The following is a 112827-nucleotide window of genomic DNA, read 5'->3' on the forward strand; positions in this document are numbered from 1 at the left end:
CGCGGCAGGCGCCCGGCGAGCCAGGCAGACAGAAGATGTAGGTTGCGCCCGCGACGCCCGCGGTGGCGCGGCTCTGGATCGTCGACGTCCCGATCTTGGCATGACTCAGCATGTGGAACGCGATCGAGAAACCATCCATGCGCTTCTCGAACAGCGGCTCGATCGCCTCCGGCGTGACGTCGCGTCCGGTAAAACCGGTGCCGCCGGTGGTGATGACGACGTCGATTCCGCCATCGGCAATCCAGCGGCGGATCACGGCCCGGATCGCCTCGACGTCGTCCGTGACGATCTCGCGCGCGGCGAGATGATGGCCGGCCGCGGTGAGGCGGTCGACCAGCGTCTGGCCGGACTTGTCGTCGGCGAGCGCGCGCGTGTCGGATACGGTGAGCACCGCGATGTTGAGCGGGATGAACTGTTTTGTCGCGTCGATGGAAGCCATGATACGTCTCTCGTGTCCCGGACTAGGTTCGGCGCATCAGCCTCGCGCAGCGTCCGGGGAATGAGGCCTGGTCTACAACGCTCCCGGGCCGAACGTGTTGCAGGCCTGGACCGTGCCCTGCTGGTAGCCGGTCATGAACCATTGCTTGCGTTGCGCCGCCGAGCCGTGGGTGAAGGAATCCGGCACGACGCGGCCCGTCGCCTGGCGCTGCAGCGTATCATCGCCGATCGCGCTCGCCGTGGTCAGCGCGGCCTCGATGTCGCCGGGCTCCAGGAAGTTCGGACGTTTCTTCGCCTCGCGGTTGACCCAGACGCCGGACAGGCAGTCGGCCTGCAATTCGACCTTCACCTGGAGCGCGTTGGCCTCGGCCTTCGAGCCGACCTGCTGTTGCAGCCGCGTTACGCGCGGAATGATGCCGAGCAGGTTCTGGATGTGATGGCCGACTTCATGCGCGATGATGTAGGCGGTGGTGAAATTGCACGCCGACTTGCCGGAGCAGCCGCGAAAGCGCGTCTCGACTTCGCGGAAGAAGGCCGTGTCGAGGAAGATGGTCCGGTCGGGCGGACAGTAGAACGGCCCCATTGCCGACTGTGCCATGCCGCAGCGGCCGCCATTGGTGGCGTTGCGGAACAGCACGATCTTCGGACCGGTGTAGGACTGTCCGTTGGCCTTGAAGATCTCGCTCCAGCGATCGTCGAGTTCGCCGAGGATTCCGGAGATCATGCTGCCCATCTCGTCGGTCGGCGCGCCGCGCTTGCCCGAGGACGCCTGACGATCGGTCTGATAGCTCGGCGCATGGCCGCCGCCGGTCAGAATCTCGGCGCCGCCGATCAGGATCCGCGGATCGATACCGAAGGCGTAACCGACCAGGCCGAGGATGATGATGGTGCCGATGCCGAGCCCGCCGCCGCCCATCGGCAGGCCGAAGCCGCCTCCTCCGCCGCCGCCAAAGCCGCCACCTTCGTCGCGACGATCCTCGATGTCGTCGCTGCGGCGGAAGTCATCGTAGCGCATGGCGGCCTTTCCTCTGGGGTCCCTGATTCAATTTCGACGGCGCACAGCAACGCGAAAGCTCAACGCGCCACACAGGTAAAATTTCCGTTGCTTTTATCAATATCGTGGCCGGCAAAAATTGCCTAGTGCGGCAGCCTGCCGATGCCAGCAATTTTTTTCCGAGCGCCGAGCAAGTTTTTCCGAGAGAATTTTGCAGCCTTTTTGCAGCCACGATTGCGTTCGCGAGCCGAGCAAGCGCGAAATACACTGTAAAACACGGCAGACGCGTACGACGATGCGCGGACGAACGGCGATGCGAGGGCTGCTCACGAAAGCGGCGGATTAAGCCGATTTTTACTTTGCCGCTTCAATGTAACGGCCAGTCGGTTGTTTGGTCCCGCGTCGCCGACAGCGTCGCCTGAGTCAGAGTTCTTGAGTCATGGTAGAGTCGCGTCGCGGGGCGTCTGCAAGGGCGCCCCGCACAAATTTTGAGTCCCCGTCGCATCGAATCATCCTCGGTGATTGCGTCGCCGAGATGTCGAAGCTTCAGGCAGGTAGCGTCGATCTGGTGTTCGCAGATCCGCCCTACAATCTCCAGCTCAAGGGCGATCTCAAGCGCCCCGACGAATCCCATGTCGATGCCGTCAATGACGACTGGGACAAGTTCGATTCGTTTGCCGCCTATGACGATTTCACCCGGGCCTGGCTGCTGGCCGCCCGCCGCGCGATGAAGCCGTCGGCGACGATCTGGGTGATCGGCTCCTATCACAACATCTTTCGCGTCGGCGCGATCATGCAGGACCTCGGCTTCTGGCTCCTGAACGACATCGTCTGGCGCAAGACCAACCCGATGCCGAACTTCCGCGGCCGCCGCTTCACCAACGCGCACGAGACCATGATCTGGGCCGCGCGTGACGAGAAGGCAAAAGGCTACACGTTCAACTACGAGGCGCTGAAGGCGGCCAACGAGGACGTCCAGGCGCGGTCCGACTGGCTGATCCCGCTCTGCACCGGCGAGGAGCGACTCAAGGGCGCCGACGGCAAGAAAGTGCATCCGACGCAGAAGCCGGAAGGCCTGCTCGCGCGCGTGCTGCTGTCCTCGTCCAAGCCCGGCGATCTCGTCATCGATCCCTTCAACGGTACCGGCACCACCGGCGCCGTCGCAAAGCGCCTCGGCCGCTCCTATATCGGCTTCGAGCGCGACAAGACCTATGCGAAGGCTGCGGAAGCGCGCATCGCCAAGGTCGAGCCGCTACCGGAAGAGAGCCTTGCCCCGTTCATGACCGCGCGCGAAGCACCGCGGGTGGCGTTCTCGGAGCTGATCGAGCGCGGCATGATCATGCCCGGCACGAAGCTGTTCGACGCCAAGAAGAAGCTGGGCGCGCTGGTGCGCGCCGACGGCGCCATCATGCTGGGCGACAAGGTCGGCTCGATCCACCGCATCGGCGCCGTGGCGCAAGGCGCACAAGCCTGCAACGGCTGGACCTTCTGGCACGTCGAGACCAAGAAGGGCCTCAGGCTGATCGACGAGCTGCGCGCCGAGATCCGCGCGGGTATGGGCGCGGAATAACTCCCCTCCCCTGACATTCCGGGGCGCGCGCAAGGCGCGCGAGCCCGGACTCCATCAAGCCACGGCCCATGCCGTTCGCGCCAAGAGGCATGCCCCGGAATGACGGCGCGGGCCGAATGCCGCCACCGGGAGGAGGCCGTAGGCGGCGACGGTCATTACGGCGCCGATCGGCCTTTGTTACGCCGCCCGGTCTGCGCCACGCGCAGGTACCGCCCGGCAAAGTCGCCGGTTGCTCTTTCAGACCAGCTTCAGGCAAGAGAGTTCGCCTGGCCGCAATGACGCTGCGTTTGCGCGGCAATAGACACTGGGGAGATGCCCGATGCTCAAGTTCTATTTCAACGGATCGCCGAATCCGACCAAGGTCGCGCTGTTTCTGGAAGAAGCGGGACTTCCGTACCAACCGGTCAAGGTCGATACCCGCAAGGGCGAGCAGTTCGCGCCGGACTATCTGAAGATCAATCCGAACGGGAAGGTGCCGGCCATCGACGACAACGGCACCATCGTGTTCGATTCCAACGCCATCCTGCTCTATCTCGCCGAGAAGACCGGCAAATTCCTGCCCTCGAACCGCGCCGAATTGCTGTCATGGCTGATGTTCGTGGCCACCGGCGTGGGGCCGTATTCGGGCCAAGCCGTGCACTTCAAGCACTTCGCGCCGAAGGACCAGAACCACGACTACGCGCATAACCGCTATCAGTACGAGACCGATCGCCATTACAAGATTCTCGACGATCATCTCAAGGGCCGCCGCTACATGGTCGGTGAGGACTATTCGATCGTCGACATGGCGCTGTGGGGCTGGGCGCGGATGGTGCCGTTCAAGCTCGGCGACGACGCGTTCGCGCGCTACCCCAACGTGAAGCGGCTGGTCGACGAGATCTCGGCGCGCCCGGCGGCAGCGCGTGCGGTCGCGCTGAAGGACAAGTTCACCTTCAAGGCCGAGATGGACGATGAGGCGCGCGCCAACATGTTCAAGCACTTGACAACAAAGGTCGCCTGATCGCGCCACTTCGTTGTTCGAGGCCACGCGCATGCGCGTGGCCTCTTGCGTTTGAGACTCAGGCGGCGTGGACCGAGTTCAGGAACTTGGCCACTTCCTGCTTCAGCCGGTTGCTGTCGGCCGAGAGCGAACGCGCTGCCGACAACACCTGCGATGAGGCCGATCCGGTTTCCGAAGCGCCGCGCTGCACGTCGCCGATGTTGGACGATACCCTCTGCGTGCCGTCGGCCGCCTGCTGGACGTTGCGTGAGATCTCCTGCGTCGCAGCACCCTGCTGCTCCACGGCGGCTGCGACCGCGGACGAAATCTCCGATAGCCGCTCGATGGTGACGCTGATCTCCCTGATCGAGCCGACCGATTCCTCGGTCGCGGCCTGGATGCCGGAGATCTGCTGCGCGATCTCGCCGGTCGCCTTCGCCGTCTGCTCGGCGAGCGCCTTGACCTCGGAGGCGACCACCGCAAAGCCGCGGCCGGCCTCGCCCGCACGCGCGGCCTCGATCGTAGCGTTCAGCGCCAGCAAGTTGGTCTGGCCGGCAATGGTGCTGATCAGCTCAACCACGTCACCGATCCGCGCGGCGGCCTTCGAGAGCGCGCCGACGCGCTCGTTGGTCCGGCTCGCCTGACCGACGGCCTCGGTGGCGATGCGGGCGGACTCCTGCACCTGGCGCGCAATCTCGGAGACCGATGAGGACAGCTCCTCGGTCGCCGAGGCGACCGCCTGCACATTGGCGGAAGCCTCCTGCGACGCGCTGGCAACCTCCGTCGAGAGGTCCTGAGCGCGCGCGGCAGTCGTGGTCAAAGTGCCTGCGGAGGCCTCCAGCTCGCTCGAGGCCGATGACACCGTGTTGACGATCTCGCCGACCGCCTGCTCGAACTGATCGGCAAGTCTGGCCATATCCTTCTTGCGGTTCTCGGCCTGGCCCGCCTCGAGCTCGGCCTGCTCGGCGCGCATGCGTTCGGTGTCGATCATGTTGTCCTTGAACACCTGAATCGCCTTGGCCATGTCGCCGATTTCGTCGGCCCTGCCGCGGCCGGGAATCTCGACTTCGAGATTGCCGCCGGCAAGCCGTCCCATCGCTTGCGTCATCGAGGTCAGGGGACCGACGATGCTGCGGGCGATCAGGAAGGCGACGATGCCGCCGAACAGGATTGCGAGGCCACCGGCGATCTCCTGAACGGTGGTCGTGCCGGCGATCACGGCGTCGGCGTTCGTCCGCGATTCCTGGTAGTCTTTCTTTAGCGTCGTCTCCGCAACCTTGAGTTTGCCGATGCTGTCCGCGATGAGAGGCGCGAGGCTCTTGTGGTAGATCTCGTCGGCCTGAAGCATCGCTGCGGACGTGGCTTCGAAGGCCGATTTGTAGATTCCGAGCGAGGTCTTCACCGGCGCCAGCGCAGCTCGCAGCTCCACCGCCTGCGGGCTCTTTTCAAGTGCCGCGAGCCGTTGCGCTGCCCTGTCGACGCTCGCCCTGAAGGTCGCTGGGCCCTTGGTATCGCGGAGCGCCAGAAAACGCCAGTTCGCGATCCTCACGAGCAGGATTCTCGATTCGAGATCGGCAACGAGGGCCGCCGTATCTTCATCCACGGCGGCGCGCGCCACGTCGACGAGCTTGCCGGTCTTGGCGGCCAGCTCCTCCCCACTCGGCAGCAGCCTCGCCTTGCCCGTTCTGGTCTCGTTGACGGCGTCGCCGAGATTGTCACGCAGGCGTCTCATTTTGGCGATGTCGTCGATGAGGCCGTTGTAGAGCGCTCGCCGTTCCTCCGAGAGCGCCCCCTTCGCGCTGACCCGCAACAGCTCGGTCGCCGCGGTTTCCCGCTCTTGCGCCTCTTTCATCGCGGGCTCACTGGCATCGTAGACGTAGCGCAGGTTGGCCCGCTGGATCGCCTGCAAATGGGCTGATATTTCCAGCACTCTCGCCGTGCTGTCCGAGAGCGCGGATTGTCTTGCGACCTGATCCTGCACGCCCTGCAAATTCCAGACGGCAACAACTGCCATCACCAGACCGACCACCACCAGGGCCATGAAGCCTGCGTACAGGCGTCCCCTGATCCGCAAACGCAATTTCGGCATTCCCACTGTCCATCCAGATGCATTTCACTTCGGGGGCCGAACGACTCCGGCAATCGTCACCGGCCCCCGGCAGCCGTGTGTCGCATCTCTGCGGTCCACGCTGCACCGCAACACAATGGGGGACACTCCTTAATTGAACCTTCAAATAATTCGCGCGAGTTGGATCAACGCGCACCGACATTGCTGATTTTGTCGGCAGCTATGCAAAGTTCGCGTGCCAATGCGCAGCCGCATGCAGGGGACTGCATACGTCGACCAGACGACAAATTATTGGGCGTTCGCCTGCTGCAGTTTGCCGAGCGCGTTCTCCACCACTTCCAGCGTGTAGGGCTTCTGAACCACCGGCGCCGACGCCAGCTGCTCCGGAATCGGCGCGCGCTCGCCGTACCCTGTCGCGAAGATGAAGGGCACCCCGATCTCCTTCAGCTTATGAGCCACCTTGATGCTGCTCTCGCTGCCGAGGTTGAGATCGAGCAGGGCAAAGCTCGGTCGCGAGCGTTCGATCGACCGCAGTGCCTGGTCGACGCTTGCGGCGGTGTCGACATGGCGGGCCCCGAGATCGAGCAGGATGACCTCAGCCGCCATCGCGATGATCAGATTGTCCTCGACGATCAGCGCGGTGTCGGAAATCCTGGGCCGGGCGGATTGCTGTTCCTCGACGCGCATGGCGGCTCCTGCGATGGACGGTACCAATTCGACGAAGTTTGGCGGGATGACGAACTTTGCCTGCACGCCCAGGAGATCGAAGCGGATTTCGGCATCGCCCTTGAGATCGAACGGCACCGATCGCTCGATGATCGTGGTCCCGAAGCCGCGTCGCGACGGCGGCTGCACCGGCGGACCGCCGCTCTCCTTCCACTCGATGACGAGGCTCGAGGACGGATCGAGGCGCCAGACCACCTCGACGCTTCCGGTGGAATCGGCAAGCGCGCCATATTTGGCGGAATTGGTCATCATCTCGTGCACGACAAGCGCCAGCGTTGCAAAGGCCTTGGGATCGAGCGCAACGTCCGGGCCGCCCATCTTCACCCGTTCCGCGCGGGCGCCGAGATAGGCGCCGGCCTCGGACTCGACCAGGGTGCGGAGCGCGACCGGGGCCCAGTTCAGGTTTGTGATCTGGTCGTGGGCGCGCGCCAGCGCTTGGATGCGGCCGCCGAGCACGCTGGCGAATTCTTCCACGCTGGTTGCCGTATCCTTGCTCTGCGCCACCAGCGCGCGGACGAGGCTCAGAATGTTGCGGACGCGATGGTTGAGCTCCGCGATCATCAGTTCCTGGCGCTCCTGCGCCCCGCGGCGCTCGCGCGCGGCGAGGTCGGACAGTTGCAGGATCACTTCCAGGAGGGTGACGCGCAGGCTCTCGGCGATGCGGATGTCGGCGGCCGACCACGGCTTCGACTGCCCCGCCACCGTCTCCTGCCAGAGCTCGAAGCTCTTGCGCGGCGTCAGTCGCGGCCCGTTCGGCCCCTCATCATAAACTTTATTGGGATCGCCGGCCCATTTGACCGACCGCGTCACCTCTCGCCGGAAGAAGATCAGGCAGTCCCGCGGCGTGCGCGAGATCGGGATGGCGAGAAAGCCCGCCGCGCGGTCCCGGAAGGCCTGCCCGGCGGCATAGACCTTGGCGATCTCGGCGGTGGCGAAGATCCGCCCGGGCGAAGTCCGGTTGACGAAGGCGACGAGGTCCTTCACCTCGTCCTCGGTCGGCGTCTCGCCTTGGAGCGCGATATTGTTGTCCGACCAGACAGCCACGCCGTCGCTATCGACCATCCTGCGATAGTCGCCGAGGAAATCGACGATCGCGCGCCGGCTGTGCTCGTGCGAGGCCGCGATCTCGATCAACCGCTCCTGAACCTGGTGAGCGCGGGCTTCATAAGCGACGTCGCTCTCGCGCTCGCGCCCCTCCACAATCCACGAGAACATCTGTCCGAACAGCTCGGAGGCGGTGCGTTTGTCGAACGAAATATAACGCGGCGAATAATGATGGCAGGCAAACAGACCCCACAGCTTGCCGTCGCGCAGGATCGACACCGACATCGAAGCGGCAACACCCATGTTGCGCAGATATTCGATATGGATTGGCGACACCGAGCGCAGCACGCTCATCGAAAGGTCGAGCAGCCCCGCGTTGTGCGTGGCCGTCGACATCAGCGTCGCTGGCCCGGCATTGATATCGGCGATGATGCGCAACCAGTTGCGCTGGTAGAGCGCCCGTGCCTGCCTCGGAATATCGGATGCGGGATAGCGCAGGCCGAGGAAGGATTCGAGCCCGGCCTCCGCGGTCTCGGCGATCACCTCGCCCGAGCCGTCGGGATGGAACTGATAAACCATGACCCGGTCGAAACCGGTCAGCACCTTGAGCTGGCGAGCCGCCTCCCGCGCAAGATCCGTCATGCCGCGCGTCTTGCGGATTCGCTCGAGCATCAAGCGAACGAGCTCGCCGGAATTGACGCCGGTCTCGTGGACGCTCGGCTCCGCTTCGATGATCAGGTAGACACCGGAGAAATGAATCGAGAGATCGTAAAGCGGCTTGCCGGCCTGGAGCTCGATTCCGAACAGTCGTTCGGTGGCATCCGGCCCGCTCAAATGGTCGACGCGGCCGCGAATGTTTTCGACGGCAGCTTCGGAGATGACGGTCGATAACGGCCGCTGGATCAGGCCCGCGACGTCGCCTCCAAGAAAGCTGCCGACGTTCTCCGAGGCCATGCAGATCGTGAAATCCGAGAGCACAGCCAAAAGGAAGCCGAAGGGCTGCACGCTGCCAGGAATGTGGATCGGCTCGCGATCGCAATTGGTGAGATTGACCGCTTCGTTCATGCCCGCTCCGCCGCCCGCTCGAATGCGGCGAAGGCAGTGCGCGCCGCCACGATCACCTCGTCCCCGTCGCGAGGCTCTTCAGTTGCGAGCTTCGTCAGAAAGCTCTGCCATAGCCGTTTGCCGGCGCCGTGACCGAGATACCCGGTCGCCCCGCTCAGGCGCGGATCAGCCGCGTCTGTGACCGACTTCAGCAGGAATTTCGCACCGAGCCGGGAGCCCTCCAGCACATACATGGTGCCCAGCACACCGCTACGTGTCAGCGGCGGAACAGGCACCGTTCGGGGCACGCTGCTGCCAAGGCACCAAAGATCGGCAACGATCGCGGCGCTGCGCGACCGTTCGAGCCAGTCCGGAAAGATCCGCTCGACTCCGGCCGCAACGAGCGCGGCCTCGAGCGGAAGCAGCGCGGCGGCGCTGGCTTGAAGAAAGAGGCGATAGCCCGCAGGGCTCGTGAGATCGAACCCGGAAAGCTGCGCGTCGAGGTCGCGGTGCGCAGCCGACGTTGCTTCCCTCAGTCGTTCGCGGAGTCCGGAGAAGCTGTGGCCCACCTGCGTTGAAACGTTCGAAGCCCCAGCCAGCATGAATTTCCCGAAGACGCAGATTGCCGCGGGCGACGCGCGCCCGGAGACAAAAAAACGCCGGCGGAACGCAAAGGTTCCGCCGGTGCTCGCCTGCGAACAGGCCAGAGATCCCGGGTCCGGCGCTCTATTTCCGTCGAACGCTTTTTGAGTTCGTACTCCATCTCCGATCGCGAGACCCCGCAATCCTGAAGCTCCCGTTCGGTCATCACCGCGAGCTGACGGTGGACCCGGAACCGCTCCCGGCGCGCCTCCACAAGATTCACCAGCGTCCGCCAGGCCCGCACCAACGCCGCAGGCCAGTCGGTGGACGCAGCCTCTTCCAATCCGGTCAGCGCGCGGCCCCCATGGACGATTGCGGGAACGGACCGAGCGCCTGCTCCGTCAGGATCGAGTCGCAGTACTCGCGGATCTCCTTGATCCTGCCGTCCTCGAGGCGAAACACCAGGCAGTAGTCATTGTCGTAGCGCACGCCCTCGGGCGTGACGTTGTCGCCCTTGGCTTCCACCACGACGATATCGCCATCGGCGATGAAGCGGTGAGCCACGGTGCGGGTTCGGTCGCGCAGGCGCGTGCGCACATATCCGTGCAGATCCTTGAGGATGGCCTCCTTGCCCGAGAAGGTGCGCGACCAGGAATATTGCCCGGTCACGATCCACTTAGCGTCCTCGGCAAGACTGGCGGTGAACAGGGCCCGGTCGCGCGCGGCCGGATCGGGATCGGCGGCGGCGGCAAAGATATCCTGCATCAGCTTCTTGTTGGCGGCAGCATTCATGGCGGCATCTCCGTGTGGTGACATCGCAAAGAACATCGCTGCTCGACCGGCATTCTTCAAATCGATAGAAGATATGATATGTATTCACTTCATGAATTTGAATTCGCTTGACCTGAATCTGCTGACCGCGCTCGACGCATTGTTGCGCGAGGCCAATGTCAGCCGCGCGGCGTTACGGCTCGGACTGTCGCAGCCGGCAGCGAGCCACGCGCTCCAGCGCCTGCGCGACATTTTTGGCGATCCGCTCTTGGTGCGCACCGGCGCGCGCATGGAGCTGACTCCACGGGGGTTGGCGCTGCGCGTGCCGCTGGCCCAGACGCTCGACCAGGTGCGCGGACTGTTCGTGCCTGATGAATTCGACGCCGCGCGCAGCGAGCGGCACTTCCGCCTGATGATGCCCGATCTCGCCGTCGAGCTGTTGATGCCGCCCTTGATGGCGAAGGTGACCCGCGCTGCACCCAACGTCCGCATCGACGTGGTGCCGTGGCGGGGACCCGCGATTTTTCATGCCGAGTTTGCCCGCACCATCGATCTCGTGATCTCGATCGGCAACGCCTTCAAGGGCTTTCACCGCCAATTGCTCTATACCGACAGCGACGCGCTGGCCGTGCGGCGCGGCCATCCCGTCGCCGGCAAGCTGAAACAGCGGGAGGCGTTCTTGGCCGCGCGCCATGTCGGCGTCATCATCCGCGGCAATAGTGAGGACCTGATCGACACATGGCTGCGAGCCAAGAATGTCGAGCGACACATCGCGCTGGTGGTGTCAGGCTATCTCGAAGCGTTGCACGTCGCCGCTCGCACCGATCTTGTTGCCTTCGTGCCACGCCGGCTGATCGCCGCGCTGTCGAAGCAACTCGGCCTTACGACGGTGACGCCGCCGCTCGACCCAGGGATCGACGAGCAGTTCATGTTCTACCCGACGCGGGCGCAGATGGACCCGGGCTCGATCTGGCTGCGGCGACTGATGCTGGAGACGGGACGAGAGCTGGGCAAGCAAAGGGCTTCGTAAAGAGGGGCTTGCCAAACTCGATGGTCCTCCCGAACGCGATCGAGGAGTCCGCGCAGGTGACCCGGGCATGCCCTGGACACAGCGGAGCATGTAACCGCTTCTCTACGCCTTCTGCGCCGCCATCACCTTGCTCACCGCTGGCCGATCCGACATGCGCTTGAAATGATCGGCGATCTTCGGCGTCGCATTGATGTCGACGCTGTCGCCTTCGAGCCAGTTGGACAGCGTGTAGAGATAGGGATCGCAGACCGTGAACTGATCGCCCATCACCCAGGGCCCTTTGAACATCTTCTGCTCGATGAGGTTGAAGCATGCTGCCATGGTCTTCGGGACCATCTCCTTCATGTCGGCGAACGAGCTCTCCTGCGTCGCCCAGCGCGCGCCGCGCATCTTGTGGGCGTGATTGATGTGGACGGTCGAGCAAAGGTAGGAGTTGAACGACTGCACCTCGGCAAAATCGAAGGGGTCGTCGAGCGGCGCGAGCTTCGCCTTGGGGAACATTTGCGCGATGTAGGCCAGCATCGCCGGCGTCTCGGTCAGGACGCCGCGATCGGTCACCAGGGCCGGGACGCGACCTTTCGGGTTGATGGCGAGATAGTCCGGACTGTTCTGCTGGTTGTCCTTGAAGCTCAGCCGCTCGGCCGTGTAGTCGGCGCCGGCCTCTTCCAGCGAGATGTAGGTGGCGAGCGCGCAGGTGCCGGTGGCGTAGTAGAGCTTGAGCATGTCGGACCTCATGGGAAAGCTGGAAATTATCCGCTGTCGGCCCCGACGTCCATAGCACTGCATGCTCTTCGCAGTTGCCCACCACCATCCGGCTGTGCCAAGACGCCCGCAATTGGAGGGGTTTGGTCATGACGGTACTCATCGCCGGTGGCGGCATCGGCGGGCTGACGCTTGCGCTTAGCCTGCATCAAATCGGCATTCCCGTGAAAGTGTTCGAGAGTGTCGCGGAATTGAAGCCGCTTGGCGTCGGCATAAACGTGCTGCCGCATGCGGTGCGCGAGCTGATCGAGCTCGGTCTGATGGACAAGCTCGACGCCAACGGTGTGCGGACCAGCGAGCTCGCCTATTTCTCCAAGCACGGCAAGCCGATCTGGCGCGAGCCGCGCGGGCTGGAGGCCGGCTACAAATGGCCGCAATTCTCGATCCATCGCGGCATCCTCCAGCAGATCCTGCTCGACACGGCGGTCGAACGGCTCGGCCGGGAGAACATCCTCACCAGCCACCATCTGACCGGCTGGACCGAGACGGCGGGTGGTGTGCGCGCCGAATTTGTGGACAAGGCGACGGGCAAGGCTGCAGGAATTTACGACGGCGCGATCCTGATCGCCGCCGACGGGATCCATTCCGCCGTGCGCGAAAAGCTCTATCCGGGCGAAGGCCCGCCGATCTGGAACGGCCGCATCCTGTGGCGCGGCGTGACGCCGGCGAAAGCCTTCCTCAGCGGCCGCACCATGATCATGGCGGGACACGAGATCCTGAAATTCGTCTGCTATCCGATCAGCAAGTCGCCGGATGCCGCTGGCAATTATCAGATCAACTGGGTCGCCGAGCGACATATGCCCCCGACCTATCAGTGGCGGCGCGAGGACTACAACCGCACAGCGCGGCTGGAAGAGTTCTTGCCCTGGTTCGAAGGCTGGACGTTCGACTGGCTCGACGTGCCCGGCCTGATCAGGAACTGCCCGCGCGCCTATGAATATCCCCTGGTCGACCGCGATCCGGTGTCGCAATGGACGTTCGGCCGCGTCACGCTGATGGGCGACGCCGCACATCCGATGTATCCGATCGGTTCGAACGGCGCCTCGCAGGCGATCCTCGATGCCCGCGTCATCACCCGCGAGATTCTCGCGCATGGACCGACGCAAGCCGCGCTGCTCGCCTACGAGGCCGAGCGGCGGCCCGCGACCACCGATCTCGTGCTGCTCAACCGCAAGAACGGCCCCGAGCAGGTGATGCAGCTCGTCGAGGAGCGCGCGCCCGACGGCTTTGCAGTCGTCACCGACGTGCTGTCGCAACAGGAGCTGGAAGACATCGCCGCCAACTACAAGCGCGTCGCGGGTTTCCAGGTGGAAGCGCTGAATGCAAAGCCGCCGATCGTGAGCAAGGATACGAAGCGGGTGGTGGCCTAAGACTTCGTGCGAAGCGAGTTGCGCATGGATGCGCTCTCGCCCCTTGTGGGAGAGGGCAGCTCCACTGGGGACGCAAGCTCACTTGGACGAGGGGAATGTCTCCGCTCGTTCGGCTGCATGTGTGAGTGCGGGCAGAACCCCTCATCCGGCGCTTCGCGCCACCTTAGGGAGAAGGGAAAGCGGCCGCGAGCCAGTTACTTTCCCACCACCCTCGCCGCTTCCAGCAGCCGCTCGCTCGCACTGGCCGTCGCCAGCACGGTGCCGTCTTCGGCCATCAGCTTGCCTTCGACGAAGGCGATGGTCTTGCCGAGCTGCGTCACCTTGGCTTCGCCAACGATCGGACCGGGCTTTGCCGGGCTGAGAAAGTTCACGGTCATGCTGATGGTGGTGGTGTAGAGACGGCCCTCGCTCAGCACGAGCACCGCCGGGCCCATGGTGTCGTCAAGCATGGCCGAGAGCATGCCGCCCTGAATGAATCCGGCTGGGTTGCAGAACTGCGGCTTGCCCTCGAAGCCGAGCTTGATCCAGCCCTCCTGCGGGCGGGCGTCGAGCAACCGCCAGCCCAGCAGCTCGGCGCAGGGCGGTCTTGGAAAATTGTCGAGCGCGGTCTTGACCATTGGCAGCCTCCATACCCTGCGCTGATAGCGCAGCCCTGCTGCCAGCGTTCTGTCAGGACGATGGGTCTCGGGAAAGCTCGAGCCCGTGCGCGATGACCTTGCGCATGACGTTCGGCAGCGCCTCACCGGCCAGGGTCGCGATTGGCACCCAGCGCATGCCCGCCGGCGCACGGGCGCGCGCCTCCGCCTTCGCGGTGTAGACCACCAGTTCCAGCGGGAAATGCGTGAAGACGTGGGTGACCACACCCACCTTGCGCTGCCAGCGCGACAGCCCCTTCAGCTCGGGCGCCTGCAGCTTCGCCGCCGCGTCGTCCTGGCCGGCGATCCAGTCCGAGCCGGGCACTTCGGTCATGCCGCCGAGCAGGCCCTTTTCGGGCCTTGAACGGACGAGCAGCTCGTTGCCACGCGTGACGACGAAAGCGGCGCCGCGACGCAACGCTCCGCTCTTCTTCGGCGCCTTGCGTGGGAAAGTTTCCTGGGTGCCTTGCGCACGCGCCGTGCAGTCCTCGTTGAGCGGACACAGCGAGCAGGCCGGCTTCTTCGGCGTGCAGATCGAGGCACCCAAATCCATCAACGCCTGCGCGCTGTCGCCGGCGCGACTGTCCGCCAGCAGCGTTGCCGCCAATCGCTGGATAAGCGGTTTGGCCTGCGGCAGTTCTTCCTCGACTGCAAAGAGCCGCGACACCACCCGTTCGATATTGCCGTCGACCGGCATGGTGCGGCGGTCGAACGCAATCGCCGCAATCGCAGCCGCCGTATACGGCCCGATCCCCGGCAGCGCGCGCAGAGCTTCCTCGGTGTCGGGAAAGCTGCCGCCGTGCTCGCGCGTCACGGACACCGCGCAGGCATGGAGATTGCGGGCACGCGAGTAATAGCCGAGCCCGGCCCACATCCGCAGCACGTCATCGAGTGATGCCCGGCCAAGCGCCGTGACGTCCGGCCAGCGCGCGACGAATTTTTCGAAATAGGGTCCGACCGCCTTCACCGTGGTTTGCTGGAGCATGATCTCCGAGAGCCAGACACGGTATGGGTCCGAGGTCTCCCCCGGCGCGGCGCGCCAGGGCAGCCGGCGCCGATGGCGATCGTACCATTGCAGGAGCGCGACCGGACGAGCCGAACGTTTCGATGGGACGGGTTCCGATTTCGCCTTGCGGGCCGATTTGAGATGCATGCTCGCACTGTAGCGATGTAGGGACGACCTCTCCACGTCAGGCCCGCACTCGTCGCAGGCATCCACGTCTTTCTTCGTGGCGAGACGTGGATAGCCGGGACAAGCCTGACCACGACGACAGCAGTTCCTGGCAGGTCGCGCAGGGTGCTATAAGGCCTCATGTCCAAATTCCCCGCCAAACCCGGCCCCATCAGCGCCAAGCCGCTCGGCACCTTGCTCGACGACGTCTTCGCCGAAGCCTATGCCAAGCAGGGTTTTGCCGCGCGCGAGCTGGTGACCCGGTGGGCGCAGATCGCCGGGCCCGAGATCGCGGCCCATGCCGAGCCGCTGAAGATGCAATGGCCGCGACCGGTGGAGGGCCAGCCGCAGGAGCCTGCAACCCTGGTGCTGCGGGTCGAGGGCCCGATGGCGCTGGAGATCCAGCACTCTGCGGACGTCATCCTCCAGCGGGTCAATCGCTTCTTCGGCTGGAGCGCGGTTGGCAAGCTCGCCTTCCGCCAAGCCCCCCTGTCGCGGCCCCAGGCCCGAAAGCGTCCCGGTCCCCCCGATCCCAAGGCCGTGGCGAAGGCGGCGGAGAACCTGACCGACATCGAGGATGACGACCTGAAGACGGCGCTGGCGCGGCTTGGGGCGGCCATCAAGCGAAATTGAGCCTTAATTCAGGACCAATCTGGACCCGTCCGTGCCGCGCGCCATTGCCTCAAACGAGGTTTCAAGCTAGCGACAGGCCGCCCGAGCGGGAATTCAGTAGACCCTTGGGGCGATACCTTGCCAATCCCGGGAGCCGACCTTGATCATCACCCGCCGCGCCTTCACCACGATGCTGTCGCTGACCGGGCTCGCCGCGTTCGCCGGGCTCTCGCCACTGCGTCTCATCTCGGAGGCCATGGCGCAATCGGCCGCGGATGTCGCCAAGCCGGTGTCGCTGCCGGACATGGCGCTCGGCCCGAACGATGCCGCCGTCACCATCACCGAATACGCCTCGATGACCTGCCCGCATTGCGCGACCTTCAACGAGCAGGTGTTCCCGAAGATCAAGAAGGAATACATCGACACCGGGAAGGTGCGTTACATTTTCCGCGAGTTCCCGCTCGACATCAAAGCCGCGGCCGGTTCGATGCTGTCGCGCTGCATTGCCAATGGCGACGCGCCGAAATATTTCGCGGTCACCGACATGCTGTTCCGCCAGCAGAACGACTGGGTGATGAAGAACACCACCGAGACACTGACGCGGATCGGCAAGCAGGCCGGCCTCACCCAGCAGCAGGTCGAGGCCTGCCTGAAGGACCAGGCGCTGCTCGACAAGATCGCCGCCGACCAGAAATACGCCAGCGACGTGTTGAAGGTGGACTCCACGCCGACGTTCTTCATCAACGGCGAGAAGATCAAGGGCGAGACCTCGTTCGAGGAATTCGCCAAGAGGATCAATCCGCTGCTCAAGAGCTGATTCGCACGCGGCAATCCTGATTCGCATCTCGAAAGCCGTATCTTTCCCGGCACAAATCCCTTGGGAAAAGCGGCTTTCGCTGGTTGCCCTTGCGGCGCACCACGGCCATTGTCCAGCCGCATGAGCCGCCTCGCGCGACTCACCCAGACAGCGACATTGCCTTCCATGGTATTGTCCAGGCAGGGGGATTCGTGCCTGCCAACAGAGATGCGTGCTTATGAAAATCACCCGCCTGCGCCTTCACGGCTTCAAGTCCTTCGTTGAGCCCACGGACTTCGTCATCGAGCCCGGCCTGACCGGCGTGGTCGGTCCCAACGGATGCGGCAAGTCCAATCTCGTCGAAGCGCTGCGCTGGGCGATGGGTGAGACCTCGTACAAGTCGCTGCGCGCGGCCGACATGGACGCGGTGATCTTCGCCGGCTCCGGCAACCGTCCGGCGCGCAACCACGCCGAAGTGACGATGACGATCGACAATGCCGATCGCACCGCGCCGGCGGCGGTGAACGACAGCCAGATCCTTGAAATCTCCCGCCGCATCGAGCGCGAGGCCGGCTCGGTCTATCGCATCAACGGCCGCGACGTGCGCGCCCGCGACGTGCAGATCCTGTTTGCCGATGCCGCCACCGGCGCGCGTTCGCCGGCCCTCGTCCACCAGGGCAAGATCGGCGAGATCATCCAGGCCAAGCCCGAGCAGCGCCGCCGCGTGCTGGAAGACGCCGCCGGCGTCGCCGGCCTGCATGCCCGCCGCCACGAGGCCGAGTTGCGGCTCAAGGCCGCCGAAACCAACCTCACCCGCGTCGAGGACGTGATCGGCCAGCTCTCCGGCCAGATGGAAGGCCTGAAGAAGCAGGCCCGCCAGGCGGTGCGCTATCGCGAGGTCGCGGCCAAGGTCCGCAAGGCCGAGGCCACGCTGTATCATCTGCGCTGGATCGGCGCGCATGCCGACGTCAACGAATCCGCTCAGACCCACGACCTCGCGGTGCGCGAAATGGCCGAGCGCACCCAGCACCAGGCCGAAGCCGCCCGCATCCAGGCCATCCGCGCCGCAGAAATGCCGGCGCTGCGCGATGCCGAAGCGCGCGCCGCGGCGGGGCTCCAGCGCCTGACCAATGCGCGCGAGCAGCTCGACCGCGAGGAAGAGCGCGCCAAGGAGCGCGTCGCCGAGCTCGAGCGCCGCCTCGCCCAGTTCGAGGGTGACATCTCGCGGGCCCAGCAGCAGACCATGGACGCCGACGTCGCGCTGCAGCGGCTCGACACCGAGGACGCCGAGCTGAAGGAAGAGATCAAGTCGCGCGTCGAGAAGCGCTCGGGCGTCGACGAGCGCGTTGCCGAAGCCGAGGCGGTGCTGACCGAGACCGAGCAGCAGTTCGCCGAACTCACCACCGCGCTCGCTGACCTCACGGCGAAGCGCAACCAGCTCGAAGCCAACGTCCGCACCCATCGCGACAAGCTCGCCCGGCTCGACCAGGAGATCGCGAACGTCGCAGCGGAAGAGCAGAAGCTCGCTGAGGCGACTGGCGGCTTTGGCGATCTCGACGAGCTGACCGCTCTGGTCGAGACCGCGGAAGAGACGCTGGCAGCTTCCGAAGCCGCGGCGCAAGCGAGCGAAGCAGCGCACGTTGCCGCCCGCCAGACCCTGGAATCCTCGCGCTCGCCGCTGGTCGAAGCCGACAAGCGCGTACAGCGGCTCGAGACCGAGGCGCGCACCATCTCCAAGATCGTCAACGGCGAGACCAAGAATCTTTGGCCGCCGATTATCGACGGCATCACCGTCGACAAGGGCTTTGAAAAGGCCATCGGCGCCGCGCTCGGCGACGATCTCGATGCACCGATCGATCCGTCGGCGCCGATGCGCTGGACCAATGTCGGCCACACGGAAGGCGATCCGGAACTGCCCGAGGGCGCCGTGCCGCTCGCCAACCACGTGCAGGCGCCGGCCGAACTGGCGCGCCGCCTCGCCCAGATCGGCGTGGTGCCGCGTGAGCGCGGTGCCGAGCTGGTCTCGCAGCTCAAGACGGGCCAGCGGCTGGTCTCGCCCGAGGGCGACGTCTGGCGCTGGGACGGCTTCGTTGCCGCCGCCCACGCCCCCACCGGCGCGGCCCGCCGCCTGGCCGAGCGCGCCCGCCTCGTCGACATCGAGAACGAGCTGGAGCAGGCCCGCATCGACGCGCAGATCAAGCGCCAGGCGCTGGAAAACGCCGAGTCCGAGCTGCAGATGGCCGCCAGCACCGAAGGCGCCAGCCGCGAAGCCTGGCGCGCCGCGCAGCGCGAGCTCAACGTCGCGCGCGAGCGCCATGCCAATGCCGAGCGCGAGATCAGCCGCCACGCCGCGCGCAAGGCGACGCTGTCGGAAGCACACAGCCGTCTCGCCGCCGACCGCGCCGAAGCCGAAGCCGCCTACGAATACGCCCAGGCGGGCATCGGGGAGCTGCCGTCGAGCGAGGACACGGAGACCCGTCTCGCCGCCGTGCGCAGCGACATCGAGGGCCATCGTCGCATGGCGGCCCAGGTCCGCGCCGAGGCGCAGGCGCTGGCGCGCGAAGCCGAGCTCGCCGATCGCCGCGTGCAGGCGATCCTCGCCGAGCGCACCGAATGGCAGAACCGCAAGGAGAGCGCGGCCTCCCACATCGACACCATCCAGGCCCGCATCGCCGAACTCACGATCGAGCGCAGCGAACTGGAAAACGCGCCGGCCGTGTTTGCCGAAAAGCGCAGCGCGCTTATCACCGAGATCGAGTACGCCGAGAACGACCGTCGCATGGCCGCTGACGCGCTCGCCACCGCGGAAAGCGCGATGGCGGAGACCGATCGCGTCGCGAAGCTGACGCTCGAGGCGCTCTCCAGCGCCCGTGAGGCCACCGCCCGCGCCGAGGAGCGCATGGAAGGCGCTCGCCGCCGGCTCGAGGATATCGAGCGCGAGATCCGCGACATGCTGGAAGTCGAGCCGCAGGCCGTCGCCGGCCTCGCCGAGATCGAGCCCGGCGCGGAGCTGCCGCCGCTGCACGATATCGAGGAAGACCTCGAAAAGATGCGCCGCGACCGCGAGCGCCTCGGCGCGGTGAACCTGCGCGCCGAGGAAGAGCTGCGCGAGGTCGAGACCCAGCACAACGGTCTCGTCACCGAGCGGGACGACCTGGTCGAAGCCATCAAGCGGCTGCGCCAGGGCATCCAGAGCCTCAACAAGGAAGCGCGCGAGCGGCTCCTGACCTCGTTCGAGGTCGTCAACAACCACTTCAAGCGCCTGTTCGTCGAGCTGTTCGGCGGCGGCGAGGCCGCGCTGCACCTGATCGAGAGCGACGACCCGCTCGAGGCCGGTCTCGAGATCATCGCCAAGCCGCCCGGCAAGAAGCCGCAGACGTTGTCGCTGCTCTCGGGCGGTGAGCAGGCCCTGACCGCGATGGCACTGATCTTCGCGGTGTTCCTCACCAATCCCTCGCCGATCTGCGTGCTGGACGAAGTCGACGCACCGCTCGACGACCACAACGTCGAGCGCTACTGCAACCTGCTGCACGAAATGACGGGCTCGACCGACACGCGCTTCATCATCATCACGCACAACCCGATCACGATGGCGCGGATGAACCGTCTGTTCGGCGTCACCATGGCCGAGCGCGGCGTGTCGCAGCTGGTGTCGGTGAGCCTCGCCGAGGCGGTGGACATCCTCGACCAGAACGTGGCGTGAGATTTTCAGCCGTCATTCCGGGGCGATGCGCAGCATCGAGCCCGGAATCTCGCGCTATAACCTCCAGATTCCGGATTCGCCCTGCGCGCGCTCCGGGATGACGTGAGGTTGTCGATGATCGCCCCCGCCCTCCCCGCCGAGTTGAAGGCTGCCCTCGATCGCAAGCTTGAGGGCTTCTCGCGGAGCGACGCTGCGCAGCGGTCGCAGAAAATCTCGACCACCTATCGCGCTGGTGGCGGCTCCGGCACGATCAAGTCGGAAGCCGATGCCCTCGCCTATGCACTCGCGCGCATGCCGGCAACCTATGCCGCGGTGGCTGCGAGCCTCAATGCGCTGGCGGAGATAGTGCTCGATCTCGCCCCGGAGACGCTGCTCGACGTCGGCGCGGGCCCAGGCACCGCGAGCTGGGCTGCCGCGGAAGCATTTCCATCGCTACACGACTTCACCCTGCTCGACGCCAACGCCACGCTGAGCCGCCTGGGGCTTGATCTGGCCCGCGACAGCTCGCGCCTCGCGGAGTGCCGCTATGTGCCGGGTGATGCCAGCGGTAACCTCGCCGAGGTCTCACAGGCCGATCTCGTCATCGCCAGCTACGTCATGGGCGAGCTCAGCGAGGCCGATCAGCGCAAGCTCACAGATGCCATGTGGGCCAAGGCGCGCCACGCGCTGGTCGTGATCGAGCCCGGCACGCCCGCCGGCTATGCCCGCCTCCTTGCCCTGCGCCAGCAACTGATCGCAGCAGGCGCGCACGTCGCCGCGCCCTGCCCGCACGAAAGGCCCTGCCCGCTCAACGCGCCCGATTGGTGCCATTTCTCGCAGCGCCTGCCGCGCTCCCAGGCGCATCGCCAGATCAAAGGGGCCGATGTGCCCTTCGAGGACGAGCGCTTCATCTACGTCGCCCTGATCCGTACGCCGCCTGCAAGTCGCGCCGCGCGCGTGCTGGCGCCGCCCGATGTGGGCAAGGCCGGGATCGCCGCGAAGCTCTGCACGGAGACGGGCGTGGAGCTCGCGAAGGTGCCCCGCCGCGACAAGGCCGCCTATGCAAGTGCCCGGCGCTGGCGCTGGGGCGATGCCGTCATTGCCGAAAGTTAACCACGTTCGGGGCTTTTGCCTTGAACGAGAACGATCCCATATCCGACCAAGTCTTACCTCTGTCCCCCTGAGCCGGGCTCTCATCCTGCGCCAATTTGGTCTACCCTAGCGCCCGTCTTCTTCCCTCTTCAGGAGTCCTCCATGTCGACCGGCTGGATCGTTCTCGGCGTCCTCGTCGTTCTCGCGCTGTTCGCCTTCAGCGCCTACAATCGCCTGGTGGCGCTGAGCCAGCGCGTCGGCCAAGCCTTTGCCGACATCGACGTGCAGCTCAAGCAACGCCACGACCTGATCCCGAACTTGGTCGAGACCGTGAAAGGCTATGCCTCGCACGAGCGCGGCACGCTCGACGACGTCATCAAGGCCCGCAATTCGGCGATGTCGGCGCAGGGACCCGCGCAGGTCTCCGCAGCCGAGAACCAGCTCTCCGGCGCGCTGGGCCGGCTGATCGCGCTTTCGGAGGCTTATCCCGACCTCAAGGCCAACGCCAATTTCCAGCAGCTCGCATCCGAGCTCTCCGACCTCGAGAACAAGATCGCGGCCAGCCGCCGTTTCTTCAACAACGCGGTTCAGGAATACAACACCGGCATTCAGCAGCTGCCTGCGGCCCTGTTCGCCGGGATGTTCGGCTTCACAAAAAAGGACTTCTTCGATCTCGGCGCCAGCCGTACCGAGGTCGAGACGGTGCCGCAGGTAAAGTTCTGAATTGAGCCGACAGGCCGGCAGGGCATCGCGTCATGGCCGCGTATGGTCTCTACACGCACATCGCCTCGAACAAGTTTCGTTCGATGCTGCTGCTCGCCGGCTTGTTCGCGCTTGTCTACGTGCTGGTCTATGCCGGCGCCCTGGTGGCCGAGGTCGTCATTAACGGCAACGGGACGGTCGCGTATTATCTGAGCCGCGCCTTTTCCGACCTGCTCAAGGCCGCGCCTTTCGCGACCATTGCGGCGATCGCCTGGATCGCGATCGCCTATTTCTTTCACCAGTCGATGATCGATGCCGTGACCGGCGGCCACGGCGTCACCCGACAGGAAGAGCCGCGGCTCTACAACCTGCTCGAAAATCTCTGCATCTCGCGCGGCATCACCATGCCGAAGCTGAAGATCATGGAGAGCCCGGCGCTGAACGCGTTCGCGACCGGCCTCAACCCGCGGCAATATTCCATCACCGTCACCACCGGTCTCCTCGATGCGCTGGACGACAAGGAGATCGAGGCGGTGCTGGGCCACGAGCTGACTCACATCAAGAACGGCGACGTACAGCTCATGGTGGTCGCCGTCATCATCGCGGGCGTGGTCGGCTTCTTCGGTGAATTGTTCTTCCGCCTGTTCACGAATTTCAGCTGGAGCTCCGGATCCGGCGGCTCATGGTCCTCGGGCTCTTCGTCGCGCTCGTCCTCGTCGTCGAGCGACAGCAAGAGCTCCGGCGGCGGCGCGGTGATCGTGATCATCGTCGCGATCGTGCTGATCGTCGTGGCCTGGCTGCTGTCCCAGGTGGTCAAGCTCGCGCTCTCACGGTCGCGCGAATATCTCGCCGACGCCGGCTCGGTCGAGCTGACGAAGGACCCTGACGCCATGATCTCGGCGCTGCGCAAGATCGAGAATCGCGGCGAACTGCCCGGCGCGACGTCAGCCGTGATGGAGCTCTGCGTGGACAATCCGCGCGAGGGCTTCGCCGATCTGTTCGCGACCCACCCGTCCGTGCAGTCCCGGGTCGACGCACTGGTCAAGTTTGCCGGTGGCCATGATCCCGGTCCGCTGCCGGACCCCACCGAAGAGATGAACCAGCCCGAGGCGGAACAGCCCGAGGAGGACGCCCCGCCGGCGCTACCGCATGGGCCATGGAGCGACGCCGGCAGCCCGGCTGGTCCGTTGCCGCCCGTCTCCGCACCAAGCCCCTCGGGAGCCCCCGCGGGCAACCCGATGGGGCCTTGGGGCCACCATTGAGGGCGCGATTTGCCGCTACACTTGGGAGCTTGCGCAGCGATCGGGAAAAACCTCGGGAATTGCCGTCACTTGGGCCTGCGGAATTGAATTCTCCCTTGTTTCTGCCATGTTCGCGCCCAACAGCAGACTCGGGACATCGATCTGGGCCCGGCCGATTGCGACCTCGCGATCGGGGGCGCGCGTTAGGGGACAGCAATGGCAAAGCCGGCAGTGGTTGTGGTGGGCGCGGACAAGGGCGGGGTCGGCAAGACCACGGTGTCGCGCACCCTGCTCGATTATTTCTCAGCTAACAACGTTCCGACGCGCGCCTTCGACACCGAGTCGCCGCGCGGAACTCTGAAGCGCTTCCACCCCGACATCACCGAGATCGTCGACATGACGACCACGGCCGACCAGATGAAGATTTTCGACACGCTCAATGCGGTGAGCCCGTCGGTGACCGTCATCGACGTCCGCGCCGGCCTGCTCTCTCCGGCCCTGGCATCGCTGCGCGACATCGGCTTCCTCGATGCCGCCAAGGCCGGCCAGATCACGTTTGCCGTGTTCCACATCCTCGGCCCCTCGATCGCCTCGCTGGAGGAGATCGCGGAGACTGCGGGCTTCATGACCGGCGCGAAATATTTCCTGGTGAAGAACTTCATCAACGACACCCAGTTCTTCCAGTGGGACCAGGCGACCTACAACTCGTATTTCCATCGCATCAAGGACGCGACCGAGCTGACCATCCCCAAGCTCAACGAGATGGCCTACGAGCAGGTCGAGGTGTCCTCGGTCCCGTTCCTGAAATTCGTCGCCAACAAGGGCATCAACGACGAGGCCGCGAACTATTCCTTCGTGCTGCGCGGCTATGTCCGACACTGGCTGGCCAATGTCTGGAGCGAGTTCGACCGCATCCGTCTGACCGACATCGTCGGCTCCAAGCCGGTGAGCCGCAACAGCGAAAAATAGTTGCGAAGCCCGGGCTGATACGGCTGGATTGGGCAGTGAGTTGGCCTGATATAGCTCTCGATGCCCGCGACGCCCGTCTACATCATCTGCTCGCCCCGCCCGCAGGTCGGCAAGACCTTGCTGGCGCGGCTTCTCGTTGAATTCCTGCTGCTCAAGAACGGCAACGTCGCGGCCTTCGACGTCAATCTGAAGGAGCCGTCGCTGCTCGATTACCTGCCGAAGGTGACCGAGACCGCCGACGTGATCGACACCTTTGGCAAGATGCAGCTGATGGACCGCGTCATCCTCGATGACGGCGTTGCCAAGGTGATCGACCTCGGCTTCCACGCCTTCGACGAGTTCTTCAAGATGACTGAGGAGATCGGCCTTCTCAAGGAGGCGGCGCGCCGCCACGTCGCGCCACAGATCCTGTTCGTCGCCGACACCGACCGCGCCTCCGCCCGTGCTCATGGGATGCTGCGCGAGCAGATCCCGCGAATGAACCTGATCACGGTGGACAACGAATATGTCGTGCGCGGCGAGCTGCCGCCCGCAATGGCCAGCGGACGGCTGTTCCGCCTGCCCGCGCTGCCCGGCTTCCTCAAGACCTATATCGACCGGCTGAACTTCTCCTTCACCGGCTACCTGCGCCAGGAGAAGGACTCCTCGACCGAGCTGCACCAATGGATTCGGCGCAACTATCTCGCCTTCCGCGAGCTCGAGCTCAGCCTGATCCTGCAGCGGTCCTAGGCAGAAATTTTACCCGGATATTATTGACTGCGCGCCAGGCCGCGCTTATGGAGAACGCTCATTGCGTCCTTCAACGAGGTCTTCCCCGTGAGCATCGACCGGAAAGCAGCCATCGCCGCCTACAAGGAGCGGAAGACCGTTGCGGGCATCTTCGTCGTCCGCTGCCCGGCCTCAAGCGAGACCTGGGTCGGCCAAGCGCCGAACCTCGAAACGATCCAGAACCGCATCTGGTTCTCGCTGCGCCAGGGCAGCCACACCTGCCGCAGCCTTCAGACCGCCTGGAACACGCACGGCGAGGCGGGCCTGACGTTCGGCGAATGCGAGCGGCTGGAGGATGAGGAGAGCGCCTATGTCAGGAATGCGCTCCTGAAGGAGCGCATGCTGCACTGGCGGGCCGAGCTGAAGGCCGAGATGATCTGACCGCTTGGCGGCTCAGTGCCCCTCGAACGTCATCAGCGTGCGCACCGGCACGTCCATGGCGCGCAGCTTGGCCGCGCCGCCGAGATCGGGCAGGTCGATGATGAAGCAGGCGGCGACCACGTTGGCCCCGATCTGGCGCAGCAGTTTCACGGCGCCTTCCGCCGTGCCGCCGGTAGCGATGAGGTCGTCGACCAGGATCACGCGCTCGCCGGGCTGAATCGCATCGACATGCATCTCCATCTCGTCGATGCCGTATTCCAGCGAATAGGCAATGCGGACCGTGGTGTGCGGCAGCTTGCCCTTCTTGCGGATCGGCACGAAACCGCCCGAGAGCTGGTGCGCCACCGCACCGCCCAGGATAAAGCCGCGGGCCTCTATGCCGGCAACCTTGTCGATCTTGTTGCCGGCCCAGGGATTGACGAGCTCGTCGACCGCACGACGGAACGCCCGCGCGTCCGCAAGCAACGTGGTGATGTCGCGGAACATGATGCCCGGCTTCGGATAGTCCGGGATGGTGCGGATGCTCGCCTTCAGGTCGTGGTCAAAGGTCATTGGTGCCTCTCAATCAACGCGCGTCCAGCCGGAACGCATTCTCGACAATACGAAGTCCCACCTCATTCCCGAGCGACATCAGCGACTCCGGATGAAATTGCACGCCGGCGACCGGCAGGGTCTTGTGCTCGAGCGCCATGGCGACGCCGTCCTCGGTGCTGGCCGTGACATCAAGCACTTCCGGCATGCTGCCGCGCTCGACAAAGAGGGAGTGATAGCGGCCGATGACGATCTCGTTCGGCAGGTTGCGCATCAGGCGGCCGCCGCGCACCTGCACCCGCGAGGGCCGGCCATGGGCCGGATGGGTGAGCTGGCCGAGCTCGCCGCCGAAATATTCGCCGATCGCCTGCACGCCGAGGCAAACGCCGAAGACCGGCAGCTTCTTCTCCAGCGCCGCATCGATGGTCTTCTTGATCGCAAAGTCCTCCGGCCTGCCGGGACCGGGCGACAGCACCAGCAAATCCCAGTTCTTCCGCTTGAGCATGTCGAGCGCATGCACATATCGGACCACGGTGACACTGGCGCCGACCTGGCGGAAATAGTCGGCGAGCATGTGCACGAAGCTGTCGTCATGATCGATCAGCAGCACCTGCTTGCCTGAACCGGTCGCGTCGGGTGCGAAGGTCGACAGCGGCTTCGGCGGATCGCCGCGCAGCGCCTGGAACAGCGCGGCGGCCTTGACCTGGCACTCGCGGTCTTCCGCGGCCGGATCTGAATCGAAGAGGCAGGTGGCGCCGACACGCACTTCGGCGAGGCCATCCTTCATGCGGATGGTGCGGATGGTGAGGCCGGTGTTGATGCTGCCGTCGAAATTGACGGCGCCGATCGCCCCCGCATACCACCGCCGCGGCGAGCGCTCGTGATCCTCGACAAATTGCATCGCCCAGAGCTTCGGCGCGCCTGTCACGGTCACCGCCCAGGCATGGGTGAGGAAGGCATCGAGCGCGTCGAAGCCGGGGCGCAGCATGCCCTCGACGTGATCGACGGTGTGGAAGAGCTTCGAGTAGGTCTCGATCTGCCGCCGTGCCAGCACCTTGATGGTGCCGGGCACGCAGACGCGTGCCTTGTCGTTGCGGTCAACGTCGGTGCACATGTTGAGCTCGAACTCGTCCTTCTCCGAGTTGAGGAGCTGGCGGATCTGTTCGGCGTCGCCGATCGCATCGCTGCCGCGCGCAATCGTGCCCGAGATCGGGCAGGTCTCGACCCGGCGACCGTCCGAGCGCACGAACATCTCCGGCGAGGCCGAGACGAGAAATTCGCCCTCGCCGAGATTCATCAGAGCGCCATAGGGCGAGGGGTTGATGACGCAGAGCCGCTGGAAGACTTCTGCCGGTGAGCGGTCGCAGGGCTCGGCAAAGAGCTGTCCAGGCACCGCTTCGAACAGATCGCCGCGGGCGAAGGCCGCGCGCGCAGTCTCGACCGTGGCCTGGTATTCGCCGGGGCCGTGATCGGCAAAGCCCTGACGCGGCGTCTTCAGGTACGGGCTGTCCGCGGTCTCGCGCGGCAGCCCTTGGGTGGACCTGTCCTTCCAGGCGAAATCGTAAGCGAGTACAACGCCGCGGCCGGTGGCGCGGTCATAGGCCAGCAGGCGGTCGGGGACGTAGAGCACGATGTCGCGCTGGTCGGCCTCGCGCGGGCGTTTCTGCACGAGATCCTCGATCTGGAAGACGAGGTCGTAGGCGAAGGCGCCGAACAGGCCGAGCAGCGCGTCGTCGTTGGCGGAGAAGGCCGCGATGATGTCGCGCACCAGAGACATCACGCTGGCGCGCCGCGTGCGCTGGTCCTCCTCGACCGGGGCGTCGCCGCGGATAATGTGGCCGGCAAGGCGCGTGGCCGTCTTCTCGGAGATCACCACGCAGGGCTCGCGCAGCACATCGGCGAGGAAGGCGATCAGCACCTGCCCGCGCTCGTTCAGCGCTTCCAGCTTGAAGTCGAAGCCGACGGTTTCCAGCTTGAGCGGCGGGTCGGAGAAACCGAGGTCGAAGCTTTCGTACCGGCCGGGTACGGTCGTTCCCGAGGACAACACCACGCCGCGGCGGCGGTCGAGCAGGCTCACGAGATCGTCGAGCCGGTTGGCGCCCCCGGTGAACTGCTCGGCCACGCGCGTGATCGCGAGGCCCGCGCGCGTCACGTAGTCGCTTCTGGGCGGGAGGGCAAAGACGGTCCTGTTCATGTCGTCCTCTTACGAAACTTGCCGAGGGAACGCCACACAGGACAAACGATCAGGCCGCCGCGCTGTGCTGGCGGCCTCAGTCGATTTGGGAAAGGAAAATCGCACCGGCCACCTCGTCAGGAGGTGCGCCACCAACGACGGGCTGGGCGGACGGCGGTGCTCATGAGGCGGATACTCACCATGGCGCGGGGGCGGCGTCAAGGGTAAGCAAGGCGGTAGCCCGACTGGAGCGAGGCGCAATCAGTGATGCGCAGCGACGGGACAGTCCCGGATTCCGCTGCGCTCCATCCTGGCTACCAGCTGCGTCAAGCCGCTCTGTTGCCGTCGAGATGATTGGCGAAAAACTTGATCGCCCTGCCCCAAGCGAGCTCGGCGGCTTCGCGGTCGTGCACGGCCTGGCGCTGCTCGTTGACGAAGGCGTGCTCGGCGTCATAGCGGAACAGTTCGAGCGACTTGCCGGCGGCCTTCATGGCCTTCTCGAACCCGTTGACCAGCTCCGGCGTGCACCAATCGTCCTTGTTGGCGAAGTGGGCCTGGAGCGGGATCTTGACGTCGGCGGGCCTGGCCGCCTGCTCCGGCGGGATGCCGTAGAACACGACGCCGGCTGCGAGCTCCGGGATCTTGGTCGCGCCGATGATGGTCACGGCACCGCCCAGACAGAAGCCTGTCAGCCCGACCTTGGCGCCATTGCGCGACAGATATTGCGCGGCACCGCGCACTGTCTGCGTGGTAGCGTCCATGAAGTCGAGCGAGTTCATCTCCTTGTTGGCGCTGTCCGTGTCGTGATACGGCACCACCTTGCCCTTGTAGAGATCGGGCGCCAGCGCGTCGAAGCCGGCGAGCGCGAAGCGATCACACAGGCCCTTGATCTGGTCCGAAAGGCCCCACCATTCCTGGATCACGACCACGCCCGGCGAATTGCCGCGCGCGGCATTGGCGAGATAGCCCGAGGCGTCCTGGCCGTCCGGGCGCTTGAAGGTAATGGCGGTTCCCATGGTGTCCTCCGATGAGATTTGAGCGGTTGGCCCTATTTTGGCGGGTGCAAGCGTGCGGCGCAATCCACACTCTCGTCATTCCGACGCGATGCGTCAGCATCGAGCCTGGAAGCCATTCATCCGCCAACTCTGTCGGCCCATGAATTCGGGTGCGCGCTATCGCGCGCCCCGGAATGACACACCAACAAAAAAGCCCCCTTGCGGGGGCTTCTTCATGTCCCGTCTCGCGTCGCTCAGTGGGAGCTGGCCCAGACCTTCTTCTTGGTGAAGTACATCAGGCCGACGAAGATGATCAGGAACGCGAACACCTGGAAGCCCAGGCGCTTGCGCGCTTCCATGTGCGGCTCAGCGGTCCACATCAGGAACGTGGTGACGTCCTTGGCGTACTGCGCGACCGTCGTCGGCGAGCCGTCGTCATAGGTCACCTGGCCGTCGCTGATCGGCTTCGGCATCTTGATGGCGTGGCCCGGGAAGTACTTGTTGTAATAGGAGCCCTCCGGGATGGTAACGCCCTCCGGCACCTTGTCCTCATACCCCTGGAGCAGCGCGGCGACATAGTCAGGCCCCTGTTCCTGGTACTGGGTGAAGGCGTCGAAGATGAACCAAGGGAAGCCGCGCTTGTAAGAGCGCGCCTTGGTGATCAGGGACAGGTCGGGCGGCGCTGCACCACCGTTCGCCGCACGCGCAGCCTGCTCGTTCGGAAATGGCGAGGGGAAATAGTCCGCCGCCCGGCCGGCCCGCTCGAACATGTCACCCGCATCGTTCGGACCGTCCTTGACCTTGTACTCGGACGCGAACGCCGCGGCTTGCGCGACCGAATAGCCGGGTCCGCCGGGCTCGGCGAGGTTGCGGAATGCGACATAGGAGAGGCCGTGGCAGCTGGCGCAAACCTCCTTGTAGACCTTCAAGCCGCGCTGCAGCGCGCCGCGATCGAACGTACCGAACGGGCCCGCGAACGACCATTTGTTGCCCGGAGGCTTGTCGCCGCCTTCGGACGCTTTCGCGCTGTCGACCGAGCCCGCGAACAACGAACCGGCGAGCGCCAGCACGATCGCCGTCGACACCATCGGCGTCGACCTGCTCCCGGTCTTGGCCAGAACTGCATCCGAGATCGAGTTCGGCACCGGCCGCGGCTTTTCGATGCGCGCGAGCAGCGGCAGGACGATGAGGAAGTATGCGAAGTAGCAGAACGTCAGGATCCGGCCGGCAATGACGTAGATGCCCTCCGGCGGCTGTGCGCCGAGATAACCAAGCAGGATGCAGACCGCGACGAAGATCCAGAAGAACTGCTTGGCCAGCGGACGGTACTTCGACGACTTGGTCTTGGCGCTGTCGAGCCAGGGCAGGAAGCACAGGATGATGATCGCGCCGAACATCGCGATGACGCCCGCGAGCTTGTCCGGGATCGAGCGCAGGATCGCGTAGAACGGCAGGTAGTACCATTCCGGCACGATGTGCGGCGGCGTCACGCCCGGGTTCGCCGGAATGTAATTGTCGGCGTCGCCGAGATAGTTCGGCATGTAGAAGATGAACCAGGCATACAGCAGCATGAAGCAAGCGACGCCGAACATGTCCTTGATGGTGGCATGCGGCGTGAACGGAACGGTGTCCTTTTCCGTCTTCGGCTCGACGCCATCAGGATTGTTCTGGCCTGCGACGTGCAGCGCCCAGACGTGGAGCACGACGACGCCCGCGATCACGAACGGCAACAGATAGTGCAGCGAGAAGAAGCGGTTCAGCGTGGGATTGCCGACCGCATAGCCGCCCCACAGCAGCGTCACGATGCTCTCGCCGACATAGGGCACGGCGGAGAACAGGTTGGTGATGACGGTGGCGCCCCAGAAGCTCATCTGGCCCCACGGCAGCACGTAGCCCATGAAGCCGGTCGCCATCATCAGCAGGTAGATGATGACGCCGAGGATCCACAGCACCTCGCGCGGCTCCTTGTACGACCCGTAGTAAAGGCCGCGGAACATATGGACGTAGACGGCGACGAAGAACATCGAGGCGCCGACCGCGTGCATGTTGCGCAGCAGCCAGCCGTAGTTCACGTCGCGGACGATCAGCTCGACCGACTTGAAGGCGAGATCGGCGTTCGGCGTGTAGTGCATCGCCAGGACCACGCCGGTCAGGATCTGGATCGCCAGCATGAAGGAAAGGATGGCGCCGAAGGTCCACCAATAGTTCAGGTTGCGCGGGGTGGGGTAGGCGACGAAGGAGGAATGGATGAGACCAAAGATCGGCAGGCGCCGCTCGATCCATTGCAGGGCCGGATTGCTCGGCTGGTAGTCGGATGGTCCGCTCATGATGCGATCCTGAGGAAATAATGCGACGAGTCGGCGCAAAGCTTCGGAGAAGGTCCGAGGCTCAGCCGATCTGGATTTTGGTGTCGGAAACGAACTGGTACGGCGGCACGACCAGGTTCGTGGGTGCAGGGCCCTGGCGGATGCGGCCGGACGTATCGTACACCGAACCATGGCAGGGGCAGAAGAAGCCGTCGTAGCTGCCTTCATGAGCGATCGGGATGCAGCCCAGATGGGTGCAGATGCCGATGACGACCAGCCACTGCTCGTGACCGGATTTGACGCGGGCATCATCGGCCTGCGGATCGGGCAGGCTCGCCACGTTGACGGCGCGCGCCTCGTCGATCTGCTTCTTGGTGCGGTGGCTGATGTAGATCGGCTTGCCGCGCCAGAACACCTTGATGTCCTGGCCCTCGGCGATCGGGCTGAGATCGACCTCGATCGGCGCACCTGCGGCAATGGTCGAGGCGTCAGGATTCATCTGGGAGATGAAGGGCCAGAGCGCAGCCGCGCCCCCTACTGCTGCAGCTGCCCCTGTTGCAACGAATAAGAAATCACGGCGTGTCGGATGGTCCGCCGAAGACGCTGTCGTCACGATTCCAACCCTTTCTTCTTGCGCTACCGGTGGAACCGCTCCGAGGGGCGCCCAAGAGGTCCCCGGAATGGCTGCCGGCACCCGCGGCCCCCCGCGGCGGCAGAACTTGGCCGTCCACCTCAAAATGGGTGAAATAGCAGTCCAGAATCGTTCTATTGGCACCCTTGCCCGGCGAGCGCAAGCCCGCTAACGGCGTGGAGGCGTGCCATGCACGAATTCCCGAGCGAGCGATGTTTTATTGAGACATTCCGGGCTCGCCGTTGCCCCGTCAAAGCCCTCGCACCGCCCATGCAGATCGCGCTTTTCCAACCCGACATCGCTCAGAACACCGGCACGATTCTCAGGCTTTGCGCCTGCTTGGGCCTGGCCGCCCATATCATCGAACCTGCGGGCTTCCCCGTATCCGACCGCCTGTTCCGCCGGGCGGGAATGGATTACCTCGACCATGTCAGCCTCACCCGCCACGACTCCTGGACGAAATTCGAGGAATGGCGTGCGGCACGAAGCTACCGGCTGCTGCTGTTCACCACCAAGGCGGCCACCGACTACCGCGATTTTCATTACCAGACGTCGGACATCCTGCTATTCGGGCGCGAGAGCGCCGGCGTCACCGACGCGGTGATCGAGGCCGCGGATGCGCGGCTGGTGATCCCGATCAAGGCGGGGCTGCGGTCGCTCAACGTGGCCATGACCGCGGCGATGGCCGCCGGCGAGGCGCTGCGCCAGATCCGGAACCATGAAGGCCCCGAGGCCTGACCAGGAGATCGAGGAGAGAGGCTTGAGTTACGCGGTCAAGGAAATCTTCCTGACCCTGCAAGGCGAAGGCGCCCATGCCGGGCGCGCGTCGGTGTTCTGCCGCTTCGCAGGCTGCAATCTCTGGAGCGGGCGCGAGGCCGACCGCGCGGACGCCGTCTGCAGGTTCTGCGACACGGATTTCGTGGGGACCGACGGCACTCTCGGCGGCCGCTACGCCTCGGCGTCGGAACTCGCCGACACCATCGCCGGGCAATGGCGTGCCACGGCTGCCAACCGCTACGTGGTGCTCACCGGCGGCGAGCCGCTGCTGCAAGTCGACGCCGCGCTGATCGACGCGCTCCACGCCAGAGGCTTCGAGATCGGCGTCGAGACCAACGGCACGATCGCGGCCCCGGAAGGGCTCGACTGGATCTGCGTCAGCCCCAAGGGCGGCAGCGAATTGGTCCTGCGCGAAGGCCACGAGCTGAAGCTGGTCTATCCCCAGCCGCTCGCCGCGCCCGAGACGTTCGAGCATCTCGCCTTCGAGCGCTTCTCGCTGCAGCCGATGGACGGGCCCGAGGTGGCCGAGAACACCGCGCGGGCGATCGAGTACTGCCTGCATCATCCGCAATGGCGGCTCAGCGTGCAGACACACAAATCGCTGGGCATCAGATAGAACCCGTGACTGTTGCAACGAGAGCTGCACCCATTACGGTCCGGAAGGTTGACGGAGTCGCAATTCCAATGAACCCGAACTTGATGGACGATCGCAAGGCCCGCGCCCGCGCCTGGTTCGAACGCTTGCGCGACGACATCTGCGCAAGCTTCGAGCGGCTCGAGGACGACGCACCCGAAGCGCTCTATCCCGGCGAGGCGGGCCGCTTCAAGCGCACGCCCTGGCAGCGCACCGACCACAGCGGCACGCCGGGTGGCGGCGGGGTGATGTCGATGATGCATGGCCGGCTGTTCGAGAAGGTCGGCGTGCACTGCTCGACCGTGCACGGCGAATTCGCACCTGAATTTCGCGCTCAGATCCCCGGCGCTGCGGAGGATCCAAAGTTCTGGGCCTCGGGCATCTCGCTGATCGCGCACATGCGCAATCCGAACGTGCCCGCCGTGCACATGAACACGCGTTTCGTCGTCACCACCAAGGCATGGTTCGGCGGCGGCGCCGACCTCACACCGGTGCTGGACCGCAGGCGGACACAGGACGATCCCGACACCATCTCGTTCCACGCCGCAATGAAGCAGGCCTGTGCGCAGCCGAACGGCGTTGCCGACTACGACAAGTACAAGAAATGGTGCGACGAGTATTTCTATCTGCCGCACCGCAAGGAGCCGCGCGGCATCGGCGGCATCTTCTACGACTGGCACGACAGCGGTGACTGGGACGCCGACCTCGTCTTCACCCAGGACGTCGGCCGCGCCTTCCTGAAGATCTATCCTGAGATCGTGCGGCGCAATTTCGCGAGCGCCTGGACCGCGGTGGATCGCGAGGAGCAATTGATACGGCGCGGGCGCTATGTCGAGTTCAACCTGCTGTACGACCGCGGCACCATCTTTGGGCTCAAGACCGGCGGCAATGTGGATTCGATCCTGTCGTCGATGCCGCCGGAGGTAAAGTGGCCGTGACGACGATGAAGCCCGCATCAAAGCCGCTGCCGCGCGCCATGCTGATCGACATGGACGACACCATCCTGTCGGCCTATGGCCGTCCCGAGATCGCCTGGAATACGATCACGGCCGAATTCGCCGACGAACTGGCGCCGCTGCCGCCGCCGATGGTCGCCACGGCGGTGCTGGCATTCGCGCGAAACTTCTGGGCGAGCGCGGAAGCCGCATGGCGGCTGAGGCTCGCCGAGGCGCGCCACCTCACCGTCAAGGGCGGCTTTGCCGCGCTTGCGGCGGCCGGCCATCGCGCCCTGCCCGACGACCTCGCCGTCCGTCTCGCCGACCGCTTCACGGCCTATCGCGAGGAGGAGATGTTCGTCTTCCCCGGCGCGCATGATGCGATCGACCGGTTCAAGGCGCTCGGCATCAGGCTGGCGCTGGTCACCAACGGCGCCGCGGACATGCAGCGCGCCAAGGTCGAGCGCTTCGAGCTGGCGCACCGCTTCGACCATATCCAGATCGAAGGCGAGCACGGCTTCGGCAAGCCCGAGGAGCGCGCCTATCTGCACGCCATGGACGCGCTTGGCGTCAGCGCCGAGGACACCTGGATGATCGGCGACAATCTGGAATGGGAAGTCGTGACGCCGCAGCGCCTCGGCATCTATTCGATCTGGATGGACGTCCATGGCGACGGCCTGCCCGAAGGCTCGACCGTCAAGCCAGATCGGATCATCCGCTCGCTCGGCGAGCTGCTGCCGGACCAGGCGCAGCCGGACCCCAAACAAAAAACTGAAAACAACCCCATGCACAGTAGCCGGCCGCCGCAAGATCAGGGGCCTACGGATTATACGAAGCGGCTTTGACTCGTCGGGCAAAACAGGGGCATAGTGTCACCGTCGCAGGCTTGCGCGGGACATGCTCTGCGTGGGCACATCACCAAACCAGCGCCTGCCGAACCACGCGAGTGCGATCGAGCGCGCCTGAGCCCATGCCGCAACGCGCGCCCTGCAGAATTTCCCGGCGGGCGCAGCAGGCGTGATCGACCTGTCATGACGGCCTGCTAGCCTCGTCATCGCGTCGATCAACCGAAAGGAAAATCCATGGATCTGAAAGCCGGCGATGTCGTGATGCTGAAGTCCGGCGGCCAGCCGCTGACCGTCGCGGAGGTCAAGCAGGACGAAGTGCTGTGCCTGTGGATGGGCATGGAGGGCGATTTGTTCCGCGAGACGCTGCCACTCGCCGTGCTCGTTCAGGTCGAGGAAGACGACGAGGAGGAGGAAGACGAGGAGGAGGACGGGGACTAGTCACGCCCAGGGGCGCGTTCCGGCTTGGATCGCGGCATTCGGTGTTACCGGACCTCGGCAATCTTCGGTCCGGATGACAGCATCTGCGCGTTGGTTGCCGAAGGGCGGTTCGACGGCGATGCCGGGTCCGGCGACCGCGAGGCAGCATCGGACGGCGCTCCCTGGGATGGCCGGCGGGAAGCGGTTGCCGGAAGCACGATCACCTTCGCGCCGACCTTCACGCGGTCATAGAGATCGACGACGTCTTCATTGGTCAGCCGAATACAGCCGGACGACACCCGCTTGCCGATCGTATCGGGCTTGTTGGTGCCGTGAATTCGATATTCGGTTTCGCCCAGGTACATCGCACGAGCGCCGAGCGGGTTGCCGGGACCGCCTGCCATGAACCGCGGCAGGTAAGGTTGACGCGAGACCATCTCGTCGGGCGGGCGCCAATCCGGCCATTCTGCCTTGCGGGCCACGGTCTGCTCACCCGACCATGTGAAACCTTCGCGGCCAACACCGATGCCGTAGCGCAACGCCTGCGTGTCGTTCAGGACGAAGTACAGGAATGTGTTCTTGGTATCGATGATCACGGTGCCCGGCGGCTGGCGGCTGGCATAATCCACCACCTGCCGGACAAGAGCTTCGGGACCGTCGGCAGCTTTCGGTGGTTCCGCCGGCGGCGCCGGGGGCGCGACTGGAGCCGGAGCTGGCGCTGATGCACGAACTGGTGCTGCCACATAAACCGGAGTTGACGAAGCCATGGCTTGCGGCGCGGACGGTTTGCGCATCGGCTGCACGCCCGCCGGGCGAGACAGCAAACCGTAGCCCAACGCGGCGACGGCCACAGCGCCAATTGCGACTCTCGCGACCATTGGCAGGGCGAGCGGCTCTGCCTTTCCACGTTTGGCGCGCTTGCCCATCATTTTCTCCAGGTCACCGTGCCTGGAAGAGGTACCCAGCAAAATTTAAGAAACTTCGAAGCGATCGCGCGCAGACCGGAACCGTTGGCGTTGGTTAACGCCGAACTCCTGTTCGGCAAGCGTCGACGTTGCGGCGCTGTTCGGGTCAACGCCCAGCGTGCGGACCTCGCGCGGCATTTGTCTGTCGGTGTCGATTCAGCGCTGAAAGACGACTTTGCCGCCGGCGATCGTCAGGTCCGCCTTGATGTCCTTGATCTGGTCCTCGGGCACGGCCGTGTAGTCCGCGGAGAGCACCACGATGTCCGCGAGCTTTCCGGGCTCGATGGTCCCCTTACGCGCTTCGTCGAACGTTGAGCGCGAAGCCGCGCTGCTGTAGAGGCGCAGGGCCTGCTCGCGCGTTATGGCCTCTGCCGCGCCGTAGGCGTTTCCGTTGGGATCCTTCCTGGTCACCATGACATACATGTTGAGGAAGGGGTTGATCGGGTTTACGGGAAAGTCCGTGCCGGCGCCGAGGCTATCGATTCCCATTTTCTCGATCATCGTCCTGGTCGGTACGGCGCGGTCAGCGGTCGCTCGCCCGAGAAATCGCTCGACGGTCGCGGCTTTGTCCCACATGAAGGCGTTCTGGAAATCGATACGGACTCCAAGTCTTTGCGCACGCTCCATCTGTTCCGGCCGGATCAGGCTGGCGTGAATGAGGACGAAGCGACGGTCGCGGATCGATTTTTCCTTGTCTGCCGACTCGAACGCATCGAGCACATGGTCGATACCAAGGTCACCCACCACGTGAACGCCGACACGCCAGTCATAACGGTTGCAGATGGAGACGAGCTGCTTCAGCCGCTCCGGCGTCTGCTGCGCAATGCCATGGTAGTTGTCATGTGAATCGGGATACACGTCGCGCATGAGCGCCGTCTTCAGAGTCATGCCGCCGTCGTAGAAGATCTTGATGCCGGCAAACTTGAGCCAATCGTTGCCAAACCCCGAGGAGGCCCCATTGCCCGCCATGATCGCTTCCCATGCGGTCAGATCGGCAGGTGGCTCCGGTCGAAACATCACGCCGGTGCGCAGGGTCGCTTTCCCGGATGCGACGAGCTTCTGCAGCGTGCGGATGTCGCGTGCCTCCGTCGCTCCTTCGACCGCGCTCGTGATACCGAAGCTGTTCAGCACGCCCTGGGCGATGGTGAATTGCCGTATTTCGTCAGCCTCCGTCCAGGGCGGCACGGCCTTCTCGACCCGATCGATCGCCGATTCCACGAGCAGGCCTGTGAAGTCACCGGCCGCGTCGCGCTCGAACTTTCCACCACTCGGATCCGCGGTGGACTTGTCGACGCCGACCAATTGTAGAGCCATGGTGTTCGCCATGGAGAAATGCCCGACGGTGCGAAGATAGACCGGGTTGTTGGGAGCAACGCTGTCGATCTCCTGCCTCGTCAGATAACGTTTCTCGGCAAGCTGGGACGGCGGATGCCACGCGCCGCCCACGATCCACTCGCCCGGCTTCCTCTTCGCAACGAATGACTTGATGGCCTCGAGCGCTTCCGCGACGGTCCTGGCCCGGCCCAGGCCTACGACATAGTCGCCCAGCCCAGCCGCCTTGAAGTGAGCGTGGGTATCGATCAATCCAGGAATGACGGTCTTGCCAGACACATCGATCACGCGGGTGCGGGCGCCGGCAAGCGACCTCATCGAAGCACTGGTTCCGGTTGCGAGGATCTTTCCATCTGCAACGGCGACGGCCTCCGTGACGGTCGATCGTTCGTCCAGCGTCAGAACCTTTCCATTGACAAGGATCAGGTCAGGCGCGTTGAAGTCCGGCTGCTGCGCCTCAGCGTTTGTCACGCCGGCGAAACACATGCCCGTCGCAACGATTGCACATGCCGTCAACTTGCGGACCATCACGCTCCCCCTTTGATTTCCTGCCAGCCGGGCACTTGCAAGGGTATCGTTGATCAATCACAGGTTCAACGCTTCTCGATGTCAGCGAGGCACGCGGCAGCCGGCTTGGCCGCCGCGTCCGACGTCATGCGACGAACCGGCCCGCCCTGATGACGGGTGTGAATCGCGGCCGGCCCTTGGCGCCGCCATTGGCCATGGTCGGCGGCACCGAGGCATCGGATCGAAAGGCGTCGCAGGCCGCTTCGTCCCGCCAGTCGATCAGGACGATCACCCGGTCCGAGCCATCCGATGCGAACAGCACCTCGGCGCCGAGGCTTCCATGCGCCTCCCGCTTGTTGCGGCCATCCGTTGCAAAGACGGACAGAAAGCGCGCGAGATCCTCGATCTCGACTTCGGCAATGGTCGTGTACATCGCCTACCCTCTCAGAATGGCGCCCGCGTCATGCGAGACAGCGGCAGGTTGAGGCTGAAGGACGAAATGGCGGGGTCGGTCACGCCAAGGGCGGCGAGACGGGGCCGATGTTTGGCGACATACGCAGCGGCAGCTGCCGGCGTTTCGAACAGGTAGATGCCTGCCGCGCGGCCGGCGTCGCGGTTCTCGCCCCAGAGCTTCCAGATGAGCCCGGGCTGGGCCGCGATGTCGTCCGCAAGATCGCGGCAGGCGATCTGGAGATCTTCTCCCCACGGCCCATCAAACGCGAAGTCGAATTGCAGCAATGTCGTCATGTGGTACCTCTTGTTCGCAACGGCCCGAGCGGGCTCGCGCGATCTACGCCGCCGAGACGCTTGCGGGAATTCACCGCGTGGTAGGAACGATGATGACTGGGAGTGTGCGATAGGCCATGGATACGCTGAGCAGCATGCGTGTCTTCGTGCGGGTGGTTGAGCTCGGCGGATTCAACGCGGCGGCCCGCGCCTGCGCGATGTCAGCCGCAATGGTGGCCAAGCATGTCGGTCATCTCGAGGAGCGCACCGGAGCCCGGCTTCTCGACAGAACCACGCGCTCGGTCCGACCGACTCCGGAGGGGCAGCTCTACCTCGAGAAGGTGCTCGCAATCCTCGAAGCCGTCGACGAGGCGGAGGGCACCGTCGGAGCGGAGAAACGGCTGGCGCGCGGGACGCTCCGCGTGACGGCGCCGGTCGAACTGGGCCAGGACCACCTCGCGCCGCTGCTCGTCGATTTCATGTCGCGGCATCCCGGGATCGCCGTCGTCGCCGACCTGACGAACCGCCCGGTGGATCTCGTGCAAGAAGGCTTCGACATGGCGATCCGGGTCGCACCGTCGCTCGACACCGCGCTGATCGGACGCAAGCTCGCGACAACCCACTTTCGCGTCGTGGCAAGCGCGGAATTCCTGGCCAGGCACGGCGTGCCCGAGACGCCCGAGATTCTCGCAGCCCTGCCCGCGCTGACCTTCTCGCAGCCCGCGCCTCGTCTGGACTGGTCCTGGCGCCGGCGTGAGATGCACGGCAGGGTCAGGATGACCGCCCGGCTCGCCTCGACGAGCGCCGATACGTTGCGCAAGGCGGCCGTTGCGGGCCTTGGCGTCTCCTGGCTTCCGTCATTTGTCTGCGGCAAGGACATCGAGGCGGGCCTGCTGGTCCCGATCCTGGAGGATTGCGACTGGGGCAGCCTCGGCGTTCATGTCCTCTACCCGCATCGGCGTTTCTCGCCGAGCCGGCTTCGTCTCTTTATCGACTTTCTTGCAGAGAGACTGGGTGACGATCCCTCGGGTGACCCGTGGGCGCCACGGATGGAGGAGCGCCGCATCATGCTCGCGGGAAGCCGGTTGGCCTAGCTGAGACAGGCGAAAGTCCGATGCTCGGGGCGATCCCGGGGCGCCGCGATCATCGCCAGCGAGCCTAGGTTTTCTCATCGCGGCCGACGCGGGCCGCAGCCTGGTCGGCGATCGAAGCGAGCGCAGCCTCGTCCAGGGGAAAATCCGCGGCGAGCCAGGCGTCCTCGGCGAGCGTCAGCACGTGTCCGAGCCCGGGCCCTTCCGTCATGCCGCGCGCGATGAAATCGGCGGCCTTCAACGGAAATTTCGGCGCGGTCCAGCGCTGCGGCAGCTCGGCGAGCGAGCGCCAGCGCGGCGAATGCACGTCGCCGCCGTTCCTCGCCCAGGCCAGCAGCACGCGATCGCGATAGCGCTCCACGCCGAGCCGGTAGAGCAGCCGCCGTGCATTGGCCTCGTCCTTGGTGGCGAGGCGCCACCAGCGATGGCCCATCGAATCCAGCGCCTTGGTCTCGGCGTTGGAGAGCCGCAAGCGCACGGCGACGCGCTTGGCGTCCTCGGTGACGGCGACCGAGAGCGCGGCGAGACGTCGCGTGCTGTTTGGAGCAAGGCCGAGCGCGCGCTCGGTCGCGATCATCGCCGCGAAGGGACTCGTATAGGCGACGCCGCCGACCAGCGGCTGCAGCAATCCGCCCTCGGCCATGGCGAGGACGGCCGCAGCTGCACCGCCGGCCACCAGCAATTTCAGCATCTCCATGCGCACCCGCTCGGCCGACAGGTTGGCCAGGCCCGCGCGTCCCCGGATGCAGGCGAGATAGCCGTCGCGGTCGGGCTCGCCGGCACCGAAGGCGGCGTGGATGCGGAAGAAGCGCAGGATGCGCAAGTAATCCTCGGCGATGCGCTGGTCGGGATCGCCGATGAAGCGCACGCGGCGCGCTTGGGCATCGGCGATGCCGCCGACATAGTCGTAGACGACACCGTGCGCATCGGCCGAGAGGCCGTTCATGGTGAAGTCGCGCCGCTCGGCGTCCTTCACCCAGTCGCGGCCGAACGCAACCTTGGCCTTGCGGCCGAAGGTCTCGGTATCCTGGCGCAGCGTCGTGACTTCATAGGGATGCCCGTCGATCACGAGCGTGACGGTGCCATGGTCGATGCCGGTCGGCACGCCCTTGATGCCGGCGGCCTTGGCGCGCCGCATCACCTCGTCCGGCAGCGCCGTGGTCGCGATGTCGATGTCACCAGGCAGGAGGCCGAGCAGCGCGTTGCGCACGGCACCACCCACCACCCGCGCCTCCTCGCCAGCGGTGCTGAGCAGTTCCAGGACGCGCGCGGTCCCGCCTGCGGTCAGCCAGGGCGCATGGGCGAGTAACGGCTCCGCACTCATCGGGAGGCCCCTACTTTTCTGCGCCCGGCACGAGCTTGCCGTTCTCGATATGGGCGGGAACGTAGGTCGAATCCGGCGGCGCGCCGGAGAAATGCGCGAGGCCGATCAGCCCCGCAATCACCAGCACGATCGCGACCAGAGCGAGGCGCGCAACGACGGTGACCGGCCAGGACGACCGCGCGAACACGCCGGAGCGCGCAGCAGCCAGAAACAGCGCATAGACGGCAAAGGGAATGAGGAAGATTCCGATCTCGGTCAGAATCGTCCGGATCATGATGAATAGATCCGCTCATAGAGCACACGCAGCATTCCGGCCGTCGCCCCCCAGATGTAGCGTTCGGCGAAGGGCATCGCGTAATAGGATCGCTCCAGGCCACGGAATTCCTTGCTGTGCACCTGGTGGTTCACCGGGTTCATGAGAAAGGATAGCGGCACCTCGAAGGCGTCATCGACCTCGGAATGGTTGATGGCGAGCTCGAAGCCTGGCCGCACCCTGGCCACCGTCGGCAGGATGCGAAAGCCAAAGGCGGTGCCGTAGAGATCGAGATAGCCGAGCGGCTCCACGAACTCTCGGGACAGCCCGACCTCCTCCTCGGCCTCGCGCAGCGCGGCATCGAGCGGCGAGGAATCGGTCGCGTCGATCTTGCCGCCGGGAAAGGCGATCTGACCGGCATGGTCGTTGAGATGCGCCGAGCGCTGCGTCAGCAGGATGGTCGGCTCGGGATGGTCGACCACCGCGATCAGCACCGCTGCGGGGCGCACCGGCTGCTCCCGCGCGATGATCTCGAGCATCTTGTCGGTGCCGGGATCGCCCGAGGCAGGGATGATGTTGGGATCGTAAAGGCCCGGCGGCACGTCGAAGCCAAGCTTCGCCTTCGAGCGGGCGAAGAAATCCGCAGCTCCCATCGCGACGGGCTCGTTCGTCAGGATAGGCTTGTTCATGTTCAAAGCGCGGCCCTCACCTGCTCAGCATCGGCCATGACGAAGAACTCGCCGGCCGATTCGACACCGAACATCGGCTGGCCATCGACCACCCGCTCCTCGCCCATGTCAACCAGATCGTAATAGAGCGCCCTTGTAACCTTGGCCCATAGGTCGGCGCGGACATGCAGATATGGCGTCAGGCCGCCATCCCTGGCCTGCTCGAAGCGGAGCCGGTGTTCGGCGTCGCAGGTGACCCAGTCGTCGACATTGGTGCGGAACCGCAGCACGCGACAATCGCCCTCGTCCTGTTTCTGCATCTCGACCGCCATGAACGGCGCGTCATCGACGCGGATGCCGACCTTCTCGACCGGCGTGACCAGGAAATGCTTGTCGCCCTCGCGCTTCAATATGGTCGAGAACAGCCGCACCAAAGCGGGACGCCCGATTGGCGTCCCCAGATAGAACCAAGTACCATCGGAGGCGATTCGGATGTCGAGATCGCCGCAAAACGGCGGATTCCACAGATGCACCGGAGGCAGGCCCTTCGTGGCGCCTTCGGCATCGGCAGCGCTCTTGGCGGCAGCCGTCAGCCCCTCGAGACCGCGATCGGCGCTCTGCCCTTGGTTCGCCATGGTTTGCCCTGACTTTGTGATTGGCACGATTGGTGCAGGTCTACGTTGTACTCACGTGTGCGGTTCCATCCGGGATAGTCCGGTGTGGAGGTCGCCACTTCGTGATGCCGTACATAACCCGAAGCCGATAAGGTGGGGATAGGTTAATCCAACGAATACATGGCCTTCCCTGCAAGTCTAGCATGGGGCCCATGATCCGGCGTGATGACCTCACGCGACGTAGTGACGGGACGATGCAGGCAAGCCGCGTGGCAGGCTGAAGGAGCGAGCGAATGGCGGAGAGTGTCGAGAAACTCGAGGACGGGATCGTCCGTTCGGCCGAGCAGGTGTCGAGCCAGATTCGCGCGGCGAAGGACGCGATCGCCTCCGTCATCTTCGGCCAGGATCGCGTGATCGAGAATACGCTCGTCACGATCCTCTCCGGCGGCCACGCGCTCTTGATCGGCGTGCCGGGTCTCGCCAAGACCAAGCTGGTCGAGACGCTCGGCGTCACGCTCGGTCTCGATGCCAAGCGCATCCAGTTCACGCCCGACTTGATGCCGTCGGACATTCTCGGCGCCGAAGTGCTGGATGAGAGCACCGCGGGCAAGCGCGCCTTCCGCTTCATTTCAGGACCGGTGTTCGCGCAGCTGTTGATGGCGGACGAGATCAACCGCGCCAGCCCGCGCACGCAGTCGGCGCTCTTGCAGGCGATGCAGGAGCAGCACATCACGGTTGCCGGTGCTCGCCATGATTTGCCGAAGCCGTTCCACGTGCTCGCGACGCAGAACCCGCTGGAGCAGGAAGGCACCTACCCGCTGCCCGAAGCCCAGCTCGACCGTTTCCTCATGGAGATCGACGTCGACTATCCCGATCGCGACGCCGAGCGCCGCATCCTGTTCGAGACCACCGGCGTCGAGGAGACGCTGGCCAAAGGCGCGATGAGCCCCGATGCACTGATCACCGCCCAGCGGCTGATCCGCCGCCTGCCGGTCGGGGATTCCGTCGTTGAGGCGATCCTGTCGCTGGTGCGCTCGGCCCGCCCGGGTCCGGACGCGGGTGAAGCCGGCAAATTCATTGCGTGGGGCCCGGGTCCGCGCGCCAGTCAATCCCTGATGCTGGCCGTGCGCGCGCGCGCGCTGATCGACGGGCGCCTCGCACCGTCTATCGACGACGTGCTCGACCTTGCCGAGCCCGTGCTGAAGCACCGCATGGCCCTGACGTTCCAGGCGCGCGCCGAAGGCCGCACCATTCCGGACGTGATCCGGCAATTGAAGACACGGATCGGTTGATGGCAGCAGAGAACGGGCACGCGGCGAAGGAGACACTGGCGATCCGACGTGCCGATGGCGAAAGCCGCACGCTCGCCGCTTCGCTGCCGCGCCTGGTGCTCGAGGCTCGCCGCATCGCGGCCAACGTGATTCACGGTTTGCACGGAAGGCGGCGCGCCGGCTCCGGCGAGAATTTCTGGCAGTACCGCCGCTTCGTCTCGGGCGAGCCGTCGCAGAATGTCGATTGGCGCCGATCGGCGCGCGACGACCATCTCTATGTCCGCGAGCTTGAATGGGAAGCCTCCCACACGGTCTGGATCTGGCCGGATCGCTCGCCCTCGATGGCGTTCGCCTCCAGGACCGCGCGCGAGTCCAAGCTCGAACGGACGCTGATCGTCGCCTTCGCGCTGGCCGAGCTGCTCGTCGCCGGCGGCGAGCGCGTCGGCATCCCCGGGCTGATGGCGCCGACGGCAAGCCGCAGCGTCATCGACAGGATGGCGCAGGCCATGCTGCATGACGGTGCCGACCGGCTGAGCCTGCCGCCGTCCTTCGTGCCGGCGGCGCTGGCCGAGATCGTCGTGCTGTCGGATTTCTGGTCGCCGATCGCCGAGATCAGGACGACGCTCGCAGGGCTCTCCGGCACGGGCGCGCATGGCGCGCTGGTGCAGGTGGTCGATCCCGCCGAAGAGTCGTTCCCCTATTCGGGCCGCGTCGAATTCGTCGAGCCGGAAGGCTTCGGCGTCATTACCGCGGGCCGCGCCGAGAGCTGGGCGCAGGATTACACCGCGCGCCTCGCGCTGCACCGCGACCAGATCCGCGCCGAGACCAACAAGCTCGACTGGCTGTTCACGACCCACGCGACCGACCGCTCGGCCGCGGAGCTGCTGCTGTTCCTGCATGCCGGCATGCAGGTCAGCAAGTCGGGCGCCCGCACCACGACGATCAAGGCGGGGCCGGCCGCATGATGGGATTGCCGCTCGCCTTCACTCAACCGCTGCTGCTGATCGGTCTCGTGAGCCTACCGGTGCTGTGGTGGCTGCTCCGCGTGATGCCGCCGCGGCCGCGGCGCATCGAGTTTCCGCCGACGCGGCTGTTGTTCGACATCACGCCGCGGGAGGAAACGCCCTCACGGACGCCGTGGTGGCTGACCGCGCTGCGCCTGCTCGCCGCCGCGCTGGTGATCTTCGCCGCCGCCGGCCCGATCTGGAATCCGCAAACCGGCGCGGCCGGCAGCAAGGCGCCGCTGATGATCATGTTCGACGACGGCTGGAGCGCCGCTTCGCATTGGGACATCAGGATCAGGACCGCCGACGAGCTGATCGCAAATGCCGACAATGACGGCCGCGCCATCGCGCTGGTGCCGCTGTCCGAGCCGAACCGCGACATCACCCTCATGCCGGCGGGCGCAGCGCGCGTCGCGCTGCGGCAACTCGCGCCGAAGCCGTACTCGATCGACCGCGTCGAGACGCTGACTGCGGTCGACCGTTTCCTCAAGGTCACCGGCGACTGCGAGATCGCCTGGCTGTCGGACGGCGTCGACACCGGCCGCGGCGAGGACTTCGTGCAGGGCCTCGGCAAGACCATCGGCGATCGCAGCCTGACCGTGTTCGAAGGCGGCACCTCCTCCCCGCTGGCCCTGGTCGCAGCCGAGAACGCCGCGGCGAAGATGACGGTGAAGGTGCTGCGCACCGACAGCGGCATCGCGGTCGGCACCGTGCGCGCACTCGACCAGAAGGCCGCGCCGATCGGCGAAGCCCGCTATTCGTTCGGACCGCAGGACAAGGAGACCGAAGCGGCGTTCGATCTGCCGGTCGAGCTGCGCAACGACATCACCCGGCTCGAGATCTCGGGCGAGCGCTCCGCCGGCGCCGTGCAGCTGCTCGACAAGCGCTGGCGCCGCCGCGCCATCGGCATCGTCTCGGGTTCGACCAGCGAAACCGCACAGCCGCTGCTGGCGCCGACCTTCTATCTCACCCGCGCGCTGGCGCCATTCGCCGACGTGCGGCTCGCCGACAAGGGCTCGCCGCAGCAGGGCATCACGCAATTTCTGGACCAGAAGCTGCCGATGATCATCCTCGCCGATGTCGGAACCATATCGCCCGAGCTCCGCGAGCGTCTCAATGCCTGGGTCGACCAGGGCGGCATCCTGGTGCGGTTCGCAGGCCCCCGGCTGGCGCAGGCCGAAGACGATCTCGTGCCGGTCAAGCTGCGCAAGGGCGGCCGCACGCTCGGCGGCAGCCTGACCTGGGAGAAGCCGCAGCATCTCGCCTCTTTCGCGGGCGAGGGCCCGTTCGCAGGCATCGCCGTCCCGAAGGACGTCACCGTGAGCCGGCAGGTGCTGGCCGAGCCCGACGCGGTTCTCGCCACCAGGAGCTGGGCCTCGCTCGAAGACGGCACGCCGCTGGTGACCGGCGAGCATCGCGGCAAGGGCCTCGTCAGCCTGTTCCATGTCAGCGCCGACATGCGCTGGTCGGACCTTCCGATGTCGGGCACCTTCGTCGAAATGCTGCGGCGGGTCGTCGACATGTCCGGCTACACGTCCAAGCCCGGCGCCGGGGTTGCCGGCGAAGCGAGTGCCGAGACGGTGGCCCCGCTGCACATTCTCGACGGCTTCGGCGCCTTCGGTCCGCCGCCGGCGACAGCAAAGCCGCTGCCCGCGGATTATCGCGACCGCGCCACCCCCGATCATCCGCCCGGCTTCTACGGTCCGGCAGAAGGACCGCTCGCCGTGAACACGCTTGCCGCCGCCGACCGCATCGCCGCTTTGAACACCGCGAGCCTGCGCGCCCGGCACGCGACCTACACCAATGCGGAGCCGCGCGACTTACGCGGCTGGCTGCTGTCGACGGCGCTTGCGCTGTTCCTGATCGACGCCATCATCGTCGCGCTGCTCGGCGGCGGCCTCGCCGCGCTGCTGAGGCGCCGCGCCGCGCCCGCAACGATCGTGCTCGCCCTGGCGCTGGCAGGCCTGATATCGTTTGCGCCGACGGCGGCACGTGCCGACAGCGCAGCGGACGAGTTCGCGATGAAGGCAGTGTCGCAGACCCGTCTCGCCTATGTCGTGACGGGCAATGCCGACGTCGATTCCATCGTCAAGGCGGGAATGAACGGGCTCACGCTGTTCCTCGCCCAGCGCACCGCGCTGGAGGCCGGCGATCCCATCGGCATCGATCCTGCACGGGACGAACTCGCCTTCTTCCCGCTGATCTATTGGCCGATCGTGCCTGGCGCGCCGAAGCCGCCGCAGGACGCCATCAACAAGATCGACGCCTACATGAAGCAGGGCGGCACCGTGCTGTTCGATACCCGCGACGCGATCGAGGCACCGCCTGGCGCGAACGGCGCGTCGCAAACGCCGGGCATGCAGACGCTGCGCGACATTCTTTCCTCGCTCGACGTGCCCGGGCTCGAGCCGGTGCCGCGCGAGCACGTGCTGACCAAGACGTTCTATCTGCTGCGCGACTTCCCGGGCCGCTTCACCGCCGGCCAGACCTGGGTCGAGACGCTGCCGCGCGAAGACGACGACGAGGACAGCGCGCAGCGGCCTGCGCGCGGCGGCGACGGCGTCTCGCCGATCATCATCACCTCGAACGATCTTGCCGGCGCCTGGGCGGTGCGGCCCGACGGGCAGGCCATGCTGCCGGTGACCGGCGATGATCCCCGCCAGCGCGAATTCGCCTACCGCGCCGGCGCCAACATCGTGATGTACACGCTGACCGGCAACTACAAGGCCGACCAGGTGCACGCTCCGGCGCTGATCGAACGGCTGGGGCAATAGGATCGACATGAATTACGGCATCGCGTTCACGCCGCTTGTTCCCGCCATCGTTCTGTGGCTCGCGTTCGCCGCGATCGTCGTCATCGCCATCGTGCTGCTGGCGGCGCGTGCGCGCGGCGCCGCGGTGCGCGTGGCTGCGCTCGCGCTGATCCTGCTGGCGCTCGCCAATCCCTCCTTCACCCGCGAGGACCGCGATCCCCTCACTTCGGTCGCGGCCGTCGTCGTCGACAAGAGCCCGAGCCAGAATTTCGGCAGCCGCAACCGCGAGGCCGCAGCTGCGCAGGAAGGACTGGTCGACAGCCTGAAGAAGATCAAGGGACTCGAGGTCCGCGTCGTCGATGCCGGCCAGGCCGACGGCGAGACCGACGGCACCAAGCTGTTCGGCGCCCTCGCCTCGGCCTTGTCGGACGTGCCGGTCGACCGTGTCGCCGGCGCCTTCCTGATCACCGACGGCCGCGTCCATGACATTCCCGCGAACGCCACCGCGCTCGGCTTCCAGGCGCCGGTGCACGCGCTGGTCACCGGCCAGAAGGACGAGCGCGACCGCCGCATCGCGATCACGGCGGCGCCGCGCTTCGGCATCGTCGGGCAGACCCAGACAATCTCCTATCGCCTCGACGACCAGGGCGTCTCGGGTGAGCGCGCCAGGGTCACGATCCGCCGCGACGGCGAGGTCATCAACGAGCGCACCCTATCAAGTGGCCAGGCCGCAAGCGTCGACGTCGACATCAAGCACGCCGGCCCGAACATCGTCGAGATCGAGGCTTCGCCGCTGGAGCGAGAATTGACGCCGGTGAACAACCGCGCCGTCGTCGCCATCGACGGCGTGCGCGACAAGCTGCGCGTGCTGCTGGTCTCCGGCGAGCCGCATTCGGGCGAGCGCACCTGGCGCAATCTCTTGAAATCCGACGCCAGCGTCGACCTCGTGCACTTCACCATTTTGCGGCCGCCGGAGAAGCAGGACGGCACGCCGATCAACGAATTGTCGCTGATCGCGTTTCCGACCCGCGAATTGTTCCAGCAGAAGATCAACGAATTCCAGCTGATCATCTTCGACCGCTACGCCCGCCAGGGCGTGCTGCCGATCGCCTATTTCGACAACATCGCGCGCTATGTGCGCGGCGGCGGCGCCGTGCTGGTGTCCGCCGGTCCCGACTACGCCTCCAACACCAGCATCTGGCGCACGCCGCTGGATTCGGTGCTGCCGGCAGAGCCGGTCGGCGTGACCGAAAAGCCGTTCTATGCGCATCTGTCCGACGTCGGCAAACGCCATCCCGTCACGCGCGGGCTGGAGGGCTCGGGATCCGAGCCGCCGCGCTGGAGTCGATTCTTCCGCACGGTCGACACGCGCAACGCGGTCAATCCGCCTGTCATGACCGGCGTGGACGGCAAGCCGCTGCTGTTCCTGTCGCGCTTCGGGGAGGGACGCGTCGCGCTCCTGCTGTCCGACCACATCTGGCTGTGGGCGCGCGGCTATGAAGGCGGCGGCCCGCATCTCGACCTGCTCAGGCGGACATCGCACTGGCTGATGAAGCAGCCTGATCTGGACGAGGAGGCGCTGCGCCTGCAGGTGCAGGGCAAGGACTTGGTCGTGGTGCGCCAGACCATGGCGGACAGCGTCCAGCCGGTGAGCGTGACCTCACCGTCTGGCGTGTCGCAGGATTTGACGCTCTCGCCCGGCGATCCCGGCGAGTGGCGCGCCAGCCTGCCGGCGAACGAGCTCGGCCTTTGGCAGGCGACCGACGGCACGCTGAAAGCGCTGATCAATGTCGGCCCGACCAATCCGAAGGAGTTTTCGGAAGTCACCTCCACGGTCGATACCTTGAGACCGCTGGCGCAGGCAACCGGCGGCAACGCCGTGCGCGTGGCCGACGGCTCCAGCGTCGAGCTGCCGCGTATCCTGCCGGTGCGTTCGGCCAGCGTCTTTGCCGGCGACGGCTGGATGGGGGTGCGGATGCGCGACGCCAGTGTCGTGAAGGGCGTCGGCGTGTTGCCGATCTTCTCCGGCCTGATCGGCCTGTTGCTGCTGCTCGGCGCTTTCGCCGCCACCTGGGTCCGCGAGGGGCGCTAGTTGCCCAAACGACACATCGGCTCCTCGGTCTGCACGCGCTGATCCCCCTGCCGTTGACATCGGCGGACCGATGCGGCGATGTTACACTATAACATCGCAGCGTCCTGGGATCGACGCTCCGATGTAGGGGTGGCGTTTCCAGATGAAGTGGTTCCGGTCGAATATCAGGCACGGCGCCCGGCTCGCGTTGTTCGCGATGCTGGTGCAGCTCGCGCTGACGTTCGGCCACAGCCATTGGTTCGCGCAGGCCGCGCCCCTCGCTCAATCCTCGCTGCATCAGGCCGAGGGCGGCAAGGACAGCGGCAAGAGCCTTGCGTCCATCGACAGCGTCGCGGTCCAGAAGCAATCGCCCTCGGGGCCCGACCGCGACCACCACGGCGAGGACAATTGCGGTATCTGCGCCATCATCGCGATGGCCGGTGCTGTCGTATCGTCAACGCCGCCCGTGCTGCTGCTACCGCAGGCCATCGATCTGCTCCGCCGCACCACGGACGCCGAATTCATCCATCTGAGGTCGGCCGGCACGGCATTCCAGCCCCGCGCCCCTCCCGCCTCCTGACTTCCAGCGCTTGATCACGCCCAGCGTCGCCGCGCATCGGCGAATGCCCGGGAAGAGTTGAAGTCGAATTCCGTCGCGCCCCGACGGCAGGCCGCCTCCGATCAACAATCACATGCGGATCGCGCCTGACTGGAATCAGGACCATGTCATTTCAATTGCGACGCGCCCAGCGTCTCGGCGGAGCAAGCCTGCTCCTGCTCGGTGCCGCCGCCACGCCGGTCTTCGCTCAAGATCCGGCCCAGGACAAATCATCGACGGAGATCCCGGCCGTGACCGTCACGGCGCCGAGCCCGATCGTGCGCAGAGCGGTGGTGCCCTCCCGCAACGCAGGGCGCGGCGGCACGCGGACCGCGCGGGTGCGCAGCCGCGAGCAAGCGGCTGAACCAGCGCCGGCAGCCCCGGTGCCTGCCGCACCTCAGCAAGGCGTGCTGCCGATCGTGACCGATCAGTTCGCGACCGTCACCGTGGTGCCGAACGAGGAAATTCGGCGCAACGGCGGCGGCACGCTCGGCGATCTCCTGTTCTCGAAGCCCGGCATCACCGGCTCCGAATTCGCACCCGGCGCATCCAGCCGCCCGATCATTCGCGGCCTCGACACCAACCGTGTCGGCATCGTCGAGAACGGAACAGGCAGCAATGGCGCGTCCGATCTCGGCGAGGATCACTTCGTGCCGATTGATCCGCTGGCAACCAACCAGGTCGAGGTCATCCGCGGACCGGCGACGCTGCGCTACGGCTCCACCGCGATCGGCGGCGTGGTCAGCGCAACGAACAATCGAATTCCGGATGCCTTGCCGTCCTGCACGGCACCCTTTCCGACTTACGGACTCCCGACCAAGGCGCCGCTGGCGAACATGGGATCACCGGGCTGCATCACCGCGGAAACACGGACGGCGGTGACGTCTGTCGATCGCGGGGTCGAAGGTGCCATGCTGCTCGACGCCGGCGGCGGTAACTTTGCCGTCCATGCCGATGCCTTTGGCCGCAAGGCCGGCGATTACAACATCCCGAGCTACCCGTTCTTGACCGACCCGACGCTGCCGTTCAACGGACGCCAGCCGAATTCGGCATCGCAGGGCTACGGCGGGTCTGTCGGCGGCTCCTACATCTTCGATGGCGGCTATGTTGGCGCGGCGATCACGCAGCACAACGCGCTCTATCATATTCCTGGTATCGAGGGCAGCGAGTTCCTCACGCGGATCGACGGACGGCAAACAAAATTCACGACAAAAGGTGAATATCGGCCGGACGCTGCGGCGATCGATGCGATACGGTTCTGGGCGGGGGCCACCGACTATAAACACGATGAGGTCGGGCTCGCCGACGCTGCAGATCTCACCTCCCTCGGCGTGAGACAAACCTTCACCAGCAAGGAACAGGAAGGCCGCGTCGAGGTGCAGCTTGCGCCGTTCGACGTCCGCTTTGCTGCGCTGACCACTGCCGTGGGCGTTCAGGCGTCGCACCAGAAGCTGACCGCGCCGAGTCCAGACGATCCGGGCAGCCCGATCAACGGACTGTTCGATCCGAACAAGAACACAAAGGTCGCCGGGTACATCTTCAACGAGTTCAAGTTCAGCGAAGCTGCCAAGGCTCAGATCGCCGGGCGCGTCGAGAGCGCAAGGTTGAGCGGCACGGCGCCAGCCTTCGTCCCCGATGTGTTCGACCTCGCCGTCGATCCGGCCGCGATCGGCCCCGCAACGGCGGTCAACCGCAACTTCACGCCCGTGAGCGGGAGCATCGGCTTGATCCACGACCTTCCTTGGGATCTGGTCGCGAGCATCACCGGTCAATATGTCGAGCGTGCGCCGAAACCGGCGGAATTGTTTTCGCGCGGCGGCCACGATGCCACCATCACATTCGACATAGGCAATCCCAATCTCGGCATCGAGACGGCCAAGTCGGTCGAGGCGGGACTGCGACGGGCGGTAGGGCCGCTTCGCTTCGAAATCACCGGCTACTACACCAAGTTCAACGGATTTATCTACCGGCGCCTGACCGGCAACACGTGCGAGGACGGCGTTTGCCAGCTTGGCGCGGGGCTCGAACTGAATCAGGCGATCTATTCGCAGCGCGACGCGACATTTCGTGGCGGCGAATTCCAGTTCCAGTACGACGTGATGCCGGTCTGGAACGGGATCTGGGGCATCGAGGGTCAATACGACATCGTGCGCGCGACCTTCGACGACGGCACCAACGTGCCACGCATTCCGCCCCAGCGGCTGGGCGGTGGTGTGTACTATCGCGACGCCGACTGGTTTGCCCGGATCAACCTGCTGCACGCGTTCGCGCAAAACGACATCGCACCTATCGCGGAGACGCCGACGCCCGGCTACAACCTGCTAAGGGCCGAGGTCAGCTACAGGACGAAGCTCCATCAAAGCTGGTTCGGCGCGCGCGAGATGCATGTGGGCTTGGTCGGCAACAACCTACTGAACGAGAACATCCGCAATGCCGTCTCCTTCAACAAGGACCAGGTGCTGTTGCCAGGCATCGGAGTCAGGGCGTTCGCGAATTTCAAGTTCTAGCCTCAAGCAGCAAACCGGCGGGCCACATGGTGGATGGGCCTTGCCGGCTTCCATGTGCGCTCCTGAGCGCCTCGAAGCCGCCATGCCTCCATCAGCCGCTGGAGTCTGCCTCGCAGCTTGGAGCGATCCGGCCTGGCGATGCATAGAGATACCGGAGCACCGTTGCGCCGCAACAAGCCTTGCGTCGCTCATCCGCACAAGAACAGCGCGGCTCAACTGAAACAGCCGGGGACGGTCACCGGTCGCCACCAGTTCCATCTGTCGCAATTGGAACGAGCCTTTCCACCGGCCGTTGCTGCGGAAAGCGCCCACGATGTCCAGGGAAGAAGGACCACGTCGGCACGCGGACGTGTATCGCCCCGTTTCAGACAGAGACATCCACGGCGTTTCCATTCACGGGAGCGTCCATCATGGAAGCCGTCACACCAGCAAAGCGCCGCCTATTTCTGTTTGGCACGCTGGCCGCCGTCGCGGCCCCAGCCGTTTTCACCCGACGGGCCTTCGCAGAAGAGAAGGGCATCGGCGAGAAACTGAAGGAGGCGGTCACAGGCAAAACGGGCAAGGAAGTCACTCCGCCCGAGGATCTCATGCGCGAGCACGGCGTGCTCGATCGAGTGTTGCTGGTCTACGAAGCGGGGGTCCGCAAATACGCGTCGAACGAGGACTTCGATCCCGCCCTGATCACCCGGTCAGCCGAGATCATCCGCGACTTCATCAACAACTACCATGAGAAGACGGAGGAGAAGCACCTCTTTCCGCGCTTCAGGACCGCCGGGAAAATGGTCGCACTGGTGGATACCCTGGAACGCCAGCACGAGGCGGGCCGGAAGCTGACCGAGACCATCATCAGGCTGGCACCGACCAGCAGGAGCAGCGGCGCCGACCGTACGCGGCTGGTCGACACGATCCAGTCGTTCATCACCATGTACCGTCCACACGCCGCCCGTGAGGACACAGACCTCTTCCCGAAGCTGAAGGATCTGGTCTCGGCCCATGAATACGACGCCATGGCCGAGGACTTCGAGAAGACCGAGCACGACCTGTTTGGAGAGGATGGCTTCGAGAAGATGGCTGCCCGTGTCGCTCAGTTGGAGCAGCAGATGGGTATCCACGAGCTCAACCAATACACTCCGCAGGGGCGCTGAACCTTCGCAAGCCATCCGGCAGCGTCACGTTGCTGCGCATCGGCGGAACGCGACCGCAGATGCGGATCAGGCCTCCCGCAGGATCTTGTCCATCGCCTTGCCGCGCGCCAGTTCGTCGATCAGCTTGTCCAGGTAGCGAATCTCACGCATCGTCGGCTCTGCGACGGTCTCGACGCGGACGCCGCAAACCACACCGGTGATGAGGGTGCGCGCAGGATTGGCGCGCGGGGCCTGAGCAAAGAAGGTTTCGAAATCGGTCCGCTTGGCAAGTTGTGCTTCCAGCTGGCTCCGATCGTAACCGGTCAACCAGGAGATGATCTCATCCACCTCCGCCTTGGTGCGTCCTTTCTTCTCCGCCTTCGCAATGTAAAGCGGATACACGCTCGCGAAGCTGGTGGTGTAGATGCGGTGCTTTGCCATGGCCGCTCCATGAACCGTAAATTGGCGCTCCAGCGGAGACGAAGCGCGGCAGACGCACGCTGGGCCAAGGCTCTTATCTCCGCGCCTTGCTCCAGTCAGGCCCCACTCGTCCCGACACGCCCTCAAAGGCGCCGTCGACGAGCTCGAAGACCAGGATGCGGGCGGCGTCGACCGGGCCCGGCATGGTGACGCGGCCTTTTTCGACCTGCTTGAATCCGATACGGCCGTAATAAGGCTCGTCACCGACGAGCAGCACCAGCCGATGACCTTTCAACCTGGCGTCGTTCAAGGCCCGCTCCATCAGGAGACGACCGACCCCGCGGCCGCGGAACGGCGGCTCGACGGTGAGCGGCCCGAGCAGCAGTGCGGGCGTGTCGCCGATCAGGATCGGCAATTGCCTGACGGAGCCCACCAGCAGGGTCGCGATGCGGGCGGTGAAGGAGAGTTCGAGCAGATGATCGACGTGCTCGCGAATCCGGTAGGCGCTCAGCACGAAGCGGCCCGGACCGAAGGTACGTTCGTGCAGCCGCTCGATGGCCTGAGCGTCTCCGGCGGCTTCGGGAAGGATGGTCAGTGAGAGATCGTTCATGTCGATTGCGGGATAGCACCTGAACGCACCGCGGTCCATCGGCCAGCGAGGGCGCTCAGTTGCTTTTCGCTGCCGGTTGGGACAGGTAGGCGAGCATCTTCATCTCCCGCCGCCCGCGCGTGACGGTGTCCAGCACGAGCCCCGACGATGCCGACAGCAGGGCCATGATCATCAGGCCCATCGACAGCACGGCAGTCGGCAGGCGCGGGACGAGGCCGGTTTCGATGAAGGTGATCACGATGGGGATTGCGAGAATCACCGAGGCCAGGGCCAGCAGGATTCCGATCGCCGTGAAGAAGCGCAACGGCCGCTCCGAACGGTAGAGCTTCAGCATGGTGCCGAGGATGCGAAAGCCGTCGCGCCAGGTGTTGAGCTTCGAGAACGAGCCTTCAGGACGAGCGTAGTAAGGCGTCTCGAGCTCGGCGACCGGCAGCGACAATTCCAGCGCATAGACCGCGAGCTCAGTCTCGATTTCGAAACCATCGGAGAGCACGGGGAAGGATTTGACGAAGCGGCGCGAGAACACCCGGTACCCGGACAGGATGTCCTTGAAGGCGTGACCGAAGGTCGAGGACAGGAATCCGGTCAGCATGCGGTTTCCGGCACGGTGGCCGAACCGGTAGGCGGACTGGACCTGATCGATGCGAAGGCCGACCACCATGTCGAGATGATCATCGAGCAGCCTGTCGATCATGCGTGGTGCGCTCGGCGCATCGTAGGTGGCATCGCCGTCGACCAGCACATAGACGTCGGCCTCGACGTCCGCGAACATGCGGCGCACGACGTGGCCCTTGCCCTGCCGTCCCTCGCTGCGCACGATCGCGCCGGCTTCGCGCGCGACCGCGGCGGTCCGGTCGCGCGAGTTGTTGTCGTAGACGTAGATCTCCGCCGATGGCAGCGCCTTGCGGAAGCCGGCAACGACGGCCGCAACCGTCGCCTCCTCGTTGTAGCAGGGCACCAGCACGGCGATGCGGAGTTGCGTTGAGGTCATCGCGACGTCGCTCCGAGGCCCGTCGGCTCGCGCCCGAACGGCACAGCCTGCGATGCCTGCCCCGGCTGAATCAGCCAGGCGAACGAGGCGCTCCACAGGGACAGCATCGCGATCGGCACGATGTAATAGGGCGTGAAGACCGGGTGACTCAGGAAGAAGACGAGGTTGACCGTGAGATTGCCGGCGACGACCAGGGCCACCTGCCGTACGCTCCCCTTCCCTACGCGCAACAGCCAGGCCGTGGAGCCGATCGCGAGCACGATCAGCACGAATTGCATGTCGCGCAGATACTGGCCGAGCACGGCAAGATCGAAGGCTGGCGCGACCACGTCGGCACTGCCATAGGTCGTGGCCAGCGGGCTGCCGGCATTGATCGCCTGCGCGATCAGGGTCGGGGCCATGCCGAGGAGGACAGCGAGGCCGAAGCCGAGCCCCTGCGCGAAGGCTGACAGCGTCCGCACCCGCAGGAACGCAACGCCGAGATAGATGACGTAGCCGGCCACGAGCAGCGCATTCGGCAGCCTGAAATTGACGGACGCGCCTAGCAGCAGGCCAATCAGCGCAATCAGCAGCACGTTGCGCTTGTCCCTGGTCAGCCACAACGCCGTCAGACAGCCTGCGACGGCGCACACCGCCATCGTCGGCGCGATGGAATAGCTCGCCTTGGCCGGATTGATCATGAGATAGACGGCAAGCGCGCCGAACAGACCCGCACCGGCGACCGAAGACAGCGTGCGCGCCATGGCGATGCCCGCTAGCGCAAGACCGCATACGATCAGGCTCGCCGCGATGTAGAGCGGCACCACCTGGTTGCCTTCGGGAAACAGCGCCAGCAGGAATCCGGTGCCCGGCGGGTATTGCATCACGATCTTGCCGTTCGGCATCGGGTTGTGGCACGGCCAGCGGATCGGGTCCCGCCACTCGGCGAACGCGATCTGCTTCAGCTTGCCTTCGAAATAGCGATCGTCATCCAGGGCGGCATTGGTGTTGAGCCCACCGAGACCTACGCGCTGGAATAGGTGCGCCTGCCGGAGATAGCAGATGTCGTCATAGACCCCGCGCGCCTCACTCCAGCGAGACATCGTGGCGATGTTGCTGGCGAGGATCGCAAGACAGATCAGGCCGAAGGCGAGTTTGGCAGTCTTCATCCGGTTTCCCGTGGCACCCGTCGAGCCGGTTACTAGCACAGGCTACCCTCAGCGCCACGTCGCAATCGGGGGCCGGCCATCGAGCACTTCGGCAAGCCGCAGGCGCGTGCCGGGCGTGGTCCCCTCGGGCAATGCGGTGTTGTCGAAGAACCCGCACTCGACGATCTCGCGGTTGGGCCCGGGCAGGCGATCCTGCCTGAACTGCCTGACCACGTAGACCGCGACGTGGTCGCGGCGGGAGACGTGGCTGTTGAGGAAGATGCCATGCAGGACCGCCTCGCCGGTAAGATCGATATCGCCCTCCTCCTTGAGTTCGCGTCGCAATGCCTCTTCCATGGTCTCGCCGAAATCGACGCCGCCGCCCGGCAGGTACCAGCCGCTGACGTAGCTGTGCCTGACCAGGAAGACCCGGTTGTCGGCATCCAGCACCACGGCACGGACGCCGAGCGTCATGCCGCGGACCACCAGGAAATACGCGTGGAAGACTCGCCGCAGCAGCGGCTCGGCTTTCCGTCGGACCCGGTTCAGACGTTCACCCATCAGCCTTCCTCGACGGACCCTTGCAGGCTTTGCTTGCGTGCTCCTTGCGAGCTTGCCATTACAGCGGAGCAATAGCGAGGCAATCGCGCGCCATGGCTCCCTTCACGCTCGCCCATCTCTCCGACCCGCATCTAGCGCCCTTGCCGAAGCCGCGGCTGATCGAGCTCGCGGGCAAGCGCGCGCTCGGCTACGTCAACTGGACGCGCAACCGCCACAAATACCAGCGCCGCGAGGTTCTCGACGCGCTCGTCGCCGACATGAAGGCGCAGGCGCCCGACCACATTGCAGTGACGGGCGACCTCGTCAATCTGGCGCTGGAGGCGGAATTCGCGCCGGCCCTGGCCTGGCTCGAAAGCGTCGGCCCGCCGGACCGCGTGACCGCGATTCCCGGCAATCACGACGCCTATGTCAGCGCGACGCGTCATCGCTTCGGCGAGACGTTCCTGGCCTACATCGCCGCAGATGCGCCTGGCGCTGCGGCTTTTCCGGCCGTACGCCGGCGCGGTCCGCTGGCGCTGATCAGCCTGTCCACGGCGGTGCCGACCCTGCCGCTGATGGCGACGGGTACGCTGGGGCGCGATCAGCTCGCCGCTCTCGCAGAGGTGCTCGAACGGCTCGCGAAAGAGGACGTCTTCCGCGTGCTGCTGGTGCATCATCCGCTGAAATCCGACGCACGCCAGAAGCGGATGACGGACGCGCCGGAATTGCTGGCGCTGTTGAAGCGCCACGGCGTCGAGCTGGTCCTGCACGGGCATGACCACGTTCATTCGACGATATGGGTCGAAGGCCCCAACGGCAATATTCCCGTGCTCGGCGTGCCCTCGGCTTCCGCGCTCGCACACGGACGCTATCCGGCGGCGGCGTACAATCTGTTAACCATCGAGAAGGACAATGCCGGCTGGCGCTGCGAGCAGACGGTGCGGAGCCTCGGGGCGGGGTTTCAGGTCGGGCAGATCAAGCATGTAAGGTTGATCTAGTTCACCGTCATTCCGCGGTATGCGGAGCATGAGCCCGGAATCCATCGGGCGGCAATACGTGCTGATGGATGGATTGCGGGCTCGCGCCTCGCGCGCCGCGGAAGGACGGCGGAGGACGCCTCACCAGTTCCGCAAGACCGCAAGCAGAGCGACGCCGAACAGCGCGGCCGCACCGAGCACAAACCCGAACACGAACGGCCAGAAGCGCGAGCGGCGCGGCGGCTCGGCGACCGGTGCTTGCGGTGCGGGCGTGACCACCATCGCACGTTCGCGCTCGACCATGCGGCGCGCGACGTAGTCCGTGACGGCCTCGACGATCACGGCGGTGTCGTGCGATTCGGCGAGCACGATGCGGCCGAAGCGAGTGTCCTGGACGAAGCGGTACATCCGCTTGTCGCGCCCCATCACGATGTGGGCGACGACGTCGATCCAGAGTCTCGGCGTATCGCCCTGGCTGATCCCGCGGTCGAACAGGTCGATCTGATCAGGCACCTGCGCGAACAGGGGATCGAGCGCATCGTTGAGGATCTCGAGCCGCGCCACCTCGGCATCCCTGAGATCGACAACGACGCCGGTCCGGTCAGCAGCCTCGATCCGCGCGCGCAGCAGCGCATCACGCAGCCGCACCGGGCGCGGCTGGCCGGGAATCCCGCTGGTCTCGGGCTCTGACATTGTCGGCCTCGTCCTCGACTTTCCGTCATTAACCTATCAGCAACCACACCCTCCGCAAAGGCCCACAATTCCAGAGGCTTACGGCGCCCACAGAGCTTTCACCTGTGCCAAAAACAGACGATCCCACCCAGGCAGGGCCTGGATGGGACCATCGGTCCTTGGACGTCTTCTCAGATGAACTCGGCAGCCGCCCGATCAGGCTGCCGGGGCGCGCTGCGGCTCTTCCACGATCGAGAAGCGGACGCCGGCCTTGTGGCGGCTCTCTTCCGACACCTCGCGCCAGCAGTCCTCGGCTTCCTTGCGGGTCTTGAACGGACCTTTGACCTGGGCCGAGCCTTCCACGAGCTTGTGGAAGTTCATCGAACCGAACTCGCCGCCGATCACCCAGAAATTGCTGCCTTTGGTCATTGTCAGTCTCCTGTCGAGAGTAGCGTGGTTCGTTAGCCGAACTGGTTCATCGTGTTGTGGACGCCGCCCGCCTTGAGGGCCGCTTCGCCCGCGAAGTACTCCTTGTGGTCGTCGCCGATGTCGGAGCCGGCCATGTTCTGATGCTTCACGCAGGCGATGCCCTGACGGATCTCGGCGCGCTGGACGTTCTTGACATAGCCGAGCATGCCCTGCTCGCCGAAATACTCGCGTGCCAGGTTGTCCGTCGACAGCGCCGCCGTGTGGTAGGTCGGCAACGTGATCAGGTGGTGGAAGATGCCGGCACGCTTGGCCGAATCCGCCTGGAAAGTGCGGATGCGCTCGTCGGCCTCCTGCGCCAGCGGCGTCTCGTCATATTCCGCCTTCATCAGATCGGCACGGTTGTACTTGCTGACATCCTTGCCCGCCTCCTTCCAGGCGTCGTAGACCTGCCAACGGAAGTTGAGCGTCCAGTTGAACGACGGCGAGTTGTTGTAGGCGAGCTTGGCGTTCGGAACCACCTTGCGGATGCGGTCGACCATGCTGGCGATCTGCTCGATATGCGGCTTCTCGGTCTCGATCCAGAGCAGGTCGGCGCCGTTCTGGAGCGAGGTGATGCAATCGAGCACGCAGCGGTCCGCACCGGTGCCGGGACGGAACTGGTAGAGGTTGGAGGGCAGCCGCTTCGGACGCATCATCTTGCCGTTGCGGTTGATGATGACGTCGCCGTTGCGGGCGTTCTCCGGCGTGACTTCCTCGCAATCCAGGAAGCTGTTGTACTGGTCGCCGATGTCGCCGGGCTTGTGGCTGACGGCGATCTGCTGCGTCAGGCCGGCGCCGAGCGAGTCGGTGCGGGTCACGACGACGCCGTCTTCGACGCCGAGCTCGAGGAAGGCGTGGCGGCAGGCGCGGATCTTCGCGAGGAAGACGTCATGCGGCACGGTGACCTTGCCGTCCTGGTGACCGCACTGCTTCTCGTCCGAGACCTGGTTCTCGATCTGCAGCGCGCAGGCGCCTGCTTCGATCATCTTCTTGGCAAGCAGATAGGTCGCCTCGGCATTGCCGAAGCCCGCGTCGATGTCGGCGATGACGGGCACGACATGGGTCTGGAAGTTGTCGATCTTCTCGATCAGCTCCTTCTCACGCGTCTTGTCGCCTTCCTTGCGCGCCTTGTCGAGCAGGCGGAAGATGTCGTTCAGCTCGCGCGCATCGGCCTGCCGCAGGAAGGTGTAGAGCTCCTGGATCAGCGCCGGCACCGAGGTCTTCTCGTGCATCGACTGGTCGGGCAGCGGACCGAACTCGGAGCGCAGCGCCGCGATCATCCAGCCGGAGAGATAGAGGTAGGTGCGGTCGGTCTTGCCGAAGTGCTTCTTGACCGAGATCAGCTTCTGCTGGGCGATGAAGCCGTGCCAGCAGCCAAGCGACTGCGTGTACTTGGTGGGGTCGTTGTCATAGGCGGCCATGTCGGCGCGCATCACCGCCGCGGTGTAGCGGGCGACGTCGAGGCCGGTCTTGAATCGGTTCTGCAGGCGCATGCGGGCGACGGCCTCGGCCGTCACCCCGTTCCAGGTCGGCTGGGTCTCGATGAGCGCCTGAGCCGCCTTGACCTCGTCCAGGTACGAAGACGGGCCCTGGAGGGTGCTGATGCCGCGGGGCTGGTAGTTCATGTGCCTGATCCTTTCGCTGACGATGGCATGGCCATCGACATTCTTGACAGTGCATTGCGATATGCGTGTCAGAAGCTAAACGCGAAAACGGAAACTTCGTATAGATGGCTTGTTTCTTATTGGTGATGTCATGTAACATCTGAACCTGTAATAGATGTTATTTTGTAAACCTTGTAACGATTAGGTCAGCTGAACTGACCTAATGTGGAATTCAGGAGATCCGTGGAATGCCCGCCGCTTCCGGCAAGAAGCTCTTCGTCGGCCCGCGCTTCCGACGCATCCGGCAGCAATTGGGGCTGTCCCAGACCCAGATCGCCGAGGGACTCGGGATCTCGCCCAGCTATGTCAACCTGATCGAGCGCAACCAGCGCCCCGTGACCGCGCAAATTCTGCTGCGGCTGGCCGAGAGCTACGACCTCGATCTGCGCGACCTCGCCACCGCCGACGAGGATCGGTTCTTCGCCGAGCTCAACGAGATCTTCTCGGATCCCCTGTTCCGCCAGATCGACGTTCCCAAGCAGGAGCTGCGCGACCTCGCCGAGCTCTGCCCCGGGGTCACCCATGCGCTGCAACGGCTCTATGCGGCCTATACCGAGGCGCGCCAGGGCGAGACGCTGGCGGCGGCGCAGATGGCCGACCGCGACGTCGGCACGCGCTACGAGGCCAATCCGGTCGAGCGTGTGCGCGAGCTGATCGAGGCCAACCGCAACTACTTTCCGGAGCTGGAGCAGGCCGCGGAGAACCTACGCGATGAACTGAACGTGCCGGCGGAGGGGCTCTACGCGGCGCTGGCCGCGCGCCTGCGCGAGAAACATTCGATCCAGACCCGCATCATGCCCGTGGACGTGATGCGCGAAACGCTGCGGCGTTTCGACCGCCACCGCCGCCAGCTTCTGATCTCGGAGCTGGTCGACCCGCCCGGCCGCGCGTTCCAGCTCGCCTTCCAGCTGGGGTTAGGCGAATGCGCGCAAGCCCTGGAGACCATCATCGGCCGCGCGGGTCCACTCGACGATGCGCCGCGTCGCCTGTTCCGCATCACGCTCGGCAACTACTTTGCGGCGGCGGTGATGATGCCCTATCCCGCCTTTCTCGCCGCTGCCGAAGCGCTCAATTACGACATCCACGTGCTGGCGCAGCGCTTCAATTCCGGCTTCGAGCAGGTCTGCCACCGCCTCACCACGCTGCAGCGGCCGAACGCGCGCGGCATTCCGTTCTTCCTGTTGCGCGTCGACAATGCGGGCAACGTCTCCAAGCGCTTCTCCTCCGGCACCTTCCCGTTCTCGAAATTCGGCGGCACCTGTCCGCTCTGGAACGTGCACTCGACCTTCGACACCCCGGACCGCCTGCTCAAGCAGGTGATCGAGCTCCCCGACGGCACGCGCTACTTCTCGATCGCGCAGATGGTGCGCCGTCCCGTTGCGCCGCACCCGCTGCCGCAGCCCCGGTTCGCCATCGGCCTCGGCTGCGAGATCCGCCACGCCGCACGCCTGACCTATGCCACCGGCATGGACCTGGAGAAGGCCGAGGGCACGCCGATCGGCGTCAACTGCCGCCTCTGCGAGCGCGAAAACTGCGCCCAGCGCGCCGAACCGCCGATCACGCGCACGCTGATCCTGGACGAGACGACGCGGCGGGTCTCGAGCTTCGCCTTTTCGAACGCACGAGAGCTGTGAGGATCGCGGCGCGCCCGGAACTGGACGAACACGCGCGCCGCGTCCGCCGCAGCAGTGGCAGGCCATGCCATGCGTGACGGCCAGCACAGTTCTGTCAGTCGGGTTTGGGCATGGTTGCGGCCACACCGGCTGCATCGGGCGGCCGGAGGGGAATACGGACCATGAAGATCATCACAACCTTTGCCTGCTCCGCCTTGATCGCCGTCGTGGCGCTTGCCGGCTCCGCGCAGCTCAAACCGGCGACCGCCGGCAGTTTCGACTGGCTCGGCAATGAAAACTACGTGCGTTGCCTGAAATATGTCAGCGCGCTCGCCAAAAGCGCAGCCGGCCTTGACCGGGGACGACGGGCCTGCAATCGCGCGCATTATCCCGGTCGTCCAGGCTACGACTATTGAGCCGGCTGGGGGCAGAACGGCCGCGGGGATCCGCGGCCGCTGCGCAAGTGCGCCTCTCCGGCGAAGGCAGTCGTCGTGGTTAACTCGGCACTAATCCTCGCGCACGATCTGCCACGTGGGATTAATCACGCTTCAACATCGATGCCTTAGTCTCGCCCCACTCACGTTTCGCAAACGACGGCGGCCTATTCTGCCGGTGAAAGTGACATCAGGGGGCTCACTCATGCGCATTGCGTTGCTGCTGACCGCAACCATCGTCGGCGCGTTCTTCGCCGGTCCGTCTCATGCCGGGTCGCTGGATGCTGACGCAGTGCAGACGTTGCCGCCCGGCTTCCAGAGCTACCGCGGCTACATGTTCGACCTGTCGGAGAACTCCGACCGCAAGGATGTCGACAAGCTCACCGACAATCTGAAGCAGCAGATCGACGTCGTGGAATCCGCCGGCCTGTCGCCGCGCGTCCTGCGCTTCTTCCGCACCGTGCCCATCATCGCGAGCGAGCTCGCCTGCCTCGACGAAGGTGCCGCGACGGCCTGCTACGGCCGCGTCGCTCCCAACGTCGAGCGCCGCGTGCCGCGGACGCTAACGGTGTGGGACCACGACAAGCAGCGCTGGACCAATCCGAACGCCGTCGACCTCGCTGTGGATTCGGGCCTTGGCGTGATCATGCTGCGGCCGGACATGATGCGTTACGAGAAGGAGGCCGTGCTGCTGCACGAGCTCCTCCACGCCTATCACGCACGCCTCCTGCCGGACGGCTACGCCAACAAGGGCGTGATAGCCTATTACGCGCTGGCCAAGTCCAAGGACATGCTGCCCAAGGAATCCTATGCGCTGAAGAATCCCATGGAGTTCTTCGCCGTGACCGCGAGCATCTTCCTGGCCGGAAAGAGCGAATTCCACGATCCGAAATCGCGCGAGGCGCTCAAGGAGAAGATGCCGGACTACTACAAATACCTGGTCGGCGTATTCGGCTTCGACCCGGCCCCGGCAGCGTCGAACGGACCGGTGGCCTCGCTGAAATGAGGCCGAAGGCGCCCTCCCTGCGCCAGACCGCATCAGAGCCGCGCAAGCAGCGCGGCTTTTTTGTTTCGCAAGCTGGAAGCTGCGGATGACGGGATGGCAGCAATTGCCAAGGCGGACCCCGATCTGCATAGTCGCGCCGCATCAACAGCGTTTTTCGAAGGGGATGAGAGAACATGGCGGACGCCGACCTGGATGTCGTGATCCGGCAACTGGCCAGACAGCTGCATACGGGCCTGATGACCCGCGCCAAGGAGCGGCGGGATCGCTTGAACGGCCTTGCGGCCAAGGCCAAGGGCAAGGAGACCGGCGAACGCTTCAAGATGATGGCCAAGGCCACGATGGAGCAGGCCACCACCGCCGCCAAGCGCCTCCAGATGTCCGCCGACAACGTCGCCGACAGCTACGCGCGGTCGATGCGCCTGGCTGCCAGCGCGCCGGTTGCGGTAAAGGCAGAGAAGAAGGCCAAGGAAGACAAGCCGGCGAAGAAGGCTGCCAAGGCGAAGGCGAAAGCCAAGAAGGCGAAGTAGGCGAATCAAGAGGCCGTCCTCTCCGGCCGGCGAAGGGGAAAGCCTCCAGCGACAACTCCCTCACCGTCGTGGCGTGGCAACCTGCGTCGGCTCGGCGCTGGCCAGCTCGGCGAGCTTGGCGCGCGCAAGATCGCGCATGCCGCTCTCTTTGCCCGCGGGCAGCGCCAGCGCGGCTTCGAAGTCGGCGCGGGCATCATCGGCCTGGCCGCGGGCGAGGAACGCAAGGCCCCGGTCGAGACGGGCCTGCGCATCGGAAGGATCGAGGCGGACAGCGGTGCTGTAGCTCAGGATGGCGCGGTCGAGGTCGCCCATGGCGGCGAGCGCGAGACCGCGCTGGTGATAGGGTGCGGCGCGCTTGGGATCGTGCGCGATCGCCTCGTCGTAGTCTGCAATCGCAAGCTCCAGATCGCCGTTCAGACGGCGCGCCAGCGCCCGGTCGCGATAGAGCGAGCCGCGGTTCGGATTGAGATGGATCGCTTCGTCGAAATCGGCAATCGCACGCTTGAAGTCGCCGTGGCGCAGCGCGATCCGTCCACGCCCCTCATAGGCGAAGGCAATCAGCGAGCCGCGGAGCGGCGAGAAACCGATCACGGCCGAGCAGATGTCGGGATCGTCCTCGTCGCCGCAATTGACGACCATGTGCGTGGACAGGCCGGCGAGCACGCAAAGAACGATCAGAAATAGTACGGCAGCTCGGGTCATCTTCGACGGCGACCGGCAGAGGTCCGGCCGCGCATCCCCTTTCGAAGAATTGGTCACGGCAGGGTGTTAACACCTGCCGTGACCACCCTGTGTGCGCCAGGTCACAAAGCCGGGCACAAATGCTTGCCGGTTCCGTCAGCCCCAAGGACCTCGCGAAGGACCGCGCGAGGAGGAGCGGCCCCAAGGGCTGCGCGGCGGATAGTTCTCGTTGGCGCCGACCGATGGCATCGCCCGCGCGCCGAGCTCGGCCGCGAGTTGCTGGAGGGCGGCAACACGGTTCTGCGTCGAAGGATGGGTGGCGAAAAGGTTGTCCACACCATGGCCCGACAGCGGATTGATGATGAACATGTGCGCGGTCGCTGGATTTCGCTCCGCCTCGTAGTTCGGCACCTGATGTGCCGCGCCCTCGATCCTCACCAGCGCGGAAGCCAGCCACATCGGCTGTCCCACGATGCGCGCACCGAGATTATCCGCGGCATATTCGCGGGTGCGGCTGATCGCCATCTGCACCAGCATGGCGCCGAGCGGAGCGAGGATCATCATCAGGATCGAGCCGACGATGCCGAGACCATTGTTGTTCTCGCGGTTGCCGCCGAAGAACATCCCGAACTGCGCGAGCATGGAGATCGCGCCCGCGATGGTCGCGGTGATCGTCATCAGCAGCGTGTCGTGGTTCTTGATGTGGGCGAGCTCGTGCGCGATCACCCCGGCAAGCTCCTCGCGGCTCAGCTGGTTCATCAGGCCGGTGGTGACGGCGACTGCGGCGTTCTCGGGGTTACGGCCGGTCGCGAACGCGTTGGGCTGGACCTCGTCCATCACGAACACGCGCGGCATCGGCAAGCCGGCGCGGCCCGCAAGCTCCGCGACGAGCCCGACCAGCTCCGGTGCGGTCGAACGGTCGACCTCATGGGCGCCGTACATCGACAGCACCATGCGGTCGGAGTTCCAGTAGGTGAAGAGATTGGTCGCGGCGGCAACGACGAGCGCGATCATGGCGCCGGAGGCGCCGCCGATCAGGTAGCCGACGCCCATGAACAGGGCGGTAAGGCCTGCGAGCAGCATTGCGGTACGAAAATAGTTCATGGCCGTCTCCTGGAGCCGGCCGCGGCCGCTGGAAGCGCCTGCAGGCCGGCAAACATCAGGTAGGGATGACCCCGGCCGGGATTCAAGGTTTCCGGGTGCGTCGCGGAGCCGCGGCACTGGTCTGAGCGCCACCGCTCCATTAAGCTTCAGCAAGACTCCCAGCGTCTCCCTCCCTCAGCGGAAACCTCATGCTCCTGACCCGATTTGCGATCGCGGCCACCGCTCTTTTCGCCCTCTCCGCTCCCGCCTCCGCCCAGCTCGCTCCGCCTGCCAAGACTGCCGCGCCCAGACCCACCGCGGCCCTGCCCCGTGCCGCCTCATGCCACAACGGGGCGAGCTTCGACCGCTTCCTGGCCGACGTGAAGCAACAGGCCGTGGCCGCCGGCGTGTCGCAGCGGACAATCGCGGAGGCTTCGCCGTATCTCGTCTACGACCAGGGCATCGTCAATCGCGACCGCGGCCAACGCGTGTTCGGCCAGCTCTTCACCGAATTTGCCGGCCGCATGGCCGCGCCCTACCGCATGCAGAACGGGCAGCAGCACATCAAGCAATACGCCGCCGCGTTCGCGCGCGCCGAGAAGGAATATGGCGTGCCGCCGGCGGTGATCGCAGCCTTCTGGGGCCTGGAGAGCGATTTCGGCGCCAACATGGGCAATCTGCCGACGCTGAAATCGCTGGTATCGCTCGCCTATGATTGCCGCCGTTCGGAGATGTTCGTGGGCGAGACCATCGCCGCGCTGAAGATCATCGACCGCGGCGATCTGCATCCCGACGAGATGATCGGCTCCTGGGCCGGCGAGCTCGGGCAGACGCAGTTCCTGCCCGTGCACTACGTGAACTACGCTGTCGACTATGACGGCGACGGGCGGCGCGACCTGTTGCGGTCGCCAGCCGATGTGATCGGATCCACCGCGAACTACATTGCCAATGGCTTGAAGTGGCGCCGCGGCGAACCCTGGCTGGAAGAGATCAAGGTGCCGCCGAACCTGCCGTGGGAGAAGACCGATCTGACAGTGCGCGAGCCGCGCTCGACATGGGCGCAGCTGGGCGTCACCTATCCCGACGGGCGGCCCCTGCCGAACGACAATCTCGCGGCCTCCGTGCTGCTGCCGATGGGACGAAATGGTCCCGCCTTCCTGGCCTATGCGAATTTCGCGGCCTATACCGAGTGGAACAACTCGCTGATCTACTCGACCACGGCGGGCTATCTCGCCTCGCGCATTGCCGGTGCCGCGCCGATGCGCAAGCCGGCGCAGCCGGTGGCGCAGCTGCCGTTCAGCGAGATCAAGGAATTGCAGCAGCTCCTGGTGCGCGCCGGACACAATGTCGGCAAGGTCGACGGCATTCTAGGTCAGCAGAGCCGCACGGCGGTGAAGGCGATGCAGATCAAGTTCGGCCTGCCCGCCGATTCCTGGCCGACCGCCGAGTTGCTCGCCCGCATGCGCGGCAGCACGGCGCAGGCGCAGCCGGCGGCGACTATCCGCTGAACAATCCATCCGTGGTCATTTCCCGTCGCTGTGCGCAATTGCGCATTGGGAGCCATCCAGTACGCCGCAGCCTGTCGGCTCCAATCACGACCGTCTCGGAGTACTGGATCGCGAAGGGTGACAGAGTGGAATCTTCGTATCGCAGAAGGCCTCTTTCCGCGATTGCATTTTTCCATGAGGTTCCCATGTGAGGGGCTCAGGTTTTCTCCTGAGATTTCCCACCATTGAAGCGAGCATCACATGTCCTTCTACGACGCCGTCGTCCCCGCGTACTTGCAAATGCTGAACAGCGTGACCGGGCTGCTCACCAAAGCCGAGGCGCATTGCGCGGCCAAGAAGATCGACCCCGGCGTCTTGCTCGGTGCACGCCTCTTCCCGGACATGCTGCCGCTGTCGAGACAGGTCCAGCTCGTCAGCGATTTCGCCGCCAAGGGCTGCGCCCGGCTCACGCACAGCGAGGTGCCCTCGACCCTCGATACCGAGACGACCTTCGCGGAGCTGAAGCAACGCCTGGCCAAGACCATCGACTATGTGAAGTCGTTCAAGCCCGAGCAGTTCGAAGGGGCTGAAGCCAGAGACGTCACCTTCCCGTCCGGCCCCAACAAGACCACCACCATGAAGGGCCAGCAATTCCTGAGTTCGTTCTCGCTGCCGAACTTCTATTTCCACGCCGCGACTGCCCACGGCATTTTGCGCCATAACGGCGTCGAGATCGGCAAGCGCGATTTCATGGGCGCGAACTGATTTGCCGAAACGCACGGCCGCGTAGCGAAACTCTGCTGCAGCGGCCGGAATTGCGCATGAATCATGCTACGCGGCCCTGCCGCGTAGCATGCCTGCGCGCTGCGTATGGCTCCGCCCTTGCGCCCGCAGTCACGATGCACAAGTGTTCGTGACCTCTCATTGCCCGGAAGCATCTCCCATGAGCCGCCCGACCAAATTGTTCGAAACCTACAAGCTCGGCCCGATCACGCTGGCCAATCGCCTGGTGATGGCGCCGCTGACGCGCAACCGCGCCGTACCAGGCACCTTCGTGCCCGGCCCGCTCGCGGCCGATTATTATGGCCAGCGCGCCTCCGCGGGTCTCCTGATCACAGAAGCAAGCCAGGTCTCGCAGCAGGGCCAGGGCTACCAGGACACGCCCGGCATCTACAGCAAGGACCAGGTCGCCGGCTGGCGCAAGGTCACCGACAAGGTGCATGGACGCGGCGGCAAGATCTTCATCCAGCTCTGGCATGTCGGCCGCATCTCGCATGTCGATCTCCAAGCCAATGGAGCAGCCCCGGTTGCACCGAGCGCAATCCGCGCCAAGGGCAAGACGTTTGTGAACGGCGGCTTTGCCGATGTCTCCGAACCACGCGCGCTCGAGCTTTCCGAGATTCCAGGGATCATCGACGACTTCAAGCGCGCCACGAAGAACGCGCTGGAGGCCGGCTTCGACGGCGTCGAGATCCACGGCGCCAACGGCTATCTGCTCGACCAGTTCGCCAAGGACGGCGCCAACAAGCGCACGGATGCCTATGGCGGCTCGATCGAGAACCGCGCGCGTCTGATGCTCGAAGTGTCCAAGGCCGTCGCCGCCGAGGCCGGCGCCGACCGCACCGGCATCCGCATCTCGCCCGTGACGCCGGCCAACGACATTTCCGACAGCAACCCGCAGCCGCTGTTCGAGCACATTGTCGACGGCCTCAGCGCGCTGAAGCTGGTCTATCTCCACGTCGTCGAAGGCGCCACCGGCGGCCCGCGCGACTTCGCGCCGTTCGATTATGCATCCTTGCGCAAGCGCTTCTCGGGCGCCTACGTCGCCAACAACGGCTATGATTTCGATCTCGCCACCAAGATCCTGGACGCTAACGCGGCCGACCTCATCGCCTTCGGCAAGCCGTTCATCTCCAACCCCGATCTCGTCGAGCGGCTGAAGCAGGGCGCGCCTCTGAACGAATGGGACAAGACCACGTTCTACGGCGGCGGCGCCAAGGGTTATACCGACTATCCGACGCTGGCGGCCGAACCGGCGGAGTGATGTCTTATCCCTCTCTCCGGTTGATGGGAGAGGCAAAGACAAAACCAAAAGGCCGGGATCGCTCCCGGCCTTTCGTGTTTGGATGGATGGCCGGGTCAGCTCCGGCCACGACATCTACGACATCACTTCGCTTCGGCGCGCTTCGGAGGCTGCGCCGGCCACGACTTGATCAGCGTGTCGTAATCGACCGTCTCGCCCTTCGGCTTCTCGTTGGCGAGCTTGCGCTGGGGCGCGATGGTGCCGTCCTTCTCGGCCTTCGCGAACCAGTACTCGGGCTTCTCCTTCTTGTGCAGCTTCGGACCGCAGGCGCCCTGCACGCCGGACTTCTCCAGACGCTCCATCACGGAGTCCTGGGCAGCGGCCAGCGCATCCATCGCCTGCTGCGGCGTCTTCGCACCGGACGACGCATCGCCGATGTTCTGCCACCAGAGCTGGGCGAGCTTTGGATAGTCCGGCACGTTGTTGCCGGTCGGGGTCCACTGCACGCGGGCAGGCGAGCGGTAGAACTCGACCAGGCCGCCGAGCTTCGGCGCACGTTCGGTGAACGACTTGTCCCAGATGTCGGATTCACGGACGAAGGTGAGACCGACATGGCTCTTCTTCAGCGACACCGACTTGGAGACGATGAACTGGAGATACAGCCATGCCGCCTTGCGGCGATCCGGCGGAGTGGACTTCAGGAGCGTGAGCGAGCCCGCGTCCTGGTAGCCGAGTTTCATGCCTTCCTTCCAGTAAGCGCCGTGCGGCGAGGGAGCCATACGCCATTTCGGCGTACCGTCGGCGTTCATCACGGCGATGCCCGGCTTCACCATGTCGGCGGTGAAGGCGGTGTACCAGAACATCTGCTGGGCGATGTTGCCCTGCGCCGGCACCGGACCGGACTCGGAGAAGGTCATGCCCTGGGCCTGCGGAGGCGCGTACTTTTTCATCCAATCGAGGTATTTGGTGATCGAGTAGACCGCCGCCGGCCCGTTGGTGTCGCCGCCGCGCTCGACGGAGGAGCCGACCGGACGACAGCCTTCCATGCGGATGCCCCATTCGTCGACCGGCAGGCCGTTCGGGATACCCTTGTCGCCGTTGCCGGCCATCGACAGCCATGCGTCGGTGAAACGCCAGCCCAGCGAGGGGTCCTTCTTGCCATAGTCCATATGGCCGTAGACCTTGACGCCGTTGATCTCCTTGATGTCGTTGGTGAAGAACTCGGCGATATCTTCATAGGCGGACCAGTTCACGGGCACGCCGAGCTCGTAGCCATACTTGGCCTTGAACTTGGCCTTGTAGTCTGGGTTGGTGAACCAGTCGTAGCGGAACCAGTATAGGTTGGCGAACTGCTGGTCCGGCAGCTGATAGAGCTTGCCGTCCGGACCCGTGCCGAACGACTTGCCGATGAAGTCGTTGACGTCGAGCATCGGATTGGTGACGTCCTTGCCCTCGCCGGTCATGTAATCCGACAGCGCGATGGTCTGGCCGTAGCGGAAGTGGGTGCCGATCAGGTCGGAATCGTTGATCCAACCGTCATAGACGTTCTTGCCCGACTGCATCTGCGTCTGCAGCTTCTCGACGACGTCACCTTCCTGGATGAGGTCATGCTTGAGCTTGATGCCGGTCAGCTCCGAGAACGCCTTGGCGAGGGTCTGCGCCTCGTATTCGTGGGTGGTGATGGTCTCCGAGACGACGTTGATCTCCATCCCCTTGAAGGGCTCGGCGGCCTTGGCGAACCACTCCAGCTCCTTCTTCTGGTCTTCCTTCGACAGAGTCGAGGGCTGGAATTCCGCGATCCACTTCTGGATCGTGGCCTCGTCGGCGGCGCGCACCGGAGCCGAGAGGGCGAACGAAACCGCAACAATCGCGGCAGCGCTCGACATGGTCAGAAAACTGCTCTTGGTCAATGGACCTTTCCTTCTCCTAAACTGTCGCATGTTGTTCCTCCGTTGCAGCGACAAACTTTTATACAGACCCGGATTGCGCCCGGATCTGGCCGTCCCTTCGCGAGCTTCAGACCGTGCGGAAAATGAGCACGGCCGTCAGCAGCGAAATTCCACTTGCGAGCCACAGGCTCGAGATTTCCAAGCCCTCCTCGCCGATCGGGAGCGTGGCGATGGGGTCGGTGCCGACGAGGCCGATCCACACCAGGTGGATGACGGCGGCCGCGATCAGCGAGATGAACAGGCGATCGCCGCGCGTGGTCGGGATGCGCAGCACGCCGACCCGCTCGGCCTCGGGATAGACCGCTGCGAGCCAGGTCATCACGGCGAGCGTGCAGGCGAGCGCGGCGAAGAAGATCGCGGTCGGCAGCGTCCAGGCCATCCATGCGATGGATTCCATTGATGCCCCCTCAGACGCGACCGAGCGCGAAGCCGCGCGCGATGTAGTTGCGGACGAACCAGATCACCAGCGCACCCGGGATGATGGTGAGCACGCCGGCGGCCGCGAGCAGGCCCCAGTCCATGCCGGCCGCCGACACGGTGCGCGTCATGATCGCTGCGATCGGCTTTGCATGCACCGAGGTCAGCGTGCGCGCGAGCAAGAGCTCGACCCAGGAGAACATGAAGCAGAAGAAGGCGGCGACGCCGATCCCGCTCGCGATCAGCGGCACCAGGATCTTGATGAAGAAGCGCGGAAAGGAATAGCCGTCGAGGAAGGCGGTCTCGTCGATTTCGCGCGGCACGCCGGAGACGAAGCCTTCCAGGATCCACACCGCCAGCGGGACGTTGAAGATGCAGTGCGCGAGCGCGACGGCCCAGGGCGTATCGAACAGGCCGATCGCCGAATAGAGGTTGAAGAACGGCAATGCGTAGACCGCCGCCGGCGCCATGCGGTTCGACAGGAGCCAGAAGAACAGGTGCTTGTCGCCGAGGAAGCGATAGCGCGAGAAGGCGTAAGCCGCCGGCAACGCCACCGAGATCGAGATGATGGTGTTGAGGACCACATATGTCAGCGAGTTGATGTAGCCGGAATACCAGCTCTCGTCCGTGAAGATGCGCTTGTAGTGCTGGAGCGTCGGGGTGTGCGGCCACAGCGTCATCGTCGAGACGATCTCGCTGTTGGTCTTGAAGCTCATGTTGACGAGCCAGTAGATCGGCAGCAGCAGGAAAACCAGGAATAGCCCCATGATGAGGCGGCGGCCGGGGATCGAATGCATCACGCGGCTCCTTCCTTCACGGCGCGCTCGGCGCCGGCATTGGTCATCACGGTGTAGAAGATCCAGCAGACGATCAGGATGATGAGGTTGTAGACCAGCGACAGCGCCGCGGCCTTGCCGAGGTCGAACTGGCCGAGCGCGATCTTGACCAGCTCGATCGACACGAAGGTGGTGGAGTTGCCCGGCCCGCCGCCGGTGACGACGAACGGCTCGGTGTAGATCATGAAGCTGTCCATGAAGCGCAGCAGCACCGCGATCAGGAGCACGCGGTTCATTTTCGGCAGCTGGATCGCCTTGAACACGGCCCAGCGCGAAGCGCCATCGATCTGGGCGGCCTGGTAATAGGCTTCGGGAATCGACTTCAGGCCGGCGTAACACAGCAGCGCAACGAGGCTGGTCCAGTGCCAGACGTCCATCACGATGACGGTGACCCAGGCGTCGACGTCGTTGGAGACGTAATTGTAGTCGAGACCAATGGCGTTGAGGGCATAGCCCAGCAGGCCGATGTCCGGCCGGCCGAAGATCTGCCAGATCGTGCCGACCACGTTCCACGGAATCAGCAGCGGCAGCGCCAGGATCACGAGGCAGGCCGCGACGGTCCAGCCCTCGCGCGGCATCGACAGCGCGACGACGATGCCGAGCGGCACCTCGATTGCGAGGATCACAAGCGAGAAGAACAGGTTGCGCCCGAGCGAAGCCAGGAAGCGGCCGCCGAGATCGGTCGAGGGATCGAGCAGCTCCTTGAACCAGCCGACGCCGTTCCAGAAGAACTGGTTGTTCCCGAAGGTGTCTTGCATCGAATAGTTCACCACCGTCATCAGCGGCAGCACCGCCGAGAAGGCGACGACCAGGAACACCGGCAGCACCAGGAACCAGGCCTTTTGGTTGACGGTCTTGTCCATCAGGCGGCTCCCTCCACCAGAAGGCTGTCGGCATAGACGTGAACGTGCGACGGATCGAGTTTCAGCCCGGCCGTGCCGTCCGCGCTGGTGAAGCCGCTAGGGGCCCGCGCCGCCAGTTTGGCGTCGCCCAGACGCGTCCGAGCGAAACGGATGCGGCCGAGATCGTCGATGCGCTCGATCTTCGCCGTGAGCAGGCCCGGCGCCGGCGCGACGGCCTCGACGAATTCGGGACGGACCCCGATCTCGATTTTGGCGCCCGCAGGCAGATTGTCGTAGGCGCGGTTGAGCGCGATGACGTGGCCGCCGATACGCGCCTCGCGTCCCCTCACCTGCGCCGGCAGGATGTTCATGCCGGGCGAGCCGATGAAGTAGCCGACGAAGGTGTGAGCCGGCTTGTCGAACAGCTCGGCCGGCGTGCCGCTCTGCACGACGCGGCCGTCATGCATGACCACGACGGTATCGGCGAAGGTCAGCGCCTCGGTCTGGTCGTGCGTGACGTAGATCATCGTGAGGTCGAGCTCGCGATGCAGCGCCTTCAGCTTGGAGCGGAGCTGCCATTTCAGCTCGGGATCGATCACAGTCAGCGGCTCGTCGAACAGCACGGCGGCGACGTCGGAGCGGACCAGGCCGCGGCCGAGCGAGATCTTCTGCTTGGCATCGGCCGTGAGCCGCGTCGCCTTGCGATGGAGGTAGGGTTCGAGGTCGAGCAGGCGGCCGATCTCGGCGACGCGCTTGTCGATCTCGGCCTTCGGCACGCCGCGGTTCTTCAGCGGAAACGCCAGGTTCTGGCCGACCGTCATGGTGTCGTAGATCACCGGAAACTGGAACACCTGGGCGATGTTGCGCTTCTGGGTTGACAGCGGCGTGATGTCCACGCCGTCGAACAGGATCTTCCCGCGCGATGGCGTGATGATGCCGGAGATGACGTTGAGCAGCGTGGTCTTGCCGCAGCCGCTCGGGCCGAGCAGCGCGTAGGCGCCGCCCTGGCGCCAGGTCATGGTAACGGGCTTGAGCGCAAAGCTTTCCGGCGCGGCATCATTACCGCCGTAGGAGTGCGCGAGATCGACGAGGTCAATGCGGGCCATGGCGCACCTTCCCCTTACGAGCCTGGAGCGGCGACCAGACGGTCGGCCGCATCGAAGACAAAAACATCATTGGGATCGAGCACGGCATCGAGCGTCTGGCCGGGCTCGAACTCGTGCACGCCGTGCAGCACCGCCACCCAGTTCGATCCGTCGCGGGTCAAGTGCACGAAGCTCTCCGAACCGGTGATCTCGGTCACCGTCACCGTGGCGTGGAAGGCGTGGCGGTCGGTCTGGCCATTGGCGAGCCCGAGCTGGTGGGCGCGGAAGCCCACGCGATAGGCGCCATCGGCGAGGCCCGCGTAAAGACCTGAGGCCGGCGAAGAAGCCGTGCCGCCTGCATAGGCGACCTGCCCGTTCTTCTTCTCGATGCCGACGAGGTTGAGCGGCGGATCGGAGAACACCTGCGCGACGCGCAAGGTCTGTGGACGGCGGTACACGTTTGTCGTCTCGCCGATCTGCAGCGCCTGGCCCTCCCACATGCAGACCGTGTTGCCGCCGAGCAGAAGTGCTTCGGTCGGCTCGGTGGTGGCATAGACGAAGATCGCGCCGGAGGCCTCGAAGATGCGCGGCAATTCGGCGCGCAGCTCTTCGCGCAGCTTGTAGTCGAGATTGGCGAGCGGCTCATCGAGCAGCACGAGGTCGGCGCCCTTGACCAGCGCACGCGCGATCGCGGTGCGCTGCTGCTGGCCGCCGGAAAGCTGGAGCGGCGTGCGCCTCAGGAACGGTTCGAGCCGCAGCAGCTTGGCCGCCTCGGCGACGCGCGCCTCGATCTCATCGCGCGGCTTGCGCTGCACGCGCAGGGGCGAGGCGATGTTCTCGTAGACCGTCAGCGAGGGGTAGTTGATGAACTGCTGATAGACCATGGCGACCGAACGCTGGCGCACGTCCGCACCGGTGACGTCCTTGCCGTTGACCACCACCTTGCCCGTGGTCGGCTTGTCGAGGCCTGCGAGCAGCCGCATGATCGAGGTCTTGCCCGACAATGTCGGGCCGAGCAGCACGTTGAGGGTTCCGCTCTCGAGCGTCAGCGAGACGTCGCGGATATGCGGGACACCCTCGACGGTCCGGGTCACGTGATCGAGTGTCACCGTCATGAGCGTCCTCCTGCTTCCAGCAGGGGACTTTGCTGCACGGCGTGGGTCCTGACCCAGTCGTCAAGCGCCGCAATCTCGTCGGCAGATAGTCGCAGGCCGAGCTTGGACCGGCGCCAGACCACGTCCTCGGCGGTGACGGCCCATTCATTGGCCATGAGGTAGCGGACCTCGCGCTCGGTCAGTGTCGCACCGAAGGCCAGGCCGAGATCGGCGGCCGATTTCGCATCGCCGAGCAGCTTGATCGCCCGTGTGCCATAGGCGCGGGCAAGACGTCGCGCATGCTCGTGGCCGAGGAACGGATAGCCGCGCTGGAGCTCGGCGATCAGCCCGTCGATATCGGACACGTTCATGTCGCCGCCGGGCAACGGCCATTTTCCGGTCCAGCCCTCCCGCGCTTTCGCGCTGCGGAGATAGGGCGCGAGCCGCTCCAGCGCCTCCTCGGCGAGCCTGCGATAGGTCGTGATCTTGCCGCCATAGATCGACAGCAGCGGTACGCCGCCGGGCGTGTCGAGCTCGAACACGTAGTCACGCGTGGCGGCCTTGGCTTCGCTGGCACCGTCGTCATAGAGCGGACGCACGCCGGAATAGGTCCAGACCACGTCCTCCGGCCTCACCGGCTTGGCGAGATATTCGCTCGCCGCGGCGCAGAGATACTGGATCTCCTCGGCCGTTGCCTTCACCTTGGCCGGATCGCCGTCATAGTCGCGGTCGGTCGTGCCGATCAGCGTGAAGTCGTCCTGATACGGGATGACGAAAATGATGCGGCCGTCGGCGTTCTGGAACATGTAGGCGCGGTCGTGGTCGTAGAGTTTTCTCACGACGATATGTGAGCCCTGCACCAGGCGGACTTTTGCCTTGGCGTTGACGCCGGCGCCGCGGCCGAGCACGTCCTCAACCCAGGGACCGCCGGCATTGACCAGCGCGCGCGCCTGGATCTGCGAGCGCTCACCGGTCAGCGTGTTGACCATGCCGACAGTCCACAACCCGTCGGACTGGCGTATCTCGGTGGCGCGGGTGCGCGTGCGGATCTCGGCGCCCTTGTCGGCGGCATCGCGCGCGTTGAGCACGACGAGCCGGGCGTCATCGACGAAGCAGTCGGAATATTCGAACGCGCGGGCGTAGCGATTGGGTATCAGCGGCTTGCCGACCTCGTCGCGCCGAAGATCGACCGAGCGCGTGGCCGGCAGCAAATGACGGCCGCCGATGTGGTCATAGAGGAAGAGGCCGAGGCGCAGCAGCCAGGCCGGACGCAGGCCGGCATGGTGCGGCAAAACGAAACGCAGGGGGCGGATGATATGGGGCGCGATGCCCCAGAGAACCTCGCGCTCGATCAGCGCCTCGCGAACCAGCCGAAACTCGTAATATTCGAGGTAGCGCAGGCCGCCATGCACCAGCTTGGTCGACCAGGACGACGTCCCGCTCGCCAGATCATTCATTTCGCACAGGAAAACCGTGTTGCCCCGGCCCACCGCGTCGCGCGCGATGCCGCAGCCGTTAACACCGCCTCCGATGATGGCGAGATCGAAAATACGCTCCAAAAGACGCATCCCCCGGCGACCGCCCGTTCATTGGGCGGCAACTTTCGTTTTAAATTACATCACACCCAGAAACGAAAGCAAGACGAAAGAGAAGCGAAAGAAAATGAAAGTGGAATATTTCCTGGGGCGAAGGGGCGAAAGCGAAGGCAGCGCGCGGGCGCTTGGAAGCCAGCGGGCCAGCCGAACTCGCCACGCCGGGGGCGTCCGGGCCCCGCGTTCTCTGTCCTGTCGAACCAGGCGTGGGATCAGGTCATGCCGGAAGCTCTTGCCCCCAACGCTGGCTGCGGGGACGACGGCGCTGCGCCCTGAAGCAGACTAAGCCTCTATCGCAGCCGCACCACCGGCGCTGCCTCAGGCGCGGCGTCCTGCGCATCGGCCTGGGGCTCATCATTCTCGCCCAACCCTTTCGGCAACGCCTCCACCACTTCGATGCCCTTGCTGTGGCAGATGGTGGCGAGACGCTCGGGCAGTTCCTGGTCGGTGACGAAGGTCTGGATCTGGGTGATGTGGGCGATGCGCACCGGCGCGCTGCGGCGGAGTTTCGTCGAATCGGCCACCAGCATGACGCTGCGGGCGTTGGCGATGATGGCCTGCGCCACCTGCACCTCGCGATAGTCGAAGTCGAGCAGCGCGCCCTCCTCGTCGATGGCGGACGCGCCGATGATGGCATAGTCGACCTTGAACTGGCCGATCAGCTGCGTCGCAGTCGAGCCGACCACCGCGCCATCGGCACGCCGTACCGTGCCGCCCGCGACCACCACCTCGATGCGGGGATGGCGATAAAGCAACATCGCGACGTTGAGATTGTTGGTGATGACGAGCAGATCCTCGTGCGAGGTCAGCGCGCTCGCGACCTCCTCGGTCGTGGTGCCGATGTTGATGAACAGCGAGCAGCCGTTCGGGATCAGCGAAGCGGCCGCCGCGCCGATCGCCTTCTTCTCGTCGGCGGCGACGAAGCGGCGCGCCTCATAGGCGAGGTTTTCCACGCCCGAGGCGATGATGGCGCCGCCGTGGATGCGGGTCAGCGACCTCCGTTCGCAGAGGTCATTGAGATCCTTGCGGATGGTCTGCGCCGAGACTTCGAAGCGACGCGCGAGCTCCTCGACCATGACGCGGCCGGAGGCGCGCGCAATGTTGAGGATTTCGGCTTGGCGATGGGTCAGTCCGGTCACGGCAACGGCCTCAAATCAGAATGATGCATGGTGCGGCGGTTCGCGCCTTCGGTCAATGCGCGCGTCGATCACGGTTAACGGATGATGGGTGCTCACCAGGCCATGGCGTCGGCAAGACGCGTGAGCAGCGCCGGATCGTCGAAGGCGCCGGCGGACGTGACGGCGCCTGCTGCAATCAGGTCAGCATGGCTGAGGCTGGTGCGGATGCCGATGGTCGGGATGCCGGCTGCCGCAGCGGACTGCACGCCGGTGCGGGAATCCTCGAATGCGATCGAGGTTTCCGGCCTCGCGCCGACGAAACGCAACCCTTCCTGATAGGGCAGCGGATGCGGCTTGCCGTGCGGCAGCTCGGCGCCGATCACGATGGCCTTGAAGCGATGCGTGATGCCGAGGCCGGCGAGCAGCAGCTCGGCATTGAGACGCGGCGCGTTGGTCACGGCCACCATGGGAATGCCGGCGCTGTCGGCACGATCGAGCAGCGCCATCAGACCTGGCAGCGGTGCAATCTGCCCGGCCACCAGCGTTCGGAAGACCTCTTCCTTCTCATCGAGGATCAGGGCGCGCCGTTCCGGCGCTTCATGCGGCAAGAAACGCTCGCCGATGGCGACATTGGCGAAGCCCTGCAGCTCTCTGGAGAAGCGCGCGTGATCGAAGACATGGCCATGAGGACCGAGCACCTGGTTGAAAGCCTTCAAGTGCAATGGATCGGTATCGGCGAGCGTGCCGTCGATGTCGAACAGCAGCGCCCTCCCCCTCGCATCGTGGCTGGCCTCGATCATTTCCGTACTTTCTCGATGTGCGACGCGTCGACGCGGAACACGTATCAATATGGCTTCGATCGCGCAACGACGCATGCGCATCCCTGCTCACGCGACACTCGACAAGTCCGCGGGCGACTGCAACACTCCGGCCAAGACCAAAAAGGAGGAAACGATGACGATCAACAGACGTGATCTGGCGCTCTCCACTTTCGCCGTCTCTGCGCTTGCGTTCGCCACGCCAGCACGCGCTGCGTCGGCGGACGAGGAAGCCGTGGCAAGGAAGGTCGAGGCCTTCCGCCTTGCCCAGATCGCGGCGGACCCGAAGGCGCTCGGCGCGCTCTGCGCGGACGAGCTGAGCTACAGCCATTCCAGCGGCAAGGTCGAGGACAAGGCGACCTTCATCACTAACGCGACCGACGGCAAGTCCAAGTTCCTGTCGATCGAATACAAGGACCCGACCATCAAGGTGGTCGGACCAGCCGCGATCGTGCGCTTCCACTGGCTGGGTGAGCAGGAGATGGCGGCCGATGGGAAAAAAGTGTCGACCAACCTTCACATCCTGATGAACTGGCAGAAGCAGGGCGACGAGTGGAAGCTGCTGTCGCGCGCCGCGACAAAGCTGTGATCAGCACTTCCGGGACGCGGATGACAGGTGCGAGCCCGGAATCTTTTGATCAACATTTTGCAAGGCAAGATGGATTCCGGATCGCGCTTCGCGCCGGAATGACGGCGACGGTTACGCCGCCTCCTTCACGTCACCGTTCACCAACTTGCGCGCGGCCCGCTCGGCCTCGCGGGCGTTGCGGAAGAGCTGGCCCTCGAGGCGGTTGAAGCGGTGGGACGAGGCGAAGAAGCAGTAGCCCCCTTGAGAGCGAACGACGATACCTGCGGTCTGCGAATTGACTTCGATGATGTAGCTGTCCGGCATGGTCCGTGATTCCTCGGTGCGGGCAAATAACGGCAATCCTGCCCGAAGGTTCCCAGGCATTGGAGGCCGTTTCCACCCCGAATCGACAGGCAATTGAGTACGCCGGGACCTCATCCGTTTTATGACTGGTTCTTGGCGAAGCCGCGACGGGCCGATCTCACCGGCGCCGCGTTCTGTTGCGCCTGCCATGTCGCGGGATGAGGCAGAGCGTCGCGCGCGATTACGTCGCGATCGGCGGATCGTTGCGCTGGATCGCCTGCGGGCGGCCGTGATCGTCGATGGAGACGTAAGTGAAATTACCGTCGGTGACGAGGAACGGATGAAGCTCCTTGCGACGCAACGCCCATGCCTCGAGATGCACGGTCAGCGAAGTGCGCCCGACACGCACGAGATTGGCATAGACCGAGACGAGATCGCCGACATAGACCGCCTTGCGGAAATTCATCGCCTCGATCGCGACGGTCACGGTGCGCGACCGCGCGGCCTTCGAGGCGAACACGCCGCCTCCGACGTCCATCTGGCTCAACAGCCAGCCGCCGAAGATATCGCCGTTGGCGTTGGTGTCGGCCGGCATCGCCAGCGTGCGGATGCAGAGGTCGCCGCTCGGCCCGGTCGTAGCGTGCTCGCTCATGTCTCTCTCACTTGAAGCTGTCCCAGCCAGGATCGGGCGCGAAGCGCTCGCCGAATCGTTCGGCCAGCGCGCGCAGGGTAGACAGGACATTTTCCGCGCCGCGCGTGCGCGCATAGTTCAGCGGGCCGCCGCGGAACGGCGCATAGCCAGTGCCGAAGATCATGGCGCCGTCGACCGCGTCGGCATCGTCCACGATGCCTTCACGAAGCGCTGCGACGCAGACGTTGGACATCGGCAGCACCAGGCGATCGATCATCTGGTCCGTGACTCGCGGACCGGTCTCTGCGAGCGGCGCCTTCTCCGCCTTGCCATCCTTCCAGGTGTAGAAGCCCTTGCCGGTCTTGCGGCCAAGCTCGCCCTTGGCGACCTTCTCGCGCAGCCAGGCCGGGGTCGGCGGGAGGAGATCGCCGAACTTGGTGCGCAGCATGTCGCCGACGTCGAGGCAGATGTCGAGACCGACCTGATCGGCGAGCTCGATCGGCCCCATCGGCATGCCGAACTGCTCGGCCGCGGCGTCGATCAACCGCTGGTCGACCTTCTCGTCCAGCATCACCATCGCTTCCAGCATGTAAGGCGTCAGCGCGCGGTTGACGAGGAAGCCCGGCGAGCTCTTCACGGCGAGCGGCAGTCGGTCGATCGCACCGACGAAGGCGAGCGCCTGCTTCAGAATTTGCGGATCGTTGCCGTCATGGCTGACGACTTCGACCAGTTGCAGCCGCGACACCGGATTGAAGAAGTGCAATCCGACCAGCCGCTCCGGCCGCGCCAGCGTCATACGCAGATCCTGCAACGGTATGCTGGACGTGTTGGTGGCGAGGATCGCGTCAGGCTTCATCCGGGGCTCGAGCGTGGCATAGACCTTTTGCTTCAGCTCCAGCCTTTCCGGCACCGCCTCGATGATGAGATCGGCATTCCGCACGCCCTCCCCGTCCATGTCGGGGATGAGACGATCGAGCGCGTCGCGCACGTCCGTGCGCTTGCGGATGATCTTGCCATAGAGCTCGGCGGCCCGCTTCACGGCGCCCGCGATCGGCTCCGCCTTCATGTCGGCGAGGGAGACCCGCAGCCCCTGCCCCGCACACCAGGCTGCGATGTCGCCGCCCATGGCGCCGGCACCGATGACATGGACATGCTTGATGGCATTGCCGCCGCCGGCGGCCCTCTTCATTTGCTCACGGAGGAAGAAGACGCGGATCAAATTCTGCGCGGTCGGCGTCACCATCAGCTTGGCGAAGGACGCCTGCTCCGCCTTCAGCATGGCGGCCTTGCTGCCGCCATGAGCCTCCCAGAGATCGATCAGCGCATAAGGGGCGGGGTAATGCTCGCGGGAGGCAGCCTTCGCGGCCTCCGCCCGCATGCGCTTGGCGAGCAGGCCGCGGACCAGCCCGAGATTGGCGGCGCGCGTGAACAGACCTGGCTTTGCCCGCTCCAGGCGTCCGAACAGCGCATCCTTCACCGCGCCGCGGACGTGGCGCTCCTGGGTCACGGCATCCACGAGGCCGAGCGATTTGGCCCGTCGCGCATCGATGGTGCGGCCGGTCAACATCAGAGACATCGACTGCGTGGAATTGACGAGCGTTGTAAAGCGCGCGGTGCCGCCGAGACCGGGATGCAGGCCGAGCATCACTTCCGGGAAGCCGAACCGCGCGCCGTCGATGGCGATGCGCGCCTGACAGGCCAGCGCAACCTCGAGCCCGCCGCCGAGGCAGAAGCCGTGGATGACCGCGACCGTCGGTAGCCTCAAGGCCTCCAGATGCTCGACCACGGCGTGCGCGGCGCGGATGCGCGTCTCCACCACACCGGGGTCGGACACACCGCGGAATTCGTTGACGTCCGCGCCCGCGATGAACCCGGACGGCTTTGCCGATCGGATCACCAGGCCCGCGGGACGCTCGTTCTCGATCGCGGCGAGCACGGCGTCGAATTCCTCCATCACCTCTGAGGAGAGCGTGTTGGCGCTTGCATCGGCGCGATCAAATAGCAGCCAGGCGACGCCGTCGGCATCGCGCGTCAGCTTGAAGTGCTTGTACGGACTTTCCGCAGCAGGCTGGGGTCCCAGCTCCAGCACGCGATCCCCGAGCGCGGTCATGATCTTGGAATCCATGTCACACCGCCTCGATCAGCATCGCGCCGCCGAGACCGCCGCCGATGCATTCAGTGGCGACGCCACGTCGCGTGCCGAGCCGGTTCATTGCGTTGACGAGATGCAGCACGATACGGTTGCCCGAGGTGCCGACGGGATGACCGAGCGAGATGGCGCCGCCGTCGACATTCAGCCTCTCACGCTCGATCTGGCCGGCCGCGCCGTCGAGACCGAGGATCTCGCGGCAGAATTTGTCGTCGTTCCAGGCGGCGAGACAGCCGAGCACCTGCGTGGCAAAAGCCTCGTTCAGCTCCCAGGTCTCGACGTCCTTGATGGTGAGGTCGTTGCGCTGAAGCAGCGGCGTCGCCGACATCACCGGACCGAGCCCCATGATGCTGGGATCGAGCGCAGCCCAGTGGCTGTCGACGATCGCAGCCTTCGGCGTCAGCTTGTGCTTTGCGACCGCCGCGTCCGAGGCGAGGATCACCCACGAGGCGCCGTCGGTGATCTGCGAGGAATTGCCGGCGGTGACCTGTCCCCAGGGACGCTCGAACACCGGCCGGAGCTTTGCGAGTGACTCGACCGTCGAATCCGGCCGCACGCCGTCGTCATGGTCGAAGAACTTGCCGTCGCGGGAGAACGCGGTTTCGACTTCGCCCTTGAGAAACCCGGCGCTTTGCGCATGCGCGAGCCGGCGATGGCTCTCGGCGGCATAGGCATCGGACTGCGTCCGCGTGATGCCGAAGAGATGACCAACGACCTCGGCCGTCTGCCCCATGTTCAGCTCGGTGACGGGATCGGTCAGCCCGCGCTCGAGGCCGATGACCGGCTTGAGATCGCGGGGCCGCAACTTGAACGCAGCCGCGAGCTTGGCGGCCATGCCTCTGGCGGTGGCGAGACCCGCAAACCAGCGCACGCCCGAATTGGGCCAGACCAGCGGCGCATGGCTCAGTGCCTCGGTGCCGCCGGCGAGGATCATATCGGCATGGCCCTCACGGATGTAGCGATAGGCGGTGTCGATCGACTGCATCCCGGAGCCGCAATTGATCTGCACGGTGAAGGCGACCATGTCCTCGCCCATGCCGAGTCGAAGCGCGGCGACTCGGGCGGGGTTCATCTCGTCCGCGACCACGTTGACGCAGCCGAGGATGACCTGGTCGAAGCTATCGGGCGCAAACGGCTGGCGCGCCAGAAGCGGCCGGCCGCACTGCACGGCGAGATCGACCGGCGTGAACGGCCCGGGCCCCGAGCGCGCCTTCAGGAACGGCGTCCTGCTGCCGTCGACGATGAATACCGGTCGTGCCATCAGCTCGCCGCCCTCTGCTCTCCGAGTTCCTGGAAGAACTGATGCACGTCGCCGGTTTTCTTGTAAATCGGCGACAGCGCCTCAGGCGCGAAATCGTCGACCTCGATCACGCCCCTCACGGCTTCGCGGGCCGCGGCGAGCTGCTCGCCTTCGGCCTGCGTGATCACGCCCTTGGCAACCGCTTGCTTCCAGTCGCGGACATGCGCGGCGCGCATGCGCCTGGCGACGGCGTCGGTGCTTGCGACCAGCTCGAACGCGCGCTCGAGACGGGCAAAGCCGCCGTCGTCGTCGACATAAGCCAGATCCGGCGTGAGGCGCTCGCGCGCTGCGGACGGCTCGAGCACGAGGCTCGCGCATTGGTGCACGACCCGGTCGGAGGGGCCGAGCACGCGTGCACCGAACGGCTGGACCACGAACTTGAGGACAGCTGCGACGAAGCGGTTGGGCAGGTTGGCGAGGATTTCGGCAAACCGGTTCTCGATGGTTTTGAAGCCCGTCGCCATGCACCATTCCAGAGCGGCAAAATCTTCCTTTTGCCTGCCCTCGTCCTGCCAGCGCTTCAGCGCCGCCGAGAGCAGATACAGCTCTGAGAGGATGTCGCCGAAGCGCGCCGACAGCATCTCCTTGCGCTTGAGCGCGCCGCCGAGCGTCAGCAGCGCCATGTCGGCGCAGAGCGCAAAGGCTGCGGAGTAGCGCGAGAGCTGGCGGTAGAATGGCGTGGCGTCGCCCGCATCCGGCGCCGGTGCGAAGGCGCCAAAGGTCCAGCTGCGGCCGAAGGCCCGGAACAGCGTCTGGAAGCTGTGGCCGACATGCTTCCAGAACGCCTTGTCGAAGGCGCCGAGGCCGCGCTCGCGATCGGTATCGGCAAGCGCGTTCATCTCGTCGAGCAGATAAGGATGCGCGCGAATGGCTCCCTGCCCGAACACGATGAGGTTGCGGGTCAGGATGTTGGCGCCTTCGACCGTGATGCCGACCGGCACGGCGCGATGGAGATTGCCGAGATAGTTTTGCGGACCGTCGATCACGGCCTTGCCGCCATGGATGTCCATGGCGTCATCGATCGCAATGCGCATCCGCTCCGTCGCATGCAGCTTCATGATGCCTGAGATGACGGCGGGATGAATGCCGGCATTCAGCGCTGCGCAGGTCAGCCGCCGTGCCGCATCGAGCTGGTACGCGGTCGCAACGATGCGCGCCAGCGGCTCCTCGACGCCTTCGAACTTGGAGATGGAGATCCCGAACTGCTCGCGGATGCGGGCGTAGGCGCCGGTGGTCCGCGCGGCATAGGCTGCGCCCGCGGCAGAGAGCGACGGCAGCGAGACGCCGCGGCCGGCGGCGAGCGCCGTCATCAGCATCTTCCAGCCCTGCCCGAGGCGCTCCTTGCCGCCGATGACGTAGTCGAGCGGAATGAAGACATCGCGGCCCCAATTCGGGCCGTTCTGGAACACCTGCATCGACGGCAGATGGCGTTGGCCGATCTCGACGCCCGGCAGATTGGTCGGGATCAGCGCCACGGTGATGCCGAGTTCGTCCTGGCTCCCCACGAGGTGATCCGGATCATATGCCTTGAAGGCAAGACCAAGCAGCGTCGCGACCGGGCCGAGCGTGATGTAGCGCTTGTGCCAGTTGAGCCTGAGGCCCACGACTTCGCGGCCCTCGAACTCACCCTTGCAGATGATGCCGGTGTCGACCATCGAGGCGGCGTCGGAGCCGGCTTCGGGGCTGGTGAGGCCGAAGCAGGGGATATCGCGGCCGTCGGCGAGGCGCGGCAGCCAGCGCTGCTGCTGCTCTTTCGTGCCGAAGCGCATCAGGAGCTCGCCGGGACCGAGCGAGTTCGGCACCATCACGGTGACGGCCGCGGCGATCGAGCGGGTCGAAATCTTGCGCACCACTTCCGAATGCGCGTAAGGCGAGAAGCCGAGGCCGCCGAACTCCTTCGGAATGATCATGCCGAAGAACTTCTCGCGCTTGACGAAATGCCAGACGTCCGGCGGCAGGTCGCGCCATTCCCAGAAGATCTTCCACTCGTCGAGCATGGCGCAGAGCTCGTCGACGGGACCATTGAGGAAGGCCCGCTCCTCGTCCGTCAGCACGGCCTGCGGCACCTTCAGCAGCTTCGACCAATCCGGGTTGCCGGTGAAGAGATCGGCGTCCCACCAGACGTCACCCGCCTCCAGCGCCTCGCGCTCGGTGTCGGACATCGACGGCAGCACGCCGCGCGCCCAGGAAAAAATCGGCTTTGTGACGGTGTCGCGGCGGAAGCTCATGGCTGACCTCATGCATCGGCGCGGTTGGCGGGTATTTTAGCGGAAAGTGGCCGGTGGAGGCGAACACTTCGCCTGCGACATTGACGCGGCCGGGCCGCCGCTCCGGGACCATAACGGCCAGGGCGTGGGGGCAGTTCCGGGAGGGGGAAGGTTGGCCGCACCGGTCCCCCACCGTAATTCCGGGGCTCGCGAAGGGCGAGCTATGGTGCGCAATTGCGCACCCGAGAATCCATCATACGGCGGAGGTTGGCGGGTGAATGGATTCCGGGCTCGCGCCTGGCGGCGCGCCCCGGAATGACGGAGTGGCCTAATCCGGCCGGATCATCTCGAACATGTTTTCCGGCTTGATCTCGAAATAGTCGCCGCGGCGGCCGGCGCGGACGATGGGGCGGGCCGCGGCGGTCTGGTAGACGCCGTCCTTGATCAGCGCCTTGTCGATGTAGACGGCGACGACCTCGCCGAGCGTCAGCCAGGCGTCGGCCTGCTTACCGTCGGCGCCCTTGAGGCGGACGATGTCGGACACCTTGCACTCGAAAGCGACGGGGCTCTCGCCGACGCGCGGCACGTTGACGAGCTTGCCGGGCACCGCGGTGAGCCCCGCGAGCTTGAACTCGTCGACCTCAGGAGCGACATGCGCGGCGGTCGCGTTCATGTGCTTGGCCAGATCCATGGTCGTGAGATTCCAGACGAACTCCCTGGTCTGCTCCATATTCGAGACCGTGTCCTTCCAGTTGGTGGAGGAGAAGCCGATGATGGGCGGCACGTAGCAGAACGCATTGAAGAAGCTGTAGGGCGCCAGATTGACGTGGCCCTTGGCGTCGCGGGAGGAGATCCAGCCGATCGGCCGCGGCGCGATGATGGCGTTGAAGGGATCGTGCTTCAGGCCGTGGCCCTTGGAGGGCTCGTAGAAATACAGGTCTTTATCGGTCACGCGCTTGCTTCTCCGTACTCGTCATTGCGAGCGCAGCGAAGCAATCCAGAATCCCTCCTTAGGAACAGCCTGGATTGGCTTCGCTGCGCTCGCAATGACGGGGTTTGTTGATCCGTCCTTGCCCGCCACGGGCAGCAATTCGCTTATAGGAGAAATTGCCCCGCCCCGTCAGTGGCGCGGCGACAGACCGGTGATGACGAAATCGATCATCTGGTCGATGGTCGGGCCGGGCTTGGTGGCGCACTGGGCGATCATCTGGGGGTGGAAGAAGCGCATCATCGCGGTGCACGAGCAGAGCGCAGCCAGTTGCAGGTCGGGCGCCTCAAACTCGCCGGAGGCGACGCCTTGCGCGATCATTTGGCCGACGACGCCGGCGATACACTCCATATGATTGACGCAGACCTGCCAATCCTCCTGCATCGCGATCTCGACCATCTCGTGCAGCTTGTTGTCACCGACATAGCGCTCGGTGTTCATGCGGTGGATGGTGGTGAGCAACTCGCGAAAGCGCTCCCTGACCGGCCCGGGCTTTGCGACGATCCGCTGGGCCTCAAGCTCGACCTCGCCCATCAGCGAGCGTGCCACCGCCTGATGGATCGCCTTCTTCGATTCGAAGAAGCGATAGACGTTGGCGGGGCTCATCCGGAGCTCCTTGGCGATATCGCCGACCGTGGTCTTCTGGTAGCCGATCTGGCGGAACAGCCGCTCGGCCACCTCGAGAATACGGTCCCGGGTGTCGCCTTCGATATGTTCCGCAACCAGTGTCATCTGTCAGGACTCGTCAATCTGCACTTCATCTCACTTATTCAGCCGCTTCAGCAAGCGGAATTGCCGGATGTTCATCGCTGCCATGCTGCGACGCGGCAGGCTGTTCGACTGAACCAGCCTCGTCCAGGCTCTTCCTGAACCACAGCGCATAGAGGCCCGGCAGGTACAACAGCGTGAGGAAGGTCGCGACGAACAGGCCGCCCATGATGGTGATCGCCATCGGGCCCCAGAAGGCCGAGCGAGTCAGCGGGATCATGGCGAGAATGGCGGCCAGCGCCGTCAACACCACCGGACGGGCGCGGCGGACCGTGGCCTCCACGATCGCCTCGCGCCGGGTCAGGCCGTGCGAGACGTCGGTCTCGATCTGGTCGACCAGGATGACCGTGTTGCGCATGATCATGCCGGCGAGCGCGATCAGCCCGAGCAGCGCAACGAAACCGAACGGCGCGTTGGCGACGTTGAGGCCAAGCGAGGCGCCGACGATGCCGAGCGGCGCGGTCAGGAACACCAGGATCAGGCGCGAGAAGCTCTGCAGCTGGATCATCAGCAGCGTCAGCATCACCATGACCATCACCGGGAAGAGGATGAAGATCGAGGCATTGCCCTTGGCGGATTCCTCGAACGCGCCGCCCGGCTCGATCCGGTAGGCCGGCTCGAGGTGATCCATGATCGGCTTCAGCTTCGGCGTGATCTGGTTGGTGACATCGGGCGCCTGCACGCCGTCGACGACGTCGGAGCGCACGGTGATCGCCATGTCGCGGTTGCGCCGCCACATGATCGGCTCTTCGTGGGCATACTCGATCCTGGCGATCTGCTGCAGCGGCACGGCCACCCCGTTGCGCGATGTGATGGTGAGATCGCCGACGCCGCCGAGGTCGAGGCGCTCGGACGGGATCGCACGGGCCACCACGCCGACCTTCTCGATGCCGTCCCGCACGGTCGTGACCTGCGAACCCGAGATCAGCATCGCCAGCGCCTGCGAGACGTCCTGAGGAGTCAGGCCCATGGCGCGGGCGCGGTCCTGGTCGACGACGAGCTTGAGGTAGGGCGACTGTTCGTTCCAGTCGAGCTGGACGTCCTTGACGCTCTTGTTCTGGCGCATGACGTCGCGGACCTGGTAGGCGATTTCGCGCACCTTGTTGGCATCCGGGCCGATCACACGGAACTGCACGGGGAAGCCCACCGGCGGGCCGAAATTGAAGCGGTCGACGCGAACGCGCGCCTCTGTCAGCATGCCATCGGCGACCGCATTCTCGATCTTGGCCTTGATGCGCTCGCGTGCCTCGACGCCCTTGGCGACGATCACGATCTCGGCGAAGGCCTCGTTCGGCAGTTGCGGATTGAGGCCGAGCCAGAAGCGCGGCGAGCCCTGGCCGACATAGGACGTGTAGGTCTCGATGTCCTTGTCGTCCTTCAGCAGCGTCTCGGCCTTCTTCACCGCCTTCTCGGTGACGTTGAAAGCGGTGCCCTCGGGCAGGCGGAGCTGGAAGAACAGCTCGGGTCGCTCCGACAGCGGGAAGAACTGCTGCTGGACCTGGCCGAAGCCGACGATCGAGGCCACGAAGACGCCGACGGTCGCCACCACCACGGTGATGCGATGGTTGACGCACCATCGCACGATGGCGCGCAGGCCCCGATACATGCGGGTCTCGTAGACCGCATGCGGATCGTGGTTGTGATGCGCCTTCATGTCGGGCAACAGCTTGACGCCGATATAGGGGGTGAAGATCACCGCCACGAACCAGGACGCGACCAGCGCGATCGCCACGATCCAGAAGATGCTGCCGGCATATTCGCCGACCGCTGAATTGGCGAAGCCGATGGGGAGGAAGCCAGCGGCCGTCACCAGCGTTCCCGTGAGCATCGGAAACGCAGTCGATTCCCAGGCAAAGGACGCCGCGCGCATGCGGTCCCAGCCCTGCTCCATCTTCACCACCATCATCTCGACCGCGATGATGGCGTCGTCGACGAGCAGGCCGAGCGCTATGATCAGCGCGCCGAGCGTGATGCGATGCAGGTCGAGCGACATCGCGTTCATGACGATGAAGACGATACCGAGCACGAGCGGCACCGACAGCGCAACCACGATGCCGGTGCGCCAACCAAGCGCCAGGAACGAGACGAACAGCACGATGACGAGCGCCTCCATGAAGGAGCGCACGAACTCGCCGACGGCGTGCTCGACCACCTTGGGCTGGTCGGCGATCAGCTTGACATCGATGCCCTGCGGCACGGCCTTCATGAAGTCGGCCGTCGCCTTCTCGACCTCCTTGCCGAGATCGAGGATGTTGGCGCCCTTGGCAGTGACGACGCCGATGCCGATCGCCGGCTTGCCTTCCTGCCGCACGACGAAGCTGGGCGGATCGACGTAGCCGTGAGTGACGGTGGCGATGTCGCCGAGGCGGAACACGCGGCCGTTGCTCTCGACCGGCGTCTCGGCCACGGCCTTGGCGCCGTCGAGCGCGCCGGTGACGCGCAGCGGCACGCGCTGCGAGGAGGTCTCGACCGTACCGGCCGGGGTCACGTTGTTCTGCTTGGCGAGCGAATCGAACAGCGCCTGCGGCGTGATGCCGAGCGTGGCAAGCTTGGCATGGCTGAACTCGACGAAGATGCGCTCGTCCTGATTGCCGTAGACGTCGACCTTGGTCACGCCCGGCACCTTCAGCAGTCGCTGACGGAATCCTTCCGACACCTTTTTGAGCTGGGCATAGTCGGCGCCGTCCCCGGTCATCATGTACAGGATGGAATCGACGTCGGAGAACTCGTCGTTGACGACGGGACCCAGAATCCCCGCAGGCAACTGGCCCTGCACGTCGACCAGCTTCTTGCGCAGGAGATAAAAGAGATAAGGCACGTCCTTCGGCGGCGTGTTGTCGCGGAAGGTGACCTGGAGCGCGGTGAAGGCGGGCTTGGAATAAGTCTGCACCTTCTCGAAATAGGGCAGCTCCTGGATCTTCTTCTCGATGGGATCGGCGACCTGGGTCTGCATCTCCTGCGCGGTCGCGCCCGGCCAAATCACGGAGACGTTGACCACCTTCACCGTGAAGAACGGATCCTCGGCGCGGCCGAGCTTCTGATAGGAGAAGAAGCCGGCGGCACCGAGCACGATCATCAGAAAGAGAACCAGCGTCTGATGGCTCACGGCCCAGGCCGAAAGGTTGAAGCGCTTCATCGCTCTCTCCGAAAGACGATCCAGTTGCAAAAACGACAGCCGCTCTGTTCAAACCGTCATCGCGAGGCAGCGAAGCAACCCAGGGGGCTGGGCAGGTTCTGGATCGCTTCGCCGCTTCAGCCCCAGCATTTGCGCTCGGGCCGAAACTCGCCTTGCAAGGACGGAACTTACTCTTCACGTCATTCCGGGCGCCCCGCAGGGCGGGCCCGGAATGACGGGTAGTTAGAAAGACAACGACGACACGATCCGCACCCGCTGACCGGGATCGAGCTTCTGAACGCCGAGTGCGACGATCTTGGCGCCCTCTTCCACGCCGCCGGTGATGACGACGTCCTTGCTTTCATAGGACTTCACCATGACCGGCTTCAGCGAGACGTTCCCATTGTCGTCGACGACGTAGAAGGAGGGCTTGCCGCCTTCGTTGAACAGCGCCGACAGCGGCAGTCTCGCGACCCGCTCGGTCGCGGCATCCGACAGCGTCAAGGTCGCCGTCATGCCGAGCGAGACCTTGTCGTCCGCCTCGGGCAGCGAGAACTTCGCCAGATAGGTGCGGGTGGCCGGATCGGCGGCAGGCGCGATCTCGCGCAGCTTCGCCGCATACTTCTTGTTCGGCTCGGACCAAAGAGTGACGCTGGCGACGCCCGACTTGGCGCGTCCGACCAGCGTCTCAGGGATCGCGACGACCGCTTCCTTTTCGGCAAAGCGGGCGACACGGATCGAAGCCTGGCCCGCGGCAACCACCTGGCCGGGCTCGATCAGCGTTGCGGTGACGACGCCGCGGGCGTCGGCAGCGAGCGTCGCGTAGGAAAGGGAATTCTTGGTCAACTCGACCGAGCGCTCGGCCCGATTGAGGCGCGCACGGGCTTCATCGGCGGCAGCGCGGCTTGAATCCAGCTGCGCATCGGTGGTCCAACCCTTGGCCTTCAGATCCTTGGCACGCTGCTCGGCTGCAGCAGCCTGGGCCAGAACGCCGGTGGCGGCGGTCTGCTCGGCGACGGCCTGCTCAGCCTGCAGCTTCAGGTCGACCTCATCGAGGGTCGCGAGCGGCTGGCCGACTTCAACGGTCTGGCCGACCTCGACCAGGCGTTTGGCGACCTTGCCGGCGACGCGGAAGCCGAGATCGCTCTCGATGCGCGGCCTGATGGTGCCGACAAAGCTGCGCTCCGGCGTTTCGGCATTATAATTCGCGGTCGCCACCAGAACCGGACGCGGCGGCTCAGCCTTCTCGGCGACGGTATCATTGCACCCGGTCAGCACAGCGGCCATCAGGGCGAGCGACACTCCCGCCAACAGCCTGGAATAGCTCGATAAAACCGACCTGACGAACATCGGCGAACACTCCTGCTTCTCAACTGCAGGAACTGTCAACTAACTAGTGACGAAAGTCAATAATCGTCAGTCATCAGGAATGCGTGATCGTTAAGGGGTGGTGGGATTGAGAAGCCACGTCGAAAAGGTCCCATTGCAGGGACGGGCAAGGTGTGGCGTCAGCTTGCGAAGGAGATGAGGTGGCATGGCGCACAAAGAGCGCGTTTTCCACCTCCGGACATTCCTACCGCCCGTGGCCAGCGAACTCGTGCTTGCTGTCGTGGCCGCCGACGAAGACCAGGAGGCCGGCGATCAGGGGCAGCACCGCGAGCACCAGCAGGCCCGTCGAGGTCTGGCCAGTGGCTTCCTTGACCCAGCCGATCAGGTACGGTCCGCCGAAGCCGGCGAGATTGCCGATCGAGTTGATCAGGGCGATCCCGCCGGCCGCGGCCGTGCCGGACAGCCAGGCGGTCGGCAGGGTCCAGAACACGCCGAAGCAGCAGAACACGCCGATCGCGGCCACCGTCAGCGCCACCATCGTGAGCGTCGGATTCGCGAGATATGAAGAGATGCCGAGCGCAACCGCGGTGAGCAGCAAGGGCGCGCCGACATGCATCACGCGCTCGCGCGTCGCATCCGAATGCCGCGCCCACAAGATCATGGCGATGGTGCCGAACAGATAGGGAATCGCCGTGACGAAGCCGGTCTGCGCGTTGGTGAGGCCGAACGCCTTGACGATCTGCGGCAGCCAGAACTGCATGCCATAGAGCGCGCCGACGAAGCCGAAATAGATCAGGCTGAGCGCGATCACCTTCGGCGAAGACAGCGCTTCACCGAGCGAGAAATGCTTCACCGCCTGCTTGGCCGCGATTTCCGAGTCGAGCTTGGCCTTGAGCCACGCCTTCTGCTCGGCCGAAAGCCAGTCCGCCTTCTCCGGCTTGTCGGTGAGATAGAACCAGGTGACGATGCCGAGCAGCACGGACGGGATGCCCTCGATGATGAACAGCCACTGCCAGCCCTTCAGCCCCATCATGCCGTCAAGCCCGAGCAAGAGGCCCGAGATCGGCGCCCCGATCACGGTCGAGACCGGCACCGCAATGGCGAAAGCTGCGAGGAAGCGGGCGCGATATTCGGCCGGATACCAATAGGTGAGATAGAGAATGATGCCGGGGAAGAAGCCGGCCTCGGCGACGCCGAGCAGGAAGCGCAGGACATAGAAGCTGGTGACACCGCTGACCATGGCCATCAGAGCGGAGATGATGCCCCAGCTCACCATGATGCGGGCGATCCAGCGGCTCGCGCCGAACTTCTCAAGAGCCAGGTTGCTCGGCACCTCGAAGATGAAATAGCCGATGAAGAAGATGCCGGCGCCCCAGGAGAAGATCAGTGGCGTGAACTTCAGATCCGCATTCATGGTCAGCGCGGCGAAGCCAAGATTGACGCGGTCAAGATAGGAGAAGAAGTAGGCCAGAACCAGGAATGGAATCAGGCGCCAGGAGATCGCACGGATGGTCGAGGTCTCGATGTCGCTCTTGTTGGCGTTCTTGGCACCGCCGGCGGAACCGGCGTAAGTGGTTTGGCTCATGGCTTCCCCCGTTGTTGCTTTTCTAGGGCTGAGCGGCGGTTTTGAGCATCGCGAGCAAAGAGTCAATGGAGCAAGCAATGCGCGTAGCGCAGCCGGATAGACCTGTCGCGCTGCTCCGGAGATCGCTGGTCCGCGCCATCCTTGCGCTCGCAGTGATCGTCTGCGGGCTCAGCTTGCGCTGGTACGGTTTCCCGCTCGGCCTGCCCGCCTTCATCGTGAAGTACGGCGGCTCGCTGTTGTGGGCGACGATGGTGTTCTTGCTGGTCGGGGTGTTGCTGCCGCGGCTGACGGGAAGCGGTCTTGCGGCGATCGCAGCCGCCATCGCCATCGCCGTCGAGTTCTCCCGGCTGGTTCACACGCCATGGCTCGATGCATTCAGGCTCAGCACGGCCGGCGCGCTGCTGCTCGGGCGCATCTTCTCGCTATGGAATCTGGTGGCCTACGCGATCGGGATTCTCTTCGGAATCTTCATCGATCGGCTCGTTGCGAAGCGTCGGGCGAGCTAGCGTTCGCCGCAGCTCCAAAAGCAAAGGCAACTCGCTTCCTCGGTCTGTGCGGATACAAGCGCTCGCGGAATACGCTTTGCCAATCCACCTGCAATCTAGCTCACTCTGCCAATTGAAATCGCTCGAAACGATCGAGCTCGTCCTCGATCACACGCTTCAGCTCCTTGCGCCGTCCCGTCTTCCTGCCCTCGCCGACCCACGTCCATTTCTGCATCAACAGCTTCTTGTTCTGCCGGTCGGTCTTGAGGTCGAGCGCAGCTACGATCTCGTCGCCGACCAGCACGGGCAGCGCGAAGTAGCCGAGCTTGCGCTTGGCCTTCGGCACATAGGCTTCGAACAGATGATTGTAGCCGAAGATCAAATTGGTGCGCTTGCGCTGAATGATCAGCGGATCGAACGGCGAGAGGATGTGGACGAGATCGGACGGCACCTCATGCGGCTCCAGCGCAGCGGGCGGGCCCCAATGCTCCTGCTTGCCGGCTCCCTCGACCGTAACAGGCACGAGCTCGCCGCGGCGGACGCGCGACGCGATCAGGCGCGCGACCGGTTTCTTGCTCGGTGCGTCGAGATAACAGATCGAATCGAGGCTGACCACGCCCTGCGAGCGCAGCGCGCGGTCGAGCAGATAGGCGGTCGTCTCCCTTGCCGATGCCGGCTTCGGCAGCTTGTCCCAGCCGAAATGCCGCGTCATCAGCTCATAGGTCTTGAGCATGCCCTGTCGCTCGCTGATGGTGACGGCGCCGGTATAGAAGGCAAGCTGCAAGGCGCGCTTCGAGGGCTTGCGGCTCTGCCACAAATGCTCCTTCTCGACGAGCACATCGTCGTCGATGTCGCGGATCGTCAGCGGACCGCCGCGCACCAGCCGCATCACCTTGCGCGTGTCCGCCGGCTTCACCGAAGCGAACCATTTGTGCCCCTCGCGCCGGTGCTCGCGCATCGCCGGCAGGAAGAAGCGGAAGTCGCTCGCCGGCACGTAGGACAGCGCATGGGTCCAGTATTCGAACACGCTTTTGTCGACGCTCTGGGCTTGGCGAAGATCGGCGCGTCGGTAGGCCGGGATCCGGCTGAACAGGATATGGTGATGGCAGCGCTCGATGACGTTGATCGTGTCGATCTGCACATAGCCGAGATGCGCGACCGCGTCCGCGACGGCCTGCGCGCCTTCACCAAAAGGGATTCGCTCGTCCAGTCGCTGGGCATGCAGCCAGATCTGCCGAGCCTGTGTGGTTGTGAGCGGAAGCGGTTTGGGCGTGCGGGACATTGCAGGGACAATGTAGCGGGATTCGCGCCGAGGCAAAGAAGCATGGACACGAAAAAGCCGCGCTGCCATCTGCTGCCAGCGCGGCCATCACGCGTGAAATCGGCGGAAGCTACTTCATCGCCATCGCCTTCTCGGCGTTCATGTAGTGCTTGCAGGCGCCGCGCATGTTGCCTTTGCTCATGTCGGAATTGGCCGAGGCCATCGACTTCCTCGCTGCGACCTTGCCCGGCGTGTCTTCGCCACCCATCCCGGCAACGAGCTTTGCCATGTTTGCACTGGTGCACGCCATCTTGGCAGCCGATGCGGGAGTCAGAGCGAGTGCCACGAATGCCGTCGCGAGCAATAGGGTCTTCATCAAATTTTCTCCTCAAGAAATGAAGCCGGCCTGATGCCGGCCACCGCACCGGACATTCTTCAGCGACAAGTTTATCAAGGAGAAGACATTTTCGTTGCTGCGTCGCCGTACTAGCCCGCTTTCAGCGTGCGGCTTTTGGGCGCTCCTCGACGCTGCCGGTCGCAACATCAGGCTCACAGGAGGCCTTGCCGCGTCCCTCGGACTGGCAGCGATAGACCTCGCCGGTGAGACGATCGACCAGCCACATATTTTCCTCGTTGGGCGCCCCCAGCCCGACATAGCGGGAGGTCAGGCCCGTGATCAGCGTGGACAGCAGGATCGCCACTGCGATCATCGCCGCCCCGACGTAGATCGGCATCGAGCTCACGAACACTGTCCGATCCGGCGGGGCGCTGCGATGGAACGGGTAGTCACTTGGCCTCGGCACTGGACGGAACTCAGCTCCTGTCGCGGACGAATTGTCAAAGGATCTAAGTACGATAGCCGGGTTTCTGGACGAATTCTTGTTCTGGAGCGGGCTGCGAGGCGACGCCTTTGCGACGAACGCGGGTCTCAAAGGCTCCTCGATCCGACCTGACGCGCAGAGTGTCGAAACAGATCGATGTCTCAGTCCGACGATATGAATGTGACAAGGATCACATCTATGCCTTTGAACCTGCCCTAGGCTCACAGCATCAAATCGCCATCAGGCGTAGCAGCGAGGATATGACAATGACCCGTTTTGATAAGTTCTTTGGACTGAAGGCGATGACTCTGACAGCCGCGCTGTCGATGACGGCGAGCCTGGCCATGGCTGGCGACAACAACGTCTCCACCGACAAGATCCTGGATGCCCTGAAGCCCAAACCGGCGACCCGCGGCCTGTCCGTGGGCCCGCAGACCGATACGACCGTGCAGGCCAAGGAGGCAACATTCCTGAACACCGTGCGCAACCGACCGACCCGATCGTTGTCGATGGGCGAGCGGGAGCAGATCGCCGAGCTCGCGGCGACCAAGCCGAAGATCGATCTGGAGATCCAGTTCGACTACAACTCGGCTGACATCGCCAAGACCTCGATGGCCTCGGTGCAGGCGCTCGGCAAGGCCCTGTCCGATCCGGCACTCAAGGGCTCGACCTTCGTGGTCGCCGGCCACACCGACGCCACCGGCGGCGAAGAGTACAATCAGGGCCTCTCCGAGAGGCGCGCCGACACCATCAAGAAGTACCTGGTGCAGAACTACGGCCTCAACGGCAACGATCTGGTCACCGTCGGTTACGGCGAGACCAAGCTGAAGGATGCCGCCAACGGCGCAGACGCGGTCAACCGCCGCGTCCAGGTCGTGAACATGGAGACCAAGACCGCGTCCAAGTGAGGCGCGGCCATCGTGCAAGACACGCCGCCTGCCGCAGCCCGGCAGGCGGCGATGTCATATCCAGCTCTGGAACAGCATCAGCCGGTTGAAGCTCTTCATCGACGCGCCGATGAAGGCTGCGGAAATCGGCAGCATGACTGCAAAGCCAGCCGCAGCGACGCCGACATAGGCCCACAGCAGCCAGCGCGGCATTCCGTGCCGGCGCAGCACGTAGACGAGGGCGAGGGAGGCCGCCGTCGCGGCCGGCAGATAGTAATAGATGAAGCCCAGCGTGCGCGGCAGCAAGGCCCAGGCAAGCCAGGGGCCGAAATAGAATGCTGCGATCAGGAACGCGTCCCAGCGGCGCGCGACGATGAAATCCCGCAGCACGATGATGAGCGCGAGCAGCGCCGGCCAAAGCACCAGCGGATTGCCGAGGAAGACGATGGCAGCGACGTTGTCCTCTGCGGTCTTGTCGAACAGGAACCAGACCGGGCGCGCGAGCAGCGGCCAGGATGGCCATGAACTCATATAGGTGTGGCCGGCGATCGCGGTCGTCGTGTTGTCGACAAAGATGCGCCGCTGCGCCTCGAACAAATCCGGCAGCGACAATCCATTGAGCGGAACGAACGCTGCAAGATACGTCAGCGCCGGCAGGATCGCGAAGCAGAGCGCGAGATGATGCAGCTTCAAGCCGCGCCACAGCTCGGGCCGATACCAATCGTCCGGCCTCGCGTCCGCGAACAGCGTGCGCCAGCCCTGCATCAGGCGGATCACCGCGACAATGACGATGCAGACGCCAAGCGGAAACAAGCCGCTCCATTTGCACGCCGCAGCAAGTCCGAACAGAGCGCCTGCCGCGGCAAACATCGTCTGCGGCCGCTCTCGTCGAAAGCCATGCATGAAGGCGGCGGTCGCCAGCAGGCCGAAGCCGAGCGCAAAAATGTCGAGCATGGCGATGCGTGCCTGCACGTACAGCATCTGGTTGAGACCGGCGATCAGCGCGGCCGCGATCGCGGGCCCTCGTGCCGAGAACAGCGCGAGGCCGCACAGATAGATCGCGACGATCGCCAGTGCACCGAACAACGTCGCGGGATAACGCCAGCCGAGCGCGTTGTCGCCGAAGGCCGCGATGGATGCCGCCATCAGCTCCTTGGCTAGCGGCGGATGCATCGGGTTGAGCATCGGCTGCGACATCACAGGCGCCAGCATCTGCCGCGCCGCCGGCACATAATGCACCTCGTCGAAGACGAACTTCTCCGGCGTGGTGAGGCCGATCAGCAGCGCCAGATGCGCGATCAGGAAAATCGCGACAGCGATTACTGCGCTCCGCGACAATCTTGGAACTGCGATCGATTCAAGAGGCTGCTGTGGGGATGTTTTGCGTGGCAAATTTGCGTCACCGCGGGACAAAAGTAAGTGTTGTGTTTTCATTGAACGCATTCTGCCGCAACTGTCACTAAGCATAGCGCACGTCCCGCGCCGCTTGTGATAATTCCGCCACATCGCAAGCGCGCGCGATCCGGTACGATCAGGGACACATCGATCGGTTGCGAAATGAATTTGCGTTTTTGGCTTTTCTCCATCCTGTCGTCGGCCGCATTGTGCACAGCGTCTGCTGCACCGGCGCAGACACGCGTCGGCCAGGCCGTCGTGATTCAGAACGAAGTGGTGCGCGTCGCCGCAACCACGACGCCGATCAACGTCGGCGACAGCATGCTGCGCGATGAGACCGTACGCACCGGTGCCGACAGCGCGGCACGTTTCGTGATGGCCGACAGCACCAACCTGTCGCTCGGGCCGAGTGCCACGCTGAAGCTCGATCGTACCGTCTTCAACGACGAGCACAGCTATCGCGACGTCGCAATCCGCATGACCACCGGCGCATTCCGCTTTGTCACTGGCAACTCCGACAAGGCCGCCTACAAGATCACCACGCCGCTCGCGACCATCGGCGTGCGCGGCACCACGCTCGACATTCTCTCGCAGCGCGGACGCTCCGTGGTCGTGCTTCAGGACGGCGCAGCCAGCGTCTGTACGAGAAGCGGCCAATGCGTGCAGCTCACCCAGCCCGGCGAGACCGCGGTCATCACCTCGACCGGCGGCAAGGTCAGCATCACCAAATCCAACACGCCGCCCTGGACCTTTGCCGCCAACTGCGCCGCGAGTGCGGGGCTGTGCGCGGTCAACCAGTACGCCGACGCCTCGCCGACCATCACGCCCGCCGTCCAGGACGACGGCATGCTGTGCGGACGCTGACGATGGCAAAGTTGAACGTCCGGCGCCTCATCCTTGCCGTTGCACTGACCGCAACTGCGGCCTTTGCGCTTGCCACGCTCGATGCCCGCCCGGCGGCTGCGCAGGAATCGGAGTGCGGGTCCGAGTGCGAACCAAATCCCACTCCGTCCCCAACCTATTCTCCGTCACCGTCTCCGTCACCTACTCCGACTCCCTCCCCGTCACCGAGCCCCTATCCGGCGCCTTCACCGAGCCCGTATCCTCCGCCGTCAGGACCGACCGGCGCCGATTCGAGCGGCAATTCGATCGGCGGGCTTGCCAATCAGCGTTTCAACCAGATGATCACCAACCGGGTGCTTGGCACGGTGCTGCTCGGCGTCAACGAGCAGATCAATTGCGGCGACTGCGTCAGCGCGTTCGGCTCGGCCGGCTCGTTCTCGGCCGGCGTCCACGGCCGCAAGGCGCTCACCAACAATCTGTCACTGCTCGCCGGCATCGCCTACACGCACTACGATGGGGGCGGCTACAAGATCACCAGCGCACCGATCGGCGCTTTCGCACTGCGCTACGACTTCACCGATTGGGGCTCGTCGCGCCCGTTCTTCGACGTCGGCGCAATCCTGACGCCGTGGGAGAAGGCACGTTACACGCGCAGCTATGACACCAGTCTCGGCCCGGTGAGCGTAACCAGTTCGACCAATGCCTCCAATTATGCCGTCTACGGCCGCGCCGGCTGGATCAGCCGCCTGTCGCCGCGCGACGAGGTCGCAGCCTCGATCGAAGTCTGGCAGCTCTGGCAACGCGTCTCCGGCTACAGCGACAGCGCCGTGGCATTCAATCCGTTCGATGCCAGCATCGCTGATGGCACCGACCGCACCAGCCTCGTCAAGATCGGCGGGCAGTGGACGCATCTGTTCGGCAGCAACATCGAGACCAACATCAATGGCGGGTGGGTGCAGTCATTCGCCAGCCACAGCGGAATCGTCGCGACCGTGATCGGGAACGGCACGGTGGTGCCGACCATGGGCAACCAGGGCTGGTTCGAATATGGCGGCCGCCTTGGCTTCCGCGTGCAGAAGGGCTGGATCGTGGATCTCTTCGCCAACGGCACGCTCGGTCCACAGCCGGTCGGTAACACCATTCATGGCGGCGTGGGGTTGCGGATCAATTACTAGCAGCGAGGCTTCGCCTCACACCCGCCGTCATGCCACGGCTTGACCGGGGCATCCGGAACGCCGCAACCATCCGCTCAATCACTGCCGTCTTGGAGTACTGGATCGCCCGGTCAAGCCGGGCGATCACAGCGCGTGCATGGCACGGGCCTGCGGCTCACGCCGCCGACTTGCCCTCGAAGGCCCGACGCAGCACGTCCACGTCGAGCTTCACCATCTTCATCATGGCCTGCATTGCGCGCGCGGCCGCTGCCTTGTCCGGGCTCGACAGGAATTCGAACATTACTGTCGGGACCACCTGCCAGGCCACGCCCCAGCGATCCCTGAGCCAGCCGCATTGTTCTTCCTTGGCGCCATGGGCGAGGAACGCGTTCCAGACGCTGTCGACCTGGGCCTGGTCGTCGCAATGGATCATCAGCGAGATCGCGTGGGTGTACTCCATTTTCATGCCGCCATTGAGCGCCACCAGGGGCTGCCCGGCTATCGTGAATTCGACGACGAGAACCGAGCCTTCCTTGCCGGAGGGGCCGTCCGAAACGTTGTGCTGAACGTGCGTGATCTCCGAATTCGGGACCAGCGAGACGTAGAATTTTGCGGCCTCTTCGGCATCGCCGTCGAACCACATGCAGGGCACGAGCTTGGACATCGTGAATGCTCCTCTTCAGATCTGCCGGGCTCGGCTCAGACGTTCGCCAAGTCGGGCTGCAGGGGGGCGGCCGCGAGATTCATCCAGTTCACTCCCCACATATGGCCGTCCGGGTCCTCGAAACTACGGCCGTACATGAAGCTGTATTCGTCCTTCGGGCTTGGATCTGCTACTCCGCCCGCGGCCGCGGCCTTGACAATGATGTCGTCGACATCGCTGCGGCTGTCAGCAGACAGGCAGAGCAGCACCTGATTCGAGGTCCTGGCGTCCGCGATCGGCTTCGGCGTGAATTCGCGAAATTTGTCGTGCGTCAGCAGCATGGCGTAGATGGTCTCGGAAAAGACCATGCAGCTTGCGGTCTCGTCGCAAAATTGCGGATTCTTGACCGCGCCGACCGCCTCGTAGAAGGCGGTCGCGCGCTTGAGGTCGGTCACCGGCAGGTTGACGAAGATCATCTTGGGCATCGGAAGCTCCTTGGCGGGTTCTGCCCAAGGACGGCCGGCAAGACCGCCATCCGACATCACTTCCGAGTATTTTTTGATCCCGCTTGCGTGGCTCTATTGTACCGATTCCCATCAACCCTGGGGCGGCTCACTTCTTCTCGTTGGGATCCCGGTGCACCGGGTCGATCCACAGCACGGTCTCGGGTTTCTCGACCGGCTCGATGTCGAGGTTGATCGCCACCGCCTCGCCGTCGCTGCGCACCAGAACGCACTCCAGCACCTCGTCCGGGCTGGCGTTGATCTCCTGGTGCGGCACATAGGGCGGGACGAAGATGAAGTCGCCGGGGCCGGCTTCGGCGGTGAACTGCAGGCTCTCGCCCCAGCGCATCCGCGCCTTTCCCTTCACCACATAGATGACGCTTTCGAGATGGCCGTGATGATGTGCGCCGGTCTTCGCATCCGGCTTGATGCTGACCGTGCCAGCCCACAGTTTCTGCGCGCCGACGCGTGCGAAGTTGATGGCGGCGGCGCGGTCCATGCCTGCCGTCGACGGCACGTTGGTGTCGAGCTGGTTACCGGGAATGACGCGCACGCCGTCATGTTTCCAGCGATCATGATCGTGGTCATGGTGGGAATGCGAATGGTCATGGCCGGTCATGGGACTTGCTTTCTGTTGGTTCCGTGCGCGGCAAACTAACCAAAGCAGCGCCCACTAGCCAGACCAAAATCGGAACCCTCGTAGCCACCGGGCGTTGTCAATGCGAGCAAAATGGAAGGAGAGTTTCATGGGTAGCACGACCGACAAGATCAAGGGCACCGCCAACGAAGCCATTGGCAACGCCAAGCAGGGCATCGGCGAAGCCACGGGCTCCGATCGCATGAAAGGCGAAGGCGTGGTCCAGGAGGCCAAGGGCAAGGGCCAGCAGGCCATGGGCGACGCCAAGGACGCCGGGAAGGAAGCGATGGACCGCGCCGCTGCGGCCGCCAAGCGTGCGACCGAGTAGCACGCAGTGATCTGAAAGCGAAAGACCGGCCGAAAGGCCGGTCTTTTTTTGTATTTTCATGTCCGGGATGGTGCGCAGGTGCCAGACCCCAGGTGCGCGATTGCGCAACCAGGGACCTCGAGATTCCGGGTTCGGCTCTCCGAGCCGGCCCGGAATGACGGCGGCGCCATCACTTCACCGCGAGCAATTCCACGTCGAACATCAGCGTCGCGTTCGGCGGGATCACGCCGCCGGCGCCGCGAGCGCCGTAGCCGAGCTGCGGCGGAATGATCAGCGTGCGCTTGCCGCCGACCTTCATCGAGGCAACGCCTTCGTCCCAACCGGCAATGACGCGGCCCTTGCCGATCGGGAATTCGAACGGCTCCTTGCGATCGACGGAGGAGTCGAATTTCTTGCCCTTCTGCCCGTTCTCATAGAGCCAGCCGGTATAGTGCATCACGCAGATCTGGCCGGGCTGCGGCGAGGCACCGGTGCCGACGGTCGAGTCGATGATCTGCAAGCCTGAAGCTGTGGTCATGATCTTTCCTGCGGTCTGGGCCGAGGCCGGGGTGGAAACGAAATCGGTTACGCCTGCGATCACGGTGATCGCGAGTGCCGACATGATAGCGAGGAGCACGCGCTGAAAACGCTGCATAAGACACCTTCCATTTGAGGCGGGAGGTGTCTAACCCAACGCCGCCGCCGTTTCCACCCTCTAGACTTCGATATTTTCCAGCCGTACCGGCAGCCTGCGGATACGCTGGCCGGTGGCGTGATAGATCGCGTTGCAGATCGCCGCATTGGTGCCGACATTGCCGAGCTCGCCGAGGCCCTTTGCGCCCGCCGGGTTGATGTGGTCGTCCTGCTCGGAAAGCATGATGACCTCGACGCCGGGGACGTCGGCGTTCACAGGCACGAGGTAATCGGCGAGATTGTCGTTGACGTAGCGCGCATAGCGTTCGTCGATCTCGGTGGCCTCCAGCAGCGCCGAAGACATGCCCCAGATCAGGCCGCCCATGAGCTGGCTGCGCGCCGTGCGCGGATTCATGATGCGGCCCGCAGCGAAAGCGCCGACAAGGCGAGGGCAGCGGATCTCGTGCGTGAAACGGTTGATGCGGACCTCGACGAACTCAGCGCCGAAGGCGTAGGCGATCTTGTCCTTCATTTGATGACCGCCGACGAACCGCGGCTGTCCGCGGTGCATGGCCGTGAACGAGTCCATCGGCGCGCCGTCCGGCTTCCACTCGCCATACTCCTCGACGATGCCGACGCCGAGCGCATCGAAGGCCTTCTCGATATCGAGAGGGCGGTCGCTCTTCGCAGCCTGAGTCGAGGGTGCAGGACTGATGCCGACGGTCTCCTTGGCCTTGTCGGCGAGGCTGTCGCTCGGCATCACCGCCTTGAGCAGACGCTGCCGGATCTGATCGCACACCATCATCACTGCCGAGCAGGTGCTGGCCGTCGAGTTGGAGCCGCCGGCGACCGGCGCAGGCGGCAGGTCGCTGTCCCCTATGAAGACCGCGACCTTTTCGAGCGGCACGCCGAGCCGCTCGGCCGCCGTCTGGGCTATAATTGTATAGGCCCCGGTGCCGATCTCGTGGCCGGCGATCTCGACGCGGGTACGGCCGTCGCGCTGCAAGCGCACGCGTGCGGCACATGGCGCCATCTGCGTCGGATAGCAGGTGGCGGCGCAGCCGTAGCCAATCAGCCAGTCGCCGTCGGACATCGATTTCGGCTGCGGCGAGCGCTGCGACCAGCCGAACGCCTTGGCGGCTTCATCGAAACACGCCATGAGCGATCGCGAGGTGTAAGGCTTGCCATCGATCGGCTCGTTGGTGGCATCGTTGATGCGGCGAAGCTCGATGGGATCCATGTCAAGCTTCACGGCGAGCTCGTCCAAGGCGCTCTCGAGCGCGAACAGGTACGGCACCTCCGGGGGCGAGCGCATGAATCCGGGCGTGTTGCGATCGGCACGCACGATCGACACCAGGCTGTCGACATTCGGGCACGCATAGAGTCGCGTCGTCGTTTTGGTCCCACCGACGCAATAGGCGTCCGGGCGCGAGGAGACCTCGGACCCCGCATGCCTCAAGGCCACCAGCCTGCCGTCACGGCTCGCGCCGAGCCTGATCTCGTGTCGCGTCTCGGCGCGGTACGTCGTGATTGTAAAACCCTGGTCGCGGGTCGGGACAAGCTTGATCGGGCGGTTCAGACGTTTGGCAATGGCGGCGATGATGGCGGTACGCGGCGTCATCGAGCCCCGCGAGCCGAACCCGCCGCCGACATAGGGATTGACCACCCGCACCTTGTCGACGTCGATGCCGAGTTGCTCGGCGACGCCGTTCTTCAGGCCATAGACATACTGACTTCCTTCGTAGATCACGAGGTTGTCGCCCATCCAGGCGCAGCTGGTCGTAAAAAGCTCCATCGGATTGTGGTGCTGCGCCGGCGTGTCGTAGGCGGCAGTCAGCTTGACCTCGGCCTCCTCGAACGCCTTGGCGAAATCGCCGACCTTCGGGTCCTCCTTGAACTGCGCGTTCTGTCCCTTCGCGGCCGCGGTCGTTGCACCGGGCGAATCGAAAGTCGCGCTCGGCGAGCTGACCGTATAGCTGACCTTGACGCGGTTGGCGGCCTCGCGCGCCGCCTCGTACCTTTCGGCGACGATCACAGCGATGATCTGGCCGTCATGCGCAATTTCGGCCGATTTCAGCGGCTGGATCGTAGTACCGGCATAGCCACCATTGCTGAACAACTTCGAGTCCTTCAGCTTCGGCGCATTCTCATGCGTAACGATCTCGATCACTCCGCGGACTCGCCTGGCATCGTCGAGGTCGAAGCGGTCGATGCGGCCCTTGGCGATGGCGCTGGTGACCAGGAAGGCGTAGGCCGGATTGTCCAGCGGCATGTCGGAGGCATAGGTCGCCCGCCCCGTGACTTTTGCGGCCGCATCATAGCGCGGCACGGGTCTTCCCATATTCGCCTTGGGCCCGGGAGCTGCAGCGGTCATCGTCAGATCTCCATCGTTACGGCCTGCTGAAGCGCACGTGCCACCACGCGCTTGCCGAGCGCGATCTTGAAGCTGTTGTGCCGCCGCCCCTTGGCCTCGGCGAAAGCGGCATCGGCGGCGCGCCGGGCCAGCGCTTCATCGAACTCCTGCCCCTTCAACAGTGCTTCCGCCTCGCGCGCCCGCCAAGGCACCGTGGCCACGCCGCCGAGCGCGACGCGCGCGTCCCTGATCGCGCCATCCTGAACGTCGAGCGCGACCGCCGCCGAGGACAGCGCGAACTCGTAGGATTGCCGGTCGCGCGCCTTTAGATATACCGACCGCGGCCACCGGCCCTGGATCGAGAAGGCCGAAATCAGCTCGCCGGGCTGAAGCGTGGTCTCGATATCAGGCGTGCTGCCCGGTGCCTTGTGCAGCTGGGCGAACGGCATGCTGCGCGTCCCGGCCTTGCCGGTGATCTCGGCCATGGCATCGAGAGCGATCAGCGCCTGGGCAAAATCGCCAGGATAGGTCGCGATGCACTGGTCGGAGACGCCGAGCACGGCATGCATGCGATTGACGCCGTCCATTGCGGCACAGCCGGAGCCGGGACTGCGCTTGTTGCAATTTTCATAGGAGACGTCGCGGAAATAGCTGCAGCGCGTTCGCTGCATCACGTTGCCGCCGAGCGTTGCCATGTTGCGCAGCTGGGCGCTGGCGGCGAGCTTCAGCGAATCCGCGATCACCGGATAGTTTCGCTCGATCTCGGCGTGGGCGGCAACATCCGACATCTTCGCCAGCGCGCCGAGGCGCAGGCCGTCGCTCTTCGGCTCGATCGCTGACCAGCCGCGCGCGAGCGGATTGATGTCGACGATCGCGGCCGGCCGCATCACGTCCAGCTTCATCAGGTCGATCAGCGTCGTGCCGCCGGCGAGCGGCTGCACAAGTGCCTTGGTCACCGGATTGTTCGCCGCCGCGGCGGCGCCGAGCGCCTGCACGGCCATGTCAGGGTCTGTTGCCCTCTGATACGAAAACGGTCGCATCGGCCTAGCCTTTCACGATCTCGGGCGCGGCCTGCTTCACGGCGGCCACGATGTTCGGATAAGCGGCGCAGCGGCAGATGTTGCCGCTCATGTATTCGCGAATCTCGGCCTCGCTGTTGGCATGGCCTTCCTTGACGCAGGCGACGGCGGACATAATCTGGCCCGGCGTGCAATAGCCGCACTGGAAGGCGTCGTTGTCGATGAAGGCCTGCTGCATCGGATGCAGGCGGTCGTCGGTGGCAAGCCCCTCGATCGTCGTGATCTCCTGCCCTTCGGCCGCAAGCGCCAGCGTCAGGCACGACACGACGCGCCGATCGTCGATCAGCACGGTACAGGCGCCACACTGGCCGTGGTCGCAGCCCTTCTTGCTGCCGGTGAGCTTGAGATGTTCACGCAATGCATCGAGCACCGTGGTGCGCGCGTCGATGCTCAGGCGATTGTCCTTGCCGTTCACCCGCAGCGTGACTTCGACGGGCAGCGATGGATCCTGCGCGGCGGGCGCATTCGCCTCCTGCGCGGCCGCACGCGCGGTCATCGGGACCAACGCACTTCCGGCAGCACCGGCCAGGAAGGCGCGCCGATCGAATGCTGATGTTCTGGAACCTGGTTTGTCGGGCATGGCAGGCCTCCGCCGCTGATCTGCAAAGCAGCGCATGCCTGCACCGCTCATCGCCCCTTAACTTGGAGCAATGAGTGCGGTTCCGGAGGAGATAAGGGCGGCGCAGCGAATGCCGGCCGCCCTTCGTCAACTTTTCCTGATCGCGCGGGGAACTGCGCGGGCGATCAATAGCCGAGCGCGCAGCCGTCCTTGCGCGGATCGGAGCCACCGGTGAGCGTGCCCTTGTCCCAATCGATCCAGATCGCCTGGGCGCCGCCGAGCGGGCTGACCACACTGGTGGTCTTGTGGCCGAGCTTCTTCAGACCATCGACGATTGCCGCCGGCACGCTGTCCTCGAGTTGATACTGGCCCTCGTAGTGCAGGCCGCGCGGCATGTCGATCGCCTCCTGCACGTCGCAGCCATAATCTAGGATATTGGTGATCACGCGGGTCTGGCCGACCGGCTGGTACTGCCCGCCCATCACCGCGAACGGCATCACGGAGCGGCCGCCCTGGGTGAGCAGGCTCGGCATGATCGTATGCAGCGGGCGCTTGCCGCCGGCGATGCAGTTGGGATGGCCGGGCTGAATGCGGAAGCCGCCGGCGCGGTTCTGGAACAAGACACCGGTCTTGTTGGAGACGATGGCCGAGCCGAAGGAGTGCGCGATCGAGTTGATGAACGAGCAGACGTTGCGATCCTTGTCCACGACCGTGATGTAGATGGTCGAAGGATTCATCGGCGGCGCGACATTCGGCAGGTCGAGCATGCCGTCCATCCGGATCTTGGCGATGTGCTCGTCGCAGAATTCCTTGGCCAAAATCTTGGCGACCTCGATCTGCATGTGCTCGGGATCGGCGACGTGCAACTCGCGATGCATGTAGGCGATGCGCGCAGCCTCGGCCTCGAGATGGAAGCGCTCGACGCTGAGCGGGGCGTATTTGGTCAGGTCGAACCGCGACAGGATGTTGAGCATCAGCAGCATGGTGAGGCCCGGTCCGTTCGGCGGGCACTGCCAGACATCATAGCCCTTGTACATGGTGCCGATCGGCGTCGTCGTCTCGGTCGTATGCGCGGCGAAATCGTCGAGCGTGTGCAGGCCGCCGATGCCGCGCAGGGTCTCGACCATGTCCTCCGCGATGGCGCCCTTGTAGAAGGCGTCGCGGCCGTCCTTGGCGATGGCCCGCAGGGTCTTGCCGAGCTCAGCCTGGCGGATGACATCGCCGGCGACCGGCGGCTTGCCGCCCGGCAGCAGGTAACGCACGGTATTGGTGCCGGCCTTCAGTTTCTCGAACTGGTTCTTCCAGTCGAAGGCGATGCGCGGGGCGACGACATAGCCCTCCTCCGCCGCTTTGATCGCGGGCTGGAGCAGGCGATCGAAGCCGAACTTGCCGTGATCGCGCAAGACGGTGGCGAAGGCATCGACCACGCCGGGGATCGAGACGGCATGCGCCGAGGTGAGCGGCACGGAATTGATCTTGCGCTCGAGATACCAGTCGGCATTCGCCGCCTTCGGCGCGCGGCCGGATCCGTTATAGGCGATGATCTTGCCCTCGCCGCGCGGCTGGACCAGCGCAAAACAATCGCCGCCGATGCCGGTCGATTGCGGCTCGATCACGCCAAGCAGGGCCGAGCCGGCAACCGCCGCGTCCACCGCGGTGCCGCCCTCGCGCAGCACCTCGATGGCGGCAAGCGAGGCTTGCGGGTGCGAGGTCGCCACCATCGCATTGGTGGCATGGACCGTGGACCTGCCGGGAAAATGGAAGTTTCTCATCGAATGTCTTGCTCTCTTGGCCGTCGGCGCCGGTGGCGCGCCTCTCGAAAAACCGCATCTACATGACACATTCCGGCCCGGCGGGGCAATGCTGGCATGCCACGAAAATGGCTGCCATCCGCTGAACGTATGGACCTTTCAAGACGGCGGTCATGCGGGTTTTCCGGACGGCTGTCGCCTGCTAAACGGGCCGCCATGTCTGACCCCAGTTCGACCATCAAGGTCGCGGCCTTCTACCAGTTCGCCGCCCTCCCGGACTACCGCGAGCTGCGGGAGCCGCTGCGCGCCTTCTGCGCCGGCCTCGGGCTGAAAGGCAGCGTGCTGCTGGCGCAGGAAGGCATCAACGGCACGGTCGCTGGGCTTTCGGAGGCGATCGACACGCTCGCACATGAGCTCGCACACGGCAGCCTATTCGGAGGCCGGCTCGACAATCTCGAATTGAAGTTCTCGACCGCCGCGGGGATGCCGTTCGGCCGGCTCAAGGTGCGGCTGAAGAAGGAGATCGTCACGCTGGGCGACGAGACGGCCGATCCGACCCGCCAGGTCGGCACCTATGTCGATGCTGCCGAGTGGAACACTCTGATCGCGGCGCCCGACACACTGCTGCTCGACACCCGCAACGCCTTTGAGGTGGCGATGGGGACGTTCGAGGGCGCGGTCGACCCCGGCATCAAGAGCTTTGGCGAGTTCAAGGACTTCGCCGCAGCCAGGCTCGATCCGGCCAAGCATCGCAGGATCGCTATGTTCTGCACCGGCGGCATTCGCTGCGAGAAGGCAAGCGCACACCTGCTCGCGCGCGGCTTTGCCGAGGTCTACCACCTCAAGGGCGGCATCCTGAAGTATCTGGAAGAGGTGCCGGAGGCGCAGAGCCGCTGGCGCGGCGAATGTTTCGTGTTCGACGAGCGCGTGGCGCTCGGCCACGGTTTGCGAGAACTTGGCTCACGAGGACGGGACTTGTGCGAGCAAGACATGGGGCCCGGCCGTGACGAATGAGATCAAGACGCTGAGCGAGCGCATCGACGCGCTGGAGACGCGCCTCGCCTACCAGGACGACACGATCGAGACGTTGAACCAGACCATCACGGCGCAATGGAAGCAGATCGATACGCTGACGCGGCAGGTCGCGCAGTTCAACGAGCGGCTCCAGGAGGCGGAGGCAAATGCGCCCGGGCCTGCCAACGAGCCTCCTCCGCATTACTGATCGGCCTTATTGGCCCGATACCTTCGGCAGCAGGGTCGTGACCTCGTCGGACATCACCAGGCGGTTGCGGCCCGCGTCCTTGGCGGCGTAGAGCGCCCGGTCTGCAGCTTCAAGCAGCGAGCCCACGCCCGCCGTGCGCTCCAGCACCGGCCGGCACGCCGCACCGCCGACGGAGGCGGTGACGCATCCGGCCGCCGGATTGGTGCTGTGAACAAGGCCGGCGCCGTGAATGGCGCTTCGGATCCGCTCGCCGACCCTGGCGCAGCCGGCGGCATCGGTGTTCGGCAGCAGCATGGCGAATTCCTCGCCGCCATAGCGGGCAGCCAGATCACCGGCGCGCTGCGTCTCGGCCGCGATGATCCTTGCGACCAGGCGCAGGCAGGCGTCGCCGGCGGGATGGCCGTATTCGTCGTTGTAGGCTTTGAAGTGGTCGACGTCGATCATCAGCAAGGCGAGGCTGGAGCGGTCGCGATAGGCGCGCGCCCACTCCTCCTGCAGCCGCTCGTCGAAGCGGCGGCGGTTGGCCAGGCCGGTGAGGCTATCCTCGATCGCGAGCGTCTCCAGCTTGGTCTCCAGCTTTTTCTGTTCGGTGATGTCGCGCGAGATCGCGACCACGCCATCGACGTTGCCGTTGCTCTTTCGCGTCACGCGCATGGTCGATTCGAGCCACACTTCGCCGTTCTGCCGGTGCGCGTTGCGATAGGTGAGACGCGCCTCCTCCCTCTCGTCACGCTTCAACGCGCCGACGATCGCCTGGACCTCCGGCAGATCGTCTGGGTTGATACCCGCAAGAGC

106 protein-coding genes (2 of these 106 cut by a window edge) are annotated in these 112827 nt (G+C 65.0%); 42 read left to right on the plus strand and 64 right to left on the minus strand.

Annotation, left to right across the window (positions count from 1 at the left end; all coding sequences use genetic code 11):
* Together moaB and ypfJ are read right to left on the minus strand one after the other, a co-directional pair.
* Window positions 1-439, minus strand: partial view of a molybdenum cofactor biosynthesis protein B gene (gene moaB, locus ASG57_RS05930; RefSeq protein ID WP_024341502.1) — the 5' portion only. It extends 125 nt beyond the left edge of the window; only the first 439 of its 564 coding nucleotides appear in the window; the start codon lies at window positions 437-439; its stop codon lies off the left edge, out of view.
* 72 nt (window positions 440-511) lie between these two features.
* Window positions 512-1453 (minus strand): KPN_02809 family neutral zinc metallopeptidase, encoded by a 942-nt coding sequence (ypfJ, locus tag ASG57_RS05935; RefSeq protein WP_024341501.1) that lies wholly within the window; start codon window positions 1451-1453, stop codon window positions 512-514.
* Between the two features lie 418 nt (window positions 1454-1871).
* Between ypfJ and ASG57_RS05940 the strand changes: the two genes are divergently transcribed.
* Both ASG57_RS05940 and ASG57_RS05945 read left to right on the plus strand, forming a co-directional pair.
* On the plus strand, window positions 1872-3002 hold the full coding sequence (locus ASG57_RS05940) for a site-specific DNA-methyltransferase (RefSeq protein WP_057195870.1): 1131 nt from the start codon (window positions 1872-1874) through the stop codon (window positions 3000-3002).
* 319 nt (window positions 3003-3321) lie between these two features.
* On the plus strand, window positions 3322-4002 hold the full coding sequence (locus ASG57_RS05945) for a glutathione S-transferase family protein (protein ID WP_024341499.1): 681 nt from the start codon (window positions 3322-3324) through the stop codon (window positions 4000-4002).
* 58 nt (window positions 4003-4060) lie between these two features.
* Here ASG57_RS05945 and ASG57_RS05950 read toward each other — a convergent pair whose 3' ends face one another.
* The 4 genes from ASG57_RS05950 to ASG57_RS05965 all read right to left on the minus strand — a co-directional run bounded on the left by ASG57_RS05950 (window position 4061) and on the right by ASG57_RS05965 (window position 10237).
* Entirely contained in the window at window positions 4061-6070 is a 2010-nt protein-coding gene (locus tag ASG57_RS05950; protein ID WP_057195871.1) for a methyl-accepting chemotaxis protein, read from the minus strand.
* 267 nt (window positions 6071-6337) lie between these two features.
* Window positions 6338-8884: an HWE histidine kinase domain-containing protein gene (locus ASG57_RS05955; protein ID WP_057195872.1), complete on the minus strand. Its 2547-nt coding sequence runs from the start codon at window positions 8882-8884 to the stop codon at window positions 6338-6340.
* A complete protein-coding gene (locus tag ASG57_RS05960) occupies window positions 8881-9648 on the minus strand; it encodes a biliverdin-producing heme oxygenase (RefSeq protein ID WP_230646597.1) in 768 nt (255 codons plus the stop codon). Before ASG57_RS05960 ends, ASG57_RS05955 begins: the two co-directional genes overlap by 4 nt.
* 145 nt (window positions 9649-9793) lie before the next feature.
* On the minus strand, window positions 9794-10237 hold the full coding sequence (locus tag ASG57_RS05965; protein ID WP_024341495.1) for a nuclear transport factor 2 family protein: 444 nt from the start codon (window positions 10235-10237) through the stop codon (window positions 9794-9796).
* Between the two features lie 91 nt (window positions 10238-10328).
* Here ASG57_RS05965 and ASG57_RS05970 point away from each other — a divergent pair, with 91 nt between their 5' ends.
* Window positions 10329-11246, plus strand: a complete 918-nt coding sequence (locus ASG57_RS05970; protein ID WP_057195874.1) for a LysR family transcriptional regulator — start codon at window positions 10329-10331, stop codon at window positions 11244-11246.
* Between the two features lie 102 nt (window positions 11247-11348).
* Here ASG57_RS05970 and ASG57_RS05975 read toward each other — a convergent pair whose 3' ends face one another.
* Entirely contained in the window at window positions 11349-11969 is a 621-nt protein-coding gene (locus tag ASG57_RS05975) for a glutathione S-transferase family protein (RefSeq protein WP_057195954.1), read from the minus strand.
* A gap of 128 nt (window positions 11970-12097) precedes the next feature.
* Between ASG57_RS05975 and ASG57_RS05980 the strand changes: the two genes are divergently transcribed.
* Window positions 12098-13378, plus strand: a complete 1281-nt coding sequence (locus ASG57_RS05980; RefSeq protein ID WP_024341492.1) for a flavin-dependent oxidoreductase — start codon at window positions 12098-12100, stop codon at window positions 13376-13378.
* 194 nt (window positions 13379-13572) lie between these two features.
* Here the strand turns inward: ASG57_RS05980 and ASG57_RS05985 are convergent, their stop codons facing one another.
* A complete protein-coding gene (locus ASG57_RS05985) occupies window positions 13573-13995 on the minus strand; it encodes a PaaI family thioesterase (RefSeq protein ID WP_024341491.1) in 423 nt (140 codons plus the stop codon).
* A gap of 52 nt (window positions 13996-14047) precedes the next feature.
* Window positions 14048-15166, minus strand: coding sequence for an A/G-specific adenine glycosylase (gene mutY / locus ASG57_RS05990; RefSeq protein ID WP_057195875.1), 1119 nt, complete (start codon window positions 15164-15166; stop codon window positions 14048-14050).
* Window positions 15167-15325: 159 nt separating this feature from the next.
* Here mutY and ASG57_RS05995 point away from each other — a divergent pair, with 159 nt between their 5' ends.
* From ASG57_RS05995 to ASG57_RS06035, 9 genes are all read left to right on the plus strand, one after another.
* The gene (locus tag ASG57_RS05995) at window positions 15326-15817 is read left to right on the plus strand and encodes a DUF721 domain-containing protein (protein ID WP_024341489.1); all 492 of its coding nucleotides are present in this window, start codon (window positions 15326-15328) and stop codon (window positions 15815-15817) included.
* Window positions 15818-15956: 139 nt separating this feature from the next.
* On the plus strand, window positions 15957-16613 hold the full coding sequence (locus tag ASG57_RS06000) for a DsbA family protein (RefSeq protein ID WP_024341488.1): 657 nt from the start codon (window positions 15957-15959) through the stop codon (window positions 16611-16613).
* Window positions 16614-16830: 217 nt separating this feature from the next.
* Window positions 16831-20295 carry a chromosome segregation protein SMC gene (smc, locus tag ASG57_RS06005; protein WP_024341487.1) on the plus strand — a complete coding sequence of 1155 codons (3465 nt, stop codon included), beginning with the start codon at window positions 16831-16833 and terminating at the stop codon, window positions 20293-20295.
* Between the two features lie 114 nt (window positions 20296-20409).
* Window positions 20410-21387: a small ribosomal subunit Rsm22 family protein gene (locus ASG57_RS06010; protein WP_057195955.1), complete on the plus strand. Its 978-nt coding sequence runs from the start codon at window positions 20410-20412 to the stop codon at window positions 21385-21387.
* A 141-nt stretch (window positions 21388-21528) separates the two neighbouring features.
* Window positions 21529-22089, plus strand: a complete 561-nt coding sequence (locus tag ASG57_RS06015; protein ID WP_024341485.1) for a LemA family protein — start codon at window positions 21529-21531, stop codon at window positions 22087-22089.
* A gap of 32 nt (window positions 22090-22121) precedes the next feature.
* Window positions 22122-23330, plus strand: coding sequence for a M48 family metallopeptidase (locus ASG57_RS06020; protein ID WP_057195876.1), 1209 nt, complete (start codon window positions 22122-22124; stop codon window positions 23328-23330).
* 195 nt (window positions 23331-23525) lie between these two features.
* On the plus strand, window positions 23526-24278 hold the full coding sequence (locus ASG57_RS06025; RefSeq protein WP_024341483.1) for a P-loop NTPase family protein: 753 nt from the start codon (window positions 23526-23528) through the stop codon (window positions 24276-24278).
* 60 nt (window positions 24279-24338) lie between these two features.
* Entirely contained in the window at window positions 24339-25007 is a 669-nt protein-coding gene (locus ASG57_RS06030) for a hypothetical protein (RefSeq protein ID WP_057195877.1), read from the plus strand.
* Between the two features lie 87 nt (window positions 25008-25094).
* The gene (locus tag ASG57_RS06035) at window positions 25095-25427 is read left to right on the plus strand and encodes a GIY-YIG nuclease family protein (protein WP_057195878.1); all 333 of its coding nucleotides are present in this window, start codon (window positions 25095-25097) and stop codon (window positions 25425-25427) included.
* Between the two features lie 12 nt (window positions 25428-25439).
* Here the strand turns inward: ASG57_RS06035 and ASG57_RS06040 are convergent, their stop codons facing one another.
* From ASG57_RS06040 to petA, 5 genes are all read right to left on the minus strand, one after another.
* The gene (locus ASG57_RS06040) at window positions 25440-25979 is read right to left on the minus strand and encodes an adenine phosphoribosyltransferase (protein ID WP_024341480.1); all 540 of its coding nucleotides are present in this window, start codon (window positions 25977-25979) and stop codon (window positions 25440-25442) included.
* A 13-nt stretch (window positions 25980-25992) separates the two neighbouring features.
* Entirely contained in the window at window positions 25993-28152 is a 2160-nt protein-coding gene (locus ASG57_RS06045; RefSeq protein WP_024341479.1) for an anthranilate synthase component I, read from the minus strand.
* 305 nt (window positions 28153-28457) lie between these two features.
* Window positions 28458-29147, minus strand: coding sequence for a dienelactone hydrolase family protein (locus ASG57_RS06050; protein WP_057195879.1), 690 nt, complete (start codon window positions 29145-29147; stop codon window positions 28458-28460).
* A 233-nt stretch (window positions 29148-29380) separates the two neighbouring features.
* On the minus strand, window positions 29381-31453 hold the full coding sequence (fbcH, locus tag ASG57_RS06055) for a cytochrome b/c1 (RefSeq protein ID WP_024341477.1): 2073 nt from the start codon (window positions 31451-31453) through the stop codon (window positions 29381-29383).
* A 61-nt stretch (window positions 31454-31514) separates the two neighbouring features.
* The gene (gene petA, locus ASG57_RS06060; protein ID WP_024341476.1) at window positions 31515-32045 is read right to left on the minus strand and encodes a ubiquinol-cytochrome c reductase iron-sulfur subunit; all 531 of its coding nucleotides are present in this window, start codon (window positions 32043-32045) and stop codon (window positions 31515-31517) included.
* A 288-nt stretch (window positions 32046-32333) separates the two neighbouring features.
* Between petA and ASG57_RS06065 the strand changes: the two genes are divergently transcribed.
* From ASG57_RS06065 to ASG57_RS06085, 5 genes are all read left to right on the plus strand, one after another.
* Window positions 32334-32801, plus strand: a complete 468-nt coding sequence (locus ASG57_RS06065; RefSeq protein WP_024341475.1) for a tRNA (cytidine(34)-2'-O)-methyltransferase — start codon at window positions 32334-32336, stop codon at window positions 32799-32801.
* Window positions 32802-32823: 22 nt separating this feature from the next.
* Entirely contained in the window at window positions 32824-33456 is a 633-nt protein-coding gene (gene queE, locus ASG57_RS06070; protein ID WP_057195956.1) for a 7-carboxy-7-deazaguanine synthase, read from the plus strand.
* 68 nt (window positions 33457-33524) lie between these two features.
* Entirely contained in the window at window positions 33525-34412 is an 888-nt protein-coding gene (gene hemF / locus ASG57_RS06075; RefSeq protein ID WP_024341473.1) for an oxygen-dependent coproporphyrinogen oxidase, read from the plus strand.
* Between the two features lie 5 nt (window positions 34413-34417).
* Window positions 34418-35254, plus strand: coding sequence for an HAD family hydrolase (locus ASG57_RS06080; protein ID WP_230646603.1), 837 nt, complete (start codon window positions 34418-34420; stop codon window positions 35252-35254).
* A 237-nt stretch (window positions 35255-35491) separates the two neighbouring features.
* Entirely contained in the window at window positions 35492-35695 is a 204-nt protein-coding gene (locus tag ASG57_RS06085; RefSeq protein WP_057195880.1) for a DUF2158 domain-containing protein, read from the plus strand.
* A 44-nt stretch (window positions 35696-35739) separates the two neighbouring features.
* On the opposite strand, the gene ASG57_RS06090 is transcribed toward ASG57_RS06085, so the two are convergent.
* The 4 genes from ASG57_RS06090 to ASG57_RS06105 form a co-directional block, all read right to left on the minus strand.
* Complete coding sequence (locus tag ASG57_RS06090) at window positions 35740-36600, minus strand: L,D-transpeptidase (RefSeq protein WP_057195881.1); 861 nt, start codon at window positions 36598-36600, stop codon at window positions 35740-35742.
* Window positions 36601-36795: 195 nt separating this feature from the next.
* On the minus strand, window positions 36796-38499 hold the full coding sequence (locus ASG57_RS06095; RefSeq protein ID WP_057195882.1) for an amidohydrolase: 1704 nt from the start codon (window positions 38497-38499) through the stop codon (window positions 36796-36798).
* A 124-nt stretch (window positions 38500-38623) separates the two neighbouring features.
* Window positions 38624-38911, minus strand: a complete 288-nt coding sequence (locus ASG57_RS06100; protein ID WP_057195883.1) for an antibiotic biosynthesis monooxygenase — start codon at window positions 38909-38911, stop codon at window positions 38624-38626.
* 11 nt (window positions 38912-38922) lie between these two features.
* A complete protein-coding gene (locus ASG57_RS06105) occupies window positions 38923-39225 on the minus strand; it encodes a monooxygenase (protein ID WP_024341467.1) in 303 nt (100 codons plus the stop codon).
* A 116-nt stretch (window positions 39226-39341) separates the two neighbouring features.
* On the opposite strand from ASG57_RS06105, the gene ASG57_RS06110 reads away from it, so the two are divergent.
* Window positions 39342-40298, plus strand: coding sequence for a LysR family transcriptional regulator (locus ASG57_RS06110; RefSeq protein WP_057195884.1), 957 nt, complete (start codon window positions 39342-39344; stop codon window positions 40296-40298).
* A gap of 64 nt (window positions 40299-40362) precedes the next feature.
* Here the strand turns inward: ASG57_RS06110 and ASG57_RS06115 are convergent, their stop codons facing one another.
* Genes ASG57_RS06115 through ASG57_RS06130 form a run of 4 tightly spaced genes read right to left on the minus strand, consistent with a single transcriptional unit; the run spans window position 40363 to window position 43175 of the window.
* A complete protein-coding gene (locus ASG57_RS06115; protein ID WP_057195885.1) occupies window positions 40363-41619 on the minus strand; it encodes a CCA tRNA nucleotidyltransferase in 1257 nt (418 codons plus the stop codon).
* Window positions 41620-41629: 10 nt separating this feature from the next.
* Window positions 41630-41893, minus strand: a complete 264-nt coding sequence (locus ASG57_RS06120) for a DUF6111 family protein (RefSeq protein WP_057195886.1) — start codon at window positions 41891-41893, stop codon at window positions 41630-41632.
* Window positions 41890-42561, minus strand: coding sequence for a CoA pyrophosphatase (locus tag ASG57_RS06125; RefSeq protein ID WP_024341463.1), 672 nt, complete (start codon window positions 42559-42561; stop codon window positions 41890-41892). Before ASG57_RS06125 ends, ASG57_RS06120 begins: the two co-directional genes overlap by 4 nt.
* Window positions 42562-42563: 2 nt before the next feature.
* A complete protein-coding gene (locus ASG57_RS06130) occupies window positions 42564-43175 on the minus strand; it encodes a DUF1285 domain-containing protein (protein WP_057195887.1) in 612 nt (203 codons plus the stop codon).
* Between the two features lie 272 nt (window positions 43176-43447).
* On the opposite strand from ASG57_RS06130, the gene ASG57_RS06135 reads away from it, so the two are divergent.
* The 7 genes from ASG57_RS06135 (at window position 43448) to ASG57_RS06165 (ending at window position 54503) form a co-directional block, all read left to right on the plus strand.
* Window positions 43448-44446, plus strand: a complete 999-nt coding sequence (locus ASG57_RS06135; protein ID WP_024341461.1) for an AAA family ATPase — start codon at window positions 43448-43450, stop codon at window positions 44444-44446.
* Entirely contained in the window at window positions 44446-45390 is a 945-nt protein-coding gene (locus ASG57_RS06140) for a DUF58 domain-containing protein (RefSeq protein ID WP_024341460.1), read from the plus strand. The genes ASG57_RS06135 and ASG57_RS06140 overlap by 1 nt, the downstream gene beginning before the upstream one ends.
* A complete protein-coding gene (locus ASG57_RS06145) occupies window positions 45387-48203 on the plus strand; it encodes a DUF4159 domain-containing protein (RefSeq protein WP_057195888.1) in 2817 nt (938 codons plus the stop codon). Before ASG57_RS06140 ends, ASG57_RS06145 begins: the two co-directional genes overlap by 4 nt.
* Before the next feature lie 7 nt (window positions 48204-48210).
* Window positions 48211-50274, plus strand: coding sequence for a membrane protein (locus tag ASG57_RS06150; RefSeq protein ID WP_024341458.1), 2064 nt, complete (start codon window positions 48211-48213; stop codon window positions 50272-50274).
* Window positions 50275-50416: 142 nt separating this feature from the next.
* Entirely contained in the window at window positions 50417-50833 is a 417-nt protein-coding gene (locus tag ASG57_RS06155; RefSeq protein WP_024341457.1) for a DUF2946 domain-containing protein, read from the plus strand.
* A 143-nt stretch (window positions 50834-50976) separates the two neighbouring features.
* On the plus strand, window positions 50977-53358 hold the full coding sequence (locus ASG57_RS06160) for a TonB-dependent receptor (protein WP_057195889.1): 2382 nt from the start codon (window positions 50977-50979) through the stop codon (window positions 53356-53358).
* Window positions 53359-53768: 410 nt separating this feature from the next.
* Complete coding sequence (locus ASG57_RS06165) at window positions 53769-54503, plus strand: hemerythrin domain-containing protein (protein ID WP_024341455.1); 735 nt, start codon at window positions 53769-53771, stop codon at window positions 54501-54503.
* A 66-nt stretch (window positions 54504-54569) separates the two neighbouring features.
* Here the strand turns inward: ASG57_RS06165 and ASG57_RS06170 are convergent, their stop codons facing one another.
* The 5 genes from ASG57_RS06170 to ASG57_RS06190 all read right to left on the minus strand — a co-directional run bounded on the left by ASG57_RS06170 (window position 54570) and on the right by ASG57_RS06190 (window position 58191).
* Entirely contained in the window at window positions 54570-54923 is a 354-nt protein-coding gene (locus ASG57_RS06170; protein WP_057195890.1) for a DUF2200 domain-containing protein, read from the minus strand.
* A gap of 73 nt (window positions 54924-54996) precedes the next feature.
* Window positions 54997-55512: a GNAT family N-acetyltransferase gene (locus ASG57_RS06175; RefSeq protein WP_024341453.1), complete on the minus strand. Its 516-nt coding sequence runs from the start codon at window positions 55510-55512 to the stop codon at window positions 54997-54999.
* Between the two features lie 55 nt (window positions 55513-55567).
* On the minus strand, window positions 55568-56503 hold the full coding sequence (locus ASG57_RS06180; RefSeq protein WP_057195891.1) for a glycosyltransferase family 2 protein: 936 nt from the start codon (window positions 56501-56503) through the stop codon (window positions 55568-55570).
* On the minus strand, window positions 56500-57651 hold the full coding sequence (locus ASG57_RS06185) for a hypothetical protein (RefSeq protein WP_057195892.1): 1152 nt from the start codon (window positions 57649-57651) through the stop codon (window positions 56500-56502). Before ASG57_RS06185 ends, ASG57_RS06180 begins: the two co-directional genes overlap by 4 nt.
* 48 nt (window positions 57652-57699) lie before the next feature.
* Window positions 57700-58191: an NUDIX domain-containing protein gene (locus tag ASG57_RS06190; protein WP_024341450.1), complete on the minus strand. Its 492-nt coding sequence runs from the start codon at window positions 58189-58191 to the stop codon at window positions 57700-57702.
* Between the two features lie 92 nt (window positions 58192-58283).
* Between ASG57_RS06190 and ASG57_RS06195 the strand changes: the two genes are divergently transcribed.
* On the plus strand, window positions 58284-59168 hold the full coding sequence (locus ASG57_RS06195; RefSeq protein WP_057195893.1) for a metallophosphoesterase family protein: 885 nt from the start codon (window positions 58284-58286) through the stop codon (window positions 59166-59168).
* A 120-nt stretch (window positions 59169-59288) separates the two neighbouring features.
* On the opposite strand, the gene ASG57_RS06200 is transcribed toward ASG57_RS06195, so the two are convergent.
* The 3 genes from ASG57_RS06200 to ASG57_RS06210 all read right to left on the minus strand — a co-directional run bounded on the left by ASG57_RS06200 (window position 59289) and on the right by ASG57_RS06210 (window position 61912).
* Complete coding sequence (locus ASG57_RS06200) at window positions 59289-59840, minus strand: hypothetical protein (protein WP_024341448.1); 552 nt, start codon at window positions 59838-59840, stop codon at window positions 59289-59291.
* Between the two features lie 195 nt (window positions 59841-60035).
* Window positions 60036-60248 carry a DUF4170 domain-containing protein gene (locus tag ASG57_RS06205; RefSeq protein WP_024341447.1) on the minus strand — a complete coding sequence of 71 codons (213 nt, stop codon included), beginning with the start codon at window positions 60246-60248 and terminating at the stop codon, window positions 60036-60038.
* A 32-nt stretch (window positions 60249-60280) separates the two neighbouring features.
* Complete coding sequence (locus tag ASG57_RS06210; protein WP_024341446.1) at window positions 60281-61912, minus strand: isocitrate lyase; 1632 nt, start codon at window positions 61910-61912, stop codon at window positions 60281-60283.
* 227 nt (window positions 61913-62139) lie between these two features.
* On the opposite strand from ASG57_RS06210, the gene ASG57_RS06215 reads away from it, so the two are divergent.
* The 4 genes from ASG57_RS06215 to ASG57_RS06230 all read left to right on the plus strand — a co-directional run bounded on the left by ASG57_RS06215 (window position 62140) and on the right by ASG57_RS06230 (window position 65531).
* On the plus strand, window positions 62140-63585 hold the full coding sequence (locus ASG57_RS06215; protein WP_024341445.1) for a helix-turn-helix domain-containing protein: 1446 nt from the start codon (window positions 62140-62142) through the stop codon (window positions 63583-63585).
* Window positions 63586-63746: 161 nt separating this feature from the next.
* Window positions 63747-63980 (plus strand): hypothetical protein, encoded by a 234-nt coding sequence (locus ASG57_RS06220; RefSeq protein ID WP_024341444.1) that lies wholly within the window; start codon window positions 63747-63749, stop codon window positions 63978-63980.
* Window positions 63981-64203: 223 nt separating this feature from the next.
* Window positions 64204-65004, plus strand: a complete 801-nt coding sequence (locus ASG57_RS06225) for a hypothetical protein (RefSeq protein WP_057195894.1) — start codon at window positions 64204-64206, stop codon at window positions 65002-65004.
* A gap of 173 nt (window positions 65005-65177) precedes the next feature.
* A complete protein-coding gene (locus tag ASG57_RS06230) occupies window positions 65178-65531 on the plus strand; it encodes a hypothetical protein (protein ID WP_057195895.1) in 354 nt (117 codons plus the stop codon).
* A 60-nt stretch (window positions 65532-65591) separates the two neighbouring features.
* Here ASG57_RS06230 and ASG57_RS06235 read toward each other — a convergent pair whose 3' ends face one another.
* Together ASG57_RS06235 and htpX are read right to left on the minus strand one after the other, a co-directional pair.
* Complete coding sequence (locus tag ASG57_RS06235; RefSeq protein WP_024341441.1) at window positions 65592-66233, minus strand: tetratricopeptide repeat protein; 642 nt, start codon at window positions 66231-66233, stop codon at window positions 65592-65594.
* A gap of 135 nt (window positions 66234-66368) precedes the next feature.
* A complete protein-coding gene (gene htpX, locus ASG57_RS06240) occupies window positions 66369-67316 on the minus strand; it encodes a zinc metalloprotease HtpX (RefSeq protein ID WP_024341440.1) in 948 nt (315 codons plus the stop codon).
* 188 nt (window positions 67317-67504) lie between these two features.
* Between htpX and ASG57_RS06245 the strand changes: the two genes are divergently transcribed.
* From ASG57_RS06245 to ASG57_RS06255, 3 genes are all read left to right on the plus strand, one after another.
* On the plus strand, window positions 67505-68803 hold the full coding sequence (locus ASG57_RS06245) for a lytic murein transglycosylase (RefSeq protein ID WP_057195896.1): 1299 nt from the start codon (window positions 67505-67507) through the stop codon (window positions 68801-68803).
* Between the two features lie 240 nt (window positions 68804-69043).
* The gene (locus tag ASG57_RS06250; protein WP_057195897.1) at window positions 69044-69547 is read left to right on the plus strand and encodes a DUF1993 domain-containing protein; all 504 of its coding nucleotides are present in this window, start codon (window positions 69044-69046) and stop codon (window positions 69545-69547) included.
* Between the two features lie 178 nt (window positions 69548-69725).
* On the plus strand, window positions 69726-70826 hold the full coding sequence (locus tag ASG57_RS06255; protein WP_024341437.1) for an alkene reductase: 1101 nt from the start codon (window positions 69726-69728) through the stop codon (window positions 70824-70826).
* 122 nt (window positions 70827-70948) lie between these two features.
* Here the strand turns inward: ASG57_RS06255 and ASG57_RS06260 are convergent, their stop codons facing one another.
* The 9 genes from ASG57_RS06260 to ASG57_RS06300 form a co-directional block, all read right to left on the minus strand.
* Window positions 70949-72691 carry an ABC transporter substrate-binding protein gene (locus ASG57_RS06260; protein ID WP_024341436.1) on the minus strand — a complete coding sequence of 581 codons (1743 nt, stop codon included), beginning with the start codon at window positions 72689-72691 and terminating at the stop codon, window positions 70949-70951.
* 130 nt (window positions 72692-72821) lie between these two features.
* Window positions 72822-73151, minus strand: coding sequence for a DUF2160 domain-containing protein (locus ASG57_RS06265; protein ID WP_024341435.1), 330 nt, complete (start codon window positions 73149-73151; stop codon window positions 72822-72824).
* Between the two features lie 10 nt (window positions 73152-73161).
* Complete coding sequence (locus tag ASG57_RS06270) at window positions 73162-73968, minus strand: carbohydrate ABC transporter permease (protein WP_024341434.1); 807 nt, start codon at window positions 73966-73968, stop codon at window positions 73162-73164.
* Window positions 73968-74870: a carbohydrate ABC transporter permease gene (locus ASG57_RS06275; RefSeq protein ID WP_057195898.1), complete on the minus strand. Its 903-nt coding sequence runs from the start codon at window positions 74868-74870 to the stop codon at window positions 73968-73970. Before ASG57_RS06275 ends, ASG57_RS06270 begins: the two co-directional genes overlap by 1 nt.
* On the minus strand, window positions 74870-75955 hold the full coding sequence (locus tag ASG57_RS06280) for an ABC transporter ATP-binding protein (RefSeq protein WP_057195899.1): 1086 nt from the start codon (window positions 75953-75955) through the stop codon (window positions 74870-74872). The genes ASG57_RS06275 and ASG57_RS06280 overlap by 1 nt, the downstream gene beginning before the upstream one ends.
* Before the next feature lie 14 nt (window positions 75956-75969).
* On the minus strand, window positions 75970-77049 hold the full coding sequence (locus tag ASG57_RS06285; protein ID WP_024341431.1) for an ABC transporter ATP-binding protein: 1080 nt from the start codon (window positions 77047-77049) through the stop codon (window positions 75970-75972).
* Entirely contained in the window at window positions 77046-78596 is a 1551-nt protein-coding gene (gene glpD / locus ASG57_RS06290; RefSeq protein WP_057195900.1) for a glycerol-3-phosphate dehydrogenase, read from the minus strand. Before glpD ends, ASG57_RS06285 begins: the two co-directional genes overlap by 4 nt.
* Window positions 78597-78910: 314 nt before the next feature.
* On the minus strand, window positions 78911-79759 hold the full coding sequence (locus ASG57_RS06295) for a DeoR/GlpR family DNA-binding transcription regulator (protein WP_024341429.1): 849 nt from the start codon (window positions 79757-79759) through the stop codon (window positions 78911-78913).
* A 92-nt stretch (window positions 79760-79851) separates the two neighbouring features.
* Window positions 79852-80538, minus strand: a complete 687-nt coding sequence (locus ASG57_RS06300; protein WP_024341428.1) for an HAD family hydrolase — start codon at window positions 80536-80538, stop codon at window positions 79852-79854.
* 154 nt (window positions 80539-80692) lie between these two features.
* Here ASG57_RS06300 and ASG57_RS06305 point away from each other — a divergent pair, with 154 nt between their 5' ends.
* The gene (locus tag ASG57_RS06305; RefSeq protein WP_057195957.1) at window positions 80693-81145 is read left to right on the plus strand and encodes a nuclear transport factor 2 family protein; all 453 of its coding nucleotides are present in this window, start codon (window positions 80693-80695) and stop codon (window positions 81143-81145) included.
* 111 nt (window positions 81146-81256) lie between these two features.
* Here the strand turns inward: ASG57_RS06305 and ASG57_RS06310 are convergent, their stop codons facing one another.
* The 10 genes from ASG57_RS06310 to ASG57_RS06355 form a co-directional block, all read right to left on the minus strand.
* The gene (locus ASG57_RS06310) at window positions 81257-81448 is read right to left on the minus strand and encodes a hypothetical protein (RefSeq protein WP_024341426.1); all 192 of its coding nucleotides are present in this window, start codon (window positions 81446-81448) and stop codon (window positions 81257-81259) included.
* Between the two features lie 220 nt (window positions 81449-81668).
* Entirely contained in the window at window positions 81669-82079 is a 411-nt protein-coding gene (locus tag ASG57_RS06315) for an acyl-CoA thioesterase (RefSeq protein WP_057195901.1), read from the minus strand.
* Between the two features lie 7 nt (window positions 82080-82086).
* Window positions 82087-84183: a 3-hydroxyacyl-CoA dehydrogenase NAD-binding domain-containing protein gene (locus ASG57_RS06320; RefSeq protein WP_057195902.1), complete on the minus strand. Its 2097-nt coding sequence runs from the start codon at window positions 84181-84183 to the stop codon at window positions 82087-82089.
* A gap of 1 nt (window position 84184) precedes the next feature.
* Entirely contained in the window at window positions 84185-85468 is a 1284-nt protein-coding gene (locus tag ASG57_RS06325) for an acetyl-CoA C-acetyltransferase (protein WP_057195903.1), read from the minus strand.
* Window positions 85468-87735, minus strand: coding sequence for an acyl-CoA dehydrogenase (locus ASG57_RS06330; RefSeq protein WP_057195904.1), 2268 nt, complete (start codon window positions 87733-87735; stop codon window positions 85468-85470). The genes ASG57_RS06325 and ASG57_RS06330 overlap by 1 nt, the downstream gene beginning before the upstream one ends.
* A gap of 307 nt (window positions 87736-88042) precedes the next feature.
* Window positions 88043-88666 (minus strand): flavin reductase family protein, encoded by a 624-nt coding sequence (locus tag ASG57_RS06335; RefSeq protein WP_024341421.1) that lies wholly within the window; start codon window positions 88664-88666, stop codon window positions 88043-88045.
* A gap of 168 nt (window positions 88667-88834) precedes the next feature.
* On the minus strand, window positions 88835-89434 hold the full coding sequence (locus tag ASG57_RS06340) for a TetR/AcrR family transcriptional regulator (protein ID WP_024341420.1): 600 nt from the start codon (window positions 89432-89434) through the stop codon (window positions 88835-88837).
* A gap of 34 nt (window positions 89435-89468) precedes the next feature.
* A complete protein-coding gene (locus ASG57_RS06345) occupies window positions 89469-92606 on the minus strand; it encodes an efflux RND transporter permease subunit (RefSeq protein WP_024341419.1) in 3138 nt (1045 codons plus the stop codon).
* A 222-nt stretch (window positions 92607-92828) separates the two neighbouring features.
* The gene (locus ASG57_RS06350) at window positions 92829-93935 is read right to left on the minus strand and encodes an efflux RND transporter periplasmic adaptor subunit (RefSeq protein ID WP_057195905.1); all 1107 of its coding nucleotides are present in this window, start codon (window positions 93933-93935) and stop codon (window positions 92829-92831) included.
* Window positions 93936-94158: 223 nt separating this feature from the next.
* Window positions 94159-95499, minus strand: a complete 1341-nt coding sequence (locus tag ASG57_RS06355) for an MFS transporter (RefSeq protein WP_057195906.1) — start codon at window positions 95497-95499, stop codon at window positions 94159-94161.
* 77 nt (window positions 95500-95576) lie between these two features.
* Here ASG57_RS06355 and ASG57_RS06360 point away from each other — a divergent pair, with 77 nt between their 5' ends.
* Complete coding sequence (locus ASG57_RS06360; protein ID WP_057195958.1) at window positions 95577-96005, plus strand: ribosomal maturation YjgA family protein; 429 nt, start codon at window positions 95577-95579, stop codon at window positions 96003-96005.
* A 100-nt stretch (window positions 96006-96105) separates the two neighbouring features.
* Here the strand turns inward: ASG57_RS06360 and ASG57_RS06365 are convergent, their stop codons facing one another.
* The 3 genes from ASG57_RS06365 to ASG57_RS06375 all read right to left on the minus strand — a co-directional run bounded on the left by ASG57_RS06365 (window position 96106) and on the right by ASG57_RS06375 (window position 97979).
* Window positions 96106-97266, minus strand: coding sequence for a winged helix-turn-helix domain-containing protein (locus ASG57_RS06365; RefSeq protein WP_057195907.1), 1161 nt, complete (start codon window positions 97264-97266; stop codon window positions 96106-96108).
* Window positions 97267-97375: 109 nt separating this feature from the next.
* Complete coding sequence (locus ASG57_RS06370) at window positions 97376-97621, minus strand: hypothetical protein (protein ID WP_057195908.1); 246 nt, start codon at window positions 97619-97621, stop codon at window positions 97376-97378.
* A gap of 121 nt (window positions 97622-97742) precedes the next feature.
* Window positions 97743-97979: a hypothetical protein gene (locus tag ASG57_RS06375; RefSeq protein ID WP_057195959.1), complete on the minus strand. Its 237-nt coding sequence runs from the start codon at window positions 97977-97979 to the stop codon at window positions 97743-97745.
* Between the two features lie 353 nt (window positions 97980-98332).
* Here ASG57_RS06375 and ASG57_RS06380 point away from each other — a divergent pair, with 353 nt between their 5' ends.
* Window positions 98333-98974, plus strand: a complete 642-nt coding sequence (locus tag ASG57_RS06380; protein ID WP_024341412.1) for an OmpA family protein — start codon at window positions 98333-98335, stop codon at window positions 98972-98974.
* Between the two features lie 54 nt (window positions 98975-99028).
* Here the strand turns inward: ASG57_RS06380 and ASG57_RS06385 are convergent, their stop codons facing one another.
* Window positions 99029-100459 carry a phospholipid carrier-dependent glycosyltransferase gene (locus ASG57_RS06385; protein ID WP_057195909.1) on the minus strand — a complete coding sequence of 477 codons (1431 nt, stop codon included), beginning with the start codon at window positions 100457-100459 and terminating at the stop codon, window positions 99029-99031.
* Window positions 100460-100510: 51 nt separating this feature from the next.
* Here ASG57_RS06385 and ASG57_RS06390 point away from each other — a divergent pair, with 51 nt between their 5' ends.
* On the plus strand, window positions 100511-101212 hold the full coding sequence (locus ASG57_RS06390; RefSeq protein ID WP_024341410.1) for a FecR family protein: 702 nt from the start codon (window positions 100511-100513) through the stop codon (window positions 101210-101212).
* A 2-nt stretch (window positions 101213-101214) separates the two neighbouring features.
* Window positions 101215-102366, plus strand: coding sequence for a hypothetical protein (locus tag ASG57_RS06395; protein WP_057195910.1), 1152 nt, complete (start codon window positions 101215-101217; stop codon window positions 102364-102366).
* Between the two features lie 154 nt (window positions 102367-102520).
* On the opposite strand, the gene ASG57_RS06400 is transcribed toward ASG57_RS06395, so the two are convergent.
* From ASG57_RS06400 to ASG57_RS06410, 3 genes are all read right to left on the minus strand, one after another.
* Window positions 102521-103009: a VOC family protein gene (locus ASG57_RS06400; protein WP_024341408.1), complete on the minus strand. Its 489-nt coding sequence runs from the start codon at window positions 103007-103009 to the stop codon at window positions 102521-102523.
* A gap of 35 nt (window positions 103010-103044) precedes the next feature.
* Window positions 103045-103473 carry a VOC family protein gene (locus ASG57_RS06405; protein WP_057195960.1) on the minus strand — a complete coding sequence of 143 codons (429 nt, stop codon included), beginning with the start codon at window positions 103471-103473 and terminating at the stop codon, window positions 103045-103047.
* 127 nt (window positions 103474-103600) lie between these two features.
* Window positions 103601-104110 carry a cupin domain-containing protein gene (locus ASG57_RS06410; protein WP_024341406.1) on the minus strand — a complete coding sequence of 170 codons (510 nt, stop codon included), beginning with the start codon at window positions 104108-104110 and terminating at the stop codon, window positions 103601-103603.
* 127 nt (window positions 104111-104237) lie between these two features.
* Between ASG57_RS06410 and ASG57_RS06415 the strand changes: the two genes are divergently transcribed.
* A complete protein-coding gene (locus ASG57_RS06415) occupies window positions 104238-104456 on the plus strand; it encodes a CsbD family protein (protein ID WP_024341405.1) in 219 nt (72 codons plus the stop codon).
* Between the two features lie 169 nt (window positions 104457-104625).
* Here the strand turns inward: ASG57_RS06415 and ASG57_RS06420 are convergent, their stop codons facing one another.
* The 5 genes from ASG57_RS06420 to ggt all read right to left on the minus strand — a co-directional run bounded on the left by ASG57_RS06420 (window position 104626) and on the right by ggt (window position 110831).
* Window positions 104626-105090, minus strand: coding sequence for an FKBP-type peptidyl-prolyl cis-trans isomerase (locus ASG57_RS06420; protein WP_057195911.1), 465 nt, complete (start codon window positions 105088-105090; stop codon window positions 104626-104628).
* Window positions 105091-105150: 60 nt separating this feature from the next.
* Window positions 105151-107442 (minus strand): xanthine dehydrogenase family protein molybdopterin-binding subunit, encoded by a 2292-nt coding sequence (locus ASG57_RS06425; RefSeq protein ID WP_057195912.1) that lies wholly within the window; start codon window positions 107440-107442, stop codon window positions 105151-105153.
* A 2-nt stretch (window positions 107443-107444) separates the two neighbouring features.
* Window positions 107445-108461, minus strand: a complete 1017-nt coding sequence (locus ASG57_RS06430; protein ID WP_024341402.1) for an FAD binding domain-containing protein — start codon at window positions 108459-108461, stop codon at window positions 107445-107447.
* Window positions 108462-108465: 4 nt separating this feature from the next.
* Window positions 108466-109080: a (2Fe-2S)-binding protein gene (locus ASG57_RS06435; RefSeq protein ID WP_057195913.1), complete on the minus strand. Its 615-nt coding sequence runs from the start codon at window positions 109078-109080 to the stop codon at window positions 108466-108468.
* A gap of 164 nt (window positions 109081-109244) precedes the next feature.
* A complete protein-coding gene (gene ggt / locus ASG57_RS06440; protein ID WP_057195914.1) occupies window positions 109245-110831 on the minus strand; it encodes a gamma-glutamyltransferase in 1587 nt (528 codons plus the stop codon).
* 195 nt (window positions 110832-111026) lie between these two features.
* Between ggt and trhO the strand changes: the two genes are divergently transcribed.
* On the plus strand, window positions 111027-111824 hold the full coding sequence (gene trhO / locus ASG57_RS06445) for an oxygen-dependent tRNA uridine(34) hydroxylase TrhO (protein WP_057195915.1): 798 nt from the start codon (window positions 111027-111029) through the stop codon (window positions 111822-111824).
* Entirely contained in the window at window positions 111814-112032 is a 219-nt protein-coding gene (locus ASG57_RS06450; RefSeq protein ID WP_057195916.1) for a SlyX family protein, read from the plus strand. The genes trhO and ASG57_RS06450 overlap by 11 nt, the downstream gene beginning before the upstream one ends.
* A gap of 6 nt (window positions 112033-112038) precedes the next feature.
* Here the strand turns inward: ASG57_RS06450 and ASG57_RS06455 are convergent, their stop codons facing one another.
* Window positions 112039-112827, minus strand: partial view of a sensor domain-containing diguanylate cyclase gene (locus tag ASG57_RS06455; protein WP_057195961.1) — the 3' end only. 1116 nt of this gene lie beyond the right edge of the window; only the last 789 of its 1905 coding nucleotides appear in the window; its start codon lies beyond the right edge, outside the window — the gene reads right to left on this strand; the stop codon is at window positions 112039-112041.

The organism is Bradyrhizobium sp. Leaf396 (genome assembly GCF_001424605.1).
Classification (GTDB): Bacteria; Pseudomonadota; Alphaproteobacteria; order Rhizobiales; family Xanthobacteraceae; genus Bradyrhizobium; species Bradyrhizobium japonicum_C.

What these genes read in the sequence shown, in the direction of transcription:
- ypfJ (WP_024341501.1), bottom strand. Translation starts at nt 1,453, where the DNA reads ATGCGCTACGATGACTTCCGCCGCAGCGACGACATCGAGGATCGTCGC.
- ASG57_RS05940 (WP_057195870.1), top strand. Translation starts at nt 1,872, where the DNA reads ATGGTAGAGTCGCGTCGCGGGGCGTCTGCAAGGGCGCCCCGCACAAAT.
- ASG57_RS05945 (WP_024341499.1), top strand. Translation starts at nt 3,322, where the DNA reads ATGCTCAAGTTCTATTTCAACGGATCGCCGAATCCGACCAAGGTCGCG.
- ASG57_RS05950 (WP_057195871.1), bottom strand. Translation starts at nt 6,070, where the DNA reads ATGCCGAAATTGCGTTTGCGGATCAGGGGACGCCTGTACGCAGGCTTC.
- ASG57_RS05955 (WP_057195872.1), bottom strand. Translation starts at nt 8,884, where the DNA reads ATGAACGAAGCGGTCAATCTCACCAATTGCGATCGCGAGCCGATCCAC.
- ASG57_RS05965 (WP_024341495.1), bottom strand. Translation starts at nt 10,237, where the DNA reads ATGAATGCTGCCGCCAACAAGAAGCTGATGCAGGATATCTTTGCCGCC.
- ASG57_RS05970 (WP_057195874.1), top strand. Translation starts at nt 10,329, where the DNA reads ATGAATTTGAATTCGCTTGACCTGAATCTGCTGACCGCGCTCGACGCA.
- ASG57_RS05975 (WP_057195954.1), bottom strand. Translation starts at nt 11,969, where the DNA reads ATGCTCAAGCTCTACTACGCCACCGGCACCTGCGCGCTCGCCACCTAC.
- ASG57_RS05980 (WP_024341492.1), top strand. Translation starts at nt 12,098, where the DNA reads ATGACGGTACTCATCGCCGGTGGCGGCATCGGCGGGCTGACGCTTGCG.
- ASG57_RS05985 (WP_024341491.1), bottom strand. Translation starts at nt 13,995, where the DNA reads ATGGTCAAGACCGCGCTCGACAATTTTCCAAGACCGCCCTGCGCCGAG.
- mutY (WP_057195875.1), bottom strand. Translation starts at nt 15,166, where the DNA reads ATGCATCTCAAATCGGCCCGCAAGGCGAAATCGGAACCCGTCCCATCG.
- ASG57_RS05995 (WP_024341489.1), top strand. Translation starts at nt 15,326, where the DNA reads ATGTCCAAATTCCCCGCCAAACCCGGCCCCATCAGCGCCAAGCCGCTC.
- smc (WP_024341487.1), top strand. Translation starts at nt 16,831, where the DNA reads ATGAAAATCACCCGCCTGCGCCTTCACGGCTTCAAGTCCTTCGTTGAG.
- ASG57_RS06010 (WP_057195955.1), top strand. Translation starts at nt 20,410, where the DNA reads ATGATCGCCCCCGCCCTCCCCGCCGAGTTGAAGGCTGCCCTCGATCGC.
- ASG57_RS06015 (WP_024341485.1), top strand. Translation starts at nt 21,529, where the DNA reads ATGTCGACCGGCTGGATCGTTCTCGGCGTCCTCGTCGTTCTCGCGCTG.
- ASG57_RS06020 (WP_057195876.1), top strand. Translation starts at nt 22,122, where the DNA reads ATGGCCGCGTATGGTCTCTACACGCACATCGCCTCGAACAAGTTTCGT.
- ASG57_RS06025 (WP_024341483.1), top strand. Translation starts at nt 23,526, where the DNA reads ATGGCAAAGCCGGCAGTGGTTGTGGTGGGCGCGGACAAGGGCGGGGTC.
- ASG57_RS06030 (WP_057195877.1), top strand. Translation starts at nt 24,339, where the DNA reads ATGCCCGCGACGCCCGTCTACATCATCTGCTCGCCCCGCCCGCAGGTC.
- ASG57_RS06040 (WP_024341480.1), bottom strand. Translation starts at nt 25,979, where the DNA reads ATGACCTTTGACCACGACCTGAAGGCGAGCATCCGCACCATCCCGGAC.
- ASG57_RS06045 (WP_024341479.1), bottom strand. Translation starts at nt 28,152, where the DNA reads ATGAACAGGACCGTCTTTGCCCTCCCGCCCAGAAGCGACTACGTGACG.
- ASG57_RS06050 (WP_057195879.1), bottom strand. Translation starts at nt 29,147, where the DNA reads ATGGGAACCGCCATTACCTTCAAGCGCCCGGACGGCCAGGACGCCTCG.
- fbcH (WP_024341477.1), bottom strand. Translation starts at nt 31,453, where the DNA reads ATGAGCGGACCATCCGACTACCAGCCGAGCAATCCGGCCCTGCAATGG.
- ASG57_RS06065 (WP_024341475.1), top strand. Translation starts at nt 32,334, where the DNA reads ATGCAGATCGCGCTTTTCCAACCCGACATCGCTCAGAACACCGGCACG.
- hemF (WP_024341473.1), top strand. Translation starts at nt 33,525, where the DNA reads ATGAACCCGAACTTGATGGACGATCGCAAGGCCCGCGCCCGCGCCTGG.
- ASG57_RS06080 (WP_230646603.1), top strand. Translation starts at nt 34,418, where the DNA reads ATGAAGCCCGCATCAAAGCCGCTGCCGCGCGCCATGCTGATCGACATG.
- ASG57_RS06085 (WP_057195880.1), top strand. Translation starts at nt 35,492, where the DNA reads ATGGATCTGAAAGCCGGCGATGTCGTGATGCTGAAGTCCGGCGGCCAG.
- ASG57_RS06090 (WP_057195881.1), bottom strand. Translation starts at nt 36,600, where the DNA reads ATGGGCAAGCGCGCCAAACGTGGAAAGGCAGAGCCGCTCGCCCTGCCA.
- ASG57_RS06095 (WP_057195882.1), bottom strand. Translation starts at nt 38,499, where the DNA reads ATGGTCCGCAAGTTGACGGCATGTGCAATCGTTGCGACGGGCATGTGT.
- ASG57_RS06100 (WP_057195883.1), bottom strand. Translation starts at nt 38,911, where the DNA reads ATGTACACGACCATTGCCGAAGTCGAGATCGAGGATCTCGCGCGCTTT.
- ASG57_RS06105 (WP_024341467.1), bottom strand. Translation starts at nt 39,225, where the DNA reads ATGACGACATTGCTGCAATTCGACTTCGCGTTTGATGGGCCGTGGGGA.
- ASG57_RS06110 (WP_057195884.1), top strand. Translation starts at nt 39,342, where the DNA reads ATGGATACGCTGAGCAGCATGCGTGTCTTCGTGCGGGTGGTTGAGCTC.
- ASG57_RS06115 (WP_057195885.1), bottom strand. Translation starts at nt 41,619, where the DNA reads ATGAGTGCGGAGCCGTTACTCGCCCATGCGCCCTGGCTGACCGCAGGC.
- ASG57_RS06120 (WP_057195886.1), bottom strand. Translation starts at nt 41,893, where the DNA reads ATGATCCGGACGATTCTGACCGAGATCGGAATCTTCCTCATTCCCTTT.
- ASG57_RS06125 (WP_024341463.1), bottom strand. Translation starts at nt 42,561, where the DNA reads ATGAACAAGCCTATCCTGACGAACGAGCCCGTCGCGATGGGAGCTGCG.
- ASG57_RS06130 (WP_057195887.1), bottom strand. Translation starts at nt 43,175, where the DNA reads ATGGCGAACCAAGGGCAGAGCGCCGATCGCGGTCTCGAGGGGCTGACG.
- ASG57_RS06135 (WP_024341461.1), top strand. Translation starts at nt 43,448, where the DNA reads ATGGCGGAGAGTGTCGAGAAACTCGAGGACGGGATCGTCCGTTCGGCC.
- ASG57_RS06140 (WP_024341460.1), top strand. Translation starts at nt 44,446, where the DNA reads ATGGCAGCAGAGAACGGGCACGCGGCGAAGGAGACACTGGCGATCCGA.
- ASG57_RS06145 (WP_057195888.1), top strand. Translation starts at nt 45,387, where the DNA reads ATGATGGGATTGCCGCTCGCCTTCACTCAACCGCTGCTGCTGATCGGT.
- ASG57_RS06150 (WP_024341458.1), top strand. Translation starts at nt 48,211, where the DNA reads ATGAATTACGGCATCGCGTTCACGCCGCTTGTTCCCGCCATCGTTCTG.
- ASG57_RS06155 (WP_024341457.1), top strand. Translation starts at nt 50,417, where the DNA reads ATGAAGTGGTTCCGGTCGAATATCAGGCACGGCGCCCGGCTCGCGTTG.
- ASG57_RS06160 (WP_057195889.1), top strand. Translation starts at nt 50,977, where the DNA reads ATGTCATTTCAATTGCGACGCGCCCAGCGTCTCGGCGGAGCAAGCCTG.
- ASG57_RS06165 (WP_024341455.1), top strand. Translation starts at nt 53,769, where the DNA reads ATGGAAGCCGTCACACCAGCAAAGCGCCGCCTATTTCTGTTTGGCACG.
- ASG57_RS06170 (WP_057195890.1), bottom strand. Translation starts at nt 54,923, where the DNA reads ATGGCAAAGCACCGCATCTACACCACCAGCTTCGCGAGCGTGTATCCG.
- ASG57_RS06175 (WP_024341453.1), bottom strand. Translation starts at nt 55,512, where the DNA reads ATGAACGATCTCTCACTGACCATCCTTCCCGAAGCCGCCGGAGACGCT.
- ASG57_RS06180 (WP_057195891.1), bottom strand. Translation starts at nt 56,503, where the DNA reads ATGACCTCAACGCAACTCCGCATCGCCGTGCTGGTGCCCTGCTACAAC.
- ASG57_RS06185 (WP_057195892.1), bottom strand. Translation starts at nt 57,651, where the DNA reads ATGAAGACTGCCAAACTCGCCTTCGGCCTGATCTGTCTTGCGATCCTC.
- ASG57_RS06190 (WP_024341450.1), bottom strand. Translation starts at nt 58,191, where the DNA reads ATGGGTGAACGTCTGAACCGGGTCCGACGGAAAGCCGAGCCGCTGCTG.
- ASG57_RS06195 (WP_057195893.1), top strand. Translation starts at nt 58,284, where the DNA reads ATGGCTCCCTTCACGCTCGCCCATCTCTCCGACCCGCATCTAGCGCCC.
- ASG57_RS06200 (WP_024341448.1), bottom strand. Translation starts at nt 59,840, where the DNA reads ATGTCAGAGCCCGAGACCAGCGGGATTCCCGGCCAGCCGCGCCCGGTG.
- ASG57_RS06205 (WP_024341447.1), bottom strand. Translation starts at nt 60,248, where the DNA reads ATGACCAAAGGCAGCAATTTCTGGGTGATCGGCGGCGAGTTCGGTTCG.
- ASG57_RS06210 (WP_024341446.1), bottom strand. Translation starts at nt 61,912, where the DNA reads ATGAACTACCAGCCCCGCGGCATCAGCACCCTCCAGGGCCCGTCTTCG.
- ASG57_RS06215 (WP_024341445.1), top strand. Translation starts at nt 62,140, where the DNA reads ATGCCCGCCGCTTCCGGCAAGAAGCTCTTCGTCGGCCCGCGCTTCCGA.
- ASG57_RS06220 (WP_024341444.1), top strand. Translation starts at nt 63,747, where the DNA reads ATGAAGATCATCACAACCTTTGCCTGCTCCGCCTTGATCGCCGTCGTG.
- ASG57_RS06225 (WP_057195894.1), top strand. Translation starts at nt 64,204, where the DNA reads ATGCGCATTGCGTTGCTGCTGACCGCAACCATCGTCGGCGCGTTCTTC.
- ASG57_RS06230 (WP_057195895.1), top strand. Translation starts at nt 65,178, where the DNA reads ATGGCGGACGCCGACCTGGATGTCGTGATCCGGCAACTGGCCAGACAG.
- ASG57_RS06235 (WP_024341441.1), bottom strand. Translation starts at nt 66,233, where the DNA reads ATGACCCGAGCTGCCGTACTATTTCTGATCGTTCTTTGCGTGCTCGCC.
- htpX (WP_024341440.1), bottom strand. Translation starts at nt 67,316, where the DNA reads ATGAACTATTTTCGTACCGCAATGCTGCTCGCAGGCCTTACCGCCCTG.
- ASG57_RS06245 (WP_057195896.1), top strand. Translation starts at nt 67,505, where the DNA reads ATGCTCCTGACCCGATTTGCGATCGCGGCCACCGCTCTTTTCGCCCTC.
- ASG57_RS06250 (WP_057195897.1), top strand. Translation starts at nt 69,044, where the DNA reads ATGTCCTTCTACGACGCCGTCGTCCCCGCGTACTTGCAAATGCTGAAC.
- ASG57_RS06255 (WP_024341437.1), top strand. Translation starts at nt 69,726, where the DNA reads ATGAGCCGCCCGACCAAATTGTTCGAAACCTACAAGCTCGGCCCGATC.
- ASG57_RS06260 (WP_024341436.1), bottom strand. Translation starts at nt 72,691, where the DNA reads ATGTCGAGCGCTGCCGCGATTGTTGCGGTTTCGTTCGCCCTCTCGGCT.
- ASG57_RS06265 (WP_024341435.1), bottom strand. Translation starts at nt 73,151, where the DNA reads ATGGAATCCATCGCATGGATGGCCTGGACGCTGCCGACCGCGATCTTC.
- ASG57_RS06270 (WP_024341434.1), bottom strand. Translation starts at nt 73,968, where the DNA reads ATGCATTCGATCCCCGGCCGCCGCCTCATCATGGGGCTATTCCTGGTT.
- ASG57_RS06275 (WP_057195898.1), bottom strand. Translation starts at nt 74,870, where the DNA reads ATGGACAAGACCGTCAACCAAAAGGCCTGGTTCCTGGTGCTGCCGGTG.
- ASG57_RS06280 (WP_057195899.1), bottom strand. Translation starts at nt 75,955, where the DNA reads ATGGCCCGCATTGACCTCGTCGATCTCGCGCACTCCTACGGCGGTAAT.
- ASG57_RS06285 (WP_024341431.1), bottom strand. Translation starts at nt 77,049, where the DNA reads ATGACGGTGACACTCGATCACGTGACCCGGACCGTCGAGGGTGTCCCG.
- glpD (WP_057195900.1), bottom strand. Translation starts at nt 78,596, where the DNA reads ATGCGTCTTTTGGAGCGTATTTTCGATCTCGCCATCATCGGAGGCGGT.
- ASG57_RS06300 (WP_024341428.1), bottom strand. Translation starts at nt 80,538, where the DNA reads ATGATCGAGGCCAGCCACGATGCGAGGGGGAGGGCGCTGCTGTTCGAC.
- ASG57_RS06305 (WP_057195957.1), top strand. Translation starts at nt 80,693, where the DNA reads ATGACGATCAACAGACGTGATCTGGCGCTCTCCACTTTCGCCGTCTCT.
- ASG57_RS06310 (WP_024341426.1), bottom strand. Translation starts at nt 81,448, where the DNA reads ATGCCGGACAGCTACATCATCGAAGTCAATTCGCAGACCGCAGGTATC.
- ASG57_RS06315 (WP_057195901.1), bottom strand. Translation starts at nt 82,079, where the DNA reads ATGAGCGAGCACGCTACGACCGGGCCGAGCGGCGACCTCTGCATCCGC.
- ASG57_RS06320 (WP_057195902.1), bottom strand. Translation starts at nt 84,183, where the DNA reads ATGGATTCCAAGATCATGACCGCGCTCGGGGATCGCGTGCTGGAGCTG.
- ASG57_RS06325 (WP_057195903.1), bottom strand. Translation starts at nt 85,468, where the DNA reads ATGGCACGACCGGTATTCATCGTCGACGGCAGCAGGACGCCGTTCCTG.
- ASG57_RS06330 (WP_057195904.1), bottom strand. Translation starts at nt 87,735, where the DNA reads ATGAGCTTCCGCCGCGACACCGTCACAAAGCCGATTTTTTCCTGGGCG.
- ASG57_RS06340 (WP_024341420.1), bottom strand. Translation starts at nt 89,434, where the DNA reads ATGACACTGGTTGCGGAACATATCGAAGGCGACACCCGGGACCGTATT.
- ASG57_RS06345 (WP_024341419.1), bottom strand. Translation starts at nt 92,606, where the DNA reads ATGAAGCGCTTCAACCTTTCGGCCTGGGCCGTGAGCCATCAGACGCTG.
- ASG57_RS06350 (WP_057195905.1), bottom strand. Translation starts at nt 93,935, where the DNA reads ATGTTCGTCAGGTCGGTTTTATCGAGCTATTCCAGGCTGTTGGCGGGA.
- ASG57_RS06355 (WP_057195906.1), bottom strand. Translation starts at nt 95,499, where the DNA reads ATGAGCCAAACCACTTACGCCGGTTCCGCCGGCGGTGCCAAGAACGCC.
- ASG57_RS06360 (WP_057195958.1), top strand. Translation starts at nt 95,577, where the DNA reads ATGCGCGTAGCGCAGCCGGATAGACCTGTCGCGCTGCTCCGGAGATCG.
- ASG57_RS06365 (WP_057195907.1), bottom strand. Translation starts at nt 97,266, where the DNA reads ATGTCCCGCACGCCCAAACCGCTTCCGCTCACAACCACACAGGCTCGG.
- ASG57_RS06370 (WP_057195908.1), bottom strand. Translation starts at nt 97,621, where the DNA reads ATGAAGACCCTATTGCTCGCGACGGCATTCGTGGCACTCGCTCTGACT.
- ASG57_RS06375 (WP_057195959.1), bottom strand. Translation starts at nt 97,979, where the DNA reads ATGCCGATCTACGTCGGGGCGGCGATGATCGCAGTGGCGATCCTGCTG.
- ASG57_RS06380 (WP_024341412.1), top strand. Translation starts at nt 98,333, where the DNA reads ATGACCCGTTTTGATAAGTTCTTTGGACTGAAGGCGATGACTCTGACA.
- ASG57_RS06385 (WP_057195909.1), bottom strand. Translation starts at nt 100,459, where the DNA reads ATGTGGCGGAATTATCACAAGCGGCGCGGGACGTGCGCTATGCTTAGT.
- ASG57_RS06390 (WP_024341410.1), top strand. Translation starts at nt 100,511, where the DNA reads ATGAATTTGCGTTTTTGGCTTTTCTCCATCCTGTCGTCGGCCGCATTG.
- ASG57_RS06395 (WP_057195910.1), top strand. Translation starts at nt 101,215, where the DNA reads ATGGCAAAGTTGAACGTCCGGCGCCTCATCCTTGCCGTTGCACTGACC.
- ASG57_RS06400 (WP_024341408.1), bottom strand. Translation starts at nt 103,009, where the DNA reads ATGTCCAAGCTCGTGCCCTGCATGTGGTTCGACGGCGATGCCGAAGAG.
- ASG57_RS06405 (WP_057195960.1), bottom strand. Translation starts at nt 103,473, where the DNA reads ATGCCCAAGATGATCTTCGTCAACCTGCCGGTGACCGACCTCAAGCGC.
- ASG57_RS06410 (WP_024341406.1), bottom strand. Translation starts at nt 104,110, where the DNA reads ATGACCGGCCATGACCATTCGCATTCCCACCATGACCACGATCATGAT.
- ASG57_RS06415 (WP_024341405.1), top strand. Translation starts at nt 104,238, where the DNA reads ATGGGTAGCACGACCGACAAGATCAAGGGCACCGCCAACGAAGCCATT.
- ASG57_RS06420 (WP_057195911.1), bottom strand. Translation starts at nt 105,090, where the DNA reads ATGCAGCGTTTTCAGCGCGTGCTCCTCGCTATCATGTCGGCACTCGCG.
- ASG57_RS06425 (WP_057195912.1), bottom strand. Translation starts at nt 107,442, where the DNA reads ATGACCGCTGCAGCTCCCGGGCCCAAGGCGAATATGGGAAGACCCGTG.
- ASG57_RS06430 (WP_024341402.1), bottom strand. Translation starts at nt 108,461, where the DNA reads ATGCGACCGTTTTCGTATCAGAGGGCAACAGACCCTGACATGGCCGTG.
- ASG57_RS06435 (WP_057195913.1), bottom strand. Translation starts at nt 109,080, where the DNA reads ATGCCCGACAAACCAGGTTCCAGAACATCAGCATTCGATCGGCGCGCC.
- ggt (WP_057195914.1), bottom strand. Translation starts at nt 110,831, where the DNA reads ATGAGAAACTTCCATTTTCCCGGCAGGTCCACGGTCCATGCCACCAAT.
- trhO (WP_057195915.1), top strand. Translation starts at nt 111,027, where the DNA reads ATGTCTGACCCCAGTTCGACCATCAAGGTCGCGGCCTTCTACCAGTTC.